The sequence below is a fragment of the Mediterraneibacter sp. NSJ-151 genome, assembly GCF_022487435.1.
Classification (GTDB): Bacteria; Bacillota; Clostridia; order Lachnospirales; family Lachnospiraceae; genus Schaedlerella; species Schaedlerella hominis.
Genome location: NZ_JAKVPP010000009.1, coordinates 57,672 through 158,009 on the forward strand (window position 1 = coordinate 57,672; position 100,338 = coordinate 158,009).

Genomic DNA, 100,338 nt, shown 5'->3' on the forward strand with positions numbered 1-100,338 from the left:
AAAGCAAGACCGTGGTATGCGAGAATGATTATACCGACAACAGTATGTGTTCTCTTATTGTTCTGGATGCCGGCGGGATTTAAAGGTATGATGCAGTATGTATATGTCTTTGTTACATACAACCTGGTATCAACTGTATGCTATACAGCGAATGCCGTTGCTCATGCCTCTATGATTGGGTTCATGACAATGAATACAAAGTCAAGAGGTATGGTTGGGGTTATGAGTATGGCATCCAACACAGTGTTTACGATACTTGTAACGAACTTTTTTATGAAAATCTGTCGTTTCTTCGGTGGAGGAGATGCGTATACCCAGAAGGGATTTACTTGTACTCTGATTTGTTATATTGTTCTGTATGCGGTGTCAGCTTCCCTGGCATTCTTACTTACTAGAGAACGTATCAATAACGTGATGCCTGCTCAGGAAACAGAGGAAGAAAAAGAAAGCGAAGAGGAAGCGCCTTCTGGTATCATTGAAGAAAAACTGGCAGAAGAAAAGCACAGAAAAGAAGCTGAGAAAGCAGAGGCAGATGTCCCAATTAAAGTCGCATTGTTGTCTCTTGTTCAGAACAAGTACTGGATTCTCTGTAACGTGATGTGCCTCGGTTTCTATTTCTTGATGAGTTTTGCATCAAGCGCAACCGTATATTTTGCACAATATATTATGAATGATTTAGATCTTCAGGGTACATTGTCATCGACATTATACATCGTATTACTGTTTGGACTTGTTGCCGCACTTCCGGTTATGATGAAAATTGGAAAAGGAAATACGATGAGGATTGGTCTGATTATCAGTGCTATCGGTTACTTTATACCCCAGCTCACCTTACAGAAATCTGCGGTTGTTGGAGCTATGGCAATTGTTGGAATTGGATTTGGATTCATTGCAGCACCTGCGGGAAGCTTTCTTCAGGACACATTGACATTTGGACAGTGGAGAAGTGGTGTATCTGCCATTGGTATGGGAAATGCCGTCTTCTCATTCGTGAATAAATTATCGTCAGCACTTGGAATTGTTGTGCTCGGCTGGGTATTGGATTTGGGAAAATTTGACGCGAAACTTTCGGTTCAGCCAGCCAGTGCACTGAGTGCAATCAAGTTCCTTTACATTTGGCTTCCGGCACTCATTTGTGTGATATGTGTATTTTTATCTGCGTTTTATGACTTAGATAAAAAGCTGCCATTTCTTGAAAAGGAAATCACAGCAGGAAGAATCGGTACTAAGAAACGCGATTGGAAGACAATCAAGGAAGAAAACGCAGCATCAGGAAAATAGTGTGCTGGAATTTCGAAATTGAATTGGAGTCATGCCAACTTTCTTTTTAAATAATGTTGTAAAATTATTAATGTCGTGAATGCCAACTTCGTGAGCAATCTTTGATGCCGGAAGTGCTGTGTTAAGCAGCAGGTTTTTTGCGGCATTAATACGTAGTGAAATTAAATAATCGTTTGGAGAAAAGCCCGTATATTTTTTGAATTCGCGAGACAGATAATACTTGTTGATACATGCGAATTCAGCGAGATAGTCAAGTGACATATGAGACTGGTAATTGTTCTCCATATACTTAATCAAGAAACGGATATTCTGCGGAATCTCCGTTTCTTCTGTATGAATACGTGTTGGAATGAGAAGATATGTAAGCAGCACGTCAATACAAGAAGAAGCCTGCCAATCACGGTATAATTGTGCACTGCTGTAGATGCTTAAAACCTTCTCGAGATATTGCTGGAACTTACCTTCCGGCGATTCATGAAAAACAAAGGAACCATTTTTTGCGAATTGTGCATATAATTCCTTACATAGTGGGCCCTGCACATGCAAAATAGCAACATCCCATCTACCTTTATCCACCTTATATAAATGATAATCCATACAATCGATAAAGAAACAGTCTCCTTTCGATAAAGAATATGTTTTACCACGATAGGTCAAAGAACCAGTTCCGCTATATGTAAACGCAATCAGAAAAGACGGATAATTTTGTCGTTCGGTATAGGAAGGTGCCTGATAATGAAACAGTGTAAAAGCTTGCAAATGAAACAGATGCTCCAACGCATAGTCTGTAATTGGGGGAATCTGAAAACTCTCCACGCTTCCCATAAGAGAAAAGGATGCATTAGGTAAATTGCCGTCACCATATTTCTTGTCGTTAAGTTCCTTATCAGTTAGTTGCTTGGAAGTCAAGCGCTTATGTGGTTCATAATGGGATAAGGGGATTTTCTCAAACATAACAATGCCTCCTCTTGTTTAAAACTGAGTCTATTATAGGAAATATATACTGCAATGTCAAGATTCTATGATTGTAAGTCAATATAAAGTGTTTAAGTTAAATATCCAACACAGTAATCTATAAGTATGGAAATGTGGGGAGTCACAAGTAAAACAAAGAAGGTGTGCTTATGAAAAAAGAGTTTTAGTAATTGTGTTGGGCGTTCTTGCTGTACTTCTTGTTGCAGTTGGAATCCTGGCAGCATCCTTTATTAAAAAGGGTGAAAATGCAACAATGGTACTGAACAAAGATGGTTCTTACACAGCAAGTGGAAGTATGACAGTAAGTTTGAGCGTATCTCATGGGACATTTGGTGAAATTCCACTGGTGACATATGATGTTAAGGAGCCAACACCTGAGACACCAGAAGCACCAGATGCTGAGCCAGTTTCAATTGGTAATGATGAGTTAGAATCAGTAGAATAAATTTATAGAAATAAGAAAAGGAAGATGCCTGGATGGGAAATAATATGATACAAAACAGATGCAAAAGGGAATATTTGGAAAAGGAACTGAAAGCGAGATTTCCAGGTGCAGATATTCGGGTGGATTCAGCAGAAATCAATATGACGGGAGAGCGTAAGGCAAAAGGAGATTCATTTAATAAGATTTTCGGAGTCAGTAAGGATGTGAAGAATCTTCCGCCATATTGTGAAGTGAATGTTACATGGCGAACTGGTGAGTTCGAAGAAAAGATTATCATCTGGTCACCACTTACGTGGAATGGCAGATTTGCCGGGACTGTAGGCGGTGGCGCAGAGACAGGGGGAGCGGGCTATTTAACTGCTCCCGATGATTTTACAAGAGGATGGACAGTACCATATGCCGTGATGAAAGGTTTTACCGCTGCAACGGCAAATGCAGGCAACATCAACGGACTTCACGACTATATGCTGGATGAAAAGACGGGAAAAGTAAAGCGAGAATTATATGAAAACTGGCGTGCACGAACTACGCATCACATGACAGTAGTGGGAAAAGCGGTAGCAGAGATCGTTCATGGGCGACCTGTCCAATATGCTTACATGAATGGTGGAAGCGGTGGTGGACGCCAGTGTATGGTAGAAGCGCAGGAATATCCGGAGGATTATGATGGAATCTGGGCATCCTGTCCGGCGATTCATTGGAATCGATTCCTATTAGAAGGTTTGTGGTTTTTGGCAGTTATGAATACAAACCATCATATTTTAAAGCCTGCAAAAATTGAGTATTTTATGAAGCGTGTATGGGAAGAATCTGGCGGAAAAGACATCTATTTTTCAAGTGAAAAGAAACCGGTTTTCGATGCAAATACATTTGTTGGAGCAATGAGTGAAGGTGGTAAAATTACCGAACAGGATGCGAAAGTCATGCAGGCATTCTGGGATGGACCAAAAGATGCTGATGGAAATCGGTTATGGTACGGATTTCGACCGGGTGTGAAATTCTGGAATGTAGGTATTCCAGTCGGTGGATTCTATTATTCACTGATCCGTAAACAGCCAAAGCCATTCTTCTTAACAACTCTATATGCAAGATGGGTGACAGAACAGCCAAAGCGGAAATTTGAAAAGATTACAATTCCGGAATTTGAAGCACTATTTAAACAGAGCATCGAAAAATTTAAGGATGCAGGTGCGGATCAGGCTGATTTATCTGTGTTTCAGGCTCATGGTGGCAAATTAATCGTGGATCATGGATTGAACGACCCACTGATTCCGGTAGATGGCACAATCGATTATTATAAGAACGTTGTGGCATGTATGGGAAAAGAGAAGGTGGATTCCTTCTTCCGCTTGTATCTGGTGCCTGGAGACGGACACGGAAACTGCTGGAATGAGCAGCCTGGAATCACAGAAAGCAATGGACTGAAAGCTTTGATGGACTGGGTTGAGAATGGAATCTATCCGGAGGAAATCGAAGGTGTTCAGGTTAGCATGAAGAAAAAGGAAATTCTGAAAAAGGCATTGATTCGTCCGGTAGATTGTATTGATGATTGGGCATAGTGCGAGAGATGAGAGAATATATCAAAATGAAAAGAGAAAACAGATGAGACTATATGATTTAAAAACATTACATATGAAAAAGTGTGTTGGGATTGATCAAAATCCTTATTTTTCATGGAAAATTGCAAACGACAAAAATGATACTGTTCAGTGTGCTTATCAGCTTCAGGTACTCTGTGATGAAGAATGTCTCTGGGATACAGGAAAAGTTGAAAGCGAAAAACAGTCTTTTGTGGAGTATGAAGGAATTGCATTGTCTTCTAGGACAGAATATAAATGGAAAGTGACTGTGTGGAATAATTACAATGAAACAGCGGAAGCAGAGGCGCAATTTGAGACTGGATTATTAGAAAAATCTCTTTGGAATGCAAAATGGGTAGAAAGTACCATTCCAAGAGTTCCGGTTACAGAGTATAAATACGGCAATACAGCACCGGCTGTATTTTTTGAAAAAGAATTCACATTGGATAAGCGTGTGAAAAAGGCGAGAATGTATGCAACCAGCTATGGCGTTTATCAGCTTCGGATCAACAAAAAAAGAGCAGATGACCGTGAATTTGCACCGGAATTTACAACGTATAGCACCGTATTATACTATCAGACCTATGATGTGACAATGCTTCTGAAACAGGGAAAGAATACACTGGATATGTATGTTGGTGATGGTTGGTATTTTAGCATGCAGGCAAGCCCTGTTTTTGAAAATCAACATGAGAAACCATCGGTGTTATTCCAATTGGAAGTAGAATATGAGGATGGAACAACAGAGCAGATTATCTCAGACGGAGATGAAACATGTGCACTTGGACCAATCTGCTATTCTGATATTTTCCAGGGGGAAAAACAGGATTATAGAATCGGTTATGACGAGAAACATCCGGTTGAAGTGAAAGATTATGGATACGAGATGTTGGAAGCACAGCCAATGCCACCTGTTAGGCCAACCAAACTACTTCCGGCTGTGGATGTTTTCCAGTCACCGAACGGTGAGTGGATTGTCGATTTCGGACAGGTTCTTGCAGGACGTGCACGTATTCATATCGATGAGCCGAAGGATACAGAAATTGTATTGGAATATTTCGAAATCTTAGATGAAAATGGCAATTACGTTAATACGATGTTCTGCCCACAGAAGGATATCGTTGTATCTAATGGAACACCGCTGGAACATGAGGTGAAATTTACATTCCATGGCTTTCGCTATATCCGGGTGACCGGCATGACAGAAGTAAAGAAAGAAAATTTTACAGCTGTACTTCTGACAACGGAAAAGGATGATTATGGTTCCTTTACATGTTCCGATGAGAGAGTGAATCGTCTGTATCAGAATGTGCGATGGTCACAGTGGAACAATATGATGTCTGTGCCGACAGACTGTCCGGCACGTGAGAAAGCAGGATGGACAGGAGATATTCTCGTGTATGCTAAGACGGCTCTTATGAATGAGGATGTAACACCATTCTTAAGCAGCTGGCTTCACAGCTTAAGAGAAAACCAGGCAGATGACGGTGTCGTTATGATTACCGCACCATATACAAAGCTATATGACGGCGTGTTGATGAATACGGTGAAAGAATTCGGTGACACCAGAGTGACAGGTGTTGCAGGCTGGTCGGATGCGATAGTTTGGGTGCCATATATTATGCATCAGGTGACAGGAAATACCATTGTCCTCAAAGATAATTATGAAGCAATGAAAAAGTGGTGTGATTATATTATTCGTACTGCGAAAGAAAAAAGAGGTTATCGTGATATTCCTTATGAGTATGATCAGTATCTTTGGAATACCGGTTTTCACTTTGGTGAATGGTTGATTCCAAGTCAGCAGATTGACCCGAAACATCCTTATGAGAATGCCAAAACAACTTCATACTTTATGGCACCGTTCTTCGGATATCAGTCCGTACGTTATTTTGCGGAAATCTGTGGATTGCTTGGAAAAGTAGATGAGCAGAACCACTATGATGAGATTGCACAGCAGATGAAAAATGCAATTCAGAATGGAATTATGCGTGGCGGACATATGCCGGATGATCTAATGGGTGGCTATTGTGTGGCAATTGCATTTGATTTAGTGCCGGATGATCTAAAGGAAAGCTACAAAGAAAAGTTAGTGTCACTGATTCAGAAGAATGATTATTGTCTTGACACCGGATTTTTAGCAACACCGTTCTTGCTTGATGCACTTTGTATCGTGGGAGAACAGGAGCTTGCACATCAGGTATTCTGGCAGGATAAACGTCCGTCATGGCTTTACGAAGTAGACCATGGTGCAACTGCAATCTGGGAAGCATGGGATGCGGATGAGGCGAAAAAGCCAGGTCGATTTGTTAGTTTTGACCATTATGCACTCGGATGCGTGGATGATTGGATGGAGCGTGCTATTTGCGGAATCGACACAGATCAGGCTGGCTTTAAACATTTTGTGATTCGTCCACAGTATGACTCAAAGCTTACAAGCTGTGAGAGAACTTTTGAGAGTGAAGCCGGTATGGTTTCCGTGAAATGGGATGAGCACACATTGAAAGTGGAAATTCCATGTAACACAACGGCAACTGTTTATTGTGGAGAAACAGTAGTAAACATCGGCAGTGGCACTTATCAGTTTGAAAGATAGTTAGAAATATAAAAAGTAGTAAGAAATAGAATAGAAATGGAAGATAAAATGAAAGAAAATACAGAAAAATTAGGAATGAATCAAAAAATCGGTATCATGCTTTGCGCGATGGTAAGTGCAGTAGCCACGGGATATGTACCGAACTACATTAATATTTATTATACAGATAACGTTGGCATTTCCATGGGTGCAGTTGGTATGATTCTAATGATTACGAAAATTACTGACGGTGTAACAGATATTGTCATGGGTATGATTGTTGATCGAACCCATACAAAGCTTGGCAAAGCGAGACCTTGGGTTCTTGCGGGTGGAGCCGGACTTGCTATTTCAATTATGATGCTGTTCAATTGCCCGGGAAGCTTGCCTGGATGGTTTAAGGTTGCGTTCTGCGCGCTGTTTTATTTCCTGGCAAATCCTATTTTCGGTACGATGACTTCTGTGGCATGCGGAACGATGAATAACCTTTTAACAGCTGATTCGAAAAAGCGTAGTGTACTCGGTGTGTTCTCGGCATATGGATCATTGTTCTGCGTTATGCTTATTGGTCTGGTTGTTCCTGTAATTCTTTCTGCAATGAATGAGAGTCAGGCTGCATATACAACCGTAACATTGATCTTTGCGGCAATCGCTGTTTTAGCTGCAATTTTGGGTGTGAAATTAACAAGAGAAACCGTAACAGAGCATTCAGAAGCACATTTAAAAGAAAAGCAACCAGTGAAGGAATCTTTAAAAGAACTTGTAAAAAACAAATACTTTGTATTCCTTGCAATTGGAACAATCCTTTACAATTTATCAGCAGCTCCGGTTGCTACTTACTATGCGAAATATGTATTTGGAGATATTAATAAGACGGCGCTGATTAATCTGCCGGGTATGTTAGCTATCTTTATTCTTCCATTTGCGGTACCGTTTATCAATAAATTTGGAAAGCGTAATTGTATTGTTGGTGGAATGTTATTAGCAGCAGCTAGCCATATTGTTATTTTCTTTGCAAATACAAATTTAGCGATGTTCATGATTGGAAAAAGTATCGGTGGTATTGCAGTTGTACCGTTTACCGTTGCATTGATTCCAATGACAGGTGAAATTTGTGACTACGCATTGTATCGTTCAAAAAAGCCGATGGATGGAACAATTAGTTCAGCTGCTACGATGGGGGGTAAGATTGGTATCGGTCTTGCAGCAGGGTTATCAAGCATGATGCTTGCACTGGGCGGATATATCAGCACAGATAGTTCAGTGCTTGCAGTACAGCCTGATAGTGCGATTTTTATGATTCGTGTGTTAGCAGGAATTTACCCTGCTGTGATGTACATATTAGCAGCAATTTGTTTCTGGAAGATTGACCTGGAGAAGAAAGGAATTACAGAAATTCAAAAAGAATTAAAAGAACAGGGGTTGAGATAAGATGACAGAACACGATATTACCGCATGTATGCAGACATATGTGGAACACCGGGAAATGTCCGGTGGGGCACTTATGGTACGAAAAGATGGCGAGTTGATTTATCAAAATAAATGGGGAATGGCCAATCTCGACACAAAAGAAGAGGTTTCGTATGATTCCATCTACCGTATGATGTCGATGTCGAAATGTGTAACTGCAGTTGCCATTATGCAATTGATTGAGAGTGGCAAGATGGATTTGGATGATCCGTTGTCAAAATATGTGCCTGAATTCAAAAATATGCAGGTCGCATCGGATAAACGATATGTGATTGATATGAAAAATCCAAAGAAAATTCTGCTCCAGGTGCCATTTTTTAAAATGGAAAAGGTAAAGACCGTGCCTGCGGACAGAGAAATAACTATTCGTGATTTGCTGTCTCATTCATCTGGTTTGGAGCAAGGTGCAGTTGGTTTGATTGCAATGATGAAAATGAAAAATGAAGATCAGATTTTGGAAGACCGTGTGATGCGATACAGCAGATACGTGTTGGATTTCCAACCTGGATCAGCAACAAATTATTCTCCACTTGCCGGATTTGATATTCTCGGTTATATCGTTGAACGCGTGTCTGGCTTACGTTTGGAAGAATATATCCAAAGGAACATTTGTGAACCGTTGGATATGAAGGATACCACTTTTTTCTTGAATGATGAACAGAAAAAACGTCTTGTTCACGTATATAAGAGAGAAAATGAAAAATTAAAAGATGTTACCGGAACAAAGGATGACATGTTTGGAATGCTGCATCAGGAACCGTTACAGTTTGAAGAAGGAAGTGGAGGATTGTTCTCTACGATTATAGATTATGAACATTTTGGAGAAATGCTCTATAATCAAGGAACTTATCATGGACGGCAGATTTTGAAACCTGAAACTGTATCATTGATGCATACAGAAGCAGCAGAAAAACATTTGGAATCAGAACCAGGTATGGTATGGGGTCTAGGTATGAAGATTCGGCAAAATCCTGAAGCTGCGAAAAGCTTTGCGACAGAAGGTACATACGGATGGAGTGGAGCTTTCGGAACTCATTTTTTTGTGAGTCCTAAGGATCAAATAGAGGTTGTGTTTGTAACAAATCGTTGTGATCTTGGTGGATCAGGTTCCTATATCAGTACCAAGGTAGAAGAACTTGTCTTTGACGTGTGGGGAGGAAAGTAGCATGAGTCAGAAAATAACAGAATGTACATCCTTAAGAGAATTGCAGATGAGACCAGAATGGAAGTCTCTGATCCCTTATTTAGTCTACAGTCAGAATGGACTAGGCGGCAATCTGAAGATGAACATGAGTCTTGCAGATATTGAAAAAGAGCACAAAACATGGTCTGCACAAGATATGGTATATGGTTTGAACCGTGTTGCAGAAATTTTAGAAAGCGGTAAGAAGTTTGCTTATCCAGTGTACGATGCTACGAGTGTGACAGAAGATCCGGAGAAAGGCGATGTGCAGATTTTTCACTTTCCGGCTGAGTCAAAACAATATGTGATTTTGGCTGCAGGTGGTGGATATGGCTCGGTCTGTTCATTACCAGAAAGTTTTCCTGTAGCTGCAAAATTAAATGAATTGGGTGTGACTGTATTCTGCTTGAATTACCGTGTCGGTGCACCGAAAGTATTTCCAAAACCGATGCAAGATTTGGCTGCTGCATGCAAATATATTGAAGCGCATGCAGATGATTTTCAGGTGAATGCCGAGGAATATGCGGTAGGTGGTTTCTCTGCCGGCGGGCATCTGGCTGCTTCATGGGGAACGAAATCAATCGGTTACGAAGTATACGGATGTCTGAAACCAAAATGTATGCTGTTAGACTATCCTTTGATTGATGTCTGGGATACACTGCAGCAGATGCCACTGCCAGTTCGAATTATGATGGTAAAAGGCTATTTTGGAAAAGGTAATGCGGAAGAAATTTGCAAAGATTATGAGATTGTTCGAAATATGGATGCAGACTATCCACCAACATTTCTTATTCAGGCAGAGAATGACAGCACAGTTCCAATTTCGAATAGTGATAATATGAAGAATCAATTGGCTGCTTTTGGAATTGCCTATGAATACGAGAGAATCAAAACCGGTGAGCATGGCTTCGGTTTGGGAACCGGTACAGAAGCTGATGGATGGGTAGAAAAAGCGCTTCGTTTTTGGAAACATTTATAAATTGAAATAGGAAGGAATAAAATATGGAAATATATGCAGTAAAAATTAATGGAATTGAGAATCCATTAGGTTATCTATACGATACACTCATCTGCTCTTGGAAGGTGCGCGGAGTATCTGGAAAGAAGCAGACAAATGTGGAGATTCGAGTTGCATTGGAAGCAAATATGCAAAATGTGATTTACGAGTTGAATTCGCCGGAACTTGATTCATTGGGCGTACCATTAAAATTAGAATTGACTCCTCACACACGATATTATTATCAGGTAATTGTGACAACAGATGCAAATGAAACAGTACAAAGTGAGGTGTGCTGGTTTGAGACTGCAAAACTAGCTGAAGAATGGAGTGCAGATTGGATTGGTATTGAAGAAAATGATAGTATACATCCTGAATTCCTGAAAAGATTTTCAATATCTAAAAAAATCTCGCAGGCGCGTCTGTACATCTGTGGTCTTGGTGTATTCGAAGCACAAATCAATGGTAAAAAGGTTGGAAACGATGTTATGGCACCATTTATCAATGATTATAAAGAGCATATTCAATATTGTACATATGATGTAACAGAACATTTAAGCGAGAAAAACGAAATTTTAGTACAGCTTGGAAAAGGCTGGTATATGGGACACTTCGGCTTAACAAATGTTGCTTATGGCATGAAGACTTTCGGCCTGATTGCAGAAGTTTATATCCAATATGAGGATGGAAGCGTGGAAGTAATCGGAACAGATGAGAGTTGGAATTATCGCGGAAGTGTATTTGAGAAAACATGTATCTATGACGGTGAAACACAAAATTATCTCTTATGGGATGGAAAAGAAAATCCATGGCGCAGTGCGAAAAGAATTGATGCATTGGCAACATTAGTGGAACGCTATTCGCCGGGACTTCATGATATGGAAAGTCTGTCAGTGAAGGATGTGATTCATACACCGGCAGGAGAAAATGTTCTGGACTTTGGTCAAAACTTTGCCGGTGTGGTTGAGTGCACACAGCAGATTCCAAAGGGAACAACTATGAAATGGGAGTTTGGGGAAGTTTTACAGGATGGTAATTTTTATCATGAGAATTATCGAACAGCAAAATCAGAATTTGTCTATACATCGGATGGCTGTGACAGAACGATTCGCCCAAAGTTTACATTCTTTGGATTCCGTTATGTAAAGGTTTCAGGTTTAGAAGAGGTTGATGGCTCTTGCTTCACCGGTAAAGCAATCTATTCGGAAATGGATCGAACAGGAGAAATCGAAACAGGAAATGTTAAAATTAACAGACTTCACGAAAATGTAGTTTGGGGATTGAAATCAAATTTTATAGATATGCCTACGGATTGTCCGCAGAGAGACGAAAGACTCGGCTGGACAGGTGATGCACAGGTATTTTGCCGTACTGCAGGTTATTTGATGGATACACGCAGCTTTTATGCCAAATTTATTCGTGATCTTCGTTCGGATCAGATGCGAAACAACGGAAAAGCTGCTATTTATCTTCCAAATGAATTTCCTGGTCTGTGCGCAAGCGTGTGGAGTGATATTGCTACCTTCTTGCCGGATATGCTTTATGATTACTATGGAAGCAAGGACATGCTTGCATGCCACTATCCATTGATGAAGGACTGGGTGGATTGTATCAGAAGAGAAGACCAGAACAGGGGAGAAAAACATCTCTGGGATTTTGGATTCCAGTTTGGAGACTGGCTTGCTTTAGACGGTGCAACAGAACAGAGTACATTTGGCGCAACAGATTCCGGTTATATTGCTTCAGTATACTACTATGCGTCTACAAGCTATGTGGCAAAAGCAGCAAAGGTACTTGGTTATGAAGAGGCAAAGGAATATGAGCAGCTGGCAGAAAGTATTAAGACTGCCATCTTGGATGAATATTTTACAACAAGCGGAAGAATTGCGGTTGATACGCAGACCGGTTATCTTGTTGCATTGAAGTTTGGCATTTATCGTGATAAGAATAAAATGATTGAGGCATTAAGAACTCGTATTAAAAAAGACTGTTATCGCATCAAAGGCGGTTTTGTAGGTGCTACGATGATGAATACTGTTCTAGCTGACTGTGGAATGGAAGATCTTGCATACGATTTCCTATTCTTTGAAGGTTTTCCTGGATGGCTCTATGCAGTAAATCTCGGAGCAACCACTATCTGGGAGCGATGGAATTCAATCTTACCTGACGGAAAGATTAGCGGAACAGGAATGAACTCCTTAAATCATTACTCTTATGGTTCGGTTATGGAATTTGTATATCGTCATTCGATGGGGCTGATTCCGGTAGAACCTGGATTTAAAAAAGTATGTCTTGCGCCAAAACCGGATGTAAGAATGGGTTACTTCAAAGGCTCCTTTGATTCAGCGGCAGGTCGTTATGTATCACAGTGGGAGATTAAGAAAAACGGAGTCTTGTCATTCCACATAGAAATCCCATTTGGCTGTGAGGCAGAAGTGGTATTACCTGAGCAGGAAGCAAAAGTGCTTCCTGCAGGAAGTTATGATTTCGAAATTATGACGAAGAGAGATTATCTTGCACTGTATTCCGGAACAACTCCGGTAGAAAGATTATTGGATAATCCAAAGGCAGTAGAAATTCTTGATAAATATCTACCAGGATATATTGCATCCATCGACCGGAATGATTTGGAAGCAATGAATAAATCAATCGTAGATCAGAGAACGCGTGCAATGCTATTCAGACAACCAACGGAAAGTTATGAAAAAGCAATTGAAGAGATTAGCAAAATTCATGTATAAGAGGAGGAAATACTAATGAGCAAAAAGAGTAAAGATATGTCACAAAATGCAAAAGTAGGATTTGGCGAACATCTTGCATACGGTATAGGAGGGGGATTTGCCACAAATGCGGTAAACCTTTTCATCGGTGCATTCTTAATTGTATATCTAACAGAAATTATGAAAATCAATCCGGGGGTTGCTGCGGGAATTGTCGGTGTATCAAAGTTTTTGGATGGTATTTCAGATTTGATTGCAGGACGAATCATTGACAAGACACACAGCAAATTTGGAAAAGCCAGAGTCTGGCTGCTTCGTATGATTCCGTGTACAGTTATTTCGTTACTGTTATTGTATCTGATGCCAAGCAGTCTCACGGGTACGGCACAGATTGTATATGTATTTGTGATGTACAATCTTGTTTCTACAGGATGTTATACGTTCAGTTATGTAGCGTTTATGGCATTAAACGGTCTTATGACAACGAATCAGAAATCCCGTGGTTTAAACGGCGGTATCAACATGGTAGGAAATGTAATTGCAAGCTTACTTGGAAATGCAACGATTATCACTGCATTAAAACTTTTAAGCTCAGACCCTTCGTTCTCACCATATGGAGACAGAACTGGATGGATTAAATTGCTAGTCATCTGGATGATTGTCGGAATGCTTGCGCAGGTTCTGATTGTATTTGGAACGAGAGAACGTGTGATTGAAAATGCAGGTAAAGACGATGGGAAAGAAAGTAAGAAAGCAGAAGTGTCTGTATTTACAACATTAAAAGCACTCTTTAAAAACAAGTATTGGATTTATAATATTATTATTGCAGTAGTGATTCAGTTCCTCATGGGAGCAACCGGATCTACAACATCCTATTATATGACATATGTAGTAGGAGATGCGGAATTCTATCAGGTGTTTTCTACCGCAAATTCTCTGGCAATGCTTGGATTTATGCTGGTGGGATTCCCAATCATGGCAAAACTTGGAAAGCGTAACGCGGTACTGGGTGGTCTTATTATACGTGGTATTGGTACATTACTTCCATTGTTTTCGAGTGCAAAGCCAATTTTGCTTGTAGCAGGTGTGATCGGTGGAGCTGGATATGGGATTGCAGGATGTGCGTTTGCATCTATCATTCAGGATACATTGACTTACGGCGAATGGAAAAACGGTTATAGTATGATTGGTATGGGAAATGCCGCAAACTCTTTTGCAGGAAAAATCGGAAACAGCCTTGGAACTATCGTACTCGGTTTGGTTATGAATGCTTCCGGATATGTAGCAGGAGCTGCGCAGCAGACTGCTTCTGCATTGATGGGATTTAAGGTTATGTTTATCTTCCTTCCGGCAGCAATGATCGTCCTGGCAATCGTTGCAGCAGCTCTCTATGATTTGGATAAAATTTATCCACAGATTGCTGCCGATCTTGCAGAAGGAAAATATGCGCCTGGTGTAACTGCGTATGGTGAAAAGAAAGAGTCATAAAAAGGTGGAAATATTTTGAAGGAAACATTTTTTTCAACAGAAATCGCAGATGGAATTTTTCTGATATCTGTGACAAATAAATCAAATATTGCGATGGAGGAACTGGTAAAACCACAAAAGGCAACTGCAAATTCTTATCTCGTTGTCGGAGAAGAAAAGGCATTGCTCTTCGACTTAGCAATCAATCAGGAAAATCTGTGGGATTATGCGTGCTCCCTGACAGACAGACCGGTTCAAGTGGTATTAAGCCATGGACATGTGGATCATATTTTTTATCTGAATAAGAGAGAAGAGGTATGGCTCCATCCCGATGACATGGATATGGTGAAAAATGGAGTTCCCGGAGTGAATGAACCAACTCATCCTTGTCCTGTGTTGCATTCGCTAAATGAGGGAGATGTGATAGAATTGGGAAACAGAAAATTGACGGTTTATCATATTCCGGGACATACACCGGGAAGCATTCTGCTTCTAGATCAAAAAACAAAGCTTCTTTTGTCGGGTGATTCTGTAGCAAGAAGACTGCTCTTCGGTGTGGGAAGCGATGTAAAATTAGAGCCGTTTTGCAAAAAAGTGGAGCGGTTAAAGAAAATAGATTTTAAGGAAGCATATTCAGCACACGATAGATGTGCTTTGCCAAAAAGTCATCTCAACAGAATGTTGCAGACCATTGAGGAAACTCAAAAAAATGGAAAGAAAATGAAAATTCCGTTTGTAGGTGAATTCAAAACTTATAAATACGGGAAAGAAACAGAGTTGGACTATTGTGATGTTGCAATTTTCACATCGCAAAAAAAGGATAAAAAATAGACGCTTTATATCAGAAGTAGAGCAATTGTAAAGGTGAAGACTGATTTCAAAGGATAAATCCGATGAAGTCAGTCTTTTATAAAGCACCAATATTGATTAGCTAGGAGTCAATTGAGAAATCTTATAATATGTTGCAGTTCACGCTGTGCTTCATGTCTTCCAATTTGATATACACGTTCTAATTCTTCCGGTCTGTGTTCCACAGCTCCAATGTTTAGAGCTTCAGGTGGTTGTATTACAAATAGATTTCCGGCATTTTGCTGGGTTTCTATATACTTCAATGTTTCATTGTAGGTAATATGTCGATTACTGAGAGTACGAAGTAATGCAGGATACTTACGTAAGGCAACACGCAATATAGGGAGAAACGAATTGCGTTTTTTTACAAATCCTTTTGGCTGAGTCAGAATAACTATGTTTTTATTGTAACCCTGTTGTTCCAAAAATCGTATCGGGATGGAATCAGCTGTGCCACCATCAGATAAAGATAAATTATCTATTTTTACAACTTTTGATACAAGAGGCATGGAAGAAGAGGCTCTCATCCATTCAATATCTTCGGTAGTTCCATGCTCACAACGATGATATACTGCATTACCTGTTACCATATCGGTACAAACAACATAGAATTCCATTGGATTGGAAGCAAAAGTATGTGAATCAAAAGGGTCTAATATTTCTGGTACTTCATGATAAGCAAATTGTTCGTTATATAGATTTCCCGTTTGAAGAAATGAACGAAGGCTAACATATCTCGGGTCATTGCAGTATGTTTTGTTATAACGTATTGCACGACCTATCTGCTTTGATTTATAATTGCATCCAAAAACTGCTCCTGCTGATACTCCGACAGCACCATCAAAAACGATGTTGTTTTCAAGGAGAACATCGATTACTCCGGCAGTGAACATTCCACGCATGGCACCGCCTTCCATGACTAATCCTTTTTTTATCTTATTCAAAATATAATCTTCCTTTTTTAATATTAATATGATGTGATAAATTCCTAAGTAGGAGTATACAAGACTTTGAAAATTATTTCAATAACGATAGCGAGCCAAAATCTAAGTGGAGTCGAAGTGTTACTGTTCACTCCCGTGTCATTCACTACGCTGATTGACACGGAGGATGCACGTTTTGTCTTGAACGGCATCTCGCCTATCGCCAAAGGCAATTTAAAATGGCGAGATACGTTGCTGGTCACAGGTACTCTGAACAGTAACGTCGAAATCACAGCGTGTACTTCTCCAACATGAGCAAACTGGCGTCATCTGACAAAAAGTCCTGTGTTGTAAGCATCGATTTCTGCTGCTGCTCGATATGTGCATTCTGGAAAGATCTTCGGTATTCCTTTGGAGAACATCCGTATTGTGCCTTGAAAGCTTTGTTAAAATATTTCGGATCAGAGAATCCACAGGCGATGCTGATATCCAACAGGGAATAATCAGTCAACAATAAAAGCTGGCGGGCGTGCTCGCGGCGAATCTTGGACAAATAGTTTTGAAATGTGATTCCAAAGGATTCCTTAAATAAATGAGATAAATAGTATAAGTCAAGCTCCTGCTGTTTAGCAATATCTGAAAGCAGGAGTTCTTCGCTATAATGTTCATCGATGTAGTGCATGATTTCCCGGCAAATGAAATCGGATTTGCAATGGCAATGGGAAAACTGATGACAGTTCACCTCAATGACCAGAATGGAATTCGTTATGATCAGGACAAATCATTTGGTGTAGAGAATTTAAGAGCAGCATTTAACCAGGTGAAGGTTCTGATTATTCTAACTGGAACGGAGGAACAAGAGGATACAAACAGCAGTTTGCCTGTCTTGGATGTCCGGCAAATACAGCAAACGGATGTGGTCTTCAGACACATTATGAAGATTCCGGCCATGCAGGAAGCTATGACGTGGATAATGGTAATCGTATGTCATCTTGGGAAAAGAAGGGATATGACCCGGACGATATAGTAATAGACTGGAATATGTAATCATTCACCGGAGACGGTTAGAAATTGTGAATAAGATGTAAAAAACAGACCTGATGTGGAAAATTGTTTTCCATGTCAGGTCTGTTTTTGCAACAATGAAAGTGTATCAATCTGTGTTTTTATAACTTCTAAAGCGGAAGGATTTTTCGTGCACATCAGTTTATAAATAGGAATCGTATCTGCCAGAATATGTGCAAAATCCAAATTACATTCCATAAGTGAGGCACTCCAACTAGGAGAAATCATGCGTTGCATAACCTGTAGTACTTTCTCGTAATGTTCGAGGTCTACGAGATAATCGATGTCAGCTCTTCCGAGTAAGACAATACCGCCGAGAGGATATGTTTTGGCAGTGGAAATCTGTGACGTCCCGCACCATGGAATTCCGTATACCACAGGCTGTCCGTTTTTTTGTGCTACAAGATTCAAGTCCCCATTTAAATATGGGGTATGTAAGAGGTCATGCCAGAGGGCAGTGTGAGTGGACTTGCCCATGCCGGAATGTCCGGAGAACAGCCACGCCTGATCCTGATAGAGAATCGAAGCAGAATGGATGGCAAAACAGCCTTCCAGTTGTGCTTTATATAAAAAGCAAGGACGGATTGCAAGAAAAAGATTCTCGCAATCGCTTTCCGGAAGCGTATTCTTACAGTAAATTCTGGCGTAATTAGCATTTGTGGTAATCTGAGCTTCGATGATGTTATCCAGAGTTGGAAACTATAAAAGATATCCTTCTTCCCAACAAGAGACGATCAATTCTTTGTTGCGAAGAAGAATTGTACCATTCTGATGATTCTGTGGTTCGCCCAAAATAATTTCGATATCCATATCAGAACACACTGTCTGCGGAAGCTCTTCTCTATGATCGTTGCATCCGGAGAAAGTAGTAGATGACAGGTAAAAAGGTGCAAACTTTTCAGAAAAAACATGAGCAGGTCCATAAAGCCGGACAATACAGTCGGCAATTTTCTGTCCATATGGAAGGAGGTAAGTCTTGTCATCAATATGTTTTAAAATATAACCTTCTTGTCGTTTTAACATCTACACGTTCACTCCTAAAACTTCTTCCCGTCTATTCTTCAATAATCTGTATCTCCAAATAATCAAAATCAATTGAATCTACAAAGTTATCCTGATAAAATCGAGCTTTATCATGTCTTTTAAAATCAGCAATCGTGGAGTCGAGCCAGATTGGTTTGCTTAGATCAAATTCATAACAGATCTCGTCGAGTGCATGAAAAATTTTATGTGTTCGTGTATCATCCGTGTCATCGCAAATAACAGTATCGCGAAGCAGACGGTTGTCTTTAAATTCTTTTCCCCATAAACGGAACATAGTGATTTCCTCCTGTTAATTAATATGTGAATATTTTCTGGAAAAATTTGTGTTACAGAATTTCAAAAGTAGTTCAAGTATAGCATTGAAAAAGCAAAATGTCGATGATAGAATATGATGATAACGTAAATAAAATTCATAAGAATTTGTATGAAATGAGTTGAAGGGAATTCGAAGATGAAAAAAACATTGGATCGTATTTTTATTGATGGATTAAGTGGCATGGCACATGGATTGTTTGCAACGTTGATTATTGGGACGATTATACAGCAGATTGGAGCTATGGTGACTGGTAATACGGGGGCATGGATCGTTCTGATAGGAAAGGTCGCAGCAGCAATGACAGGCGCAGGAATTGGTGTTGGAGTCGCAAGAAAATTTGAAGCAAGTCAGCTGGTTGTAGTGTCAGCAGCGACAGCAGGTATGGTAGGTGCATTGGCCGGTAAGATTTTATCGGGAGAGATTTTGCAGAATGGGGCAATCGTGTTAGCGGGACCGGGCGAGCCGCTGGGAGCATTTGTTGCTGCTTATCTAGCTGTTGAAGTAGGAATTTTAATTGCGGGAAAGACAAAGCTTGATATATTGATCACACCGATTGTTACCATCGGTGTCGGTTCGGCGGTAGGAATTTTTGTGGGACCTCCGATCTCAAAATTCATGGCATGGATCGGTTCTCTGATCAACTGGGGGACAGAACAGCAGCCATTAATCATGGGAATTGTGGTTTCTGTATTGATGGGAATGGTTTTGACACTTCCAATCAGTTCAGCTGCAATCGGAATTGTATTGAATTTATCAGGTCTGGCAGCTGGTGCGGCAACGATAGGATGTTGCTGTAATATGGTTGGCTTTGCAGTTGCAAGTTTTCGTGAAAATGGATTTGGCGGTTTATTTGCACAGGGAATCGGAACATCGATGCTACAGGTTCCGAATATTGTGAAACGACCGGTGATTTGGCTTCCTGCAATATTATCCAGTGCAATTTTAGGACCGGTCGGAACCATGTTTTTGCATATGACTAATAATGCAACTGGGTCGGGGATGGGAACAGCCGGACTGGTGGGACAGATTATGACCTGGCAGGTTATGACGCAGACGGAAGAACCGATGATAGTCATGATTAAAATGGTGACAATCCAGATTGTTCTGCCGGCACTTTTGACATTACTTTTTTCTGAGTATATGCGAAAGAAAAAGTGGATTCGTTATGGAGACATGAAACTGGATTTGTAGGCTGGACTATGCTATACTAAAGTATATATACTGTTTCTTAAAAATTGACAGAAATAGTGAATGGGGAAAGAAATATATTTATGAAGGAGAACGATGTCGAATGCAGGATGCAATTAAAAATTATGAGGATGTAGATAGTTGGAAGACTGTTATCTTTCTGTACAATGCAGCATTAAAAGAAGTGGGGACAAAGTTAGAAATTCTCAATGATGAGTTTCAGCATGTGCATAAATATAATCCGATTGAGCATATCAAGACGAGGGTGAAAACTCCGGAGAGTATTGTAAAAAAGTTGAAACGATATGGATATGAAACATCGATTGAGAATATGGTAAAGTATATCAATGATATTGCAGGAGTAAGGCTGATCTGTTCATTTACATCTGATATTTACAGATTAGCAGAGATGATAGGTAATCAAAGCGACCTGAAAGTGCTGACAATCAAGGATTATATAAAAAAACCGAAGGAAAGCGGATATAAGAGTTATCATATGCTGGTATCTGTTCCAATCTTTTTATCAGATAGCGTGGTTGATACGAAAGTAGAAATTCAGATTCGAACGATCGCAATGGACTTCTGGGCCAGTCTGGAACATAAGATTTACTACAAATTTGAAGGAATGGCACCGGAATATATAAGCAGGGATTTAAGAGAATGTGCACAGATGGTATCAGAGCTGGACGATAAGATGTTATCGCTCAATGAAGCAATTCAAGCGTGTCTGGAGCAGCAGGAAGGGGTACAAAAGACAGAGAGTGTTGCCAGTGTGGCGGAACATTTATTAGGAAAGAGAGAAATGTAGTCAGGTAGATATTCGACTTGAAAGAGGCGAGAAGTAACGTGTGCAATTGAAAAATAAAGGGGTAAGAATGACAAAAGAAGTAAAAAGTAAGCTGATCGAAATAGGAGCAGGCCTGGTTCTTTACTTGAATGCACTTTTTGCGGTAAAGCAATGGAATACAGATAGCAGAGTGGAATTGATGTTGTATATTTTTGCATATATTGTACTTTCAGTAAAGATAGTGTGGCAGACCTTTTATAATATAAAACATAAAAAACTTTTTGATGAAAATCTTCTGATGTTGGTTGCAACAATAGGAGCAATGTTTGTTGGGCGATATCGTGAGGCTGTTGCGGCCGTACTATTTTATCAGGTGGGAAATCTGGTAGAGGCTATTTCTTTGCAAAGAACAAAAAAATCAATTGCCAAATTTATGGATATCCGGCCGTCACATGCAAACTTAAAGATTGCAGGTGGAACAAGAACGGTTTCGCCTGTCGAATTGATACCGGGGAATGTAATCGTGGTTAAACCGGGAGAGAGGATTCCGGTGGACGCAACAGTTACACAGGGCGTAAGTATGATAGATACAAAAGCGTTGACTGGCGAGGCAGAACCAAGAGAAGTGAAGATAGGAAGCAAGCTTTTTAGCGGAAGTATCAATCTAAGCGGAATGATCGAGGCGAGAGTTTCGAAAGTTTATGAGGAATCTATGGCAGCGAAGATTATGAACTTGGTTGAAGCGGCAAATAATAAAAAAGCAGAAACAGAAAAGCTTGCTGATCGATTTACGAGATACTATACACCAATCGTAATACTGATGGGAATTTTAGTCATGATACTTCCGCCAATGATGTTTGCGGGTCAGGATAGACATGTTTGGATTTATCGAGGATTGATTTTTCTGGTAGCTGCATGTCCATGTGGTCTGTTAGTATCGGTTCCACTTGCATTTTTAGGTGGAATCGGAGCAGCATCCAGACAAGGTGTATTGATCAAAGGAAGTAATTATCTGGAAGCTTTATCGCAGACAGAAACATTTGTGTTTGATAAGACAGGAACTTTGACGGAAGGTGTATTTACTGTCAAAGAGATTTGTCCGCGAGGAATGTCTGAACAGAAGTTACTGGAGCTTGCCGCATATGGGGAGGTTCATTCAAATCATCCAATCGCACAGTCATTAAGGGAGGCCTATGGAAAAACAATTGATACAGCAAGAGTTTCTCATACAAGAGAATATTCTGGCTTTGGAGTGGAATCAATTGTAGATGGACAAGTTGTCTTTGCCGGAAATGCAAAATATATGAATAAGCAAGGCTTTTATTATCAGCCGGTATCGGATATCGGAACAGCGGTTCATATAGCGGTGGATGGAGAATATGCAGGATATATTTTAATCTCGGATATTATTCGACCAGGTGTGAAAAAGATGGTACGATGGCTTGACAGACATCAGATTGAGTCCGTTATGTTGACAGGTGACAATGACAGAGTGGCAGAAGATGTTGCCAAAAAAGTAGGAATCCACTCTGTGTTTGCAAATTTAATGCCGGAAGACAAAGTAGAACAGTTAGAAGACTTTATGGAAAGCCGGATTGAAGAGGAAAAACTTGCGTTTGTCGGGGATGGAATCAATGACGCGCCGGTTCTTGCACGTGCTGATATCGGAATTGCCATGGGAGGACTGGGAGCAGATGCAGCACTTGAAGCTGCAGATATTATTTTGATGGAAGATGAGCCGATTAAAATTGTAAATGCCATTCGAATTTCCAAAGGGACAATTCGGGCAGTGAAGCAGAATATGATTTTTGCAATCGGCATGAAAGTATATTTGCTGGTGCTGGCATTATTTGGTTATGTATCTATGGAGAATGCCATCATTGCGGATGTCGGTGTAATGTTATTAAATATTTTAAATTCATTCTGGATATTGAAATATCCGGAATAAAGACGAAAATGGAGAATGAAAATGAAGAATCAAATGCAATTTATTCGAAACTGTGGATTGGTGATTTTGACAATGTCTTGTTTACTTACAGGATGTTCAAATGCAGGAAAAGCAGGAATAAAAGCAATGGAAAAGGAAGATTATAAAGAAGCGGTTACTCAGTTTACACAGGCTGCAAGTACAGCAGAGGCGAAAGGAAAGAAAGAGGATGCTGCGGAAGCTTATCGCGGACTGGGAATGGCATATTATGAATTAAAAGAGTATGATAAAGTCCTGGAAAGTATGCAGAAAGCGTTAGATGATGGAGTTCAGAGAACTGCCGAGCTTTACAATATTATGGGAGTATCTGCAATGCAGCAGGAGGATTATGAATCTGCATTAAAATATTTTGATGAAGGAATTTCATATGCACAGTCAAAGGATGCGGTAAATGCATCGAAATCAAAAAAAGAAGTTGATTATTCTGATCTTATACAGGAGATGAGATACAATCAGGTTGTGTGTTATGAAAAACAGGAAAACTGGGAAGAAGCTAAGAATGCGGCAAATGAGTATATTGCAGACTACCCGAATGACAAGGATATAGAAAAAGAAGTAGAATTTTTGGAGACAAGATAGTTTATGACGATGTATGAGTTAAAAGAAGCCGAAGAAAAAGTGATTTTGGTTGGAGTTCAGTTAAATGAAAACGAACCGGCAGAAGAGTCATTGGATGAGCTTGGCGAACTGGCAAAAACAGCAGGAGCTGAAGTTGTGGGAAGAATGATACAAAGCAGAGAGTATATTCATCCGGCAACTTATATAGGAAAAGGAAAAATAACCGAACTCAAAGAACTGTTGTGGGAAACAGATGCCACAGGAATTATTTGTGATGATGAACTGACATCTGTGCAATTAAAAAATCTGGAACAGGAGTTAGGGTGTAAAATCATTGATCGTACGCTATTGATCCTGGATATTTTTGCAGCAAGAGCAGTATCAAGTGAAGGTAAGATACAGGTAGAACTTGCACAATTAAAATATAGAGCATCCCGTCTGATCGGACTTGGAAATTCACTATCCAGACTTGGAGGCGGAATAGGTACAAGAGGTCCCGGAGAGAAAAAACTGGAGATGGACAGGCGTTTGATTCGAGAGCGAATCAGCAGATTAAAAAAAGAACTGCGCGAGGTGGAACAGCACCGTGAATTGATCAGGACACAGCGTAAGGATTCTAATCTGAAAGTGGCAGCCCTTGTAGGATATACTTCCGCAGGAAAGAGCAGTTTGGAGAATGCACTGACTGGGGCAGGGATTTTAGAGGATGCCATGCTCTTCTCAACATTGGATACAACGACCAGAGCGTTAGAACTGGAAGGAAAACAACAGGTGCTTTTGACGGATACCGTAGGTTTTATCCGCAAATTGCCACATCATTTGATAGAGGCATTTAAAAGTACTTTGGAAGAGGCAAAATATGCAGATATTATAATTCATGTTGTAGATGCTTCAAACCCTCAGATGGATACACAGATGTATGTAGTATATGATACACTGCGTCAGTTAGGCGTAGAAGGAAAGCCTATTATTACACTGTTTAATAAGCAGGATAAATTGGAAGCACCACAAATGTTTCGCGATCTGCATGCAGACTATACATTTGCAGTGTCAGCAAAGACCGGACAGGGACTGGATGAACTGAAAGGTGCATTGCTTGATATCATCCGGCAGGATCAGATTTATGTGGAACGATTGTATGATTTTTCTGAAGCCGGTAAAATTCAATTGATTCGAAAACAGGGACAACTTTTAGAAGAGGAATATGTTGCAGAAGGAATTGCAGTAAAGGCATATGTACCGAAGTCAATCTATGGAAGAATATAAGCAGAGGTTAAAATGGTAAAAAAGGATGACAATATACACTACAAAAAAGTGGAGATTGTCATCCTTTATGTTTTACGTTCGAAGTTGATTCAGAGTAACAAAAGCATGGGTTATTCTAAGAAAGGTTTTCCGGGACTCTTTGGATAGCTACCCATAGAGACGAGAAGCTGTAAACCAATATCACGGGCTGTCAGTACTGCATTTTTTACAGCACTGGCATCACCGGTCACAGCAACAATCACTTCATTGGAATGACTGGTTCCACGATCCGGAGTCATATATTTTACAATCTCTACAGAAGCAGATTTAACAGCTAAATCAGCCATAACCATTCCAATTGCAGCAGGAGAACCACAGAAAAAGCCAAAAGGTTTTCCGATTGGTGCATCAAAAGCAAGATTCAGAGCCTGGTCTGCATTTGCAGAGAAGGTAAATTCCAAATGTCCGGCATCGCTGATATAAAGTTCTCCGGCATATTTTTCAGTGTATTCGAGTGCAATTTCTACAGCACGACGGACATCTGAAACGTTGTCTCCGCCGATGATAATGTAGTTACCATGTCCGCCCCAGCCTTTTGTGTCGCGTGGCAGTTCAATGGATACGATTTCAGTGTTTGTAGATTTAACTGCTTCGTCGACAGCGTTAATCTGTCCGGCAGCACCGGTACGAGAGCTGAGAAGACCTAAGCTTCGGTATGGCTTTTTTAAATTCATTTGTTTCAAAAGCATCGGATCAACTCCGGGAATGACCAGTCCAATTGTATCTAATACAGTTGTTCCGACAAATTCTGTCATAGAACAGTTCATAGATATTTTTTCTATTTCATGTACGTTAATCATAATGTATCTCCAATCATAAATTTATCTCAGTCGAGAAGACTCCCACCTCTTTCAGGTGCTGAGTAACAGCAAATTTGTCTCAATGGGAGTCTAATCTCCGCCTGAGATAAACGCTCCGCGAGGATGCGCAGTGATTCTGTAAAGAATGTGTCAGCTTACGCTGACCAGAATCACGCGCCAAGTCTCGCGGCTGCTCGACTTGAGTCTTATTAAATAAATCCGCCGTCCAGTCCGATAATCTGTCCGGTTAAATAATTATGGTTTTCAGAAAGGTCAAATGCCAGCTGACCGACTTCCGCTGCGGTTCCGAAACGCCCGGCAGGAATTTCTTCAGAGAGATCCTGGCGCTCTTCATCTGAAAATACAGCATTCATTTCTGTATCGATCACTCCACATGCGATAGCATTGACCTGGATATTACTTGGGGCCAGTTCTTTTGCAAGGGCCATTGTAAGCCCATTCATCCCAGCCTTTGTGGCAGAATAGGCGGCTTCGCAGGAAGCTCCGACTCTTCCCCACATAGAGGAAATGTTGATAATCTTTCCCCTTTTTTGCCGGACCATATAAGGAATTGCAGCACGGGAACAATAAAACGAAGAAGAAAGATTTGTATTTAAAATACACGTCCATTCTTCGTCGCTCATATCTGTTAACAATCCCACATAAGAAATACCGGCATTGTTGATAAGTACGTCCAATCCGGGAGCAATGGTGGAAATCTTTTCAAAAATCGCTCGTACAGTATCAGGATTGCCGACATCACCGGGAACTAAGGTGCAAGTTCCACCTTGCTGAGTAATAGAATCAGCAACCTTTTGAAGTGCATCGATTGATTTATTGCAATTTAAAAATACATGATAACCATGTGCTGCGAAAGTGAAAGCGCAGGCAGCACCGATTCCGCGGGATGCACCGGTTATCAAAACATGTTTTTTGTGCATAAAGAGTACCTCACTATTATTTTTATTATAACGGATTTATATATAGAAAAGCAAACATCATTTGCTTTTTTTCGTTGAGTATCAAAATTAATTATGATATCATTTTCTATAGAAGTCAAAGAAAAGTAACAGTTCTATATTCGAGGAGGAAAAAAGATGCTGGATGAAGCGATTCTATTTGCAACGAAAGCACATGAAGGACAATTTCGAAAAGGAACAAAGAAACCTTATATCGTGCACCCGTTAGAAGTAAAAGACATTGTGATGACAATGACAGAAGATGAAGAAATCATCTGTGCTGCAGTGCTTCATGATACAATAGAGGATTGCAAAGATGTATCGGAGAAAACAATTTGCACACAGTTTGGTGAAAGAGTTGCAAAGCTGGTAGTGGGTGAGAGCGAGGATAAGACAAGAACATGGGTAGAAAGAAAGTCAGCTACCATTGAACATTTAAAAAATGCATCTGAGGAATTACAGATGATTGGTCTGGCAGATAAATTATCTAATCTGAGGGACATTGACAGAGATTATCCGATATTCGGAGAAGAATTGTGGTTGCGGTTCCGTATGAAAAATAAGGATGCTATGGGATGGTATTATAAAAATATCCGAGACGTTTTAAGACCAGGCTTTGAAGGGCAGGAGGCGTATGCGGAATATTCTCAGTTGGTCGACAAGATTTTTGGGAAAGAACCTGCTGATGAATCGTGGAGAGAGCAATAGAAAGAAGGATTTAGCTATGGGAAAAACAAAAGTAATCTGTTTTGCAAATAATAAAGGGGGAAGCGGAAAGTCAACAACTTGTGCCAATGTAGGATATGGTCTGACACAGCTTGGGAAAAAAGTCCTTCTGATCGATGGAGACATGCAGTTGAATCTTTCACTGTCATTATTTGATGAGGATAAAGTACTTGCATTTGCGCAGAGTGATAAGAACTTATATGAAGGTATTCGAAAACAAGCTGATTTGACAGAGTATATCGTGGAGTCGGACTTTGAAAATCTGGATTTGATCCCATCTTCAACACTGATGAGTTCGATTGAGTATGAACTTTTTACAAAATGGCAGAGAGAATACATTTTAAAGAAAGGTATTTCTAAAATTGTAGAGAAAGAATTATATGACTACATTTTAATCGATGCACCACCGACACTTGGTGGCTGGGTGATGAATATTTTATGTGCATCGGACGAAGTGATAATTCCGGTAGAATCTACACCTTGGGGATTATTCGGATTAGGAAATATGTTCGAATTTTTAGAAGAGGTCAAACAAATTGCACCGGATTTACAAATCGGAGGCGTGCTGATTACAAAAGTAGATACAAGAAAGAGCTATTTTAAACAGACGTTAGAAGTGCTGCAGGATTTGGAAAATGTCAGGGTGTTTGATACATATATTCGAGTAGACAGTACTGTAGAATGGTCTCAGGATGATCATAGACCGATTATGGCTTACAAAAAAAGCAGCCGTAGTGCAAAAGAGTATATGGCACTGACGGAGGAAATTGCAGGATGCACAAAGAACTGATCGATGCGCTTTCTGTCATTACAGAAGAAGAACAGCGCATTTTGAATGAACAGAAGGGAATAGATCGAGGGCTCTATACAGGGAAAAAGGAGCTGGTTATTGACAGCGAAAAGCTTTTGCAAAAAGGGAAGCTGATCCAGGTTAGGCCACATACAAGATTCGTGAATTTTCCAAAGCATCGGCATAATTATGTGGAATTGATTTACATGTGTCAGGGCAGTACAACACATTATATTGATGGAAATAAAGTTGTGTTGGAGCAGGGCGATTTGCTATTTTTAAATCAACATGCTCAGCAGGAAATACTGCCGGCAGGGAAAGAAGATATTGCCGTGAATTTTATCATTTTGCCGGAATTTTTCAACATGGCATTTTCTATGATGGGGGCAGAAGATAATATTCTTAAAGAATTTCTTGTAGGAACACTCTGCGGAAAAGATGGGAAGACATCTTATTTATATTTCCATGTTGCAGATATTTTACCGATTCAGAATCTGATGGAAAATATGGTTTGGACCATTTTTTATGATATAGGAAATAAACGAAGCTGTAATCAGATTACAATGGGACTTATGTTGCTTCAGTTATTAAATCATATGGACAAAATGGAAACAGGAAATGCCGGATTTGATAATGAATTGACCGGAACAGTTCTAAATTATATAGAGGAACATTACAAAAATGGAAGCTTGTCAGAACTGGCTGAAATCATGAATTATGATGTATATTGGCTGAGCAAGGCGATTAAAAAGCAGACCGGTAAGACTTATAAAGAATTACTGCAGTCAAAACGTATGAGTCAGGCGGCGTATTTACTTACGAATAGTACATTGCCGGTTGCAGATATTATTGAATCAGTAGGATATGATAATACAAGTTATTTTTATAGAAAGTTTAAAGAATGGTATGGCATGGGCCCGAAAGAATATCGGGCGGGGAAATGATGGTAAGTTCAGCTATCGTTCAGCCATGCAGCTCGAATCCGTTGCATAGCAACTACTTCTCGCTGTATGGCGTTTGCCATATGCAAAAATAAACACAGTCTTATATAAGCAAGCTTATAAAGATGGTGTTTATTTTTGCGCATGGCTGAATTTGTGGTGCAAATAAGGTCTCATTTGTTTTCAAATGGAGACCTTTTTTTGTATTTTTTTACAATTTATAATGTACTCATACAAGAAAATTAGTGAAAATACAAGAAGGAGGCACACAATGAGCAAGTATTATTTAGCAATTGATATTGGGGCATCAAGCGGACGTCACATGCTTGCATCCATGGTCAATGGAAAAATACAGCTGGAAGAAGTGTATCGTTTCCCGAACGGAATGGATAACAAGAATGGTACACTGTGTTGGGATGTAGAGAGACTGTTTACAGAGATAAAAAATGGACTGAAAAAATGTAAAGAAATCGGCAAAATTCCATCTTATATGGGAATTGACACATGGGGTGTTGATTACGTGTTGTTGGACAAGGATGATAAAATCCTTGGCGAGACAGTTGGATATCGCGATAACCGAACAAATGGAATGGATGCAAAAGTGTATGAGACAATTTCACTTTCAGCATTATACGAGAGAACAGGAATCCAGAAACAGATTTTCAATACAATATATCAGTTGATGGCGGTGAAAGAGTCACACCCAGAATATCTGGAGCAGGCAAAATCAATCCTTATGATTCCGGATTATTTCCATTTCCTTCTTACAGGAGAGAAGAAAAACGAGTATACTAACGCAACAACAGGACAGCTTGTGAATGCAAAGACAAATGAGTGGGACTATGAGCTGATCGATATGCTTGGATACAACAAAGAAATGTTCCAGCCAGTATCGATGCCGGGAACAGTTGTTGGTGAATTTACAAAAGCAATTCAGGAAGAGGTCGGTTTCAACTGTACTGTTGTCCTTCCTGCAACACATGATACAGGTTCGGCAGTACTTGCAGTTCCGACAAACGATGACAATGCAATTTACATCAGCTCTGGAACATGGTCGCTGATGGGAATTGAAAGAAAAGAAGCAGACTGCTCTATGAAGAGTATGCAATCAAACTTCACAAATGAAGGTGGATACGACCATCGTTTCCGTTTTCTGAAAAATATCATGGGACTTTGGATGATTCAGTCTGTAAAGAAAGAATTTACAGAAGACCTTTCCTTTGCAGAAATTTGCGAAAGAGCTTCAAAAGAAACAATTTCATCTATCGTAGATTGTAATGACGATTGCTTCCTTGCTCCAAAGAGTATGATTGAAGCAGTGAAGAAATTCTGTCAGGATACAGAACAGCAGGTTCCTGAAACAGTAGGAGAAATCGCGGCTGTTATTTATAACAGTCTTGCAAAATGTTATGGCGATACAATCGAGGAAATCGAAGCACTGACAGGCGAGCATTACTCAACAATCTATGTTGTCGGTGGTGGTGCAAATGCAGGATATTTAAATGAATTGACTGCAAAATATACAGGAAGAAGAGTTTCAGCAGGACCATCCGAAGCCACAGCCATCGGAAATATTATTGTTCAGATGCTTCATGACAAAACATTTAAGAGTCTTCCGGAAGCAAGAACATGTATCGGTGAGTCATTTGATGTGAAAATCTATGAGAACTAAATAATATAGACATAAAAATCTACGAGAACTAAATAATACAGACATAAAAATATACGAAATTAAAATAAAGATATAGACATTTACGAAAACGAAATTATAAAAGTAAAATGGAGGATTAAAAAATGACAAGATATGAATCAGCAAAAGAAATTTATGCAAAATTAGGTGTAGACACAGACGCTGCAATTGAAAAATGTATGCAGATTCCTGTTTCACTTCACTGCTGGCAGGGAGATGACGTAACAGGATTTGACCATGATGGCCCTCTGACAGGTGGAATCCAGACAACAGGAAATTATCCTGGAAAAGCAAGAACTCCGGAAGAATTATTAGCAGATATGGATAAGGCAATGAGCCTGATGCCAGGAAAGAAAAAAATTAATGTACATGCATGCTATGCAATTTTTGAAGACGGTGAGTTTGTAGATCGTGACAAATTGGAGCCAAAACATTTTCAGAAATGGGTTGATTTTGCAAAAGAAAGAGGAATGGGACTTGATTTTAACCCAACATTCTTCTCGCACCCAATGGTAAAAGATGGATTGACATTGTCAAGCCCGGACGAAGAAGTAAGAAAATTCTGGATTGAACATGGAAAAGCCTGCATCCGTATTTCACAGTATTTTGCAGAGCAGACAGGAATTCCTTGTGTTATGAATATCTGGACAGGAGATGGATTTAAGGATGTACCAGCTGACCGTATGGGACCACGTGTACGTTATAAAGAATCTATTGATGCAATCCTTGCAGAGCCATTTGACACAAATCTTGTAAAACCATGTGTTGAGTCAAAAGTATTCGGAATCGGTGTAGAAGCATATACAGTAGGTTCAGCAGAATTTTCTTTAAGCTATGCGGCAATGAACAAAGACAAATGCCTGCCACTTATGGATAATGGACATTATCATCCAACAGAGGTTGTTTCAGATAAGATTCCTGCACTTTTAACATTCTTCCCTGAAATCGCTCTGCACGTAACACGTCCGATTCGTTGGGATTCAGACCATGTAGTATTGTTTGATGATGAAACAAAAGAAATCGCACAGGAAATCGTTCGCTGCGAAGGTGGAATTGAGCGTACATATATTGCATTGGATTACTTTGATGCATCAATCAATCGTATTTCTGCATGGGTAACAGGATTTAGAAGCTTCCAGAAAGCGTTATTGAATGCTCTGTGTACACCAAGTGCAATGCTCAAAGAGCTTCAGGATACAAATCAGATGTCTAAGAAAATGGTAATGATGGAAGAGTGCAAGACACTTCCAATCGGAGATATCTGGGAAGAATACTGCAACAGATGCGGTGTGGCAGCAGAAGGATGGTTTGACGATGTTGCTAAATACGAAGAAGAGGTTCTGTCTAAGAGAGCGTAGTTGATATTTAGTTCACTGGGTGGGGATACGTTCCTTACGAAAAATTGATATAAGAATTCTTGCTCAGATTCCATGAGCGGGAGACACATAAGAGCGTAAATTTTTGCTAAAAGCAAATGAATTTGAACTCAAACTTGCTGTTACGCAGCTTCAAACATGTTCGTTCAAATTCATTAACACAAAAATTTACGCTCTAAGTGTCTCCAACGCTCACTCCATATTCGCTCGAATTTCTTATATCAATTTTTTTGTAAGTAATGTATCGGCTCAGGTCATGGAGTTCAAAGAATAGGGGAGATATTTGTGATAGTGGATTTTCTGGAAGTGAGGATGCAAAAATTCAGTTGGGTGTATCTGCAAGGTGTAGAAAGGGCAGGTTGAGGATGCAAAATTTCTGCGGGAGGTATCTGCAAGGTGTAGAAAGAGCGGATTGAGGATGCAAAATTTTTGCGGGGAGTATCCTCAGGTTATAGAAAAGGCAAGATGCAGATGTAATTGTACATGACAGGCAGGCTTAAAAGTATCTGCAAGTTCGAAGAAAAGCAAGTTGCAGATACATTGGTCAAGAAAAGAGCATCTGCAACAGAAAATATTAAGGTCTTGCAGATACAACGGTTGCTACAAAGATATCTACAACACTGAATAAGCGAGATGTGTAGATACATGAGGTGCCAGCGCCTGTTCAGTAAGGCTCTGCTTTTTAATTCATCAGATTTGCGATAACGTACTGAGAAAAAATATTGGATATGAATTTCTGCGAATACAAAGGAAGCGATTGGAAATAGTAAAAGGCCAGAATTTTACGTTAGAGCTTAGAAACTTGCTGTTTGAGGGCACAGCCCGAGTTGCTGGTTTCTAAGCTCTGTTTTTAGTAATAATTCTGACCTTTATATATTTCCCGCTGACGGAGTCTGAACAGAAATTCATATCCAATATTTTTCTCAGGGACGCTTATCCAACTTAATGAACTAAATAGCAACTTTCCTCTTCTCCAGCCAGCTCATCAATTCATTAGTTGAATAATTCAACACCAACTCTTTCGGAAATTCCGCCTGTTCCACCAATTCCAATGCATATCGAAAATCTCCCACATGTTCCGGACCGTGGCTATCACTCGACAACAACACCGGATAATGAAAATGTTTGCACAAATTCAAAATCATCAAATCGTTAAATTTTGTATCTCCGCGATATCCATCCGGGCTAAGTGAACTATTGTTAATTTCTAATATGACTTGATGTTCCATTGCAGATTTGATAATTGCCAAATAATCAACAGGATATTTGACATCATCGCAGTGTCCGAGAATAGATACAAAAGGATTCTCCATAGCACGAAGATAAGCCTTTGTATTTTCAGCCTCTGTACCAGGTTTGAGGACGGGTTTATGAATACTGGCAATGACATAATCAAGTCCTGCAAGTAAAGAATCTTCCAAATCTAAAGTTCCATTGTAATCTGTAATATTAGCCTCGATACCATAAAGCATATTTATCCCAAGCCGTTTACGGGCAGCCATAGGGAGACTACGGAAATAAGAAGGTTTTCCGCCTCCTAATGTCGCCGGACCATGGTCTGATATTCCGAGTAATTTTAAGTGAGCAGCCGAAGCAGCCTTTACCATATCAGTAATAGTTGCGGTGGATGCGTGACCACTGGCAATTGTATGAGTATGAATGTCTAGTTCAATTGAAAACACAACAAATCCCTCACTTTCCTTTTGTTTAAAATGTATAAATAAGTTTGCTATTGAGTAAAAATTAGATGCAATTTATTAAAAAATATATTAGAATAGAATTATATTAAATACTTTAAACCCAGTATGGATTGTTTTGTGACGGATGTCAATATAAAAATGCGAAAAAAAGAGATGTTTAGAACGAAAACCAACATAAAAGTGTGACATTGTGTTGTTTTCAGAATTGTTTATGCGGATAAAAGTGTTGGGATTTGTTGTGATTTCGTTGACTTCAGGGCGTTCATGAAGTATAATAACAATAACTGGGCAGAGGAAAGGAGAAGAACGAAAAATGGGACTATATACCTATGATAATACGGCTATTCCGAAATCGGATAGAATCCCTAAACTGGTCGAGAATCTTTATGCGAAGATGCCGGAGATTGAGTCAGCCAGAGCAAAGCTGATTACAGAATCTTACAAGCAGACAGAGAATGAACCAATCATTATACGTCGTGCGAAAGCATTTGAACATATATTGGAAAATATTCCAATCGTGATTCGTGATCTTGAGTTGATTGTTGGTAGTACAACACTTGCACCAAGAGGCTGTCAGACATATCCAGAATTCTCATATGAGTGGCTGGAAGCAGAGTTTGATACAGTAGAGACCAGATCAGCAGATCCATTTTACATTTCTGAGCAGACAAAGCAGGAGATCAAAGAAGCAGATGCCTATTGGAAAGGAAAAACAACCAGTGAACTGGCAACTGCTTATATGGAACCTGAGACATTGACTGCAATGGAACATAATATGTTCACACCGGGAAACTATTTCTATAATGGTGTAGGACACGTTACAGTAAAATACTGGGAAGTGTTAGATATTGGATTCGCAGGGATCAGAGAAAAGGCAGAAGCTGAACTTGCATCAATCAGCTATGCAGATGGTAATTACCAGAAGAAGTCAAGACTTCTGCAGGCAATGATCATTAGTTGTAATGCAGCAATCAATTATGCAAGAAGATATGCACAACTTGCACTGGATGAGGCGCAGAAATGCACAGATGAAAAACGAAAACTGGAATTACTTCAGATTGCTCAGAACTGTGTGAATGTACCAGAAAAAGGTGCAACAAGCTTTTATGAAGCATGTCAGTCATTTTGGTTTGTACAGCAGCTGCTTCAGATTGAATCGAGTGGACATTCTATTTCACCGGGACGATTTGATCAGTACATGTATCCTTATTATAAGAAGGATCTCGATAGCGGCAAACTTACAAGAGAGTTTGCACAGGAACTGATCGATTGTATTTTTGTTAAGTTAAATGACTTAAACAAATGTCGTGACGGCGCTTCAGCAGAGGGGTTTGCAGGATATAGCTTGTTCCAGAATATGATTGTTGGTGGACAGAATTCAGAAGGAATCGATGTGACAAATGATTTGTCATTTATGTGTATTGATGCTTCACATCATGTATTTCTTCCGGCACCATCACTTTCTATCCGCGTATGGAATGGAACACCTCATGATCTGATGATTAAAGCAGCAGAGCTGACAAGAACCGGTATTGGACTTCCGGCCTATTATAATGATGAAGTGATCATTCCTTCATTGATGAGCAGAGGTGTAACACTGGAAGATGCAAGAGACTATAACATTATCGGCTGTGTAGAACCACAGAAAGCCGGTAAGACAGACGGATGGCATGATGCAGCATTCTTTAATATGTGTCGTCCATTGGAATTGGTATTCCATAATGGTAAGGATAAAGGTGTTCAGGTTGGACCACAGACAGGTAATGTGGAAGATATGGATACATTTGAGAAGTTCTACCATGCTTATAAAGTCCAGATGGAATACATGATCAAATTGTTGGTTAACGCAGATAATGCTATAGATATGGCACATGCTGAGAGATGTCCGTTACCATTCTTATCATCTATGATCGATGACTGTATGAAGAGTGGTAAATCAGTGCAGGAAGGTGGAGCTGTTTATAATTTCACAGGACCGCAGGGATTCGGAATTGCAAATATGGCAGATTCGTTATATGCAGTGAAAACACTTGTATATGACGAGAAAAAATTGTCAATGAAAGAACTGAAAGAAGCTTTGACAACAAACTATGGTCATGGTTTGAATCAGGAAGACATTGCAGTGATGACATCAGAGGTTGCACAGGATATGGCAGCAGCCGGACAGCAGGTAGGACCGACAGAGATTGCAGCAATTTTACAGAGTGTAGTGGCAGCAGTTGAATCTCCGGAAGCAAAGGCAAATGGAGATCGTATCCTTAAGATGATTGAAGAAGTTCCAAAATTTGGTAACGACGATCCGGAAGTAGATGCATTTGCAAGAGATGTTGCTTATACATATACAAAGCCAATGTTGAAATATCACAATCCAAGAGGTGGACAGTTCCAGGCAGGTCTTTATCCAGTATCTGCAAATGTTCCTCTGGGAGCACAGACTGGAGCAACACCAGATGGAAGACTTGCATATCAGCCTGTAGCAGATGGCGTTTCTCCATCAGCCGGTAAAGATGTGAATGGACCAACAGCAGCAGCTAATTCGGTTTCAAGACTGGATCATGGAATTGCATCAAACGGAACATTATTTAATCAGAAGTTCCACCCATCTGCATTAAGCGGAAGAAGAGGTCTTGAGAATTTTGTGGGATTGATTCGTTCTTACTTTGATCAAAAAGGAAGTCATATGCAGTTTAACGTAGTCAGCAGAGAAACATTGTTGGATGCACAGAAACATCCGGAACAGTATAAACACTTGGTTGTTCGTGTTGCAGGTTATAGTGCATTGTTTACAACATTATCAAAATCTTTGCAGGATGATATCATTCGTAGAACAGAGCAGGGATTTTAAAATATTACAGTTCGCATTTGAACAGTGATACAAGAAAGGGACAGACAACATGGAAGCATACTGGAATACGAAAGGTCGTATTTTCGATATTCAGCGATACTCTATTCATGATGGAAATGGAATTCGGACAATTGTGTTTTTGAAAGGCTGTGTACTTCGTTGCCGATGGTGCTGTAATCCGGAATCTCAGGAATATGATATCCAGACGATGATGGTGCAGGGAAAGCCGAAAGTGATTGGGCGTGATGTGACTGTTGCAGAAGTGATGAAGACGGTGGAGAAAGATCGTCAGTATTATTGGAGAACGGGTGGAGGTTTGACTCTGTCAGGAGGAGAAAGTCTTTGCCAGCCAGAATTTGCAACAGCGTTGCTTCAAGCTGCGCAAGAAAGCGGAATTAGTACAGCAATGGAGAGTATGGGATGTGCAAAATGGGAGACAATTGAAAAACTGCTTCCATATTTAGATCAGTATCTGCTTGATATTAAACATATGAATCCAAGAAAGCATAAAGAGTTTACCGGACGTTCCAATGAACTGATGATAGAAAATGCGATGAAGATTGCAAAGTCTGGAATGACAGAACTTAGCATAAGAGTTCCGGTTATACCGGGGTTCAATGATACAGAAGAGGAAATCCGTCAAATTGCAGCTTATACAGCGACACTTCCTAATGTAAAACGTATGCATTTGTTGCCATACCATAGATTAGGACAGGATAAATACACCGGGTTGAATCGAGAGTATTTGATGGGGGATGTAAAACCTCCGACAAATGAACATATGCAAAAGCTATTAAAAGTAGCTGAGATGACATCGGGAATCGAGTGTCAGATCGGCGGATGATAGCTGATCACACGAAGTGTGAATAGTAACGATATATGTTGTATAAGAAGACAGGATTATATCCTGATATTTCACAAAAAAATATCAAAAAATAAAACGATATGTGAATAACTTGAAAAACATTTCCGATACAACAGGAACAGATAAGAGTAAACTGAAAAACAGTAAAAGTAAAGGGTGAAAACCAACAAAAACAACACAAGATCTGATTGACTGTTGTGGGGTTGTGTGGTAGAATCAAGTTAGAAATAACAAAAAACAAATTTTTTGTAAAATCCAAGGAGGAAACAAGAATGGTTAACGAGTATGAAATCAAAAAAGAAATGTGTGAGATCGGTAGACGCGTTTATAATCGTGGAATGGTTGCAGCAAATGATGGTAACTTTTCAGTAAAATTGAACGACAACGAATTCCTTTGCACACCAACAGGAGTAAGTAAAGGATTTATGACACCAGAGTATATCTGTAAAGTAGATGCTAATGGTAATGTAATCCAGGCTAACCCAGGATTCAAACCATCATCAGAGATCAAAATGCACATGCGTGTTTACAAAGAAAGACCAGATGTTAATTCTGTAGTACATGCTCATCCACTTTATGCAACAACATTTGCAATCGCAGGCATTCCTTTGACACAGCCAATCATGCCAGAAGCAGTTATCGCTCTTGGATGTGTTCCGGTTGCTAAATATGGTACACCTTCTACAATGGAGATTCCAGATGCAGTTTCTGAATACCTTCAGTATTTTGATGCAGTTCTTCTTGAGAACCACGGAGCATTAACATATTCTGATTCTTTATTAAATGCATACCACAAAATGGAGTCAGTAGAGTTCTACGCTCGCCTGTTATGGCAGACAATGCAGATCGGTGGACCACAGGAACTGAACAAAGAGCAGGTTGAAAAACTTTACGAAATCAGAAGACAGATGGGACTTCCAGGAAAACATCCTGCAAACCTTTGCCCAAATGCAAAAGCTGGTAAACCAAACTGCCACTCATGTGGAGGAAACTGTGGATCACACGAAGCAGCATCTGTAGATGCAGACCTGATTGCTTCTATCACAAAGAAAGTTATGGAACAGTTAGGAAAATAATTTATATATAAGAAATGAGGACTGGTATGAACGAACAGGATATTTCCAATGCAGTGAAGGCTGTGCTGGAAGGGATGAATGCGAACGGTTCTCACCATGCACAAGGACATGTCTGTAAATGTAAAAAGAACAAGATGACATTGGATAAGGCAAATAGTCTGATCGATAAAGTGAAGGCAAAGGCAGAGACGATGGGATTGAACGTAGTAGTTGCAGTTGCGGATGCCGCAGGGAGACCGGTGGCAGTCCAGAGCATGGATGGTGCTTATATAGCAAGTTTCGACATTGCGTTGAATAAATCATTTACTTCGGCAAGCTTAAAAATGTCTACCGCAAAGCTGGCTGAACTAAGCCAGCCGGGTAAAGAGTTATATGGTATTCAGTTCACTAATGAAGGTAAGATCGTAATCTTCGGCGGTGGAGAGGTGCTGGAAGCAGATGGCAAAATAATCGGAGCTTTAGGTGTAAGCGGTGGCAGTGCAAAAGAAGACACAGAGCTTGCTGCTTATGGAAAAGAAGCTTTTAAGGAGGTATTAGCGTGTCTGTAAATGAACAGATGATTCAGGACATCGTTAAAGAAGTTGTTGCAAAGATGCAGATTTCTGCCGATGTTACTGGTAATCATGGAGTATTCAAAGACATGAACGAAGCAATTGAAGCTGCGAAGAAATCACAGAAAATCGTTGCTAAGATGTCTATGGATCAGAGAGAAAAGATCATTTCTAACATTAGAACAAAAATTAAAGAAAATGCTGAAACTTTTGCACATATGGGTGTGCAGGAAACAGGCATGGGAAATGTTGGACATAAAATTTTAAAACATCAGCTCGTTGCTGAAAAAACACCTGGAACAGAAGATATTACAACAACTGCATGGTCAGGTGATAGAGGACTTACATTGATTGAGATGGGACCATTTGGAGTTATTGGAGCAATTACTCCTTGTACAAACCCAAGTGAGACAGTTCTGTGTAATACAATCGGAATGCTGGCAGGAGGTAATACAGTTGTATTCAACCCACATCCAGCGGCAATTAAGACTTCTATTTATGCAGTAAATATGTTAAATGAAGCATCCATCGAAGCAGGCGGTCCGGATAACATCGCAGTTACTGTTGAAAAACCTACGATGGAAACAAGTGCTGTCATGATGAAACATAAAGATATTCCTTTGATTGCAGCTACAGGAGGTCCTGGTGTAGTAACAGCAGTGCTTTCTTCTGGTAAGAGAGGAATCGGAGCCGGAGCAGGTAACCCACCAGCACTGGTAGATGAGACAGCAGACATCCGTAAAGCAGCAGAAGATATTGTTAACGGATGTACATTTGATAACAACCTCCCATGTATCGCAGAAAAAGAAATCGTTGCAGTAGATTCTATTGCAGATGAATTGATGCACTACATGGTAAGTGAACAGGGATGTTATCTTGCATCAAAAGAAGAGCAGGATGCACTGACAGAAGTAGTTCTCAAAGGTGGAAAATTAAATCGTAAATGTGTAGGTAGAGATGCTAAAACATTACTTGGTATGATCGGAGTTCAGGTTCCGGACAATATCAGATGTATCACATTTGAAGGACCAAAGGAGCATCCATTGATCGCAACAGAATTGATGATGCCAATTCTCGGTGTTGTCAGAGCGAAAGATTTTGATGATGCAGTAGAGCAGGCAGTGTGGCTGGAGCATGGCAACAGACATTCTGCACATATCCATTCAAAGAATGTGGATAACATTACAAAATATGCAAAAGCAATTGATACAGCTATTCTTGTAAAGAATGGACCTTCGTATTCAGCACTTGGCTTTGGTGGTGAAGGATTCTGTACTTTCACAATCGCAAGCCGTACAGGAGAAGGACTGACAAGCGCAAGCACATTTACTAAGAGAAGAAGATGTGTTATGACAGACAGCTTGTGTATCAGATAATAATATGGAGGGTAACACAATGGAAATGAATTCTGCAAACGTAGAAGAAGTTGTAAAACAGGTACTTGAAAATATGTTAAAATCACCTGTTGCAGCACCTGCAGCAAGTGCGCCGGCACCAGCAAGCCAGGCAATTCCAAAGACAGCACGCGTAGCTATGCTGACATCTCTGGAGCATTATGATATCAAAGAATTCCCAATCCCAGAAGTTGGTGACGGAGATATTCTTGTTAAAGTAGAAGGTTGTGGAGTCTGCGGAACAGACGCACACGAATTCAAGAGAGATCCATTTGGATTGATCCCAGTTGCTCTTGGACATGAGGGTACAGGAGAAATCGTAAAAATGGGTAAAAATGTCAAAGTTGACAGTGCAGGAAAACCACTGAAAGTCGGAGACAAAGTTGTAACATGTATGATTTTTAAAGATGATCCGGAGATCGAGATGTTCGATTTGAACAAGAAGAATATCGGTGGAGCTGATGTATACGGATTACTTCCAGATGATGATATCCATTTGAATGGATGGTTCTCAGATTACATCTTAGTCAGAGAAGGATCTTCAATCTTTAATGTAAGTGATCTTGATCTTGATTCTCGAATCCTCATCGAGCCATGTGCAGTATTGATCCATGCAGTAGAAAGAGCTAAAACAACAGGAATCTTAAGATTCAACAGTCGTGTTGTTGTTCAGGGATGTGGACCAATCGGCTTGATTTGTATCGCTGTTTTGCGTACAATGGGTATTGAGAATATTGTGGCAGTTGATGGTAACGAGCAGAGACTTGCATTCGCAAAAGAAATGGGAGCAGAGAAGTCAGTTAACTTCATGAATCATAAAGGCATTGATGCACTTGCAGATGCTGTAAAAGAAGCATTTGGCGGACATGCAGCAGATTTTGCATTCCAGTGTACAGGATCTCCTGTAGCTCATGCGAATATTTACAAATTCATCCGCAATGGTGGAGGACTTTGTGAACTTGGATTCTTCATCAATGGTGGAGATGCAACAATTAACCCACACTTTGATCTTTGTTCAAAAGAGATCACATTGGTAGGATCTTGGGTATACACACTGAGAGATTATGCAACAACATTTGATTTCTTGAAGAGAGCAAAAGGAATCGGACTTCCAATGGAAAAACTTATCACACACAAATTCCCATTGGAAGAGATCAACGAAGCTCATATTACAAACTTAGAGCAGAAGGGTCTTAAGATTGCGATTGTGAATAAATAATAACTGCCCCTTGAAGGAGAAATGATATGGGAGAAGCAGTAGGCATGTTAGAAGTCTTCGGGCTGGCAACTGCATTTGCAGCAGCAGATGCGGGATGTAAAGCAGGTAATGTAAGACTGGAGACTTTTGATAAGAATAAACCGGCAAATGCAGACGAATTACCGGTACCATTGATCGTAATGGTTAAGTTTCGTGGAAGTGTATCAGATGTAAAGGCAGCGTTGGAGGCAGCAACAAAAAGAGCAAATGAACTTGCGGGAATTGTCGCTGAATATGAAATCGCAAGACCTACAGAGGATACAGAGAAGATGCTGAAAATTAGTGGTTTAGATAAATAAACATCAAACATAGTATTTATATAAGATTTTAGGAGGAAATAATAATGGCACAGTTAGCATTAGGAATGGTAGAAACAAGAGGACTTACAGCAGCAATCGAAGCAGCAGATGCAATGACTAAAGCAGCAGAGGTAACATTGGTAGGAACAGAGAAAATCGGATCTGGTCTTGTAACAGTTATGGTACGTGGAGACGTTGGAGCAGTTAAAGCAGCAGTTGAAACAGGTGCAGACGCAGCTGGAAGACTTGGAGAATTAGTAGCAACACACGTAATCCCAAGACCACACAACGATGTTGAGAAAATCCTTCCTACTGTATAATTAACTAATATAATGATAAATATCCGCAGTTTGGGTTAGAACAGACTGCGGATGTAGAGAAGTAAAGGAGCAGTCTCATGGGACAGGCATATGGATTTTTTGAAATCCCAAGTGTAACAGCAGCAGTAGTCGCAATTGATATTATGTGCAAAACAGCTGAGGTAGAGCTGGTTACATGGGAAAAGAAGTTAGGTGGAAGACTTGTAACGGTTATCATCCGCGGAGATGTATCATCGGTAACACAGGCCATTGAAGCAGCTACGGCCAATGGAATCAAAGACCCGGTTGCTCATGTTGTAATCCCAAGTCCCCATGAAGAGATTCTGAAACTGATTGAGAACAGTGCGAATCGAGTTTGTTAAGGAGGGCAGTTACGATGGCAGAGGAAAAGAAGCCGACAGGTCAAGAGAAGAAAGAAGCGTCTTCTAAAGCAGCTGGTACGGCTAAGAAGAGTACAACAAAAGCTGCATCCACAAAGAAAACAACAAAAACGGCAACTGCAAAAGCACCGGCTAAGACAGTGCAACGTGTAAGAAAAACAACACAAAAAGCAGAGCAGATAACAGAAACAATTCATAAGGAGGAAAAAAGAATGGCACAGGAAGCATTAGGAATGGTTGAAACAAGAGGTCTTGTAGCATCAATCGAAGCAGCAGATGCAATGTTAAAAGCTGCTAACGTAGTATTAGTAGGAACAGAGAAAATCGGATCTGGTCTTGTAACAGTTATGGTACGTGGAGACGTAGGAGCTGTTAAATCAGCAGTTGAAACAGGTGCAGACGCAGCTGGAAGACTTGGAGAATTAGTAGCAACACACGTAATCCCAAGACCACACAATGATGTAGAAAAAATTCTTCCACATATCGACTAATAAATGCGATCAGGGTGACAGATAGCCTTACAGGATAAAAACTGTAAGGCTGTCATGTCATAAAATGATATGATTTTCCAAATGTGGAGAATCCGCATAATACAAGGAGACGTATTATGGATAATCAAAGTATAGAATTAATCACAAGAATGGTGCTGGAGTCAATTCAGAAACAGGAAGCTTCTTCTGAAAATGGTTATGTGGTTCCGGTTGGTGTGTCCGCAAGACATATTCATCTGACACAGGAGCATGTAGAAGCTTTATTCGGAGAAGGATACCAGCTTACAAAGAAAAAAGGGCTTATGGGCGGACAATTTGCATCAAATGAGACAGTCACAATTGTTGGTCTGAAGCTTAGAGCAATCGAGAATGTTAGAATCCTGGGACCGGTCAGAAGTAAATCACAGGTAGAGATTTCTGCTACAGATGCACTTCGTCTCGGAGTAAAAGCTCCAATAAGAGAGTCCGGTAATATTGCAGGATCCGCTGCAATTGCGGTAGTTGGACCAAAAGGTGCGATTTACCTGAATGAAGGATGTATTGTAGCCAAAAGACATATTCACATGGCACCACAAGATGCAATGGCAGCAGGTGTACATGATGGAGATATCGTTTCAGTTAAAGCAGACAATGAACGCGGAACAACATTTAACAATGTACAGATTCGTGTAGATGACAGCTTTACACTTGAGATGCATATCGATACAGATGAAGCGAATGCAGCGAAGATTGCGACAGGAGATACAGTAAGAATTATCAAATAGATTTCTTACAGGTTGCAAGAGGAGAAGATTATGCTGATAGGAAAAGTGAAAGGCAGTGTTGTATCAACACGGAAATGCGAAAGATTAGTTGGAAATAAATTCATGATTGTAGAAGTGTTGAAGCAGCATGTACAGACCGGAGGAGCTGATCAGATCATTGCGATCGACAAGATTGGTGCCGGGATTGGAGACTATGTATTGGTGGCACAGGGAAGTGCAGCCAGAGTAGGAACTGATATGGAGGACGCACCTATCGATGCTGCAATCGTTGGAATTATTGATGACGGAACAGGACTGGAGTAGTGAAAATGATGGATATGAAAGAATTAAGCAACATATTGCAACAAAATGGTATTGTTGGTGCAGGTGGTGCCGGATTCCCTACATACGCAAAGTTAAATGAAAATGCTGAGACATTGATTCTTAACTGTGCAGAGTGTGAACCACTACTGAGATTACATAGACAATTACTGGAAAAATATGCACAGGAGATTGTTGAGACATTTCATTTGATTGGTCAGGCAGTTGGTGCAAAAGAACTCGTAATTGGTATCAAAAAAGCTTATACAAAGACTATCGATGCACTGAATGGTGTAATCGGAGCATACCCGGAAGTAAGACTGGGACTGCTGGATGAGGTATATCCAGCCGGTGATGAAGTTGTTTTGATCTATGAAGTCACAAAGAAAGTGGTACGTCCGGGAGGACTTCCGATTGAACAGGGAGTTGCCGTATTTAATGTAGAGACCGTATACAATGCATACAGAGCAATTAATCAGAGTACTCCGGTTGTAGATAAACTGGTATCTGTTGTTGCCGAGGTAGATCATCCGGTAACAGTCAGAGTTCCTATTGGAACTACAATCGAAGATACAGTAAAACTTGCAGGTGGAATTACAACAAAGAATCCAGTATACTTTATTGGAGGACCAATGATGGGATTCATTGGAAGTGGTTCACTTCCTGTAACAAAAACAACAAATGCAGTACTGGTTCTTCCAGAAGAGCATTTGATCATTCAGAAAAAGAGAAAGAAAACGAGTATCGATCTGAAACGTGCAGCAGCTTGTTGTTGTCAGTGTTCAATGTGTACAGATCTTTGCCCAAGAAACAGACTGGGACATCCAATCCAGCCACATTTATTTATGCGTGCTGCTACATGTAAAGATGTTCAGGAACCGAATATTTTTGTAAATACAATGTTCTGTTCTTCTTGTGGTCTTTGCGAGATGTATTCTTGCATGCAGGGATTATCACCAAGAACATTAATGGCAGAATATAAAGCTGGCTTAAGAGCAAATGGACTCAGACCGCCAAAGGTAGAAGCAAAACCGGTTGGACCGGAACGTGAATATCGTAAAGTTCCTATGGAACGTCTGATGGCGAGACTGGATCTGACAAAATACAATAAAGAGGCTCCGCTTGATGAGTCTGTAGTTCCTGTTTCAAAAGTTAAAATTATGCTGAGCCAGCATATTGGTGCTCCGGCAGCAGCAATTGTAAAACAGGGCGATAAAGTAACAAAAGGACAGATGATTGCAGAACCAGCTAAGGGATTGAGCGTTGGAATCCACGCATCTATAGATGGAGTTGTCAGTGAAGTTACTGACAAGTATGTAATTATAGAAACTCAGGAAGGACGTGCAGGTAAATGAGTAAGGCAATTGGAATGGTAGAATATAAGACTGTTGCTTCAGGTGTTGTGGCAGCAGATGCTATGGTAAAGACCTCAGAAGTCGATATCATTGAAGCACAGACCGTATGTCCGGGAAAATATATCGTAATCATTTCAGGAGATCTGAGTGCTGTTCGTGCAGCAGTTGATAATGCAAAGAATCTGCACGGAAGATACTTGATCAACAGTTTTGTGCTCGGTAACCCACACGAATCCATTTTTCCGGCAATCTATGGTGCCACAGCAATTGAGGATGTATCCGCACTTGGTATTGTAGAAACATATGATGCTACATCGATTATTGTAGCAGCAGATGAAGCTGCAAAAACAGCAATTGTTGATTTGGTTGAGCTTAGAATCGCAAGAGGTATGTGTGGTAAGTCATACATGATGCTCACAGGCGAGGTGGCAGCTGTAGAAGCAGCGATCGAACGTGCTAAAAGCGTAGTAGCAGAGGATGGAATGTTCCTTGATTCTTCTGTTATTGCACATCCAGATGCACAGATTCGCAATGCGATTCTGTAGTTGAATAAATAGAGATCCAGTGGCTGTTTGGTGCTGCGATACACAGTTTGTTGTGTAAGTGCCAAACAGTTACATAACTCAAAAAAATGACTGGGAGGCAAAGGGATGCTTGCAATAGAGAGAAGAAATGCTATTTTAGAAAAACTGCAGGCTGAACGTCGGGTGGTCGTAAGTGAGTTGAGTCAGATTTATAAGGTATCGGAGGAAACGATTCGAAGAGATCTGGAAAAGCTTGAGAACGATGGATTCGCGATAAAAAGTTATGGCGGAGCAGTAATTAATGAAAATGCAAATGTAGATTTGCCATTTAATATCCGTAAAAAGAGGAATGTGATCAGCAAACAGAAAATTGCGGAAGTGATCAGTTCCAGAATTAAAGATGGTACCAGTATTATGCTTGATGCGAGTTCAACAGCTGTGTATATTGCAAAAGCATTGAAAGAGAGAAAGAATCTGACATTAATAACAAATTCAATCGAGATTTTGATAGAAATGTTTGATACGCCTAATGTTAATGTACTGTCAACAGGTGGTGCAATGAGAGAAGGATCATTTGCACTGGTAGGTCCGCAGACAGATAAGATGTTAAAGTCTTATCATGTGGATGTAGCAATTGTTTCGGCAAAGGGATTTGATCTAGAGACAGGGATGACAGATACAGAGGAACTTCATGCAAACAATAAGAAAACGATGCTACACGCAGGAAGAGAAAAAGTTCTTGCTGTAGATAGTTCAAAGTTTGGGAAGACAGCATTTACAGAGATTGGTACACTGGAAGATATTAGTATGGTAGTTACAGATGCGAAACCAGACGAAGTTTGGCTTCAGGCATTTAAAGAGTATGGAATTGAATGTATTTATCCCGAATAGAGGAAGAATAGTATGAGAAGCTTTGAAATAAAGACAAAAGTATTTTTTGGAGATCAGGCTTTAGATAGATTGGCAGAGATCCCGTACAACAAAGTGTTGATTATCACAGATCCATTTATGGCACAGAGCAGTATGTTCAATTTGGTAACAGATCCGCTTAAACGTGCAAATAAAGAATTTGAGATTTTTAAAGATGTTGTTCCAGATCCTCCGATTGAAAAGATTTCAGAAGGCGTCAAAAAGATGCTGGAATACAAACCGGATGTACTTGTTGCAGTCGGTGGAGGTTCAGCAATTGACTCATCAAAATCTATCCGCGAGTTTGCATTGCGAGTAGAACCATATGCTGAAGTTGGATTGATCGCAATACCAACAACGAGTGGAACAGGTTCTGAGGTTACATCTTTTGCTGTGGTTTCTGATCCAAAAGAAAAAATGAAATATCCTCTTGTATCTGAACACTTAACACCGGATGAAGCAATTCTGGATGCAGAATTAGTAAAGAGTGTGCCACCGGCAATTACAGCAGATACAGGTATGGATGTATTTACACATGCATTAGAGGCATGCGTAAGTACAAATAGAAGTGATTTTACGAACGCGTTGGCTGAGAAGGCAATTGAAATTTGTGGCGTATTTTTATTAAGAGCTTATCTTGATGGAAATGATACACATGCACGTCAGAAGATGCATTCTGCATCTTGTCTGGCAGGACTTGCTTTTAACACAGCTTCACTCGGATTAAATCATGGTATGGCACATCAGTTAGGAGCAACATTCCATATTCCACATGGACGTGCGAATGCAATGCTGCTTCCACATATTATTGAATTTAACAGTGATATTAACAAACACAGCAAGAGCCAGAAAGAATATCTGCCGGCTGTGAAACGTTATGCTACTGTTGCTCAGATTTTAGGACTTAGCAGTTATAACAAAATTATGACTGTTCGTTCACTTGTAAACTGGGTACAGTTTATGTTGAAAGAAATGGATATTCCGCTGTCAATTTCACAGATGGGAACAATTTCAAAAGAAGAATATTTTAACGCAATTGATCGTATGGCAGATGCAGCGCTTGCAGATGCATGTACAGCTACAAATCCACGTGTTCCAACGAAGGAAGACGTTGTGAAAATGTATCAGAAATTGTGGTAAGAAATATATTCCAATAAAAATGAGGTGAAACTTACTTGGGTTTCACCTCATTTTTTTATCTCAGTCGAGAAGACTCCCACCTCTTCAGGTGGTGAGTAACTGCTCGACTTGAATAGAATATATTAATACTTAAAGTTTGGCATTTCCCATGCAATAGGTTTGTAAAACACTATAGTCTGAATCCAACACAACCAGATCAGCGTCTTTTCCGACTCCGATAGCACCTTTTCGATCATCAACGCCGAGGCAACGCGCTGGATTGATAGTACAAGAGTTGATCGCATAGTTAAATGGAACAAGCGCCTCTTCGACAAGTATGCGAAGTCCCTCGTTTAATCTCAGTGTAGAACCGGCAAGTGTACCACTTTCGGTCAGATGCGCACTTCCATCAGGATAAATCTCAATTTCATTTCCACCGAAAATAAATTTACTTCCTACAGGTGTTCCTTTTGCCATTAATGCGTCGGATATCATGATCGCATAATCAGGTCCTTTAGACATAAAGTAATTATTTAAGGCGGCAGGAGTAGAGTGATTGCCATCACAGATAATCTCACCATACATAGTACGAAGACGGTAAGCTGCACCTACAAGACCATTTGCACGATGAGTGAACGGACTCATGCCGTTGTATACATGTGTCATAGAACGTGCACCATGTGCGTATGCCATGACTGCCTGTTCATAAGTTGCAGCAGAATGTCCGATACTGACAACTACGCCATGTGAAGCCAGATAACGTGTCAAGGTAAAATCTTCATCAGTTTCGGTAGCCATAGTAACATATTTGATGTGTCCTTTGGCGGCAGCCTGATATCTTTCAAACTGTTCAATTGTTGGTTTTGCGATAAATTGCTCCGGCTGTGCTCCTTTATATTTCATATCAAGATAAGGTCCCTCGAAGTGAATGCCAAGAATTTCAGCACCCTCATATCCATCCTCCATAACTTTAGCGACATTAGCAACAGCATTAGTTAAGATTTCTTCACTTTGAGTAATCGTTGTAGCAAGAAATGCAGTTACTCCTTCAGAAACAATATGTTTGCTCCAGTTACGAAGACCTTCTTCGTTTGCATCATTGGTGTCAAATTTGAAAGCACCATGACAATGAATATCGAGGAAACCCGGTACAATGCGCTTGTCCCCGTAGTCAACATCAGGTGTTCTGCTTTCATATGGAAGAACATCGGTGATTTTACCTTCATGGATTTCAATCACTGCTGGTACAAACTGATCCGCAATCCAAACTTTTTTACTTTGAATCAGCATAAAATATACCTCCCTACATTTATTTTTATAAAAAGTATACCTTTTTTGGTGAGATATGTCAAAGTACATTAAAATGTTAATATTGCATGAAAAATATTTTGGAACAAAAAATAATTAATCAGCAGAATTACCAAAAAACTAAAAGAAATATAAACATTATTAACAAAAAATAAACGAACGCTTGACGATAAAAAGAGAATTTGTTATAATAACAATATCAATTGAAGTTATGAGGATTGTTACTGTAAGGCAGGCAAAACCAGAATTTATGGCTGAGGGTCTCAGTCTATAGTTCTGGGTTTTTTTATGTAATAGAAAAGGAATAATATGGGAGAAATTATAATTGATAAAGTGATCAATAATAATATAATTTCTGCGTTTGAGGAGTCGGGGACAGAAGTTGTTGTGATGGGCAGAGGGATTGGTTTTAAGAAGAAACCAGGACAGACTGTACCGAGTGAGCAGGTGGAAAAGATATTCAGAATGAAAAGTAAAACACTTGCTGAACAATTAAAAGAATTACTCGCTGATATGCCGTTGGAGCGCGTGGAGATTTCAGCAGAGATTATTGCTTATGCGAAAGATCAATTGAAGTTAAAATTAAATCAGAGTATATATGTGACTTTAACTGATCACATTAATTTTGCAATTGAGAGAGTAAGCCAGGGAATCGAACCGGAGAATGCGTTATTGTGGGAGATTAAACGATTTTATTCACATGAGTTTCAACTTGGAACATATGCATTACAGCTGATATATGAAAGACTGGGGATTAAATTACCAGAGGATGAAGCAGGCTTTATAGCACTGCATTTTGTAAATGCTGAGTATGGAACAGATATTCATGATGCATTAAAATTTCCTAATCAGATGAATGATATTGTGAGGATCGTGGAACAAGAGCTGGGGCTGGAATTAGATGAAGGATCATTGCATTACGAACGCTTTGTTACACATGTGAAGTTTTTGCTTCAGAGAATTTATCGTAAGGAATTACTTTCTAGTGAAGATAAAGAATTAGCACAGATGATGCAGCGAAAGTATCCCAAAGAGTATAACTGCAGTGAGAAAGTTGCAGCATATATAAAAGAAGCAACAGGATGTACACTTTCAGACGAGGAAGTTATGTATTTATCAGTTCATATTCGCAGAGTTACTGCGGTGGAAAAATAAGGAGGCTAAGAACATGTTTGATTTTTTTAAAAAGAAAAAGCAGTTGGAATTGATTATCGGTTCACCGGTAAAAGGAAAGGCAGTACCGCTTTCAAGTGTGAACGATCCAACATTTAGTGAAGGAATGCTTGGAAAGGGAATAGCAATTTGCCCTGAAGACAGTAAGATATACGCTCCGGCAGACGGAACGATCGGAATGGTGTTTAATACGCTCCATGCAGTTAGTTTGACTACAAAAGAAGGTGTTGAAATACTTATCCATATCGGACTTGATACAGTAAAGATGAATGGAGAAGGTTTTAAAGGTTATGTGAAAGCAGGCGATACTGTAAAAAAAGGTGATTTACTTTTAGAAGTCGATTTAGACAAGGTAAAAGCAGCAGGTTATGATACAATCACACCAATGCTGATTTGCAATACAGATGATTATGCCGCAGTAAATGGTCTGGACGGAAAAGATGTACAGGCTGGAGACGATGTAATCATTATCACTGAAAAATAGTAAACGATATTCAAAGAAAGCACAGAATATCAGAAAGAACAACTTAATCAATGTATTTTGCCTGGTAATGTCCGGGTTAAAATAAATAAAGGGATTTACAGACGAGAGTGATTTAGAGGAGGTAAAGGTATGAAGTATTTACAGAAATTAGGAAAAGCTTTAATGCTGCCTGTAGCATGTCTTCCAATTTGTGGTATCCTGATGGGTATTGGATATCTCTTATGTCCAGCTAGTATGCAGGGTGGAGATATCACAGGTTTTGGACCATTAGTAGGTATCTTTTTGGTAAAAGCAGGTGGAGCATTAATTGATAACATGGCACTGTTATTTGTAATTGGTGTTGGTGTTGGTATGTCAGAAGATAATGATGGTACAGGTGGTCTTGCAGCACTTGCATCATGGTTAATGATCACAACATTATTAAGTACAGGTTTTGTAACAACTCTGTTCCCTTCAATTGCAGATAATGTAGACAAAACATTAGCATTCGATAAAATCGCAAACCCATTTATCGGTATCCTTGCAGGTGTTATCGGATCTACATGTTACAACAAATTTAAAAACACAAAATTACCAGATTGGCTTTCATTCTTCAGTGGAAAACGTTGCGTTGCAATCGTAGCTGGTGTGGTTTCAATTGTTGTATCAGTAGTATTATTGTTCGTATGGCCAATTCTTTTTGGACTGTTGATTTCAGTTGGTAAAGGAATTGCAGGTATGGGAGCTATCGGAGCTGGTATCTACGCATTCTTGAACAGATTGTTAATCCCAACAGGATTGCACCATGCATTGAACAACGTATTCTGGTTCGACACAATCGGACTTGGAGATTTGACACACTTCTGGGCTGGAGAAACATCAGCAGATGTTAACTGGAGCCTTGGAATGTACATGTCAGGATTCTTCCCATGTATGATGTTTGGTATCCCTGGAGCAGCATTGGCAATGATTCAGTGTGCTAAAGATAACAAGAAAAAAGTTGCAATCGGTCTTGTAGCATCAGCAGCACTTTGTGCATTTGTTTGTGGTGTTACAGAGCCATTCGAGTTTGGATTTATGTTCCTTGCTCCTGGACTTTATGTAGTATATGCATTGTTATATGGTATCTTTACAGTGATTACAACATTAGTTGGATTCCGTGCAGGATTCTCATTCTCAGCTGGAGCAACAGACCTTCTGTTCTCAGCATCACTTCCAGCAGCACAGAGAACAGTGTTGATCATTCCTCTTGGAATCGCAGCATTTATCGTATTCTACGTTGTATTTAGATTTGCAATTACAAAATTCGATCTGAAAACACCAGGTAGAGAAGACGATGATGATACAGATGAAACAAAAGTAACTCTGGCAAACAATGATTATACAGAAGTTGCTAAAGTTATCTTAGAAGGTGTTGGCGGAAAAGAAAACGTTACATCTATTGATAACTGTATTACAAGACTTCGTCTGGAAATCAAAGATTATACAGCAGTTGATGAGAAAAAGATTAAATCTGCAGGTGTTGCAGGAGTAATCAGACCTGGAAAGAATGCAGTACAGGTTGTTGTTGGTACAAAGGTTCAGTTTGTAGCAGACGAATTCAAAAAACTGTGTAAATAATTAAAACATAAAAAATCCCTTTTCGAAAAGACCGCTTATGCGGTCTTTTTTGATATATCAGATGTGAGATGACTCCCAACTCTGTAGATGTCGCAAGCGACCGCCGCAGGAGCAAGAATGTGCCAAGGCACATTCTTTGTTTTAATAAAAAAAGCACAATTGCTTAGCATCTGATTGTGGTTTTTTGTTGTAAATTGAGGTATACTAATAACAGATTTTTGAGAGAATATTAATCTCGTAAAGAGCAAATTACACGGAGGAGAAAAATGTGTATAAAGTATTACTGGTAGATGATGAGATACTTGTCAGAGAAGCAATCAGCAAAAAAATAGAATGGAATGAACTGGGGTATGAGTTGGTCGGAGACTGTGAAAACGGAAAAGATGCTATTGAATTTGTAAAAAGTCATCCGGTTGATGTTGTGTTGACAGATATTTGTATGCCATACATAGATGGAATGGGACTGAGCAAATATTTAAGTGAAAATTGTCCTCAGACGGCAATTATTATTTTCAGCGGTTATAGCGATTTTGAATATGCAAAACAGGCAATACAATATAAAGTGTCAGAGTATATATTAAAGCCGGTAACAGCGAAAGAACTGTCAGAGGTTTTGATTCGGATTCGTGAAAAGCTGGATTCCAAAAGAAAAGAAGAGAAAAAAATCGATCAGTTGACGAAAGTGTATCATAGTTATACAAAAAATGAAGCGGTGATTATTTCCAGAATATTGTCTCGTCTTGTAAAAGGAACGCAGGAAGTAAAAAGAAGTCTGGATGAGTTGAAAGAATTTGATATTGAAATCAGTGGAAGTTCATACAGAACAGTTGTGATAGATATTGATGTTTATTCAGGATTATATGAGATAAATCCAGAGCAGAAAAAAGAAAGTGCATTGATGGCATTTGTTGTAGAAAATATAAGCAGTGAGATTATTTCAGAGTATAATGCCGGAATCGCATTTCGTGATGCAGATAATAGAGTGTGTTTATTACTTTGGACGAACCGCCCGCAGGAATTTAGAAAAGAAATTGTTGAAATATGCAAGGATATTCAGAAAAATGTATATTCTGCTATGCAGCTGAGCATTTCCATGGGAATGGGATGCTATGTGGATTCACTTGAGGAGCTTTCCAAATCATATGAGAGTGCAAGCGAAGTGCTTCAATATCGATATACCAAAGGTTCTGGAATCATGTTTGACTGTGAAGAGGAAAAACAAAAAGAAAATCCCATGGAATTAGAGATGGATTATCGTGATATTGCTATAGCTATCAGAGGAGGAGATAGAGAAGTCCTGGACGATGCTATGGAACACATGAGAAGCTGGTTGAAAACAGGCTATATTAATAGAAGAAAGTCAATTGCATATCTTCAGCATGTTTTACAGATTGTATACGAGGTGGGGCGTGAAACGCAGGAATCATTTGTGTTACCGGATTCTGCCCTTACAAGTATTACAGAGGCAAGAAATCTGGACCAGGCAATGGAGATTACAAAAGAATATGCACTATCCGGATTAAAAGCAGTACAGGAAGCATGCCAGACCAGCGGAGAAAGACAAGCAGCACAGGCAATGGAGTATATAAAAGATAATTACGGAAATCCCGATTTGAGTTTGAACAGTGTATGCGAATATTTAAATATTAGTACAAGCAGATTCAGTACAATCTTTAAAGAAGAGACTGGAAAAACATTTCTGGAAGTATTGACAAGTGTCCGAATGGAAAAAGCAAAACAAATGCTACAAAAGACAACGATGAAAAATTACGAAATTGCAGAAAAAGTTGGTTTTAGTGATCCACACTATTTTGGTATTGCCTTCAAGAAGGCAACAGGGATGTCACCGAAAGAATATGCTAAAGGAAGAAAATCATGAGAAAGCAAAAAGAACATTCCAGAACATTTTTCGGAAGATTCAAAAGTATTCAGAATACGATGCTGGTTTCATTTTCTGTGTTAATGGTAATCGCGGTAGTTATCTTTTTGGTGATTGCTATGAATTCTACAAAGAAAACAATTTATGAAAATTCGATTGATTATTCTACACAGATCATCAAACAGGTAAACTCAGATATAGACAATTATATCGACTACATGGAGAATACGTCTTCATTGATGGCAAAAAGTACAGACGTAGCAAAATATTTCTTTGATGAACATCAAACAGAAGAAGAGTTTGAGGAAGAGAAAAAACGTATCTTAACACAGTTTGCAACAATCAAGGAAAGTAGAAATGATATTTCGAATGTTGCAGCAGTGGCAGAAAATGGAAAATATCTTGTAAATGATGAAGACGGAAGCCTGACAGATTATATAGATGTGCAGTCATTGGATTGGTATCAGGAGGCAATGCAATCTAAAAGTGGAATTGCTGTGTCATCTTCACATGTGCAGAATGCAATTCCTACAAGTTATAAATGGGTTATCACGCTAAGCCGTGCATTGGTGAATAATCAATCAGGAAAACGAGAAGGCGTTTTCTTCATGGATTTGAACTATAGTGCAATTAGTGATCTGTGTAATAAAAATAATATTGGAGAAAAAGGTTATATTTTTATTTTAGATGAAGATGGAAATATAATCTATCATCCAAAGCAGCAGTTGATGTATGGCGGACTGATGGTAGAGAACATTCGGGAAATCATGGATTGCAAAGCAGATTATCTGGAAATAAAGCGTGATGGAGAAAATAAACTGTATACAATGTCCAAATCAACAAAAACCGGTTGGACGGTTGTTGGGGCAATGGATACAAAGGAATTGTTGAAAAACAGCAAACAGACACAGTTGAATTACATTATGGTCGCTGCAATACTATTGTTGGCAGTTATTGTGATTTCAAGTTTGTTGTCAAAAGAAATCACACGACCAATTTTACTTTTACGTGATTCGATGAGCAAAGTCGAAGAAGGAAAATTTCAACAGGCAAATGTAGAAGTGACAACAATGAATGAAATTGGAAGCTTGACGAAATCATTTAATGTGATGACAAAACGAATCCAGGAGTTGATGGAGCAAAATGTTGCCGCACAGAAAGAAAAACGAAAAAGTGAAATGAAAGCTTTGCAGGCACAGATCAATCCTCATTTCTTATATAATACGTTAGATTCAATCATATGGATGGCGGAAGCCGGACAAAATGATGATGTAGTACTGATGACTTCAGCTCTGGCTAAATTATTACGACAAAGTATCAGTAATGACAAAGAACAAGTAAGAGTAGAAGAGGAAATGAATTATGTGCAAAGTTATCTGACCATTCAGAAAATGCGCTACAAAGATAAACTGGAATATACAATTGATGTGGATCCTGAAATATGTAGTGTGTCCATTATAAAATTTGCAATTCAGCCATTGGTAGAAAATGCGATTTACCATGGATTAAAATATAAAGATACAAAAGGAAAAATCAGCATACGCGGATATGTAAGGGGCAAAAAAGGATATATTACAATTACAGATGATGGCGTAGGCATGGACGAAGAAACTTTGAAATATATTTTTGATGAAAAACAGAAAAAAGAGAAAAAGCCAAAATCAAATGGTGTAGGTGTGCCAAATGTACAAAAAAGACTGCAATTATATTATGGACCGGAATATGGGATTTCATATATCAGCAGACAAGGGGAAGGAACAGTGGCGACAGTTACAATTCCGTTAGACGGAGGAGAAAACCATGAGTAGACAGATGAGTAGAAAAGTAGGAACCAGGATAGTGTTGTTTATACTTCTTGCGACTATTCTGGTAACTTTCGGAATCCAGGTGCAGGAAGAGCAGGAAAAGGAAAAGACATATCATTTGATTTTTGTCCCTAAGACGATAGATTCTGCAAATGATTTCTGGACGGCACTTATAAAAGGTGCAGAACTGGGAGCAGAAGAGTTTGGAGCAGAAATTGAAGTTTTGGGTGGCCGTTCAGAAGATGATGTTGAGACACAGATAAAAACAATTGAAGAAAGTATTCAGAAAAATCCGGATGCAATTCTGGTTGCACCGTCGGATTATTCATTGCTGCATGATGTGCTTCAGAAAGTGAAGGATGCTGGAATTACCTTGATCTATATTGATTCTACTACAGAAAATGATATTGCTGACTGCGAAGTCTCTACAGATAATTATAAAGCTGGTAAAGAATTAGGGGAATATGCAAAGACGTTGATTGATGAGGACATAAAAATTGGCATCATGGGGCATGTAAAAGGAACATCTACAGAGATAGAGCGTGAAAATGGAATAAGAGACGGTCTTGAAAATTACAAAGCGAATATTGTAGATATTTTGTATTGCGATTCTTCATATGAAAAAGCATACAGTCAGACCAAAACAATGTTGATGAAAAATCCGGATATTCGGTTGCTTATTGGAACAAATGAATATGCAGCAGTGGGAACTGCAAGAGCAATAAAGGATATGGGGATGGAAAAAAAGATTAAAATGGTTGGCTTTGATAATTCGGTAGAAGAAATTCAACTTTTGGAAGAAGGGGTTTTTGATGGAATCATCATTCAGAAACCATTTAATATGGGGTATATGGGGGTGGAACAGGCAATTGCCCTGTTAGAAGGGAAAACAGTAGAAAAAACACTTGATTCCGGCTGTAAACTTATTACCAGAGACAATATGTATGAAGAAGAAAATCAAAGATTGCTTTATCCGTTCTCGGGACAATAAGGTAAATTGTATTCAAAAAAAAGGTTAAAAATTTCCAAATAGGAAATTTTTAACCTTTTTTAGTAAGATATTCAATTTCATAATTATTTAATAAAGTTTATACTTAGTACAAGTCTTAAGGGAAAAGATAAGATTAAAGAACTAGGAGGAAGAAACGTGGGAAAAATTAAACAAAATCCTTTTGTACAAAAGGTAGGGTTTAACAGAATCGTGTTATGCGGTGTTTTGCTTCTCTTGTACGGATTTTTCTAATGACACAGGGCAGATTCGCTGGAACAACTCGTATTCTGAGCGCTCTCAACTATGCATACTTTTTAGGGTTCTTATCATTGGGAGTTACATTCGTAATCGCAACAGGCGGAATCGACTTCTCTATCGGACCAGTTATGTTCTGTTGTGCATTGGTTGCAGGTTACAGCCTGACAGCACATGGTGTACCTATGGCAGCAGCAATGATAATCAGCTTACTTGTAGGACTTGTGTTTGGTGTCTTCAACGGATATCTTGTAGCATATTGGTCAGTACCTTCATTCATCACTTCAATGGCAAGTATGAACATTGCAAAAGGTATTGCATCTGTATACACAAAGACACAGTCAGTCAGCTGGCCACAGGCATCACAGGAAGGTGGATGGTACAGAAACCTTATCAAAGTTGGGGATATTCCGGTAGGTTTGATTGTTTTCTTGGCTGTTGCAGTTATTTGTGCAGTGATTTTGAACAAGACAAGAATCGGACGTTACATTCTTTCACTTGGAAGCAACAAAGAAGCTGTTCGACTTTCAGGTGTAAATGTTAAAAAATGGGAGATGGCAGCATATGTTATCTGTGGACTCCTTGTAGGAATCAGCGCACTCTTCTATGTAGCTGCTTATACAACAGTTCAGCCTGGATATGGTGATCAGTACAACAACGAAGCAATTGCTGGTTGTGTAATGGGAGGAACTTCCATGGCAGGAGGTCTTGCTTCTATCAGCGGTACTGTAATCGGTGTGTTTATCATCGCTTTACTTCAGGAAGGAATTCTGGCTCTTGGCTTAAGAAAAGATTATCAGCTTATTATTACAGGTATTATTGTTATCGTTGCAGTATTCAGTGATGTTGTTGCAAGACGTAGAAAGAACTAATAATGATACATGGGAAATTGAGATTGAGAACAGAAAGGCAAGGGTAATAGAATGGGCGAAGTTATTTTAACGATGAAAGATATTGACAAGTCTTTCCCTGGTGTACATGCTTTGGATCATGTAAACCTGGAAGTGAGAAAAGGTGAAGTCCTTGCACTTATGGGAGAGAACGGTGCCGGTAAATCAACATTGATGAAAGTGTTGACAGGTATTTACAAAAAAGATTCCGGTACAATTACATATGAAGGAAAAGAAGTAGAATTTACAAACGCAAGAGAAGCTCAGGATGCAGGTGTTATCATCGTACATCAGGAGTTGAACATGTTAGGTGATCTGACTGTTGCACAGAACATTTTTATCGGACGTGAGTTCAAAAAAGGACTTAGCATTGATGATAAGAAGATGAATGAAGAAGCTAAGAAGCTGTTCGACAGAATGAACATCGATATTGATCCAAAAGAAAAAATGGCGAACCTGACAGTCGGAAAACAGCAGATGTGTGAGATCGCAAAAGCAATCTCTCATGATGCAAAAGTAATCGTCTTTGACGAACCATCTGCTGCATTAACAGAGACAGAGATTCAGGAACTCTTTAAAATCATTCGTGATTTGAGAGAAAAACAGCTTGGTATTGTTTATATCTCACATCGTATGGATGAGATTAAAGTCATTACAGACCGTGTTACAGTTATGCGAGATGGTCAGTATGTTGGAACATTGATTACAAAAGATAGTACAAAAGACGATATCATCAACATGATGGTTGGTCGTGTTATCTATGAAGATCCTAAGACTGAAAGTACAGTACCAAAAGATGCACCGGTTGTTCTGAAGGTAGAACACCTCAATGCAGGTAAGATGGTTCAGGATGTAAGTTTTGAATTACGAAAAGGTGAAATCCTTGGATTTTCAGGACTTATGGGTGCCGGACGTACAGAGACTGCAAGAGCTATATTTGGAGCTGACCCGATTGACAGTGGTGACATTTACATTAATGGTAAAAAAGTTACAATCAAGAGTCCGGAAGATGCTGTTAGATGTGGTATCGGATATCTTTCAGAAGATAGAAAGAGATACGGAATTGTTGTTCAGAAATCAGTTGCTGAGAATACAACAATGGCAACAATGGAACAGTTTATGAATGGTATCTTTATCGATAAGAAGAAAGAGAAAGAAGTTGCTAAGAAATATGTAGAATCTCTTGCAACAAAAACACCAACAGTAGATCAGCTGGTAGTAAACCTGTCAGGTGGTAACCAGCAGAAAGTTGTTATCGCTAAATGGCTGACAAGAGATTCAGAGATTCTGATTTTCGATGAGCCTACAAGAGGTATCGACGTTGGAGCTAAAAATGAGATTTACAAATTGATGAATCAGTTGGCAGCAGAAGGAAAAGCCATTATTATGATTTCCTCAGAGATGACAGAAATATTACGTATGAGTGATAGAATCGTCGTAATGTGTGAAGGAAAGAAAACTGGTGAGCTGGATATTTCCGAGGCTACACAGGAAAATATCATGAACATGGCTACACGAGAGATTGATTAGGGAGGAAAAAGTAATGGCAAAAACAACGACGAAAACGGCTGGTACGAAGAAGTCGACAATCGATAGACTTGGAGGACAGAAAGTAATCGTTCTTCTCGTAGTAATTGCATTGTTTATCTTCTTCTGCATAATGAGCCCGAACTTTAGAAAATATACAACAATTGTTAACATCCTTGATTTCTCATATTATATTTCATTGATGGCAATTGGAGTTGCATTTACATTGATGACAGGTGGTGTAGATCTTTCCATTGGTACAGGACTTATTTGTTACTCACTTGTAGGTGGATATTTGATCGTACATCAAGGACTTCCTACAGGAGTTGGAATTCTGATTAGTATCTTAATGGGTATGGCAGTAGGTGTTGTAAACGGATGCTTAGTTGCAATCATGGAATTACCTGCATTCTTAGCTACACTTTGTACATGCATGATTACTCGAGGTCTTGGATCTATCATTTCTGGTGGATTTGGAATTTCATGGCCGGCAGCTGGAGCAGCAGGCGGATGGTTTAGAAAAATCTTCAAGATTCAGGTTGGTGGAACAAATATTCCAATCGGATTCTTATGGATTATCTTGTTGGTAGTAGTAATGTCATTTGTATTGAATCATACAAAAATCGGACGTTATACACTTGCAATCGGAAGTAACAAAGAAGCAACAAAATTATCTGGTGTAAACGTAACATTCTACCACATTATGGCTTATGTGATTTGCGGATTCTTCGCAGGATTAGCTTCAATTTCTTACTCAGCTATCTTCGCAACAGTTCAGCCAGGTAGTGGTGCCGGATTTGAGCTTGAAGCAATCGGTGGAGCTATCATCGGTGGCGTATCAATGTCAGGTGGTGCAGGAAGTATCACAGGAACACTTGCAGGTGTATTCGTAATCTGTCTGTTAAAGACAGGACTTCCATTCATCGGATTGACAGCTAACTGGCAGCAGATCATTACAGGATTTGTATTAATCGCAGCTGTATTGGTTGATATCATGAAGAGAAAAGGTGAAAACAAATAATTTCACATAAGAAAAAATAATTAATATTTCAATCGTGGCGGAAAAAATCCGCCACCCCTAAAAAAGATAGATAGCAATCAGAGACGAGGGAAATGACTGATTGTTACTATAGAAAAAGAAAAAACATTTTCATGTCAAGGAGGACAAAAATTATGAAAAAGAGAGTTTTAGCAGTATTACTTGGTGGATGTATGGTAGCAGGACTTCTTGCTGGATGTGGCGGAAGCCCATCTTCAAGCTCAAGCGATTCTTCATCAGACAGCGCAAAATCTGACGGAGATTCAGGGAAAGGATATCACTTCGAAGTAGTTGTAAAGAGCTTCCAGTCTTCATACTGGCAGGCAGCTGTACAGGGAATCGAGCAGGCACAGGAAGAACTTGGTGTAACAACAAACACAACAGGTCCTAACGCAGAGTCTGATATCGCTGACCAGGTAAACATGCTGAACAACGCAATCAACCAGAACCCAGACGGAATCGCACTTGCTGCTTGTGACCAGAACTCAGTTATTGAAGCACTTCAGTCAGCAAAAGACAAAGGTATCCCGGTAGTATGTTTCGACTCAGGTGTACCTGATGCTCCAGAAGGATCTGTATACGCTACAGTAGTTACAGACAATGGTGGTGCTGGTGCTATCGCAGCAGACAAAATTTACGAAGCAGTTAAAGATAAAATCGCAAAAGCTGACGGACAGGTTCGTGTAGGTGAAGTTAACCAGGATGCTACATCTGCTAACATCACAGAGCGTGGAATGGGATTCGTAAACAGATTTATCGAACTTGCTAAAGAAGATGGAAAAACATGTGCAGTAGTTGGAAATGACTACTATGTTAACCTTGTAAAGGACAACGGAGATGCTAAAAAAGCTGATATCATCATCGAAGTAGCTGTACCTGCACAGACAACAGTTGAGCTGTGCGCTACAGAGGCATCTAACATCATGAACAAAAACGATACAATCGCTATGTTCGGTTCTAACCAGGTTTCAGCTGAAGGTCTTCTTACAGCTAACCAGAACCTGAATGTATTAGGATCAGATGTTGAGAAAAACATCATCGCAGCTGGATTCGACGCTGGATCTACAATCAAAGCAGCTGTTAAAGACGGAACACTCATCGGTGCTGTTACACAGTCTCCATTAATGCAGGGTAAAATTTCTATCGAAACACTGTATGACATCTGCGAAGGAAAAGAAGTTAAAGACGTTCAGACAGATGGTTACTGGTATGATTCAACAAACATGGATGATGCTGACATCTCTCCAAACTTGTATGACTAATTTCAGAATAACAATCTGAAAAGCATAAAATAAGGAAAACCGGGGATAAAACCTCGGTTTTTCTATTTAATGGAAATATCTTTTCCTTGCTATAAAGATATCATCTCGGTATAATAATAGTAGATTTTGGCAGGAAAAGATCTAAGTCGGAAGAACATGAAAGACATAGGAGGATGATTAGATGCTTCAAGGGATAGAAATAATTTTCGAAGACAGAGATAAAATGATGGCTCATTTGAAAAAGAAAACTTATAAGGAATATACAGAAAACTTTATTCAAAACCATGGCCATTATTTTGAAGAGATGACAACATATGTAGAAGGTGCTAAAGACAAAGAAGCAGCGGCAAAAGAAATCGGAGAATGTCTTGCATCAGCAGTAAAGAAGACATTTGTAAATAAGAAGGGGAAGATCGGAGCACGTACCCAGTCTGATCTCAATTTCTTTATGATATACTATGTCTTTCCAACAATTCTTAGCAGCGGAAGCGAATATGCTAAGACAATTGCGGATGGTGTATGTGAGGTATGGAAAAGCAGTTTTGCTAATAGTGATATCGGTTATACAGACTATGATTCATTATATGATTCATTCCGTGAAAAAATATTTGGTATTTTTTAATGCGAAAACATAAAAAAGAGGATGAATACAAATAAGAACGAAAAAGAGATGCATGTGAATTTTGTTTCATAAGCATCTCTTTTTTTGTTCTTTCTTAAATGGGAGAGTGAATATTAAAAATAGAAGAAAAAGTATTATTTCAAATATTGCTTTGGAGTTGTTCCTTTGTATTTTTTAAATGTTTTTATAAAATAACTCAAATCATTAAAACCGGAATTATAAGCCACTTCTGTAATCGTATCATTTGTTGTAAGCAGTTGATAGCAGGCACGCTCAATGCGGTAATAATTTAAATAATCAACAGGTGAACGATGTGTCATCTCCTGAAAAAAACGGCAAAAATATTTCGGAGACATCTGCACAGAATCTGCCATTTCCTGTAAACTGATCGGTTTGTTATAGGAAGATTCGATAAATTCCAAAGCCTGCTTAAGCTGGACAATCCTTCGATGATCACGAGGTGGTTTGTCAGGAGTTGGATTATAATAATTTTCAGAAAAAATAGTTCCGATCAGTTGGTATAAGGAACCAAGTACAATGAGCTGATAACCAGGTTTTTTAGAGGAAATTGAATCAAACATATGCCATACGATCTGGTGGATATCATTGTAAGTTCCGGTGTAAACATAATTAAAAGAGACTTCTCGGTCGGTAATTTTACGCACAAATTTACAACAGTCATCATTCTTATTCATTAAGACATTCATGTCAAATACCAGACAATCATATTCACAGCCAAGCGGGGTGCCGGAATGAAGAGAACCGGCTGGAATAAATATAAATGAACCGGCTGAGACATGGAAAGTCCGTTCATCAATTGTTATCTGTAAAACACCTTTTAAAACACGGATTAATTCAAATTCTACATGCCAGTGCAGAGCCATCTCATATTGCGGATGAGAGGGCGAAACATGATGGTATTCCAATGGAAAATCAACAGTTCCTCGTTGTCGGCTTTCACGATAGTTTATATATTGCATAGTATTTTTGTACTCCTTTTCATTTGTATAGATTATTATAAATAAGATTGGTTGATTTTCAAAACAAAATAACAAATGTGAATATTGTTATATTTTTTACCAGTATAACACAAGTAAATTGTAGAAAACAATGGTAAAATGATTACATGAGATCAAGGGAGTGAAGAGAAGTGCGTATTTACTCCATTATGAACTGCTTCATAACTGTCAATATATGATGGGATGGAAGTGAGAAAGGAGGTTCATCAGTGAGCAACAACAAAAAACAAGTTCTGGCATTTGATTTTGGTGGCGGAAGCGGAAGAGCAATTCTCGGAAGTCTGGAAGACGGAAAGATTCAGATGAAAGAAGTATATCGCTTTTCAAATGATCCGGTTATAATCAACGGAACAATGTATTGGGACACACTGAGACATTTTTTTGAAATTAAACAGGGAATTGTAAAAGCAAAACAGGAGGGTGGCTTCGAAAGTATCGGAATTGATACATGGGGAGTTGACTTCGGACTTTTGGATGAACATGGAGCATTGTTAGAAAGTGCGGTTCACTACAGAGATGATCGTACACTTGGCATGCAGGAAGAAGTGTTCAAAGCAATTCCAAAAGAAAGAGTGTACGAGTTAACTGGATTACAGTTTGAAAATTTCAACACAATTTTCCAATTATATTCATTGGTTAAGAAAAGACCATGGTTATTGGAAAAAGCAGACAAGATGTTATTAACTCCTGATTTATTCAACTATTTCCTTACAGGAGAGAAGAAAGCAGAGTATACAATGGCTGCTACAACACAGCTTTTGGATGCAAAGAAGAAAGAATGGTCAGAAGAGATTCTGGAGGCACTTCAGATTCCAAAACATATTTTACCGGAGATCGTTCCAAGTGGAACTGTAATCGGTACATTGCAGCCTGCAATTTGTGAAGAGCTTGGCGTAGACCCGGCAAAAGTAATTGCAATCACAGGACATGACACACAGAGTGCAGTGGTATCTGTACCAACACAGAATGAAGATTTTATTTTCATTAGTTGTGGAACATGGAGCCTGTTCGGAACAGAGTTACAAGGACCGGTTATTGGAGAAAAATCACTGGAGTGTAATGTAAGTAATGAAGGTGGTTATGGTAATACAACAACATTGTTGAAAAATATCATTGGACTTTGGCTTGCACAGGAAAGCCGTAGACAATGGATTCGTGAAGGTCAGGAATATTCGTTCGGCGAATTGGAACAGATGGCAGTAAAAGCAGAGCCATTCCAGAGCTTTATCGATCCGGATTCACCAGAATTCGTTGCTGCAGGTAATATTCCGGAGCGTATCCGTGAATTCTGCCGTAAAACAGGACAGAAAGTGCCGGAGACAATCGGAGAGATTATGTGCTGTATCAACCAGAGCTTAGCATTAAAATATCGTTATGCACTGGAACAGATCGAAGCATGTACAGGTAAACATTATCCTGTGATCAATATGATCGGTGGAGGAATCCAGAGTAAACTTCTTTGTCAGATGACAGCAGGAGCTAACGGACGTAAAGTTATCGCAGGACCTGTCGAAGCAACAGCACTTGGAAATATTGCTGTACAGTTGATGGCTCTTGGAGAAATCAAAGATGTAAAAGAAGCAAGACAGATCATCGCAGATTCAGAAACTACATATGAGTATCTTCCACAGGATACAGAAAAGTGGGATGCTGCATATGAGAAATTTAAAACATTTATTCATTAATCAAGGAGGAAATGTATCATGGCAAAATCAAGACTTATTGGGGACTATCCTGTAATTGGAATCAGACCTACAATCGATGGAAGAAGAGGAGTTCTTAAAGTTCGTGAGTCATTGGAAGACCAGACAATGAACATGGCAAAATCCGCTGCAAAATTATTTGAGGAGAACATCAGATATTCAAACGGAGAGCCAGTTAAAGTCGTTATCGCTGATACAACAATCGGACGTGTTGCAGAGTCAGCAGCTTGCGCAGACAAATTTAGAAAAGAAGGTGTAGATATTACTCTTACAGTTACACCTTGCTGGTGCTACGGAGCTGAGACAATGGACATGGATCCTAACACAATCAAAGCTGTTTGGGGATTCAACGGAACAGAAAGACCAGGAGCTGTATATCTTGCATCAGTACTTGCTACACATGCACAGAAAGGACTTCCAGCATTTGGTATTTATGGACATGATGTTCAGGAAGCAGATGACACATCTATCCCAGCTGACGTAGAAGAGAAGCTGTTAAGATTCGGACGTGCTGCAGTTGCTTGTGCAACAATGAGAGGAAAATCTTACTTACAGATCGGTTCTGTAACAATGGGTATTGGTGGATCTATCATCAACACAGACTTCTTCGAAGATTATCTTGGAATGCGTGTAGAATCTGTAGACGAGGTAGAAATCATCCGTCGTATGACAGAAGGTATCTATGACGAAGAAGAATACCAGAAAGCACTTGCATGGACAAAAGAAAAATGTATCGAAGGATTCGATAAGAACCCAGAAGAACTTCAGAAAACTCGTGATCAGAAAGATTCTGAGTGGGAATTCGTAGTTAAGATGATGTGCATCATCAAAGACTTAATGAATGGTAACGATAAACTTCCAGCAGGATGCGAAGAAGAGATGGTTGGACACAATGCAATCGTTGCAGGATTCCAGGGACAGAGACAGTGGACAGACTTCTATCCAAACTGTGACTATCCAGAAGCACTCTTGAATACATCATTTGACTGGAATGGAGCAAGAGAGCCATACGTTCTCGGAACAGAGAATGATACATTGAACGCAACAAGTATGTTGTTCATGAAACTGTTAACAAACCGTGCACAGATCTTCGCTGATGTTCGTACATACTGGAGCCCAGAGGCTGTTAAGAAAGCTACAGGATATGATTTGGAAGGTGTTGCTAAAGAAGCAGGCGGATTTATCCACTTGATCAACTCTGGAGCAGCTTGTCTTGATGCTTGTGGTGAAGCAAAAGATGAGAACGGCAACGGAGTTATGAAACCTTGGTATGAAGTAACAGAAGAAGATCAGGATGCAATCATGAAAGCTACTACATGGAACTATGCAGACCTTGGATACTTCCGTGGAGGTGGATTCTCTTCAAGATTTGAAACAAAAGTAGAGATGCCTGCAACAATGATCCGTCTGAACATTGTAAAAGGACTTGGACCAGTTCTTCAGATCGCAGAAGGATGGACAGTAGGACTTCCAGCAGAAGTTTCTGATAAACTTTGGAAGAGAACAGACTACACATGGCCATGTACATGGTTCGCTCCAAGAACAACTGGAGAAGGTGCATTCAAGACAGCTTACGATGTAATGAACAACTGGGGAGCTAACCACGGTGCAATCAGCTACGGACATATCGGAGCAGATTTGATTACAATGGCTTCTATGCTGAGAATTCCAGTTTGCATGCACAACGTACCAGAAGAGAAGATCTTCAGACCAGCAGCTTGGAATGCATTTGGAATGGATAAAGAAGGTGCAGACTACAGAGCATGTGCTAACTTTGGACCACAGTTCAAAAAATAATTAACAAATAACACTGATTGCATGCAATCGAAAAATAATTAATCCCTTATAAAATATAGGGCGCATGCCGAAATGGTATGCGTCCTTTTTAGAAAAATAAAAAAGTTTCATGGAGGATGAGAAGATGTTAAAAGGAATTCCTAAAATTTTATCACCAGAATTATTAAAAGTATTATGCGAGATGGGACATAGTGATCGTATTGTTATTGCAGACGGAAACTTTCCATGTGAATCAATGGGAAAAGATGCTATCGTAATCCGTTGTGACGGACATGGCGTACCAGAAATTCTGGATGCAATTCTCACAGTTATGCCATTGGATGCATATGTAGAGAAACCAGTTAATTTGATGGAACTTATGCCATGTGATATCGGCAAAATTGACACACCAATTTGGGACGAGTACAAAGAAATCGTAAAGAAACACGATGAAAGAGGCGAAGCAGCAGTTGGCAATATCGAGAGATTTGCATTCTATGACGAAGCTAAAACAGCTTATGCAATCATTGCAACAGGTGAGTCAGCAGTTTATGCAAATGTTATGCTTCAGAAAGGTGTTGTAACTGAGTAATCAGTTATGAGTTGTTGAAAAAGTAATTAATATTTTTTTCTCCTAAAAATATAGAATCCAAAAAAGATTCGAAAGGCAGAGTCAGAGTAGAAAATACTTTGGCGCTGCCTTTTTGCGGTTGCTTTGTCTGTCAAAAAGTAATAACTTATGGTAAACTATCATAGTGTGAAATAGAAAAGTAAGTTCTAAAGAATTGAGATGAGGTTGGATATGCATTTAGAGTGGAATAAATTAAAGACACCCGGATATCTGGAAATCGGACTTGCAGTCATATTGATTATCACAATGGCAGGAATCGGTGGTTGGAAACAACATCAGAATAAAGTGCTTGAAAAAGAGAAAGAAATCATTCGGCAGGCAGAAGAAGAAAACAAAAAGGCAAAAGATAAGCAGCAAAATGCAAATAATAAAACAGAAAGTGTGTCTGAAAATGATGTTCAGGAAACAATAGCAGAAGGTCAATATCCGATTATGGGAACAAGTCCTGTGACGGCAGAACAGTTAGTTTCCTACTTTAAATCAGCAGGTGTATCCTATCCGTCAGAAGAATTAGGTGAAGGCGGTGCGGATTCTATCGAGACATTTGCAACAATGTATTGTGAAGAAGCGGCAGCAGAAGGGGTTCGCCCGGAGGTTGCATTTGTGCAGACGATGAAAGAGACTGGCTGGCTTCAGTTTGGCGGAGATGTTTCTGTGAATCAGTTTAATTTTGCAGGACTAGGAACAACCGGAGGAGGCGTTCCAGGAAATTCCTATCCCGATGTGCGAACAGGAATCCGTGCCCAGATACAACATTTAAAAGCATATGCCTCAACAGAGCCTTTAAATCAAGCATGTGTAGATGAGAGATATGAGTATGTCTTAAAGGGATGTGCTCCGTATGTAGAATGGCTGGGGCAAAAAGAAAATCCTGCAGGAACCGGATGGGCAACTGCTGAAAAGTATGGATATTCGATTGTGAGTATGATTGGGAAGATGTAATTTAGTTCACTAAATGGCAATACGTTTCTTACAAAAAATTGATATAAGAATTCTTGGGTAAGTAATGTATTGGCTCAGTCCGTGAAGTGAGTGAACTTAAAGGATATTGAGTGACGATATCTGCGATAGTGAATTTTTGGGGATTGAAGATGCAAAATTTGTGAAGGAAGTATCCTCAAATACCAGAAAAGACAAGATGCAGATGCAATTGTACATGACAGGCAGGCTTAAAAGTATCTGCAAGCTCAAAGAAAAGCAAGTTGCAGATACATTGGTCAAGAAAAGAACATCTGTAATAGCGAATATCAAGCCTTGCAGATACAACGATTACCACAAAGATATCTACAACATTGAATAAGCGAGATGTGTAGATACATGAGATATACCAGTGCCTGTTCAGTAAAGCTCTGCTTTTTAATTCATTAGATTTGCGATAACGTACTGAGAAAAAATATTTGATATGAATTTCTGCGAATACAAAGGAAGCGATTGGAAATAGTAAAAGGCCAGAATTTTACGTTAGAGCTTAGAAACTTGCCGTTTGAGGGCACAGCCCGAGTTGCTGGTTTCTAAGCTCTGTTTTTAGTAATAATTCTGACCTTTATGTATTTCCAATCGCTTCCTTTGTATTCGCAGAAATTCATATCAAATATTTTTCTAAGGGATGCTTATCCAACTTAGTGAACTAAATAGAAATTCCGCAGAAATAATGAAACGAAATAAGATGCTGAAACGTCTAATAAGTGAAAAAGGGAAAATCGATTTTCAATTTACAAATAATTGAAAGGAGGGAGCAGTGTGGAATATCTTGTGAAACGAGCACAAAAGAAGGATGACCAGGCATTTGTGCAATTGATTGAAATGGTAAAGGGAGATTTATATAAAATAGCAAGAAGTTATCTTGATTCCGAAGCAGATATTGCGGATGCAATACAGGATACCATTATTGTATGCTACGAAAAAATAGACAGTTTAAAAGAAAGAAAATATTTTAAAACCTGGCTGATACGGATCTTGATAAATAAGTGTAATGATATTTTACGAAAAGGAAAGCGAGAATGTTCATATGATGTGATTTCAGAGCAGGGAGACGCGGGGATGAGTACAGCAAGATATGAATTCGAAGAATTGATGAATCAATTGGATGAAAAATATCGGACAGTTTTAATTCTGTATTATGCAGAAGGGTTTCAGATTAGGGAAATTGCACAACTACTTGAGATGGAAGAAAACACAGTAAAAACAAGGTTGTCCAGAGGAAGAAAAGAAGTGAAAAAAATGTATACAATGGAACTGGCGCAAGGAAGGAGATGAGCGTATGTCTAAGGATTTTATGAATAATAAAAAAGAAAATCGTGTGAAAAGAGAATATTCAGATCAGGAAATTAAAAAGATTTTATCAGAAGATATAGAAACTCCGGAATACGTAAATCAGCGTATCAAGGATACGTATGAATGTCTTGGGATTCATCATAATAAGAAATCCACAAGTAAATATCATACTTGGAAAATTGCAGTGGCAGCGGTTGCAGTAACAGCCGGCCTTAGTGTTGTTGGATTTGCAGCTAATAAGTATATGGCCGTATTGAAATCAGAGAAAGGCGATTCCATTCAATATACATTTCAGGTAGACCATACAAAAGAAGCACATGCAATTTCCGTAGAGCCAACATATATGCCGGAAGGGTATGAATGTGGAGGTGAAAATACTGCGAATTATGGAAAATGGCATAATGATAAAACAGGTGGCGGAATCAGTATTATTCCGATGAATGCATCAGAGCTGGATTATATTGAACGAATGGGACAGACAGAAGAATTTATGAATTATAAAAGAAGCCAGCAGCAGAAGGTTATGAACCTGGGAGAACAGCAGGTCGATGTATATGTCAGTGAAGATTTTTATATTGATAGTGATGATACAGTTAAAAATATTTATCTGTATGATGAAAATGAAGGGTATGCGATCCAGATATGGAGCAGAAGTGATTTGCCATATGAAGAGATATTGAAGGTTGCCGAAGGTTTAAAAGTGACAGTGCTTGACGAGGTGGTTCCATATGCAACAGAGGAAGAAATCAAAGAAGCGAAGGCAGAGCAGAAAAAATTAGAAAAAGAAAAAGTAGGTCTAAAGAAAATTGCGGCGGAAGATATTTATGAGATTGGTGATGAAATAACAAATCCAATGCTAGAAGATGAAGCATTAAAAAACGAGGTAGAGGATATTCGCTTTGTTGTAAATTCGGTAGAGGTGGCAGATAGCATTTCATTAGCTGAATATCCAAAAGAAAATTTCATCGACTACGAAAATGAAATGGCACCATGGATGAATGAAGATGGAACATTAAAATCACATGACAGAGGTGTCTTGAATGAAAATGGTGAAATTGAAGGAATAGAAAAAGTAAATTCGAAGTATGTAATCGTTCACATGACAGCAAAAAATTGCGGAGATACACAAAGCGAATGGAACAAAGAAGATGGAGTACCTATCGCACCGGATTTGACAACATTAGCTTCTATGGAAGATGGCACAATAGTAAAAGCGGATGATTCTTATGTATCAGTGAACGAGAATTATTCATTACAATGGATGTCTTCAGATGGCAGCAGTTTTCCAGTTTACTTTGATAAGATGTGCTATACAGATGAAAATCAGCGTTTAAAACAAGCTCTGTGGCACCCACTTGCAGCAGGAGAAGAACTGGATTATACATTGATTTATGTCGTAGATGAAGATCAGGTGGATCAGATGTACTTGTGGTTCTTTAGTGGGACAGGAGGAGTTGATTCGCAGGGAAATACAATTGTAAGTCCATATGTGAGGATTGCTATTTAGTTCATGACAGCCCCAAGCAAGAAAAAGACTATGCACTCTCGCTCAGCTTCGTCGGGCAAGCCCGACTCCAATTCGCTGGATTGCATAGTCTTTTTCTTGCTTTGTGGTGTATCGTGATTGAAATAGGTGGAGCGATGAGGGATTTACTTTTCTGGTATCTGATGTATCTATATTCTCGGTTTATTTGCTTGTGCAGATGCTCTTTTGGTAGCTGATGTATCTGCAATCCCTTGATATTCGCTGTTGCAGATGCTCTTTTCTTGACCAAAGTATCTGCAACTTGCTTTTCTTCGAACTTGCAGATACTTTTAAGCCTGCCTGTCATGTACAATTGCATCTGCATCTTGCCTTTTATGGGATTTAAAGATACTCCCTTTGCAAATTTTGCATCTACATCCCACATTTTCTATAACGTGAAGATGCTCCCCAGTAAAATTATGCATCTTCAACTTGCTTTTTCAATGCTTTGCGGATGTTCTCCATCAAAATTTTGCATCTTCAATGCTCTAAAATCCACTATCGCAGATATTGTCGCTCAATATCCTTTGTTGTTATTTACTTCACAACTTGAGCCAATACATTACTTGCAAAAAAATTGATATAAGAAATTCGAGCGAATATGAAATGGGCGCTGGAGACACTTAGAGCGTGAATTTTTGTGTTAATGAATTTGAACGAACATGTTTGAAGCTGCGTAGCAGCAAGTTTGAATTCAAATTCATTTGCTTTTAGCAAAAATTCACGCTCTTATGTGTCTCCCGCTCATGGAATCTGAGCAAGAATTCTTATATCAATTTTTTGTAAGGAACGTATTGCCACTTAATGAACTAAATAGCAATTTCGTGAATCAAATATATTCTAACATCTTGACAAAACCTCCCTTGAAAGTTATAGTATAATGTGCGTTAGAAGATAGTATTCTAATCAATATGAATAAGATATAAAGATAATGAAAAAGAGGAGTACGCAATTACTGTCGTCAGAGAGAATCATCCAAAGGCTGTGAGATGATTTCGAAAAAGGGTTGTGGAAGGTAGCTTTGGAATTGGATATTTGAAATTAAGTAGGATATCTCGTGGTTGTTTACGTTATAGAACAAAGAGGTATACAGAAGAGTTGTCTGTATATGAACTTAAGGTGGTACCGCGATGATTCGCCCTTTATGTACGGAAGTATATGAAGGGCTTTTTTTATTTCCACTTTATGTGAAAAAATTGTGACTCATAGTGACAAATCAAAAAAAATAAAATAATATGAAAACAAAAGGAGGACATCATGAAAATTGTGAGTAAAGAACTGGCAAAAACTTATGATCCAAAAGCAATTGAGCAAAAGACATATGAAAGATGGTGTGAGAACAAATATTTTCATGCGGAAGTAGACCGCAGTAAGAAACCATTTACAACGGTAATGCCACCACCGAATATTACTGGTAAGCTTCATATGGGACATGCGTTAGACAATACATTACAGGATATTCTGATCCGTTATAAGAGAATGCAGGGATACAATGCATTATGGATTCCGGGAACAGACCATGCTGCCATTTCTACAGAAGTAAAAGTAACAAATCAGTTAAAGGCAGAAGGAATTGATAAGAAAGAACTTGGACGCGAGGGATTCTTGGAGCGTACATGGCAGTGGAAAGAAGAGTATGCGGGAACAATTGAAAATCAGTTGAAGAAACTGGGTATTTCCTGCGACTGGGACAGAGAACGTTTTACAATGGACGAGGGATGTTCTAAAGCTGTAGAGGAAGTGTTTATTAATCTGTATGAAAAAGGATATATTTACAAAGGTTCTCGTATCATTAACTGGTGTCCGAAGTGTAAGACATCGTTGTCTGATGCAGAGGTAGAACATGAAGAGCAGAATGGTAATTTCTGGCATATTAAGTATCCAATCGTAGGAACAGACAGATTCCTTGAGATTGCTACAACACGTCCAGAGACAATGCTTGGAGATAGTGCGATCGCCGTACATCCAGATGACGAGAGATATAAAGATATCGTTGGTAAGAATGTATTGCTTCCATTAGTTAACAAAGAAATTCCAATCGTTGCAGATTATTATGTAGATAAAGAGTTTGGAACTGGTGCGGTTAAGATCACACCTGCACATGACCCGAATGACTTTGAAGTTGGAAAACGTCATAATCTTCCAGAGATTAATATCATGAATGATGATGCTACAATTAATGATAAAGGTGGCAAATATGCAGGAATGGACCGCTATGAAGCAAGAAAAGCAATCGTAGCAGATCTGGATGCACAGGGATATCTTGTGAAAGTAGTTCCACATTCTCACAATGTAGGAACACATGACCGTTGCGGAACAACAGTAGAGCCATTGATTAAACAGCAGTGGTTTGTAAAGATGGAAGAACTTGCAAAACCAGCGATTGAAGCTTTGAAGAGCGGAGAATTAAAGTTTGTTCCGGAACGTTTTGATAAGATTTATCTGCACTGGCTAGAGAATATCAAAGACTGGTGTATTTCACGTCAGATCTGGTGGGGACACAGAATCCCTGCATATTATTGTGATGAATGCGGTGAATTTGTAGTAGCAAAAGAAGCACCGGAAAAATGCCCACATTGTGGATGTACACATTTCACACAGGATGAAGATACTCTGGATACATGGTTCAGTTCAGCATTGTGGCCATTTTCTACACTTGGCTGGCCGGAGAAAACAGAAGATTTAGATTACTTCTATCCAACAGATGTACTTGTAACAGGATATGATATCATTTTCTTCTGGGTAATCCGTATGGTATTCTCAGGAATTGAGCATACAGGAAAGTGTCCGTTTAATACAGTATTGATCCATGGATTAGTTCGTGATTCACAGGGACGTAAGATGAGTAAATCTCTTGGAAATGGTATCGATCCACTGGAGATTATCGATCAGTATGGTGCAGATGCACTTCGTCTGACACTGGTTACAGGCAATGCACCTGGTAATGATATGCGTTTCTATAATGAACGTGTTGAGGCAAGCCGTAATTTTGCAAATAAAGTATGGAATGCATCTCGATTCATTATGATGAATATGGAGAAAAATGTAGTAGAAGAGCCAGAAGATTTCTTGTTAAAACCGGCAGACAGATGGATTCTGTCAAAAGTAAACAGTCTGACAAAAGAAATGACAGAGAACATGGACAAATTTGAACTCGGAATCGCAGTTCAGAAAGTACATGATTTCATCTGGGATGAGTTCTGTGACTGGTATGTAGAGATTGCAAAATATCGTATTTACCATGCAGAAGAGGATTCACAGTCAGCACAGTGTGTTTTGTGGGTACTTAAGACAGTTCTTGGACAGGCATTGAAATTACTTCATCCATTTATGCCATTTATCACAGAAGAGATTTATGGTGCACTTGTACCGGAAGAAGAATCTTTGATGATGTCAAAATGGCCTGAGTATAAAGAGGAATGGGAATTCCCAAGAGCAACAGAGGTAATGGAGCATGTAAAAGCAATTACACGCGGAATCAGAAATATGCGTGCAGAGATGAATGTTCCAAACAATAAACGTACAAAAGTTTATATTGTCAGCAGCAATAAATCCTTAATGGAAGCTCTGGAAGTATTTAAAAATTCTGTAAAACCACTGATGCTTGCAAGTGACATTATTCTTCACTACGAAAAGAAAGATGTTGCAGATGATGCAGTATCGATCGTAGTTCCAGGAGCAACTGTATATCTTCCAATGGAAGAGCTGGTTGATTTTGAGCAGGAATTAGAGCGCCTGAAAAAAGAAGAAGAGAAGCTCACAAAAGAAATCGCAAGAGCGAAAGGTATGCTTTCAAATGAACGTTTTGTAAGCAAAGCACCAGAAGCAAAAGTACAGGAAGAAAAAGAAAAACTGGAAAAATACACACAGATGCTGGCACAGGTTCAGGAACGTCTGGAAGGATTAAAGCGATAGAATATACAGATTTAAAATGTCGGTAAATGATATATCTGAGATGGGGATGGATTGACAGTATATGTTGATTATCCCCGTTTTGGACATTTTGGAACAATGTCTTATAGACTAAAAAAACATGTAAGAGATAACGTGACAGATTAGAACAGAGAGGATATCAATGAAGAAGGTGCACATAAAAAAGCCGGATATCAAAGGTACATTTCATAAGATAAAAAATTTGAAAAAGGAAGATATCAAGGCACATTGGAAAGAGAGTAAAGCACGACGACAACGAATTCTTGAGGAAAGAAGAAACAGCAAGTTTGCAAAGAAGATGCAGCCGGTGTACCGATTTATGAATCGATTTTCGCTGGTATTTCATTTCCTTTTAGCATGTATTTTGAATTTCTTTATAGAGGGGATTTCAAGACATTCGTTGATTCAGGCATGGCTCTATATGATAGAGACGCCAAAAGTATTTTTATTCAATGCTTATCTGATATTTGCAACATTGATGATTGTATATCTGGTGAGGCGACGGGTATTTGCCCGTATTCTGATTAGTGTATTCTGGCTGATACTGGGTATTACAAATGGGTATATGTTAATGAAACGTGTAACACCATTTAATGCACAGGATTTAAAAGTATTGTCAGATGCCATTTCGTTGACAGGAAATTATTTTGGAAAAATGGAATTGATCATGTTGATCATTGGAATCATTGCAGTAGTAATATGGGTGATTTCAATGTGGAGACGTGGTGGACAGTATACCGGTAAGATGCATAGGGTTGCTGCACTTTGTGGATTGATTGTAAGTTTACTGGGATATGTTGTACTTACGGATGTGGCAATTGATAAACGTGTGATTTCAAATTATTTTGGAAATATTGCATTTGCTTATGAAGATTATGGATTCCCATACTGTTTTACAGCGAGTGTATTTAATACGGGAATATCCGAACCGGCAGGTTACAGCAAAGAGACGATGGAAGCTATCAATAAAGATGGTGCGCTGAATGTAAGTGAGACAAGTCTGTCAGATGAAGACAAACCGAACATTCTATTTGTACAGTTAGAGTCTTATTTTGATCCGACAGAAGTAGAATGGCTGCAGTTTTCAGAAGATCCAATTCCGAATTTGCGCAAATTATATAGTGAATATTCATCAGGATATTTTAAGGTGCCGTCTGTAGGGGCAGGAACTGCAAATACAGAGTTTGAAGTGCTTACAGGAATGAGTATGCGTTTCTTCGGACCTGGAGAGTATCCATATAAAACTTATGCAAAGACAAAAATAATTGAAAGTGCGGCATCATCACTGGAAAAATTGGGATATGGTGCAGAGGCACTTCATAATAATACAGGTAATTTCTATAGTCGTGCACAAGTTTATAATCATATGGGATTTGACCATTACACAAGCAAGGAATTTATGAATGTGCTTCAGACAACACCGAAAGGATGGGCAACAGACGATATTCTTGTTCCACATATTTTAGAGTCAATGGATACAACGAAGCAACAGGATTTTGTTATGACAATCAGTGTGCAGGGACATGGAGATTATCCGACAGAAAAAGTTTTGGATGATCCTGAAATTATTGTCAGTGGTGTGGAAGACGAAGGAAAGCGAAATGCATGGGAATATTATGTAAATGAAGTTCATGAGATGGACAAATTTGCAGGTCAGTTGATTGAAGCATTAGAAAAACGCGGAGAACCGACAGTAGTTGTATTTTATGGAGATCATCTTCCTACAATGGGACTTGAAGCAAAAGATATGAAGAGCAAATATCTTTATAATACAAATTATGTTATTTGGGATAACATTGGATTGGAAAAGAAAGACGGAAACTATGCAGCATATCAGATTATGGCAGAAGTGTTTGATCGTTTAGATATCCATACAGGAACATTTTTTAATTACCATCAGCAGAGAAAAGATACAAAGAATTATCTGGCAGATCTTGAACTGCTCCAGTATGACGTTTTATATGGAAATCAGTATGTATATGAAAATACAGGCAAGCCGATCACAGAAGGTCATATGGTCATGGGTGTGAAAGACACATCTATTTCGGATATTGTAGAACAGTTGGATGGAACTTATAGCCTTTATGGAGAGAATTTTACAAAATATAGTAAGATTTATATCAATGATGAAAAACAGACAAGTTCATTTTTAAATAATACACGAATTGACCTAAAGGAAGCAGAATTACAAGATGGTGATGTGGTTTATGTGGCGCAGGTTGGTTCAAGTAATACGATTTTCAGGACTTCTAAGAAATATGAGTATAAAGACGGAGCATTAAAAGAACTTCCGACAGATCCGAATGACCCGGAAACAGGAAGAAATGCATTTGTAGGAAAAGACGCAGGAGAACAATAATGACCTATGATAAGGCAGTGGAATACATTAATGAGATTCCAAAATTTACAAAAAAAAATACGCCGGAGCATACGAAAGAGTTTTTAAAGAGACTTGGAAATCCACAGGATAGCTTAAAAGTGATCCATGTTGCAGGAACAAATGGAAAAGGTTCCGTGAGTTCCTATCTGGATGCAATGCTTCGTGCCCAGGGGAAGACAGTTGGTCTTGCACTGTCTCCTCATTTAGTAAAAATGAATGAAAGAATTGTAATCAATCATCAAATGGTCGATGATGATACATTTCTAAATGTATTTGAACAGGTCAAAGAAAAAGTAGAAGGGATGGTGGAAGATGGTCTTCCACATCCTACTTTTTTCGAGTTTTTATTTGGCATGGTACTGATAGCATTTGCACAAGCGAAGGTGGAGTATGCAGTGCTTGAAACGGGTCTTGGAGGAAGACTGGATGCGACGAATTGTGTTGAACATCCAATCTGTTCAGTAATCACATCAATTGGAATGGATCATATGCAGTATCTTGGCAATACATTGGAAGAAATTGCCACGGAAAAGGCTGGAATCTTAAAAAATGCTGTGCCGGCTTTTTACATTGAAGGGCAAAAAGAAAGCAATCAGGTGATTGAAAAACGTGCAAAAGAACTTGGGATTCCATGTAAAAAAGTCTCGAAAAATGCGTTCGAAATTCTTGAAAATGACGAGAAATATATTGCATTTTCATGTGCAAATGCGTATTATGGAGATGTTACATGGAAACTAAACAACATCGGACGATATCAGGCAGAGAATGCAATGCTTGCGTTGGAGGTAATGCGTTATCTGTTTGGCACTGAAGGAGAATTACAAAAGTGGCAGGAAACACTTAGTGCATGTAAAGTAGGCGGGCGAATGGAAGAAGTCCTCCCACATATTTACATTGACGGGGCACATAATATCAGTGCAATCGAAAGATTTGTTGAGAGTGTTCCAAAGGATACTACAGGAATTGGAATTTTATTTTCTGTGGTAGAAGATAAAGATTATGAGGAAATGATTGCTTGTCTTTGTCAGCATGTGGATGCAGATTTTTTTGTGATCACACATATAGCAGATAAGCGTGCTGCAGATACAGAAAAGTTAGCAGAGATATTTCGTCAATATACAGAAAAACCAGTTATCGTGCAGGATTCGTTGAAGGCTGCATGGAACTATGTGACATCCAATCAGAAAGACAGGACAATTTATTGTCTGGGATCGTTGTATCTGGTGGGAATGGTCAAAGCTTTGATAGAGGAGGAGTCAAATGCTAGATTTTGAAGAAGAACTGAAGAAGTTTAAACCAAGTCTGGAAGTAGAAGATATTGAAGATGCCGTTTATCAGGAAGAGATGACAGATGTGATGGACCTCCTGAATAAGGTAATGGATCAACAGAAAAATTAGAAAGATTATGGTGAGCATAGATGGACTATACGAAGAAAATCATGCATTGTTCCAATTATTGGTACAATGATGGCCTGAGAAAAGCGCAGATTCGGGATTTATCGGGAGCGATTCTCTCACTTCGACAAAGTTTACAATATAATAAGGGGAATATTGCTGCCAGAAATCTACTTGGATTAGTTTATTATGGCAGGGGAGAAGTAGCAGAGGCACTGGTAGAGTGGATTATCAGTAAGAATTTGAAACCACGTGATAATATTGCAAATGAATATATACAGCGTGTTCAGGATTCATCCAGACGACTGGAGGCTATGGATCATGCAATTCAGGTGTATAATCAATGTCTGCAGTTATGCAGACAGGGAAGCATTGATATGGCAATTTTGAAACTGAGACAGGTTATCGGAGGTCATCCGACCTTTGTCAAAGCATATCAATTGCTGGCATTGATCTATATTCAGGATGGACAATATCCGAAAGCAAATTCATTGCTTCGCACTGCATCCAAACTGGATACAACCAATGCAACTACGTTGCGTTATATGCATGAACTCGAACTGCATCGAAGTAAGGTGCCTGCAAGGTCAGAGAAGAAAAAAGAAAAGAGAAAAAAGAAAAATTCTGTGGAATATAAGGATGGCAATGAAACAATTATTCAGCCGGCATATCATATAGTAAAGACAATTGCAGGAAAATTCACAATTATGAATATTATAATTGGAGCATTGATCGGAGCGATGATTGTATGGTATCTCGTTGTTCCGTCTGTCAATCAGTCGAAATCAGAGAAGACAAATAAGCAGATTATTGAATACAGTGAGCAGATTAATGCCATGAAGGCACAAATCAGTGCAATGACAAGAACGCTGGACAATTATCGTACAGCAGGTAGTGATTCGGAGGCAGCAGCGCAGAATGCTGCAAGTACTTCAGACAGTTATGAGAATCTGATGTCTGCATCAACACAATATAATTCAGGAAACTATACGTATGATGTGATTGCAGATTCACTTTTGAATGTTAACCGTGATCTGCTTGGAGCATCCGGTCAGGAGATGTATGATGAGATGACAGGAGAGGTTTATCCATCTGCCTGTGAGATTAAATACGAAGCCGGAATAGAGGCACTGAATGTTGCAAATTATAGCTCTGCGATAGACAACTTGTCTAAAGTTGTAAGAATGAATGCTGATTACGATGACGGAGGCGCAAGACTTAATTTAGGTATTGCATATCTAAGAAGCGGAGATAATGACAATGCAATTGCCAATTTCCAAGCTGTAGTTCAGGAATATCCAGATACAGATTATGCACAAGAAGCAACAAACAATCTGAATATGATTTCACAGAATACTGAAGAAACACAGAAAACAGAATAATAAGTTTTCGGATATTTGAAATATACGGAAGAACAAAATATACAAAAGAGGTAATTATGTAGAAGATGCATAATTTCCTCTTTTTTTCTTTTACAAAGAATAAAAGAAGGTATGAAATACTGCAGATAAAAGATTGTAATACGAAAAAATATGACAGGAGGTAAAACAAGATGGATTATCAAGTGCAGGAAAATTGTCTGACAATATTTCTTCCAAAAGAAGTAGATCATCATAATGCGGAAGAAATACGGAAAAGTGCAGATTCAGTTATCGAAAAAAATCATATCAAATATGTGATTTTTGATTTTAAAGATACGGAGTTTATGGACAGCTCAGGAATCGGAGCAATAATGGGGCGATATCGCATGATACAGCTTATAAATGGAGAAGTGTGGGCGGTACATACAAATGCAAGAATTAAAAAAATATTAACATTGTCCGGGATGACGAAAATAATGCAGATATATGAGGAGGAACAGGAAAATGGGGAACACAAATGAAATGGAAGTGATCTTTGACAGCCGTTCTGCAAATGAAAGCTTTGCAAGAGTCGCAGTTGCGGCATTTTTAACGCAATTAAATCCAACTGTGGAAGAGGTGTCAGATGTAAAAACAGCAATATCGGAAGCAGTAACGAATTGTATTATACATGGATATGAAAATGAAATAAAAAAGATTTACATACGCTGTGAAATTAATGCACATACATTTTATGTGTCAGTCAGAGATGAAGGAAAAGGAATTGAAGATGTAAAGCAGGCAATGCTGCCTATGTATACCACAAAACCAGAAGCAGATCGGTCTGGTATGGGATTTTCGTTTATGGAAGCATTTATGGATCAGGTAGAAGTGGAATCCATACCGGGAGAAGGAACCGAAGTGAAAATGAAAAAAACAATTGGTAAAGGAAGAAATGCATGGACCACACAATCGCTTTAATTCAAAAATCACACGAAGGAGATAAAGCGGCGAGAGAACAATTGGTAGAGGAAAATGTAGGGCTGATCTGGTGTGTGGTAAAGCGTTTTTATGGACGAGGACTTGAAAATGAAGACTTATTTCAGATAGGAAGCATTGGACTTCTTAAAGCCATTGATAAATTTGATCTTTCATATGATGTGAAATTCTCAACCTATGCAGTTCCAATGATTTCAGGAGAAATTAAGAGATTTTTGCGTGATGACGGGATGATAAAAGTGAGTCGTACACTGAAAGAATTATCTTATAAAATATTTCAAACCAGAGAAAAATTACTGGATTTATTGGGACGGGAACCAACCATTGAAGAGCTTGCAGAAAAAATGCAGATAGACAAAGAAGAAATAGTAGAAGCACTGGAGGCTGGAAGTGAAGTAGAATCCATTTATAAACCAATACATCAGAAAGAGGGAAATGAGATCCGGCTGATGGATAAGCTGGAAGAAAAAGAACACAGAGAAGAAAAGATACTGGATCACATGTTGTTGCAGCAGTTGCTTGGGACATTAGAAAAAGAAGAACGCACATTGATCTATATGAGGTATTTTCAAGATAAGACACAGTCACAAGTGGGAAAAGAATTAGGAATATCGCAGGTACAGGTTTCCAGAATGGAGAAGAAGATTATGGAAAATTTAAGGAAAATTGGAACATAGAATCAGAGAAGGCATTTGATCAAGTTATGTATATTTTAAAGAGAAGAGAAAATACTAAAGAGCATATCAAAAAAAGCACATGAAATGGAGATGAAAAGTTTGGAAGATGGAAGAAGAAAAATAAGAATATGCCTGACAATTATGTTGATAGCTGCGGTGATATTAGGTGTTTGCTATTATTATAGTGCTGCCGGGAAGGCTGAGCGTTACGAATCAGAAGAGATGTTAGTAAATTCTGAGGAGAAATGCAATGGCTGTTAAGCAGGAAACGCTATATATAAAGGGTGATAAAAATATAGAAGTGACAAAGCCAGAGGTAACGCTGGGGGATATTTTGTCTATGGAATGTAGTAATCAAAATGTAATTCCGAGGATTAAAACGATTAAGGTTATGAAAATGCAGGAGAAAAACGGACAGCGCAAAGTCATATCTATTTTAAAAATTATAAAATTAATACATGAAATATATCCGAACATGGATGTCCAAAATTTGGGCGAGACAGATATTATCGTAACTTACGAAGAGCAAAAAACAACAGGGATGATAAGCCATCTGATCAAAACCGGGTTTACCGCAGTATTGACATTTACAGGTGCGGCATTTGCAATCATGACATTTAACAATGATGTATCAGTTAGAAAATTATTTTCTCAAATCTATCAATTGATGACAGGCATAAAACCACATGGATCTACAATCTTAGAACTAAGTTATTCCATCGGACTTACGATAGGGATACTATTGTTTTTTAATCATTTTGGAAAGAAAAGGTTTTCAGTGGACCCTACACCGTTGGAGGTGCAGATGCGAACTTATGAAAATGAAATACAGACAACCCTTGTAGAAAATGCTTCAAGAAAGGGGAAAGAACTGGATGCTGATACGTCAAATTCTAATGGCAGTAATCGGTCTTAGCGCAGGAATATTAGTGGCGGGAGGGCTGTTTGGATTTATTGTTGAATTAGGTGTCATCGCTGATTTTGCAGATCGGACACATACAGGAAATAAAATTCATTTATATGAAGACTGTGCAGCTTTAGGAGGAATTATAGGGAATGTTATTTTTGTATATTCGATACCGATTCCTTATGGCAAAATTTTGCTTATTCCGATAGGATTATTAATCGGGATTTTTGTCGGGTGTTGGGCGATGGCACTGGCAGAAATTCTAAATGTTTTTCCGATATTTATCCGCAGATTAAAAATAACAAAATATATTGCTGGATTGATATGTGCAATGGCATTGGGAAGGGGAGTCGGAGGTGTGATATATTTTTTCCTGATGCATTGATAATTTTAATATGGTACATTTTTATAAAAAGAATTATAATTACAGTAGTTATAATTTGAGGAGGCAAAAGATGAAAAAAATTGGATTTATCGGAGTTGGAATCATGGGAAAATCCATGGTGCGAAATCTTATAAAAGCAGGATTTGAGCTGCATATTTATGCTCGTACAAAATCGAAAGTAGAAGATGTTGTTAACGAAGGGGCTATTTTTCATGATAGCATTGCAGAGTGCGTCAAGGAATGTGAGGCTGTTATTACAATAGTAGGATTTCCTGTCGATGTCGAAGAAGTTTATTTTGATAAAGGAAATATTTTAGATAGTGTTCAACAAGGCACATATTTGATTGATATGACAACTACAAGTCCGATGCTGGATCAGAAAATTGCAGAAGAGGGAAAAAAGAAAGGGCTTCATGTTTTGGATGCACCTGTTACGGGTGGAGATATAGGAGCAAAAAACGGAACACTTTCTATTCTTGTAGGTGGTGAAAAAGCAGATTATGAAGCTTGTATGCCATTGTTTGAGGCAATGGGGACAAACATTAATTATCAAGGTGGTATTGGGTGCGGACAGCATGCAAAACTTGCTAATCAGATTATGATAGCAGGAACGTTGTCAGGAGTATGCGAAGCATTTACTTATGCAAAAGCAAAAGGACTGGACCTTCAGACATTGCTTGATTCCGTGTCGACAGGGGCAGCTGGAAGTAAGCAGTTAGATACTTTTGGACCTAAGATTTTAGAGGGTGATTACGCTCCGGGATTTTTTATGAAACATTTTATTAAGGATATGAAATTGGCACTTACAGAAGCAAATATGAGTAATATTAATTTAGACGTTTTAAGTCAGGTGCTTGCAAATTATGAATTATTGCAATCAGAAGGTTATGGGGAATTAGGAACGCAGGCGCTTATTAAATACTATGAAGAAGAAATGGAGGAGTAAAAAATAACTATGCCATCCAGCGAATTGGAGTCGGGCTTGCCCGACGAAGCTCCCGCAGGATGGCATAGTCGTTTCTTACGAAAAATTTATCATTATAAAATTACTTTAATGTCATGATAACACTTTTTCCGGCCTGGACCTCGCCTTTTTCACATACGAGCTCTTTTCCGTCTAAACCTGAACTAATCAGAACAGGAGTAATGGAGTTGCGTCCGGTCTCTTTGATGAATTCCAAATCTGCTTCTGCAATCAAATCTCCGGCTTTTACTTTATCTCCAATCTTTGCATAAATGTGGAAACATTTTCCATTCAGTGCAACTGTCTCAAGCCCCATATGTATTAAAATTATCACTCCATTTTCTGAAGTTATTTCATAGATATGTCCTGTTTCTACCACTTTGGATACGACTCCGTCAACTGGGCTTACAATCTTTCCGTCAGTTGGGATGATTGCAATGCCGTCTCCAAGTATTTTTTCTGTAAATATCGGATCTGGTACATCTGTAATTGCAACTGCTGTACCAGTCATTGGTGCTAAAATTACTTCTTGTGTTTTTCCTTGATTCTTCATATCTAAATCCTCCGCTAGATAATATATGTTCTTTTCCTCATTTTACAAATTCTTAATTATAGTCACTGCTTTAATAAATTTCAATCCTCTTTTGAAAATTGTTTCAGAATTCTATGTTTTGCATATTTTAGGGCACTGGTTTCATAAGTTTGTTATTCAGAATTTAATAGATTACTATTCACTTCTGTGACAACCACTACGCTGATAGGCACAGAGGATGCCGTTGCTGGTCACAGTTAGTGTTAACAGTAACCAGAGCCATATAGTCATCTAATGAACTAAAAATCTATCTTGCAATCTATTCCCAGCATATGCTAAAGTATAGAAAAGCATATTTCTATACGAAATCTAAGGGGCATCGCACCATCTATATTCTAATAACATTTCAGAAATCTATGCTTTGATACCACAAAACATGTAAAAAAGCAGAAGAGGGCTGGAAGAGAGTGAAGATAGAGGAAGTTCCTTCTGCAAAAGGAGGGAAAATTAGATATACTCAAAAATGAATATCATATACCGATGGAAAAATCAATAGAGGAGGATGTGAAAGTAATGTGTAATTTAAGTGATGGAATAGAAGAACGCGGGAAAGCGGAAGGCATAGAATTAGCGCGGAAGGTTTTCAAAATGAAAGAGCAAGATGTAAGTGTTCAAGAAATAGCTAAGGAACTTCAGCTGTCAGTTGAAGAAGTTGAGCAAATAATTGGAGAATAAAATAATAGCAAAGTCAATCAACTTTCTTATAGAAATAGTCGCTTAATTGAAATAATCAATGAAGCTGTAATAATAGAAGACGAGCTTTATTCCCACTTGTCTTTTCATGAAATTTTATATACAATCATATGACAAGAAGGGATAAATGGTGAAAGGCTATGAGAACATATAAATTAACAATTGCATATGATGGCTCCAGATTTCGAGGATGGCAGCGACAGCCAGACACAGATATGACAATTCAAGGAATTTTGGAGCGTGATATTAGTGAGTATGTGGGATATAAAGTAGAGGTGAATGGCTCCGGGCGTACAGATGGCGGAGTACATGCGTCTGGGCAGACAGCCAGTATTATTCTATCAGGTAAGGTGGATGAGCCAGTATTTCTTACAGAGATAAATGAGAAAATTCCGGAGGACATCCGTATTGTGAATATGGAACTTGCAAGGAACGGATTTCACGCACGTCACAGTGCAAGAGGTAAGAGATATGAATATACGATTGATACCGCAGAAAAAGCAGATGTATTTCTGAGAAAATATTCATTTCATTATCCGGAAATGATTAATGTGAAAAAGATGGAGAAAGCAATCGAATATTTGCGTGGAAGCCATGATTTTGCAGGATTTACAGATCGACCGGATGAAAAGTCCACAACAAGAAGAATTTATGATATAATAGTTAGGCAAGACGGACATAGACTTAGAATTGAGTATACCGGAAGTGGATTTATGTATCATATGGTAAGAATTTTAACAGGAACACTGCTGGAAATTGGTAGTGGGAGAAGAAGTCCGGAAAGCATAAGTGAGATAATTGAGTCCGGTCAACGTGCAGATGCGGGATTTTTAGTACCTGCAAGTGGACTATGCTTGAAAGAGGTGTTTTATAAACAATGAAATTAGTATCATGGAATGTAAACGGAATCCGGGCATGTGTGCAAAAAGGATTTCTTGATTTTTTTAATGAGATCGATGCAGATATTTTTTGTATTCAGGAGTCAAAGATGCAGTCCGGACAGTTAGAACTTGACTTGCAGGGGTATAATCAATATTGGAACTATGCAGTGAAAAAAGGATATTCTGGAACTGCGGTATTTACCAAGAAAGAACCAATTCAAGTAAGCTATGGAATCGGGATAGAGGAGCATGATCAGGAAGGTCGTGTAATAACGTGTGAATTTGAGGATTTTTATTTTGTTACGGTGTACACACCAAATTCTCAAAATGAGTTGAAACGTCTGGCTTATCGTATGCGATGGGAAGACGATTTTCGTGCGTATTTAAAGTCTCTGGAAATGAAGAAACCGGTTATTGTGACTGGGGATATGAATGTTGCTCATAAGGAAATTGATTTGAAAAATCCGAAAACAAATCGTAAGAATGCAGGATTTACAGATGAGGAGAGACAGAAGTTTACAGAGCTTTTAGATGCAGGATTTATCGATACATTCCGATATTTTTATCCGGAGCAGGAAGGAGTATATTCCTGGTGGTCTTATCGCTTTAAAGCAAGAGAGAAGAATGCCGGATGGAGAATTGATTATTTTTGCGTATCAGAATGTCTGAAAGACAGATTGCAGGATGCACAGATTCTAACAAATGTAATGGGTTCAGACCATTGTCCAATTGTATTGGAATTAAAAGACAAATAAATAATAGGAGGCGGTCATCGTGACTAAAATTGACATTATTTCTGGATTTTTAGGAGCTGGAAAGACAACATTTATTAAAAAGCTTTTAAAGGAAGCATTTGAAGGAGAACAGGTTGTTCTGATTGAAAATGAATTTGGAGAAATTGGTATTGATGGTGGATTTTTAAAAGAAGCCGGAATTGAGATTAAAGAGATGAATTCAGGCTGTATCTGCTGTTCACTGGTAGGTGATTTTGAGAAATCTTTAAAAGAAGTAATCGACACATATCATCCGGATAGAATTTTGATCGAGCCATCGGGAGTTGGAAAGCTTTCAGATGTTATCAAAGCAATACAGGATGCACAGGTTAATCTTGATGCACAGTTGAACAGCTTTACAACAGTTGTTGATGTGACTAAATGTAGAATTTACAGTAAAAACTTTGGAGAATTTTTCAGCAATCAGATTGAGTATGCAGGAGCAATTATTTTAAGCAGAACAGATAAAGCAAAACATGAGAAGGTTGAAGAAAGCGTTGCTATTTTACGTGGATTAAATGAGAAAGCACCAATCATCACAACTCCAATCGAGCAGCTTTCAGGAGAGAAATTGCTTGAAACAATGGAAGGAAGCAAGTCTCTGGAAGAAGAACTTCTGGCTGAGATTGTTTGCCCGGAATGCGGCGGACATCATGATCACGATGAGGAGTGCGGATGTGGACATGAGCACCACCACCACGACCACGATGAGCATGAGCACCACCACGACCACGACGAGCATGAGCACCACCACCACGACCACGACGAGCATGAGCACCATCACCACGACCACGACGAGCATGAGCACCACCACCATGACCATGATGAGCACCATCATCACGACCATGATCATGGCGAAGAATGTGGATGCGGATGTGGACACGATCATCATCATGACCATCATGGACATCACCATGCTGACGAAGTATTCACAAGTTGGGGTAAAGAAACAATCCAGACTTATACAAAAGAAGAAATCAGCAATATTTTGAAAACGTTAGAGTCAGATTCTTCATATGGTACAATTCTTCGTGCGAAAGGTATGGTTGCGGGAGCCGATGGAGAATGGATTTATTTCGATATGGTACCGGAAGAGCATGAAGTCAGAACAGGAGCAGCAGAGTATACAGGAAGAATCTGTGTTATTGGCTCAAAATTGGATGAGCATAAGCTGGAAGAGTTATTTGGCATTGCAAAATAATTAAAAGGAGAAAATATTATGGAACCAGATGTTATGGTCTATCTTATGACTGGATTTCTTGATAGCGGAAAGACACAGTTTTTGAAATTTACATTAGAGCAGGAATATTTTCAGATTGATGGGACAACACTTCTGATCCTTTGTGAAGAAGGGGAGGAAGAATATAGTCCGGAGATGTTAAAAGAGCATCGTATTGTAATGGAAACAATTGACGATCCAGAAGCTTTGACAGAGGAATGGCTGGAAAAACTGGATGAAAAATATCATCCAGAACGAGTTGTTATTGAGTACAATGGAATGTGGAAGGTCAGTGATTTTGAAAGTTTGAAACTGCCAAAAGGCTGGGGAATCGAACAAAAGATCACAACAGTAGATGCGAGCACATTTCAGATATATCTTGCAAATATGAAACCATTGTTTGTGGAAATGGTCCGCAATTCAGAGATGGTATTATTTAATCGTTGCAGTGACGTAAAACCACTTGCAGGATATCGTCGAAGCGTAAAAGTTGTAAGTCCTCAGGCAGAAGTTATTTTTGAGGATGAGAATGGTGAAGTGGAAAATATTTTCGAAGATGAGGTACCATATGATTTGAAAGCGGATATTATTGAAATACTTCCGGAAGATTATGGAATCTGGTATGTGGATATGATGGAGAATCAGGAACGCTACGATGGAAAAGTTGTAGAATATACAGCCAGAGTTATGAAACCAAGAAGCTTTCCAAGTAAATTATTTCTCCCGGGAAGAATGGCAATGACTTGCTGTGCAGATGATACAACATTTTTAGGATATATTTGTAAAAGTTCTTATGCACCAAAATTAAAAGCAGGACAGTGGGTAAAAGTGCGTGCAAAAGTAGGGTATGAGAAACTGGCAATGTATCGAGGAGTTGGTCCGGTGTTGACAGCGGAAAATATTGAGCCGGCTGAACCGATTGAAGAGATGGTATATTTTAATTAATATGAAAATGTGATAGGGAAGAGAAGAACCACCAGGAAGATTATTTTAATTTTCTTGGTGGTTCTTTGAATTCTTGCTTATATGCTCTGGAAAATGCGGAATAACTTTGAAAACCGCAGGCAAAACATGCATCTGTAATAGGCATGCCGGAGTGAATATAACGTCTGGCGAGCAACAGCCGGCGATAAGTAATGTAATGACCGATAGTAACACCGGTTTCTGCTTTGAACAACCGCATCATATGATATTTACTCAGATAAAAGACAGATGCGAGGGAATCCATACTTATTGTCCCTGTTAAATGATCTTGAATATAATTCATAATATCCAGAACCTTTTTGTTATAAAGCTTGGTGTCAAGGTATTCGATGCCCTCTTTTAATGTGGCACGATTTAATTGAATCATAAATTCCAGGAATAAAATCTGGCGGTATAAGCTTCCTGCATATTCATGATCGTGGAACGAGCGTTCTAAGCGCTGGGTAGTCTTATATAGTGAGCTGGTTTCTAAGGAAGGAATTCGAAGAACATATGACTGCTTCTCGCGGGCCTGTTCAAAGCAATAAGCGAGATTATATTCGGTAGTTCGGTAAGCTTCCATAAATCCGGGGGAAATATAAACGATGATTCTTTCATATGGAATGGAAGAGTCTACCTGGATACGGTGAATGTCGTTTCGATTGACGAGGACAATGTCGTAAGGGTTTAGAGTATAAGTCTTTCCTTCAATAAAATATTGTACATTTCCACTGATAAAAATAGTGATTTTATGGAAATTGTGAGTATGATAATCAAACTCGGTATCCACTTGATCTTTTAAATGAAAAATTCGAAAATCACTGTTTAAATACCCTCGTTTCTGATATGTTTCCATAATATCCCTCCTTTATATGGTCCGATAATATGATATTAAACAAAAACAGCATTATTTGCAATATAGAAAGCAGTTATTTTGTATTATTCAAATATAATGCTATGTATAATAAAAATATCATGGGAAAAATAGTATATTAATGTGGGAGGAGTAGATTATGCAGATTGTATTAGAAAAATATCACGGATTGGGAAATGATTATCTTGTATTTGATCCAAATAAAAATGAATTAGAATTAAATGAAGCGAATGTCAAGATGATTTGTAATCGAAATGTAGGGCTCGGCTCAGATGGTATTTTGGAAGGTCCGTTGCTGGGAGAACATCTGGCTGTGAAAATCTGGAATCCGGACGGAAGTGTTGCAGAAAAGAGCGGAAACGGAGTTCGTATTTTTGCAAAATATTTAAAAGACGCAGGATATGTACAGAAAAAGAATTATGAATTGATGACAGATGGCGGTATTGTAGAGATTACATATTTGAATGAAGAGGGAAGCAGACTGCGTATTTCTATGGGAAAATTATCCTTTGTGAGTGAGGAAATCCCGGTAATAGGAGAAAGAAGAGAGGTCATCAATGAGGATATGGTATTTGGCAACAATCTGTATCCGGCAACATGTGTGTCAGTAGGAAATCCGCATTGCGTTATTCCAATGCAGGAAATTTCAAAAGAACTGGTTTGTAAAATAGGTGTACATTCTGAGAGTGCAAGATATTTCCCAGAACGAGTGAATACAGAGATTATGAAGGTGACAGATCGCAATAACATCGCAATTGAGACATACGAGCGTGGTGCGGGGTATACAATGGCGACTGGAACAGGTGCGTGCGCGGCAGCAGCAGTGGCATATAAATTGGGATTGACAGAAAACAAGATGCTTGTGCATATGCCGGGTGGTGATCTTCAGGTTGAAATTGCAGATGACTGGAATGTGTATATCACAGGAGATGTCTTCTATATTGCAGAGATTAAGCTGAGTACAGAATTTTCGGAAATGTTGAGAGTATAAGAAAGACATTGTGGATAATTCTAAAATTATGTGAAAAAAGTTTAATTTAAAATGGCGAGATGCGTTGCTGGTCACAGGACCGTGAACAGTAACAGTGGGGATAAAGAGAGAGTCCTGCAGGAGAATAATTGCTTGCAGAGATTCTCTCTTTGTGCTAGTATTTCTATAACAGAATTGTGTAGTTACTGTGCGTAGTATATGAAAAGCAGTAATATCACGAAAGAAAAAGAGGTAGAAAGATGCTGATAGAAATTGATTTTAACAGTGAAGAAGCGATTTATATTCAGCTTCGCAATCAGGTTATACTGGGAATTGCAACTGCGAATATTCATGAGGGGGATTCACTTCCTTCCGTGCGTCAGCTTGCAGAAACGATTGGCGTTAATATGCATACGGTGAATAAGGCATATAATGTTTTGAAACAAGAAGGCTTTATTACATTGGATAAGAGACGTGGAGCAGTTATTGCTCTGGATGAGAATAAAATCCGTGCAGTAGAAGAGATGCGTCAGCAATTGCAGATTGTTTTGGCAAAAGCATGCTGTCGTGCGATTTCAAGAGAAGAGATCCATGAACTGGTGGATGAGATTCTGGATGAATATGAGTCGTAGAATTTAACAGTAACGGATAACATTGATAACTGGGAATCAGACAGATAATAGATAAGCAGACGGAGGTTATATGCAGATTAAATTTACACAACAGGCACAGCATGCAATTAGCAATGCAGAAAAAGCAGCAAAGAAATTAAATCATCCTTATGTAGGAACAGAACATTTGCTTCTTGGATTGCGGCAGGAATTTGCAAGTGTAGCAGGGCAGGTGCTGGCAGGTCATGGAGTAGATGAAGAGAAGCTTTTAAAATTAATGGATGAGCTCGTAGCACCAAATAAAAAGACAGAAAAGAGACAGAAGCCAAAAGAAAGTCCAAGATTTCAATATATATTGGAAGACAGTGCGCGTGAAGCGGCACATTTTCATATGGATATAGTAGGGACAGAACATATTCTTGTAGCGATCATACGAGACTTAGATTGCGTTGCAGCAAAGATGCTGATTACATTGAATGTAAGCTTGCAGAAGATGATGCAAGACATTTTTGTGGCAGCAGGGGTTGATCCGAAAGCATATCAGGACGAATTGCAGGATGGACTTCGTGGAAATGGCGGAGCCGTGGAACAATTTTGTAAAGACCTGACTGCGGAAGCAGAAGAAGGAAAATTAGATCCTATTATAGGAAGAGAAGAAGAAATTTTTCGTCTTATGCAGGTATTAAGCAGAAGAACAAAGAATAACCCATGCCTGGTTGGAGAACCGGGAGTTGGTAAAACAGCTATTCTGGAAGGCCTGGCACAGCGGATTGCTTCAGGAATTGTGCCGGAAACGATGAAAAGAAAACGTATCTATACATTGGATCTTCCAGGGCTGATTGCAGGCTCAAAATACAGAGGCGAATTTGAGGAACGTATGAAAGGGCTGATATCTGAAGTCGAAGCGGACGGAGATATTATTTTGTTTTTGGATGAATTACATACGATGATCGGAGCTGGTGGAGCAGAAGGTGCAATTGATGCATCTAGTATATTAAAGCCGGCACTGGCTCGTGGGGAATTGCAGTTGATCGGAGCAACTACGATCGCAGAGTATCGCAAGTACATTGAAAAAGATGCAGCTTTGGAAAGAAGATTTCAGCCGATCACAGTCGAGAAGCCTTCAAAAGAACAGTGCCTGGATATATTAAAAGGAATTCAACCGAAGTATGAAGCACACCATAAAGTGAAGCTTACAGAAGAAGCGTTGAAGGCAGCAGTGGAGCTTTCGGAACGTTATATTACAGATCGAAATCTTCCGGATAAGGCAATTGATGTATTGGATGAAGCTTGTGCACATGTAAGTCTGACAGGTTATAAGGTCCCGGCACATTTGACAGAGATGGAAGATGAGAAGAAGCAATTGGGTCTTCAGAAAGAAAGTGCAATTAAAGAAGGAAACTTCGAAGAAGCTTCTAAGATTCAAAAAAAGCAGCAGGAACTTAAGAAAAAGATTGAATCTACAAGAAAAAGATTTGATAAAAAGATGGCATCAAGCAATCCGGAAGTTTCGGTGGAAGATATTGCTGCCATTGTATCATCGTGGTCTAAGATTCCGGTACAGAAATTACAGCAAAGCGATACACAGAGATTGAATAATCTTGAAAAAGAACTGCATCACAGAGTGGTCGGCCAGGATGAAGCGGTCAATGCGGTAGCTCGTGCAGTAAAAAGAGGAAGAGTTGGATTGAAAGATCCAAAACGACCAATTGGTTCATTTTTATTCTTAGGACCAACCGGGGTAGGAAAAACAGAGTTATCCAAAGCATTGGCAGAAGCGCTATTTGGAAAAGAAGAAGCAATGATTCGTGTAGATATGTCAGAATATATGGAGAAGCATTCAGTGTCAAAGATGATTGGATCACCTCCGGGATATGTAGGACATGAAGAAGGCGGTCAGCTTAGTGACAAGGTTCGTACACAACCATATTCAGTAATACTTTTTGATGAGATTGAAAAAGCACATCCGGATGTATTTAACATTTTATTACAGGTGTTGGATGATGGGCATATTACAGATTCGCAAGGAAGAATGGTTGATTTTAGTAACACTGTTATTATTATGACATCTAATGCCGGTGCAAAATCGATTATTGATCCTAAGAAACTGGGGTTTGCTACAAAAGAAGATCCAAAAAGTGATTATAAGAAAATGAAACAGAATGTGATGGATGAAGTGAAAATGATCTTCCGTCCGGAATTTTTGAATCGAATTGATGAAGTAATCGTATTTCATGCATTGGAAAAGAAAGATATGAAGCAGATTGTGACATTGCTTTGCAAAGAATTTACTGCCCGTGTGAAAAGACAGTTGAATATTAGTTTGACAATACGTGATTCAGCAAAGGATTTAATTGTTGAAAAAGGAACGGATGCTAAGTATGGGGCAAGACCATTGAGACGTGCGATGCAGACAGAATTAGAAGATAAGCTTGCAGAGGCAATTTTGAATGGAGACATTCAAAGTGGTGATATGGTTGCAGTAGGCGTTTCTAAAAATTCCATAAAAGTCGAGAGAAAAGAAACAAAAAAGTAGAAAAAAAACGATACTTATATTATACTAAAGATAGCAATACTACAGAGAAGATCTGAGATACGTAGGAGGACAGTAACGATGGCAACAGTAAAAGAATTATTACGTGCAGAAAGTGACGGAACATTAAGTTTTGGAGATTATACACTTACATCAAAGACAAAGTTAGACAATTTTGAATTTGAAGGAGATCTTTATAAAGTTAAAACATTTGCAGAGATTACAAAACTTGAGAAGAATGGAATGTTTGTATACGAATCAGTTCCAGGAAGTGCGGTAGAGAATTTCAAAGAGACAGACCGTGAAGTGGAATTTGAAGTTTCAGCACCGGAAGATGTACAGTTTACATTGGAGCTTGAGCCGGATAGTGAGTATGAAGTATTTATTGATGAAGCTTCAGCAGGTAAGATGACAACAAATTTAAGTGGTAAACTTAGCGTGAGTATTGAATTGAATGCGAATGAAAGTGCAGCTGTGAAGGTTGTAAAACGCTAGCATAAAAAGAGAAGAGACCGGCGGGTGAAAAATACTTGCCGGTCTTTTTCGGTAAGAGAGGTTAAATGTGGCAAAAGGAAAAAAGACAGTATTTTTCTGTCAAAATTGTGGACATGAAGAGACAAAGTGGCTCGGACAATGCCCGATGTGTAAAGAATGGAATACATTTGTAGAAGAAAATGTCATCGCATCATCGGTGTCTGCAAGCGTAAAGACAGATAGGGATATAGAGAAAAAAATAGTAGCTTTGTCGCAGGTCAATACAGATGAACAGAAACGTTTTCAAACCGGCATGAAAGAACTTGACAGGGTGCTTGGTGGCGGTATCGTACCGGGTTCCCTTGTTCTGGTCGGCGGTGACCCGGGAATTGGAAAGTCAACATTATTATTACAGGTTTGTCAGAAGCTTGCTAAGGAGAGACAGGTACTTTATATTTCAGGTGAGGAATCTCTGTCGCAGATAAAACTTAGAGCAAACAGAATGGGGGATTTTTCAGATAACATGAAGTTGTTTTGCGAGACGAATCTTGGAACAATCAGGAATGTTATCGAAAAAAAACAACCGGAATTTGTAGTGATTGATTCTATCCAGACAATGTATAGCGAAGAGGTGTCATCGGCACCGGGAAGTGTATCGCAGGTTCGTGAATCTACGAATGTATTTATGCAGTTGGCAAAAGGTCTTGGCATTACAATATTTATTGTAGGACATGTAACAAAAGAAGGAACGGTAGCAGGACCGAGAGTGTTGGAACATATGGTGGATACCGTACTGTATTTTGAAGGAGACAGACATGCATCCTATCGTATTTTACGAGGAGTGAAGAATAGATTTGGTTCGACTAACGAAATCGGAGTTTTTGAGATGCGGCAGAATGGTCTGGTGGAAGTAGAGAATCCATCGGAATATATGTTGAGCGGGAAACCGGAAAATGCATCAGGCTCAGTAGTGGCATGTTCAATAGAAGGTACTCGTCCATTGTTGATAGAGATTCAGGCACTGGTCTGTGATACCAATTTCGGAATGCCGAGAAGAACTGCAACAGGAACAGACTATAACCGAGTAAATTTGCTTATGGCTGTTTTGGAAAAAAGAATAGGATTGCACCTAGCTAATTGCGATGCATATGTCAATATTGCAGGTGGAATCAGGATGAATGAACCTGCAATCGATCTTGGTATTGTGATGGCGATTGTATCAAGCTATAAAAATCGTCCGGTAGATGAGCGGATGATTGTTTTTGGAGAAGTAGGGCTTAGCGGAGAAGTCCGTGCGGTCAATATGCCGGAACAAAGAGTGGCAGAGGCAAAAAAATTAGGGTTTGAAACATGTGTTGTTCCAGAAGTATCATTAGATATGGTGAAAGGAATAAAAGGAATCAAGATTATAGGAGTGAAAACAATCAATGATGCTATGAATCTGATTTAGGTTGATTGTATATAAAGGGCGAAGAGTCAGTGAAACGCATTAGAATATAGATCAAAAGATATCAGATGTTGAAAGGAGAGGTACAAATGATAATCGTAAAAGAATACAGAGGACATATCCGTAATTGGGAGGCTCTGTGCAAAGAACTGAATATCGATGCTTCATTAAAAAGAGAGGCAAGAGAGGAAGAAATTTTAATTCGTGCATATCAGACATGGGGATGTGAGATGGCTGATCATATGCATGGAATGTTCGCATTTGCATTGTGGGATGAAGAAGAGAAAAAATTATTCTGTCTTCGTGATCAGTTTGGAACAAAACCATTCTACTATTATGAGACAGCAGACGGACAGCTTCTGTATGGTACAATGATCAGTCAGATTATGGAGAAACCTGGTTTTGTAAAAGAATTGAATGAAGAAATGTTACAATTGTATTTATCTCTGACTTATGTTGCAGGAGAGAATACATTTTTCAAAGGTGTTAAGAAATTGCTGCCTGGAAGATATTTAATCTGGCAGAACGGAAAAATGAAAATAGAGAGATACTGGAAACCAGAATTCCATCCAGATGAGAGTAAATCACTGGAAGATTGGGCAGATGAGATTCATTCTACGCTGAAAGAAATTATGCCGGAAGTAAAAACAGCAGATGAAAAAGCAGAGTCATTTTTGTCGGGCGGAGTGGATTCTTCTTATGTACTTGCAATGTCGGATGTAAAAATGTCGGATTCTTGTGGATATGATGAAGCACGTTTTGATGAGTCACCATTAGCGAAAGAAACAGCAGATATTTTAGGAAGAGAAAACAGCCGTTGCAGAATTACACCGGAGGCATATTTTGATATTGTACCTTGGGTAATGTATAATATGGAGCAGCCGCTTGGAGATGCTTCAGCAATTGCATTTGCACTTGGATGCAGAGCAACAGCAGAACATACAGATATTTGTTATTCAGGAGAAGGAGCGGATGAATTTTTCGGTGGATACAATATGTATCGTAATGCGGAAAGATATGGCGACAATCTGAAAACATTTTATGTTGGAAATACGAACATTATGAAAGAGGATGAGAAAAAGCGTATTCTGAAGAAATATGATCCAGATGTACTTCCAATCGAACTGGCAGCAGGTATTTATGAAGAAACAGAAGGACTGGATCCGCTTACAAAAATGTCAGATGTTGATATTCAGATTTGGTTAGAGGGAGATATTTATCTTAATGTAGATAAGATGAGTACAGCTGCAGGTCTGGAAGTTCGTATGCCATTGACAGATAGAAGAATTTTTGACATTGCATCCAGAATGCCATCTCATTACAAAGTGAACGAAGAACAGAATAAAGTTGCATTCCGTACAGCAGCAGCAAAAGTTCTTCCGGAGGAAATTGCTTTCCGTAAGAAATTAGGATTTATCGTACCTATTCGTGTTTGGATGGCGGATGACAGATATAATAAAGATGTGCGTGAAAAATTCCAGAGCGATATAGCTGAGAAATTCTTTAACATGGAGGAGATACAGGCTATTTTCGATGAGTATGTTGGCGGAAATTCAGATAACTGGAGAAAAGTGTGGACAATCTATACATTTCTTGTCTGGTATGAGGAATACTTTGTGAAAAGATAATTACTAAAAAATTTTATAAAATAAAAGCAATTAAAGTAAAATCATCTTGAGCTGAAATAAAAAGAGTTCCGAAGAAAGAGGGTATTAATCTCTTTTTTCGGAACTTAATGTTATATGAAAATCTCTGCCTGTTTATCGCTTTTGCAGATTTTAGTCAGTTTCTTCTGTGCCATATTCAGTTTCATGTTGCTGACATAGCGGGCTTTCTTTTTACAAGAGTAGACGCACTTCATACAGGAAATACATTTTTTCTTATCAGTTTTTTTAGGATTTTCCATGGAAATAGCACCGGCAGGACAGGCTTTAGCGCATGCCTTACATTCCGTACAAAGATTTACATCTGTTTTTGGAACGAGCGGAATTGTTCCATATTTTTTATAAGGATTGTTCCCTGGAACCTGAATATCAATATTATCAAAATCTACAGCGTTGCGAAGTTTACGGTTCAACTGGATTCCGAAATCCGCAATGACTTTCAAGTCTGCCTTGTTCGGTCGGCTCATTCCAATCTGACGCACGATGGAGTGCTGTACAGGGAAGGCCCCGGCTCCGATCACTTTGAATCCGCGACTCTCAACCTCGTTTTTTAATTCCAAAAGCGCGTCTTCGTATTCGCGGCATCCGTATGTAGCAATCAGTGCAGCAGGAGTGTTATCACCCTTTAATGTTTCAAAGTATTCCAGAAATGTGGCAGGAACACGGCCACCATAAACAGGAATTCCGAAAAGAACAAAATCGTTGCCTTTGAAATGCAGATTTGGTTTCTTTTCTTTGTGAATAGAGAGATCGTAAGATACCGATTTTAAATCAATGTTTCTGGCGGTCTCCATAATAACTTTTCTTGTTGTTCCGGTTGGGCTGAAGTAGACCAGACCTAGTTCATTCATTTTCATAAAGAATTCTCCTTTGTTAAAAATATAAAGGTCAGACATCGCAGGTCCGACAAAGTATAAATCAAGAATGCCTCTGCATTCTTGCTGCGAGATGCACGTCATGCAATGCATGACATACTTCTTCTGCGCATCTCTGCAATCCTGCCGGAGGCTATATCAGATGGGGATTGACTCCCATCACTGATACTGATTTGTTACTCGCCACCTACAGAGGTGGGAGTCATCTCACATATGATATAACTATATCATATGTAAAGGAAAAACGCACTGTATAAACGTATGATTAAAAATGAGATTTAAGAGAAGGTTACTGTTCACAGTACCTGTGACCAGTAACGCATCTCGCCATTTTAAATCGCCTTTGGCGATGGTCAAGATGCCGTTCAAGATAAAACGTGCATCCTCCGTGCCAATCAGCGTAGTGATTGACACGGGAGTGAACAGCAACTAGAGAATACTTTTTAGTCAGAATTGCGTGAATTGTCTGAATTGTGCGAAATAAATAAAAAACAAGAAAAACGTTGACAATTACAAATAGGAATGATAATATAGTCTTCGTCGCTGAGACAGACCGAGAGGCGCTGAAATGAAGCGATAAAGAAAAATAAAAAAGTTGGTGACAAACGACAAAAGATGTGATAATCTATTAAAGCTGTCGCTTGAGACGACAACAAAAACAAAGAACATTGATAACTAAACAATAGACAACAGATCCTTGAAAATTTCTTTAAGAGAAACATTTTTAAGAATGGTTTATAACAAACCAAACAACAGTAAAGGGATAGATTAGCTAGAGTTAATCTTGACTAGAACAAACACTTTTAACGAGAGTTTGATCCTGGCTCAGGATGAACGCTGGCGGCGTGCTTAACACATGCAAGTCGAGCGAAGCACTTTA

Annotated in this window: 91 protein-coding genes, 1 rRNA gene, 2 pseudogenes and 1 other annotated feature (1 of these 95 cut by a window edge); of the genes and pseudogenes, 80 read left to right on the plus strand and 14 right to left on the minus strand. The window is 39.0% G+C overall.

All coding sequences use genetic code 11. The features are described from left to right. On the plus strand, positions 1-1,281 hold the 3' portion of the coding sequence (locus tag LQE94_RS10455; RefSeq protein ID WP_118724221.1) for an MFS transporter. The gene continues 249 nt to the left of window position 1, outside the view; only the last 1,281 of its 1,530 coding nucleotides appear in the window; its start codon lies beyond the left edge, outside the window; the stop codon is at positions 1,279-1,281. Here LQE94_RS10455 and LQE94_RS10460 read toward each other — a convergent pair. After that, the gene (locus LQE94_RS10460) at positions 1,270-2,235 is read right to left on the minus strand and encodes a helix-turn-helix domain-containing protein (RefSeq protein ID WP_117990426.1); all 966 of its coding nucleotides are present in this window, start codon (positions 2,233-2,235) and stop codon (positions 1,270-1,272) included. The two genes, LQE94_RS10455 and LQE94_RS10460, sit on opposite strands and share 12 nt — an antisense overlap. Positions 2,236-2,428: 193 nt before the next feature. On the opposite strand from LQE94_RS10460, the gene LQE94_RS10465 reads away from it, so the two are divergent. Genes LQE94_RS10465 through LQE94_RS10505 form a run of 9 tightly spaced genes read left to right on the plus strand, consistent with a single transcriptional unit; the run spans position 2,429 to position 15,524 of the window. Continuing rightward, a complete protein-coding gene (locus LQE94_RS10465; protein WP_117990425.1) occupies positions 2,429-2,701 on the plus strand; it encodes a hypothetical protein in 273 nt (90 codons plus the stop codon). Positions 2,702-2,733: 32 nt separating this feature from the next. Continuing rightward, positions 2,734-4,260: a tannase/feruloyl esterase family alpha/beta hydrolase gene (locus tag LQE94_RS10470; protein WP_117990424.1), complete on the plus strand. Its 1,527-nt coding sequence runs from the start codon at positions 2,734-2,736 to the stop codon at positions 4,258-4,260. A 43-nt stretch (positions 4,261-4,303) separates the two neighbouring features. Continuing rightward, entirely contained in the window at positions 4,304-6,877 is a 2,574-nt protein-coding gene (locus tag LQE94_RS10475; RefSeq protein WP_186865270.1) for a family 78 glycoside hydrolase catalytic domain, read from the plus strand. 48 nt (positions 6,878-6,925) lie between these two features. Further along, on the plus strand, positions 6,926-8,287 hold the full coding sequence (locus LQE94_RS10480) for an MFS transporter (protein WP_227159550.1): 1,362 nt from the start codon (positions 6,926-6,928) through the stop codon (positions 8,285-8,287). Between the two features lies 1 nt (position 8,288). After that, positions 8,289-9,491, plus strand: coding sequence for a serine hydrolase domain-containing protein (locus LQE94_RS10485; protein WP_117990421.1), 1,203 nt, complete (start codon positions 8,289-8,291; stop codon positions 9,489-9,491). Position 9,492: 1 nt separating this feature from the next. After that, positions 9,493-10,488 carry an alpha/beta hydrolase gene (locus LQE94_RS10490; protein WP_117990420.1) on the plus strand — a complete coding sequence of 332 codons (996 nt, stop codon included), beginning with the start codon at positions 9,493-9,495 and terminating at the stop codon, positions 10,486-10,488. 23 nt (positions 10,489-10,511) lie between these two features. After that, positions 10,512-13,247, plus strand: a complete 2,736-nt coding sequence (locus tag LQE94_RS10495) for an alpha-L-rhamnosidase (RefSeq protein WP_240577660.1) — start codon at positions 10,512-10,514, stop codon at positions 13,245-13,247. A 15-nt stretch (positions 13,248-13,262) separates the two neighbouring features. After that, positions 13,263-14,714 carry an MFS transporter gene (locus LQE94_RS10500; RefSeq protein ID WP_186865267.1) on the plus strand — a complete coding sequence of 484 codons (1,452 nt, stop codon included), beginning with the start codon at positions 13,263-13,265 and terminating at the stop codon, positions 14,712-14,714. Positions 14,715-14,729: 15 nt separating this feature from the next. Continuing rightward, positions 14,730-15,524 (plus strand): MBL fold metallo-hydrolase, encoded by a 795-nt coding sequence (locus LQE94_RS10505; RefSeq protein WP_118724217.1) that lies wholly within the window; start codon positions 14,730-14,732, stop codon positions 15,522-15,524. A 107-nt stretch (positions 15,525-15,631) separates the two neighbouring features. Here the strand turns inward: LQE94_RS10505 and LQE94_RS10510 are convergent, their stop codons facing one another. Together LQE94_RS10510 and LQE94_RS10515 are read right to left on the minus strand one after the other, a co-directional pair. Continuing rightward, positions 15,632-16,486 carry a patatin-like phospholipase family protein gene (locus tag LQE94_RS10510; RefSeq protein ID WP_330638927.1) on the minus strand — a complete coding sequence of 285 codons (855 nt, stop codon included), beginning with the start codon at positions 16,484-16,486 and terminating at the stop codon, positions 15,632-15,634. A gap of 268 nt (positions 16,487-16,754) precedes the next feature. Then, positions 16,755-17,147: a helix-turn-helix transcriptional regulator gene (locus tag LQE94_RS10515; protein ID WP_118688597.1), complete on the minus strand. Its 393-nt coding sequence runs from the start codon at positions 17,145-17,147 to the stop codon at positions 16,755-16,757. A 6-nt stretch (positions 17,148-17,153) separates the two neighbouring features. On the opposite strand from LQE94_RS10515, the pseudogene LQE94_RS16465 reads away from it, so the two are divergent. Further along, a pseudogene (locus LQE94_RS16465) lies at positions 17,154-17,297 on the plus strand (TIM barrel protein); the annotation flags it as partial. A gap of 290 nt (positions 17,298-17,587) precedes the next feature. Here the strand turns inward: LQE94_RS16465 and LQE94_RS10525 are convergent. After that, positions 17,588-17,941 (minus strand): hypothetical protein, encoded by a 354-nt coding sequence (locus LQE94_RS10525; RefSeq protein ID WP_147365675.1) that lies wholly within the window; start codon positions 17,939-17,941, stop codon positions 17,588-17,590. Positions 17,942-17,974: 33 nt separating this feature from the next. Between LQE94_RS10525 and LQE94_RS16235 the strand changes: the two genes are divergently transcribed. Next, a complete protein-coding gene (locus tag LQE94_RS16235; RefSeq protein WP_276312737.1) occupies positions 17,975-18,100 on the plus strand; it encodes a hypothetical protein in 126 nt (41 codons plus the stop codon). A gap of 129 nt (positions 18,101-18,229) precedes the next feature. Here the strand turns inward: LQE94_RS16235 and LQE94_RS10530 are convergent, their stop codons facing one another. Both LQE94_RS10530 and LQE94_RS10535 read right to left on the minus strand, forming a co-directional pair. Beyond that, positions 18,230-18,553 (minus strand): hypothetical protein, encoded by a 324-nt coding sequence (locus LQE94_RS10530; RefSeq protein ID WP_117990416.1) that lies wholly within the window; start codon positions 18,551-18,553, stop codon positions 18,230-18,232. A gap of 31 nt (positions 18,554-18,584) precedes the next feature. Beyond that, positions 18,585-18,848, minus strand: a complete 264-nt coding sequence (locus tag LQE94_RS10535) for a hypothetical protein (protein WP_022075404.1) — start codon at positions 18,846-18,848, stop codon at positions 18,585-18,587. A gap of 177 nt (positions 18,849-19,025) precedes the next feature. Here LQE94_RS10535 and LQE94_RS10540 point away from each other — a divergent pair, with 177 nt between their 5' ends. The 5 genes from LQE94_RS10540 to hflX all read left to right on the plus strand — a co-directional run bounded on the left by LQE94_RS10540 (position 19,026) and on the right by hflX (position 24,676). Then, on the plus strand, positions 19,026-20,081 hold the full coding sequence (locus LQE94_RS10540; RefSeq protein ID WP_240577662.1) for a PTS transporter subunit IIC: 1,056 nt from the start codon (positions 19,026-19,028) through the stop codon (positions 20,079-20,081). A gap of 100 nt (positions 20,082-20,181) precedes the next feature. Next, on the plus strand, positions 20,182-20,886 hold the full coding sequence (locus LQE94_RS10545) for a GTP pyrophosphokinase (RefSeq protein WP_022075406.1): 705 nt from the start codon (positions 20,182-20,184) through the stop codon (positions 20,884-20,886). 67 nt (positions 20,887-20,953) lie between these two features. Continuing rightward, positions 20,954-22,813: a heavy metal translocating P-type ATPase gene (locus LQE94_RS10550; protein ID WP_022075407.1), complete on the plus strand. Its 1,860-nt coding sequence runs from the start codon at positions 20,954-20,956 to the stop codon at positions 22,811-22,813. 21 nt (positions 22,814-22,834) lie between these two features. Next, positions 22,835-23,431, plus strand: a complete 597-nt coding sequence (locus tag LQE94_RS10555; RefSeq protein ID WP_240577663.1) for a tetratricopeptide repeat protein — start codon at positions 22,835-22,837, stop codon at positions 23,429-23,431. 3 nt (positions 23,432-23,434) lie between these two features. Then, complete coding sequence (hflX, locus tag LQE94_RS10560) at positions 23,435-24,676, plus strand: GTPase HflX (protein ID WP_240577664.1); 1,242 nt, start codon at positions 23,435-23,437, stop codon at positions 24,674-24,676. A 110-nt stretch (positions 24,677-24,786) separates the two neighbouring features. Here hflX and pduB read toward each other — a convergent pair whose 3' ends face one another. Next, complete coding sequence (gene pduB, locus LQE94_RS10565; RefSeq protein ID WP_022075410.1) at positions 24,787-25,515, minus strand: microcompartment protein PduB; 729 nt, start codon at positions 25,513-25,515, stop codon at positions 24,787-24,789. A gap of 209 nt (positions 25,516-25,724) precedes the next feature. After that, positions 25,725-26,456 carry an elongation factor P 5-aminopentanone reductase gene (gene ymfI, locus LQE94_RS10570; RefSeq protein ID WP_240577665.1) on the minus strand — a complete coding sequence of 244 codons (732 nt, stop codon included), beginning with the start codon at positions 26,454-26,456 and terminating at the stop codon, positions 25,725-25,727. A gap of 156 nt (positions 26,457-26,612) precedes the next feature. Between ymfI and LQE94_RS10575 the strand changes: the two genes are divergently transcribed. The 5 genes from LQE94_RS10575 to LQE94_RS10595 all read left to right on the plus strand — a co-directional run bounded on the left by LQE94_RS10575 (position 26,613) and on the right by LQE94_RS10595 (position 31,979). Continuing rightward, positions 26,613-27,182: an HD domain-containing protein gene (locus LQE94_RS10575; protein ID WP_240577666.1), complete on the plus strand. Its 570-nt coding sequence runs from the start codon at positions 26,613-26,615 to the stop codon at positions 27,180-27,182. A 16-nt stretch (positions 27,183-27,198) separates the two neighbouring features. Further along, positions 27,199-27,990, plus strand: coding sequence for a ParA family protein (locus tag LQE94_RS10580; protein ID WP_240577667.1), 792 nt, complete (start codon positions 27,199-27,201; stop codon positions 27,988-27,990). Further along, complete coding sequence (locus tag LQE94_RS10585; protein WP_118724210.1) at positions 27,975-28,934, plus strand: AraC family transcriptional regulator; 960 nt, start codon at positions 27,975-27,977, stop codon at positions 28,932-28,934. Before LQE94_RS10580 ends, LQE94_RS10585 begins: the two co-directional genes overlap by 16 nt. A gap of 268 nt (positions 28,935-29,202) precedes the next feature. After that, complete coding sequence (gene rhaB / locus LQE94_RS10590; protein ID WP_022075415.1) at positions 29,203-30,603, plus strand: rhamnulokinase; 1,401 nt, start codon at positions 29,203-29,205, stop codon at positions 30,601-30,603. 122 nt (positions 30,604-30,725) lie between these two features. Further along, the gene (locus tag LQE94_RS10595) at positions 30,726-31,979 is read left to right on the plus strand and encodes an L-rhamnose isomerase (RefSeq protein ID WP_022075416.1); all 1,254 of its coding nucleotides are present in this window, start codon (positions 30,726-30,728) and stop codon (positions 31,977-31,979) included. Between the two features lie 968 nt (positions 31,980-32,947). Here the strand turns inward: LQE94_RS10595 and LQE94_RS10600 are convergent. Then, positions 32,948-33,679, minus strand: coding sequence for a phosphatase (locus tag LQE94_RS10600; protein WP_118724208.1), 732 nt, complete (start codon positions 33,677-33,679; stop codon positions 32,948-32,950). Between the two features lie 331 nt (positions 33,680-34,010). On the opposite strand from LQE94_RS10600, the gene LQE94_RS10605 reads away from it, so the two are divergent. The 16 genes from LQE94_RS10605 (at position 34,011) to LQE94_RS10680 (ending at position 48,168) form a co-directional block, all read left to right on the plus strand. Next, positions 34,011-36,542, plus strand: a complete 2,532-nt coding sequence (locus LQE94_RS10605; RefSeq protein WP_240577668.1) for a glycyl radical protein — start codon at positions 34,011-34,013, stop codon at positions 36,540-36,542. 49 nt (positions 36,543-36,591) lie between these two features. Beyond that, complete coding sequence (locus LQE94_RS10610; protein WP_022075376.1) at positions 36,592-37,386, plus strand: glycyl-radical enzyme activating protein; 795 nt, start codon at positions 36,592-36,594, stop codon at positions 37,384-37,386. 293 nt (positions 37,387-37,679) lie between these two features. Then, entirely contained in the window at positions 37,680-38,483 is an 804-nt protein-coding gene (locus tag LQE94_RS10615) for a class II aldolase/adducin family protein (RefSeq protein WP_240577669.1), read from the plus strand. 26 nt (positions 38,484-38,509) lie between these two features. Beyond that, positions 38,510-39,031, plus strand: coding sequence for a GlcG/HbpS family heme-binding protein (locus LQE94_RS10620; protein ID WP_022075378.1), 522 nt, complete (start codon positions 38,510-38,512; stop codon positions 39,029-39,031). Beyond that, positions 39,022-40,410 carry an aldehyde dehydrogenase family protein gene (locus LQE94_RS10625; RefSeq protein WP_022075379.1) on the plus strand — a complete coding sequence of 463 codons (1,389 nt, stop codon included), beginning with the start codon at positions 39,022-39,024 and terminating at the stop codon, positions 40,408-40,410. Before LQE94_RS10620 ends, LQE94_RS10625 begins: the two co-directional genes overlap by 10 nt. Before the next feature lie 19 nt (positions 40,411-40,429). Beyond that, a complete protein-coding gene (locus LQE94_RS10630) occupies positions 40,430-41,647 on the plus strand; it encodes a zinc-binding dehydrogenase (protein ID WP_022075380.1) in 1,218 nt (405 codons plus the stop codon). Between the two features lie 26 nt (positions 41,648-41,673). Continuing rightward, positions 41,674-41,985 carry a BMC domain-containing protein gene (locus LQE94_RS10635; RefSeq protein ID WP_022075381.1) on the plus strand — a complete coding sequence of 104 codons (312 nt, stop codon included), beginning with the start codon at positions 41,674-41,676 and terminating at the stop codon, positions 41,983-41,985. 44 nt (positions 41,986-42,029) lie between these two features. Continuing rightward, positions 42,030-42,305: a BMC domain-containing protein gene (locus tag LQE94_RS10640; protein ID WP_009003872.1), complete on the plus strand. Its 276-nt coding sequence runs from the start codon at positions 42,030-42,032 to the stop codon at positions 42,303-42,305. A 77-nt stretch (positions 42,306-42,382) separates the two neighbouring features. Beyond that, positions 42,383-42,667, plus strand: a complete 285-nt coding sequence (locus LQE94_RS10645) for a BMC domain-containing protein (RefSeq protein WP_022075382.1) — start codon at positions 42,383-42,385, stop codon at positions 42,665-42,667. Positions 42,668-42,897: 230 nt separating this feature from the next. Next, a complete protein-coding gene (locus LQE94_RS10650; RefSeq protein ID WP_118724244.1) occupies positions 42,898-43,176 on the plus strand; it encodes a BMC domain-containing protein in 279 nt (92 codons plus the stop codon). Between the two features lie 116 nt (positions 43,177-43,292). Continuing rightward, positions 43,293-43,940: a phosphate propanoyltransferase gene (gene pduL / locus LQE94_RS10655; protein ID WP_022075384.1), complete on the plus strand. Its 648-nt coding sequence runs from the start codon at positions 43,293-43,295 to the stop codon at positions 43,938-43,940. Between the two features lie 30 nt (positions 43,941-43,970). Beyond that, the gene (locus tag LQE94_RS10660) at positions 43,971-44,243 is read left to right on the plus strand and encodes a EutN/CcmL family microcompartment protein (RefSeq protein WP_022075385.1); all 273 of its coding nucleotides are present in this window, start codon (positions 43,971-43,973) and stop codon (positions 44,241-44,243) included. 8 nt (positions 44,244-44,251) lie between these two features. Beyond that, positions 44,252-45,595 carry a 4Fe-4S dicluster domain-containing protein gene (locus LQE94_RS10665; protein WP_118737219.1) on the plus strand — a complete coding sequence of 448 codons (1,344 nt, stop codon included), beginning with the start codon at positions 44,252-44,254 and terminating at the stop codon, positions 45,593-45,595. Next, the gene (locus LQE94_RS10670; RefSeq protein ID WP_117990394.1) at positions 45,592-46,140 is read left to right on the plus strand and encodes a BMC domain-containing protein; all 549 of its coding nucleotides are present in this window, start codon (positions 45,592-45,594) and stop codon (positions 46,138-46,140) included. Before LQE94_RS10665 ends, LQE94_RS10670 begins: the two co-directional genes overlap by 4 nt. 105 nt (positions 46,141-46,245) lie before the next feature. Next, positions 46,246-47,010 carry a DeoR/GlpR family DNA-binding transcription regulator gene (locus tag LQE94_RS10675; protein WP_240577670.1) on the plus strand — a complete coding sequence of 255 codons (765 nt, stop codon included), beginning with the start codon at positions 46,246-46,248 and terminating at the stop codon, positions 47,008-47,010. Between the two features lie 12 nt (positions 47,011-47,022). Next, positions 47,023-48,168 carry a 1-propanol dehydrogenase PduQ gene (locus tag LQE94_RS10680; RefSeq protein ID WP_186865258.1) on the plus strand — a complete coding sequence of 382 codons (1,146 nt, stop codon included), beginning with the start codon at positions 47,023-47,025 and terminating at the stop codon, positions 48,166-48,168. Between the two features lie 129 nt (positions 48,169-48,297). Here the strand turns inward: LQE94_RS10680 and nagA are convergent, their stop codons facing one another. Beyond that, entirely contained in the window at positions 48,298-49,437 is a 1,140-nt protein-coding gene (gene nagA / locus LQE94_RS10685; protein WP_118737170.1) for an N-acetylglucosamine-6-phosphate deacetylase, read from the minus strand. A gap of 336 nt (positions 49,438-49,773) precedes the next feature. Here nagA and licT point away from each other — a divergent pair, with 336 nt between their 5' ends. The 11 genes and pseudogenes from licT to LQE94_RS10740 all read left to right on the plus strand — a co-directional run bounded on the left by licT (position 49,774) and on the right by LQE94_RS10740 (position 62,981). After that, positions 49,774-50,610, plus strand: a complete 837-nt coding sequence (gene licT / locus LQE94_RS10690) for a BglG family transcription antiterminator LicT (protein ID WP_118737218.1) — start codon at positions 49,774-49,776, stop codon at positions 50,608-50,610. A gap of 13 nt (positions 50,611-50,623) precedes the next feature. Beyond that, positions 50,624-51,112 (plus strand): PTS sugar transporter subunit IIA, encoded by a 489-nt coding sequence (locus LQE94_RS10695; RefSeq protein WP_240577671.1) that lies wholly within the window; start codon positions 50,624-50,626, stop codon positions 51,110-51,112. Positions 51,113-51,241: 129 nt separating this feature from the next. After that, a complete protein-coding gene (locus LQE94_RS10700) occupies positions 51,242-52,711 on the plus strand; it encodes a PTS transporter subunit EIIC (protein WP_240577672.1) in 1,470 nt (489 codons plus the stop codon). Positions 52,712-52,979: 268 nt separating this feature from the next. Next, positions 52,980-54,590 (plus strand): response regulator, encoded by a 1,611-nt coding sequence (locus LQE94_RS10705; RefSeq protein WP_022075821.1) that lies wholly within the window; start codon positions 52,980-52,982, stop codon positions 54,588-54,590. Further along, entirely contained in the window at positions 54,587-56,398 is a 1,812-nt protein-coding gene (locus LQE94_RS10710) for a cache domain-containing sensor histidine kinase (RefSeq protein ID WP_118737166.1), read from the plus strand. Before LQE94_RS10705 ends, LQE94_RS10710 begins: the two co-directional genes overlap by 4 nt. Further along, the gene (locus LQE94_RS10715) at positions 56,391-57,386 is read left to right on the plus strand and encodes a substrate-binding domain-containing protein (protein WP_118724201.1); all 996 of its coding nucleotides are present in this window, start codon (positions 56,391-56,393) and stop codon (positions 57,384-57,386) included. Before LQE94_RS10710 ends, LQE94_RS10715 begins: the two co-directional genes overlap by 8 nt. Before the next feature lie 156 nt (positions 57,387-57,542). Further along, a pseudogene (locus LQE94_RS10720) lies at positions 57,543-58,513 on the plus strand (ABC transporter permease). A gap of 51 nt (positions 58,514-58,564) precedes the next feature. Continuing rightward, positions 58,565-60,061, plus strand: a complete 1,497-nt coding sequence (locus LQE94_RS10725; protein ID WP_240577673.1) for a sugar ABC transporter ATP-binding protein — start codon at positions 58,565-58,567, stop codon at positions 60,059-60,061. A gap of 13 nt (positions 60,062-60,074) precedes the next feature. Next, a complete protein-coding gene (locus tag LQE94_RS10730; RefSeq protein WP_022075816.1) occupies positions 60,075-61,079 on the plus strand; it encodes an ABC transporter permease in 1,005 nt (334 codons plus the stop codon). Positions 61,080-61,231: 152 nt separating this feature from the next. Beyond that, positions 61,232-62,359: a substrate-binding domain-containing protein gene (locus tag LQE94_RS10735; RefSeq protein ID WP_240577674.1), complete on the plus strand. Its 1,128-nt coding sequence runs from the start codon at positions 61,232-61,234 to the stop codon at positions 62,357-62,359. 181 nt (positions 62,360-62,540) lie between these two features. Continuing rightward, on the plus strand, positions 62,541-62,981 hold the full coding sequence (locus tag LQE94_RS10740) for a hypothetical protein (protein ID WP_022075814.1): 441 nt from the start codon (positions 62,541-62,543) through the stop codon (positions 62,979-62,981). A gap of 134 nt (positions 62,982-63,115) precedes the next feature. On the opposite strand, the gene LQE94_RS10745 is transcribed toward LQE94_RS10740, so the two are convergent. Then, complete coding sequence (locus LQE94_RS10745) at positions 63,116-63,961, minus strand: AraC family transcriptional regulator (RefSeq protein WP_022075813.1); 846 nt, start codon at positions 63,959-63,961, stop codon at positions 63,116-63,118. A 248-nt stretch (positions 63,962-64,209) separates the two neighbouring features. Between LQE94_RS10745 and LQE94_RS10750 the strand changes: the two genes are divergently transcribed. From LQE94_RS10750 to LQE94_RS10840, 19 genes are all read left to right on the plus strand, one after another. Continuing rightward, positions 64,210-65,685, plus strand: coding sequence for a rhamnulokinase (locus LQE94_RS10750; protein WP_118724195.1), 1,476 nt, complete (start codon positions 64,210-64,212; stop codon positions 65,683-65,685). Between the two features lie 18 nt (positions 65,686-65,703). Continuing rightward, positions 65,704-67,500 (plus strand): L-fucose isomerase, encoded by a 1,797-nt coding sequence (locus LQE94_RS10755; protein ID WP_117990378.1) that lies wholly within the window; start codon positions 65,704-65,706, stop codon positions 67,498-67,500. 124 nt (positions 67,501-67,624) lie between these two features. Then, entirely contained in the window at positions 67,625-68,071 is a 447-nt protein-coding gene (locus tag LQE94_RS10760; protein ID WP_118688747.1) for an RbsD/FucU family protein, read from the plus strand. Between the two features lie 210 nt (positions 68,072-68,281). Continuing rightward, the gene (locus tag LQE94_RS10765) at positions 68,282-69,052 is read left to right on the plus strand and encodes a glucosaminidase domain-containing protein (protein ID WP_240577675.1); all 771 of its coding nucleotides are present in this window, start codon (positions 68,282-68,284) and stop codon (positions 69,050-69,052) included. Between the two features lie 160 nt (positions 69,053-69,212). After that, positions 69,213-69,410 (plus strand): hypothetical protein, encoded by a 198-nt coding sequence (locus LQE94_RS10770; RefSeq protein ID WP_240577676.1) that lies wholly within the window; start codon positions 69,213-69,215, stop codon positions 69,408-69,410. 440 nt (positions 69,411-69,850) lie between these two features. Further along, the gene (locus LQE94_RS10775) at positions 69,851-70,366 is read left to right on the plus strand and encodes an RNA polymerase sigma factor (protein ID WP_240577677.1); all 516 of its coding nucleotides are present in this window, start codon (positions 69,851-69,853) and stop codon (positions 70,364-70,366) included. Positions 70,367-70,370: 4 nt separating this feature from the next. Continuing rightward, positions 70,371-71,891 (plus strand): DUF4367 domain-containing protein, encoded by a 1,521-nt coding sequence (locus tag LQE94_RS10780; protein WP_240577678.1) that lies wholly within the window; start codon positions 70,371-70,373, stop codon positions 71,889-71,891. Positions 71,892-72,831: 940 nt separating this feature from the next. Continuing rightward, positions 72,832-73,055, plus strand: a binding site (T-box leader). 120 nt (positions 73,056-73,175) lie between these two features. Further along, positions 73,176-75,824, plus strand: a complete 2,649-nt coding sequence (locus LQE94_RS10785) for a valine--tRNA ligase (RefSeq protein ID WP_240577694.1) — start codon at positions 73,176-73,178, stop codon at positions 75,822-75,824. A gap of 160 nt (positions 75,825-75,984) precedes the next feature. Beyond that, positions 75,985-78,201: an LTA synthase family protein gene (locus tag LQE94_RS10790; protein ID WP_240577679.1), complete on the plus strand. Its 2,217-nt coding sequence runs from the start codon at positions 75,985-75,987 to the stop codon at positions 78,199-78,201. Beyond that, positions 78,201-79,496: a bifunctional folylpolyglutamate synthase/dihydrofolate synthase gene (locus LQE94_RS10795; protein WP_240577680.1), complete on the plus strand. Its 1,296-nt coding sequence runs from the start codon at positions 78,201-78,203 to the stop codon at positions 79,494-79,496. The genes LQE94_RS10790 and LQE94_RS10795 overlap by 1 nt, the downstream gene beginning before the upstream one ends. Then, a complete protein-coding gene (locus LQE94_RS10800) occupies positions 79,483-79,620 on the plus strand; it encodes a hypothetical protein (protein WP_022075040.1) in 138 nt (45 codons plus the stop codon). The genes LQE94_RS10795 and LQE94_RS10800 overlap by 14 nt, the downstream gene beginning before the upstream one ends. 20 nt (positions 79,621-79,640) lie before the next feature. Beyond that, positions 79,641-80,999, plus strand: a complete 1,359-nt coding sequence (locus tag LQE94_RS10805) for a tetratricopeptide repeat protein (protein ID WP_118724190.1) — start codon at positions 79,641-79,643, stop codon at positions 80,997-80,999. Between the two features lie 170 nt (positions 81,000-81,169). Next, positions 81,170-81,499, plus strand: coding sequence for an STAS domain-containing protein (locus LQE94_RS10810; RefSeq protein WP_022075038.1), 330 nt, complete (start codon positions 81,170-81,172; stop codon positions 81,497-81,499). Next, positions 81,483-81,938, plus strand: coding sequence for an anti-sigma F factor (spoIIAB, locus tag LQE94_RS10815; protein ID WP_117990370.1), 456 nt, complete (start codon positions 81,483-81,485; stop codon positions 81,936-81,938). The genes LQE94_RS10810 and spoIIAB overlap by 17 nt, the downstream gene beginning before the upstream one ends. Next, positions 81,917-82,633: an RNA polymerase sporulation sigma factor SigF gene (gene sigF / locus LQE94_RS10820; RefSeq protein WP_022075036.1), complete on the plus strand. Its 717-nt coding sequence runs from the start codon at positions 81,917-81,919 to the stop codon at positions 82,631-82,633. The genes spoIIAB and sigF overlap by 22 nt, the downstream gene beginning before the upstream one ends. Before the next feature lie 84 nt (positions 82,634-82,717). Continuing rightward, entirely contained in the window at positions 82,718-82,894 is a 177-nt protein-coding gene (locus LQE94_RS10825; protein ID WP_240577681.1) for a hypothetical protein, read from the plus strand. After that, positions 82,884-83,549, plus strand: a complete 666-nt coding sequence (locus LQE94_RS10830; RefSeq protein WP_240577682.1) for a stage V sporulation protein AA — start codon at positions 82,884-82,886, stop codon at positions 83,547-83,549. Before LQE94_RS10825 ends, LQE94_RS10830 begins: the two co-directional genes overlap by 11 nt. Beyond that, a complete protein-coding gene (locus LQE94_RS10835) occupies positions 83,509-83,925 on the plus strand; it encodes a stage V sporulation protein AB (RefSeq protein WP_118689030.1) in 417 nt (138 codons plus the stop codon). Before LQE94_RS10830 ends, LQE94_RS10835 begins: the two co-directional genes overlap by 41 nt. A gap of 70 nt (positions 83,926-83,995) precedes the next feature. Next, positions 83,996-84,871: an NAD(P)-dependent oxidoreductase gene (locus tag LQE94_RS10840; protein ID WP_240577683.1), complete on the plus strand. Its 876-nt coding sequence runs from the start codon at positions 83,996-83,998 to the stop codon at positions 84,869-84,871. Between the two features lie 100 nt (positions 84,872-84,971). On the opposite strand, the gene LQE94_RS10845 is transcribed toward LQE94_RS10840, so the two are convergent. Continuing rightward, on the minus strand, positions 84,972-85,442 hold the full coding sequence (locus LQE94_RS10845) for a PTS sugar transporter subunit IIA (protein ID WP_240577684.1): 471 nt from the start codon (positions 85,440-85,442) through the stop codon (positions 84,972-84,974). A 552-nt stretch (positions 85,443-85,994) separates the two neighbouring features. Between LQE94_RS10845 and LQE94_RS10850 the strand changes: the two genes are divergently transcribed. The 5 genes from LQE94_RS10850 to LQE94_RS10870 all read left to right on the plus strand — a co-directional run bounded on the left by LQE94_RS10850 (position 85,995) and on the right by LQE94_RS10870 (position 89,992). Continuing rightward, positions 85,995-86,156 carry a hypothetical protein gene (locus LQE94_RS10850; protein ID WP_240577685.1) on the plus strand — a complete coding sequence of 54 codons (162 nt, stop codon included), beginning with the start codon at positions 85,995-85,997 and terminating at the stop codon, positions 86,154-86,156. A 158-nt stretch (positions 86,157-86,314) separates the two neighbouring features. Further along, positions 86,315-87,055, plus strand: a complete 741-nt coding sequence (gene truA, locus LQE94_RS10855) for a tRNA pseudouridine(38-40) synthase TruA (RefSeq protein ID WP_240577686.1) — start codon at positions 86,315-86,317, stop codon at positions 87,053-87,055. Continuing rightward, entirely contained in the window at positions 87,052-87,810 is a 759-nt protein-coding gene (locus tag LQE94_RS10860) for an exodeoxyribonuclease III (protein WP_118724184.1), read from the plus strand. The genes truA and LQE94_RS10860 overlap by 4 nt, the downstream gene beginning before the upstream one ends. A 19-nt stretch (positions 87,811-87,829) precedes the next feature. Beyond that, positions 87,830-89,029 carry a CobW family GTP-binding protein gene (locus LQE94_RS10865; RefSeq protein ID WP_240577687.1) on the plus strand — a complete coding sequence of 400 codons (1,200 nt, stop codon included), beginning with the start codon at positions 87,830-87,832 and terminating at the stop codon, positions 89,027-89,029. A gap of 15 nt (positions 89,030-89,044) precedes the next feature. Next, complete coding sequence (locus LQE94_RS10870; RefSeq protein ID WP_240577695.1) at positions 89,045-89,992, plus strand: TIGR03943 family putative permease subunit; 948 nt, start codon at positions 89,045-89,047, stop codon at positions 89,990-89,992. Between the two features lie 40 nt (positions 89,993-90,032). Here the strand turns inward: LQE94_RS10870 and LQE94_RS10875 are convergent, their stop codons facing one another. Then, positions 90,033-90,866, minus strand: coding sequence for an AraC family transcriptional regulator (locus tag LQE94_RS10875; RefSeq protein ID WP_240577688.1), 834 nt, complete (start codon positions 90,864-90,866; stop codon positions 90,033-90,035). 157 nt (positions 90,867-91,023) lie between these two features. Here LQE94_RS10875 and dapF point away from each other — a divergent pair, with 157 nt between their 5' ends. From dapF to asnB, 6 genes are all read left to right on the plus strand, one after another. After that, a complete protein-coding gene (gene dapF, locus LQE94_RS10880; RefSeq protein WP_022075025.1) occupies positions 91,024-91,875 on the plus strand; it encodes a diaminopimelate epimerase in 852 nt (283 codons plus the stop codon). A 239-nt stretch (positions 91,876-92,114) separates the two neighbouring features. Further along, a complete protein-coding gene (locus LQE94_RS10885; protein WP_022075024.1) occupies positions 92,115-92,486 on the plus strand; it encodes a GntR family transcriptional regulator in 372 nt (123 codons plus the stop codon). Between the two features lie 70 nt (positions 92,487-92,556). Beyond that, positions 92,557-95,001 carry an ATP-dependent Clp protease ATP-binding subunit gene (locus LQE94_RS10890; RefSeq protein WP_240577689.1) on the plus strand — a complete coding sequence of 815 codons (2,445 nt, stop codon included), beginning with the start codon at positions 92,557-92,559 and terminating at the stop codon, positions 94,999-95,001. A 78-nt stretch (positions 95,002-95,079) separates the two neighbouring features. Next, positions 95,080-95,493: a hypothetical protein gene (locus LQE94_RS10895; RefSeq protein WP_022075022.1), complete on the plus strand. Its 414-nt coding sequence runs from the start codon at positions 95,080-95,082 to the stop codon at positions 95,491-95,493. 67 nt (positions 95,494-95,560) lie between these two features. Next, positions 95,561-96,922: a DNA repair protein RadA gene (gene radA / locus LQE94_RS10900; RefSeq protein ID WP_240577690.1), complete on the plus strand. Its 1,362-nt coding sequence runs from the start codon at positions 95,561-95,563 to the stop codon at positions 96,920-96,922. 86 nt (positions 96,923-97,008) lie between these two features. Beyond that, complete coding sequence (gene asnB / locus LQE94_RS10905) at positions 97,009-98,547, plus strand: asparagine synthase (glutamine-hydrolyzing) (protein WP_240577691.1); 1,539 nt, start codon at positions 97,009-97,011, stop codon at positions 98,545-98,547. A 110-nt stretch (positions 98,548-98,657) separates the two neighbouring features. On the opposite strand, the gene LQE94_RS10910 is transcribed toward asnB, so the two are convergent. Then, positions 98,658-99,440, minus strand: coding sequence for a 4Fe-4S binding protein (locus LQE94_RS10910; protein ID WP_240577692.1), 783 nt, complete (start codon positions 99,438-99,440; stop codon positions 98,658-98,660). Between the two features lie 820 nt (positions 99,441-100,260). Between LQE94_RS10910 and LQE94_RS10915 the strand changes: the two genes are divergently transcribed. Then, positions 100,261-100,338 (plus strand): 16S ribosomal RNA (locus LQE94_RS10915); the annotation flags it as partial.

Coding starts and splice junctions, on each gene's coding strand:
- LQE94_RS10460 (WP_117990426.1), bottom strand. CDS start 2,235: ATGTTTGAGAAAATCCCCTTATCCCATTATGAACCACATAAGCGCTTG.
- LQE94_RS10470 (WP_117990424.1), top strand. CDS start 2,734: ATGGGAAATAATATGATACAAAACAGATGCAAAAGGGAATATTTGGAA.
- LQE94_RS10475 (WP_186865270.1), top strand. CDS start 4,304: ATGAGACTATATGATTTAAAAACATTACATATGAAAAAGTGTGTTGGG.
- LQE94_RS10480 (WP_227159550.1), top strand. CDS start 6,926: ATGAAAGAAAATACAGAAAAATTAGGAATGAATCAAAAAATCGGTATC.
- LQE94_RS10485 (WP_117990421.1), top strand. CDS start 8,289: ATGACAGAACACGATATTACCGCATGTATGCAGACATATGTGGAACAC.
- LQE94_RS10490 (WP_117990420.1), top strand. CDS start 9,493: ATGAGTCAGAAAATAACAGAATGTACATCCTTAAGAGAATTGCAGATG.
- LQE94_RS10495 (WP_240577660.1), top strand. CDS start 10,512: ATGGAAATATATGCAGTAAAAATTAATGGAATTGAGAATCCATTAGGT.
- LQE94_RS10500 (WP_186865267.1), top strand. CDS start 13,263: ATGAGCAAAAAGAGTAAAGATATGTCACAAAATGCAAAAGTAGGATTT.
- LQE94_RS10515 (WP_118688597.1), bottom strand. CDS start 17,147: ATGCACTACATCGATGAACATTATAGCGAAGAACTCCTGCTTTCAGAT.
- LQE94_RS16235 (WP_276312737.1), top strand. CDS start 17,975: ATGCCAGAGGGCAGTGTGAGTGGACTTGCCCATGCCGGAATGTCCGGA.
- LQE94_RS10530 (WP_117990416.1), bottom strand. CDS start 18,553: ATGTTAAAACGACAAGAAGGTTATATTTTAAAACATATTGATGACAAG.
- LQE94_RS10535 (WP_022075404.1), bottom strand. CDS start 18,848: ATGTTCCGTTTATGGGGAAAAGAATTTAAAGACAACCGTCTGCTTCGC.
- LQE94_RS10540 (WP_240577662.1), top strand. CDS start 19,026: ATGAAAAAAACATTGGATCGTATTTTTATTGATGGATTAAGTGGCATG.
- LQE94_RS10545 (WP_022075406.1), top strand. CDS start 20,182: ATGCAGGATGCAATTAAAAATTATGAGGATGTAGATAGTTGGAAGACT.
- LQE94_RS10550 (WP_022075407.1), top strand. CDS start 20,954: ATGACAAAAGAAGTAAAAAGTAAGCTGATCGAAATAGGAGCAGGCCTG.
- LQE94_RS10555 (WP_240577663.1), top strand. CDS start 22,835: ATGAAGAATCAAATGCAATTTATTCGAAACTGTGGATTGGTGATTTTG.
- hflX (WP_240577664.1), top strand. CDS start 23,435: ATGACGATGTATGAGTTAAAAGAAGCCGAAGAAAAAGTGATTTTGGTT.
- pduB (WP_022075410.1), bottom strand. CDS start 25,515: ATGATTAACGTACATGAAATAGAAAAAATATCTATGAACTGTTCTATG.
- ymfI (WP_240577665.1), bottom strand. CDS start 26,456: ATGCACAAAAAACATGTTTTGATAACCGGTGCATCCCGCGGAATCGGT.
- LQE94_RS10575 (WP_240577666.1), top strand. CDS start 26,613: ATGCTGGATGAAGCGATTCTATTTGCAACGAAAGCACATGAAGGACAA.
- LQE94_RS10580 (WP_240577667.1), top strand. CDS start 27,199: ATGGGAAAAACAAAAGTAATCTGTTTTGCAAATAATAAAGGGGGAAGC.
- LQE94_RS10585 (WP_118724210.1), top strand. CDS start 27,975: ATGCACAAAGAACTGATCGATGCGCTTTCTGTCATTACAGAAGAAGAA.
- rhaB (WP_022075415.1), top strand. CDS start 29,203: ATGAGCAAGTATTATTTAGCAATTGATATTGGGGCATCAAGCGGACGT.
- LQE94_RS10595 (WP_022075416.1), top strand. CDS start 30,726: ATGACAAGATATGAATCAGCAAAAGAAATTTATGCAAAATTAGGTGTA.
- LQE94_RS10605 (WP_240577668.1), top strand. CDS start 34,011: ATGGGACTATATACCTATGATAATACGGCTATTCCGAAATCGGATAGA.
- LQE94_RS10610 (WP_022075376.1), top strand. CDS start 36,592: ATGGAAGCATACTGGAATACGAAAGGTCGTATTTTCGATATTCAGCGA.
- LQE94_RS10615 (WP_240577669.1), top strand. CDS start 37,680: ATGGTTAACGAGTATGAAATCAAAAAAGAAATGTGTGAGATCGGTAGA.
- LQE94_RS10620 (WP_022075378.1), top strand. CDS start 38,510: ATGAACGAACAGGATATTTCCAATGCAGTGAAGGCTGTGCTGGAAGGG.
- LQE94_RS10630 (WP_022075380.1), top strand. CDS start 40,430: ATGGAAATGAATTCTGCAAACGTAGAAGAAGTTGTAAAACAGGTACTT.
- LQE94_RS10635 (WP_022075381.1), top strand. CDS start 41,674: ATGGGAGAAGCAGTAGGCATGTTAGAAGTCTTCGGGCTGGCAACTGCA.
- LQE94_RS10640 (WP_009003872.1), top strand. CDS start 42,030: ATGGCACAGTTAGCATTAGGAATGGTAGAAACAAGAGGACTTACAGCA.
- LQE94_RS10645 (WP_022075382.1), top strand. CDS start 42,383: ATGGGACAGGCATATGGATTTTTTGAAATCCCAAGTGTAACAGCAGCA.
- LQE94_RS10650 (WP_118724244.1), top strand. CDS start 42,898: ATGGCACAGGAAGCATTAGGAATGGTTGAAACAAGAGGTCTTGTAGCA.
- pduL (WP_022075384.1), top strand. CDS start 43,293: ATGGATAATCAAAGTATAGAATTAATCACAAGAATGGTGCTGGAGTCA.
- LQE94_RS10660 (WP_022075385.1), top strand. CDS start 43,971: ATGCTGATAGGAAAAGTGAAAGGCAGTGTTGTATCAACACGGAAATGC.
- LQE94_RS10665 (WP_118737219.1), top strand. CDS start 44,252: ATGGATATGAAAGAATTAAGCAACATATTGCAACAAAATGGTATTGTT.
- LQE94_RS10670 (WP_117990394.1), top strand. CDS start 45,592: ATGAGTAAGGCAATTGGAATGGTAGAATATAAGACTGTTGCTTCAGGT.
- LQE94_RS10675 (WP_240577670.1), top strand. CDS start 46,246: ATGCTTGCAATAGAGAGAAGAAATGCTATTTTAGAAAAACTGCAGGCT.
- LQE94_RS10680 (WP_186865258.1), top strand. CDS start 47,023: ATGAGAAGCTTTGAAATAAAGACAAAAGTATTTTTTGGAGATCAGGCT.
- nagA (WP_118737170.1), bottom strand. CDS start 49,437: ATGCTGATTCAAAGTAAAAAAGTTTGGATTGCGGATCAGTTTGTACCA.
- LQE94_RS10695 (WP_240577671.1), top strand. CDS start 50,624: ATGTTTGATTTTTTTAAAAAGAAAAAGCAGTTGGAATTGATTATCGGT.
- LQE94_RS10700 (WP_240577672.1), top strand. CDS start 51,242: ATGAAGTATTTACAGAAATTAGGAAAAGCTTTAATGCTGCCTGTAGCA.
- LQE94_RS10710 (WP_118737166.1), top strand. CDS start 54,587: ATGAGAAAGCAAAAAGAACATTCCAGAACATTTTTCGGAAGATTCAAA.
- LQE94_RS10715 (WP_118724201.1), top strand. CDS start 56,391: ATGAGTAGACAGATGAGTAGAAAAGTAGGAACCAGGATAGTGTTGTTT.
- LQE94_RS10725 (WP_240577673.1), top strand. CDS start 58,565: ATGGGCGAAGTTATTTTAACGATGAAAGATATTGACAAGTCTTTCCCT.
- LQE94_RS10730 (WP_022075816.1), top strand. CDS start 60,075: ATGGCAAAAACAACGACGAAAACGGCTGGTACGAAGAAGTCGACAATC.
- LQE94_RS10735 (WP_240577674.1), top strand. CDS start 61,232: ATGAAAAAGAGAGTTTTAGCAGTATTACTTGGTGGATGTATGGTAGCA.
- LQE94_RS10740 (WP_022075814.1), top strand. CDS start 62,541: ATGCTTCAAGGGATAGAAATAATTTTCGAAGACAGAGATAAAATGATG.
- LQE94_RS10745 (WP_022075813.1), bottom strand. CDS start 63,961: ATGCAATATATAAACTATCGTGAAAGCCGACAACGAGGAACTGTTGAT.
- LQE94_RS10755 (WP_117990378.1), top strand. CDS start 65,704: ATGGCAAAATCAAGACTTATTGGGGACTATCCTGTAATTGGAATCAGA.
- LQE94_RS10760 (WP_118688747.1), top strand. CDS start 67,625: ATGTTAAAAGGAATTCCTAAAATTTTATCACCAGAATTATTAAAAGTA.
- LQE94_RS10765 (WP_240577675.1), top strand. CDS start 68,282: ATGCATTTAGAGTGGAATAAATTAAAGACACCCGGATATCTGGAAATC.
- LQE94_RS10780 (WP_240577678.1), top strand. CDS start 70,371: ATGTCTAAGGATTTTATGAATAATAAAAAAGAAAATCGTGTGAAAAGA.
- LQE94_RS10790 (WP_240577679.1), top strand. CDS start 75,985: ATGAAGAAGGTGCACATAAAAAAGCCGGATATCAAAGGTACATTTCAT.
- LQE94_RS10795 (WP_240577680.1), top strand. CDS start 78,201: ATGACCTATGATAAGGCAGTGGAATACATTAATGAGATTCCAAAATTT.
- LQE94_RS10800 (WP_022075040.1), top strand. CDS start 79,483: ATGCTAGATTTTGAAGAAGAACTGAAGAAGTTTAAACCAAGTCTGGAA.
- LQE94_RS10805 (WP_118724190.1), top strand. CDS start 79,641: ATGGACTATACGAAGAAAATCATGCATTGTTCCAATTATTGGTACAAT.
- LQE94_RS10810 (WP_022075038.1), top strand. CDS start 81,170: ATGGATTATCAAGTGCAGGAAAATTGTCTGACAATATTTCTTCCAAAA.
- spoIIAB (WP_117990370.1), top strand. CDS start 81,483: ATGGGGAACACAAATGAAATGGAAGTGATCTTTGACAGCCGTTCTGCA.
- sigF (WP_022075036.1), top strand. CDS start 81,917: ATGGACCACACAATCGCTTTAATTCAAAAATCACACGAAGGAGATAAA.
- LQE94_RS10825 (WP_240577681.1), top strand. CDS start 82,718: ATGGAGATGAAAAGTTTGGAAGATGGAAGAAGAAAAATAAGAATATGC.
- LQE94_RS10830 (WP_240577682.1), top strand. CDS start 82,884: ATGGCTGTTAAGCAGGAAACGCTATATATAAAGGGTGATAAAAATATA.
- LQE94_RS10835 (WP_118689030.1), top strand. CDS start 83,509: ATGCTGATACGTCAAATTCTAATGGCAGTAATCGGTCTTAGCGCAGGA.
- LQE94_RS10840 (WP_240577683.1), top strand. CDS start 83,996: ATGAAAAAAATTGGATTTATCGGAGTTGGAATCATGGGAAAATCCATG.
- LQE94_RS10845 (WP_240577684.1), bottom strand. CDS start 85,442: ATGAAGAATCAAGGAAAAACACAAGAAGTAATTTTAGCACCAATGACT.
- LQE94_RS10850 (WP_240577685.1), top strand. CDS start 85,995: ATGTGTAATTTAAGTGATGGAATAGAAGAACGCGGGAAAGCGGAAGGC.
- truA (WP_240577686.1), top strand. CDS start 86,315: ATGAGAACATATAAATTAACAATTGCATATGATGGCTCCAGATTTCGA.
- LQE94_RS10860 (WP_118724184.1), top strand. CDS start 87,052: ATGAAATTAGTATCATGGAATGTAAACGGAATCCGGGCATGTGTGCAA.
- LQE94_RS10875 (WP_240577688.1), bottom strand. CDS start 90,866: ATGGAAACATATCAGAAACGAGGGTATTTAAACAGTGATTTTCGAATT.
- dapF (WP_022075025.1), top strand. CDS start 91,024: ATGCAGATTGTATTAGAAAAATATCACGGATTGGGAAATGATTATCTT.
- LQE94_RS10885 (WP_022075024.1), top strand. CDS start 92,115: ATGCTGATAGAAATTGATTTTAACAGTGAAGAAGCGATTTATATTCAG.
- LQE94_RS10890 (WP_240577689.1), top strand. CDS start 92,557: ATGCAGATTAAATTTACACAACAGGCACAGCATGCAATTAGCAATGCA.
- LQE94_RS10895 (WP_022075022.1), top strand. CDS start 95,080: ATGGCAACAGTAAAAGAATTATTACGTGCAGAAAGTGACGGAACATTA.
- asnB (WP_240577691.1), top strand. CDS start 97,009: ATGATAATCGTAAAAGAATACAGAGGACATATCCGTAATTGGGAGGCT.
- LQE94_RS10910 (WP_240577692.1), bottom strand. CDS start 99,440: ATGAAAATGAATGAACTAGGTCTGGTCTACTTCAGCCCAACCGGAACA.